This window comes from Streptomyces sp. NPDC041970 (assembly GCF_055588985.1).
On record NZ_JBVJCD010000001.1, the window covers coordinates 1 to 112,845 of the forward strand.

Annotated in this window: 103 protein-coding genes, 2 pseudogenes and 1 riboswitch; of the genes and pseudogenes, 68 read left to right on the plus strand and 37 right to left on the minus strand. The window is 73.4% G+C overall.

Going from position 1 to position 112,845, the window contains the following annotated elements:
- Positions 1 to 123: 123 nt before the first annotated feature.
- Complete coding sequence (locus ACZ6EJ_RS00005; RefSeq protein ID WP_469263211.1) at positions 124 to 1,470, plus strand: 6-phospho-beta-glucosidase; 1,347 nt, start codon at positions 124 to 126, stop codon at positions 1,468 to 1,470.
- 13 nt (positions 1,471 to 1,483) lie between these two features.
- Here ACZ6EJ_RS00005 and ACZ6EJ_RS00010 read toward each other — a convergent pair whose 3' ends face one another.
- A complete protein-coding gene (locus tag ACZ6EJ_RS00010; RefSeq protein WP_469263212.1) occupies positions 1,484 to 1,921 on the minus strand; it encodes a hypothetical protein in 438 nt (145 codons plus the stop codon).
- The gene (locus ACZ6EJ_RS00015; RefSeq protein WP_469263213.1) at positions 1,915 to 2,391 is read right to left on the minus strand and encodes an ATP-binding protein; all 477 of its coding nucleotides are present in this window, start codon (positions 2,389 to 2,391) and stop codon (positions 1,915 to 1,917) included. The genes ACZ6EJ_RS00010 and ACZ6EJ_RS00015 overlap by 7 nt, the downstream gene beginning before the upstream one ends.
- A 208-nt stretch (positions 2,392 to 2,599) precedes the next feature.
- Between ACZ6EJ_RS00015 and ACZ6EJ_RS00020 the strand changes: the two genes are divergently transcribed.
- From ACZ6EJ_RS00020 to ACZ6EJ_RS00035, 4 genes are all read left to right on the plus strand, one after another.
- Positions 2,600 to 3,460 (plus strand): helix-turn-helix domain-containing protein, encoded by an 861-nt coding sequence (locus ACZ6EJ_RS00020; protein WP_469263214.1) that lies wholly within the window; start codon positions 2,600 to 2,602, stop codon positions 3,458 to 3,460.
- On the plus strand, positions 3,460 to 3,696 hold the full coding sequence (locus ACZ6EJ_RS00025) for a DUF397 domain-containing protein (RefSeq protein WP_469263216.1): 237 nt from the start codon (positions 3,460 to 3,462) through the stop codon (positions 3,694 to 3,696). The genes ACZ6EJ_RS00020 and ACZ6EJ_RS00025 overlap by 1 nt, the downstream gene beginning before the upstream one ends.
- Positions 3,697 to 3,830: 134 nt before the next feature.
- Positions 3,831 to 4,637, plus strand: a complete 807-nt coding sequence (locus ACZ6EJ_RS00030; protein WP_469263217.1) for an SAM-dependent methyltransferase — start codon at positions 3,831 to 3,833, stop codon at positions 4,635 to 4,637.
- A 69-nt stretch (positions 4,638 to 4,706) separates the two neighbouring features.
- Positions 4,707 to 5,141 (plus strand): YchJ family protein, encoded by a 435-nt coding sequence (locus tag ACZ6EJ_RS00035; RefSeq protein WP_469263218.1) that lies wholly within the window; start codon positions 4,707 to 4,709, stop codon positions 5,139 to 5,141.
- A gap of 32 nt (positions 5,142 to 5,173) precedes the next feature.
- Here the strand turns inward: ACZ6EJ_RS00035 and ACZ6EJ_RS00040 are convergent, their stop codons facing one another.
- The 5 genes from ACZ6EJ_RS00040 to ACZ6EJ_RS00060 all read right to left on the minus strand — a co-directional run bounded on the left by ACZ6EJ_RS00040 (position 5,174) and on the right by ACZ6EJ_RS00060 (position 10,809).
- Positions 5,174 to 7,267, minus strand: a complete 2,094-nt coding sequence (locus ACZ6EJ_RS00040; protein WP_469263219.1) for an MDR family MFS transporter — start codon at positions 7,265 to 7,267, stop codon at positions 5,174 to 5,176.
- Positions 7,268 to 7,353: 86 nt separating this feature from the next.
- The gene (locus ACZ6EJ_RS00045) at positions 7,354 to 8,568 is read right to left on the minus strand and encodes an acyl-CoA dehydrogenase family protein (protein WP_469263220.1); all 1,215 of its coding nucleotides are present in this window, start codon (positions 8,566 to 8,568) and stop codon (positions 7,354 to 7,356) included.
- Between the two features lie 3 nt (positions 8,569 to 8,571).
- Positions 8,572 to 9,045: an SCP2 sterol-binding domain-containing protein gene (locus ACZ6EJ_RS00050; protein WP_469263222.1), complete on the minus strand. Its 474-nt coding sequence runs from the start codon at positions 9,043 to 9,045 to the stop codon at positions 8,572 to 8,574.
- A gap of 85 nt (positions 9,046 to 9,130) precedes the next feature.
- Positions 9,131 to 9,394, minus strand: coding sequence for a hypothetical protein (locus tag ACZ6EJ_RS00055; RefSeq protein WP_469263224.1), 264 nt, complete (start codon positions 9,392 to 9,394; stop codon positions 9,131 to 9,133).
- Positions 9,395 to 9,594: 200 nt separating this feature from the next.
- Entirely contained in the window at positions 9,595 to 10,809 is a 1,215-nt protein-coding gene (locus ACZ6EJ_RS00060) for a PucR-like N-terminal domain-containing protein (protein WP_469263226.1), read from the minus strand.
- 805 nt (positions 10,810 to 11,614) lie between these two features.
- Between ACZ6EJ_RS00060 and ACZ6EJ_RS00065 the strand changes: the two genes are divergently transcribed.
- From ACZ6EJ_RS00065 to ACZ6EJ_RS00145, 17 genes are all read left to right on the plus strand, one after another.
- Positions 11,615 to 12,556 (plus strand): hypothetical protein, encoded by a 942-nt coding sequence (locus ACZ6EJ_RS00065; protein WP_469263228.1) that lies wholly within the window; start codon positions 11,615 to 11,617, stop codon positions 12,554 to 12,556.
- Between the two features lie 256 nt (positions 12,557 to 12,812).
- Positions 12,813 to 13,469 (plus strand): hypothetical protein, encoded by a 657-nt coding sequence (locus tag ACZ6EJ_RS00070; protein WP_469263229.1) that lies wholly within the window; start codon positions 12,813 to 12,815, stop codon positions 13,467 to 13,469.
- Positions 13,470 to 13,815: 346 nt separating this feature from the next.
- Complete coding sequence (locus ACZ6EJ_RS00075) at positions 13,816 to 15,405, plus strand: DUF6801 domain-containing protein (protein ID WP_469263231.1); 1,590 nt, start codon at positions 13,816 to 13,818, stop codon at positions 15,403 to 15,405.
- Between the two features lie 561 nt (positions 15,406 to 15,966).
- Positions 15,967 to 16,950, plus strand: a complete 984-nt coding sequence (locus ACZ6EJ_RS00080; protein ID WP_469263233.1) for an ABC transporter ATP-binding protein — start codon at positions 15,967 to 15,969, stop codon at positions 16,948 to 16,950.
- On the plus strand, positions 16,947 to 17,786 hold the full coding sequence (locus ACZ6EJ_RS00085) for an MlaE family ABC transporter permease (RefSeq protein ID WP_469263235.1): 840 nt from the start codon (positions 16,947 to 16,949) through the stop codon (positions 17,784 to 17,786). The genes ACZ6EJ_RS00080 and ACZ6EJ_RS00085 overlap by 4 nt, the downstream gene beginning before the upstream one ends.
- A 3-nt stretch (positions 17,787 to 17,789) precedes the next feature.
- Positions 17,790 to 18,593 (plus strand): MlaE family ABC transporter permease, encoded by an 804-nt coding sequence (locus tag ACZ6EJ_RS00090; RefSeq protein WP_469263236.1) that lies wholly within the window; start codon positions 17,790 to 17,792, stop codon positions 18,591 to 18,593.
- Entirely contained in the window at positions 18,593 to 19,891 is a 1,299-nt protein-coding gene (locus tag ACZ6EJ_RS00095) for an MCE family protein (RefSeq protein ID WP_469263237.1), read from the plus strand. Before ACZ6EJ_RS00090 ends, ACZ6EJ_RS00095 begins: the two co-directional genes overlap by 1 nt.
- On the plus strand, positions 19,888 to 20,919 hold the full coding sequence (locus tag ACZ6EJ_RS00100; RefSeq protein WP_469263239.1) for an MCE family protein: 1,032 nt from the start codon (positions 19,888 to 19,890) through the stop codon (positions 20,917 to 20,919). Before ACZ6EJ_RS00095 ends, ACZ6EJ_RS00100 begins: the two co-directional genes overlap by 4 nt.
- Complete coding sequence (locus ACZ6EJ_RS00105; protein WP_469263240.1) at positions 20,916 to 21,935, plus strand: MCE family protein; 1,020 nt, start codon at positions 20,916 to 20,918, stop codon at positions 21,933 to 21,935. Before ACZ6EJ_RS00100 ends, ACZ6EJ_RS00105 begins: the two co-directional genes overlap by 4 nt.
- Position 21,936: 1 nt before the next feature.
- The gene (locus ACZ6EJ_RS00110; protein WP_469263242.1) at positions 21,937 to 23,082 is read left to right on the plus strand and encodes an MCE family protein; all 1,146 of its coding nucleotides are present in this window, start codon (positions 21,937 to 21,939) and stop codon (positions 23,080 to 23,082) included.
- Positions 23,079 to 24,254: an MCE family protein gene (locus ACZ6EJ_RS00115; protein WP_469263244.1), complete on the plus strand. Its 1,176-nt coding sequence runs from the start codon at positions 23,079 to 23,081 to the stop codon at positions 24,252 to 24,254. Before ACZ6EJ_RS00110 ends, ACZ6EJ_RS00115 begins: the two co-directional genes overlap by 4 nt.
- On the plus strand, positions 24,251 to 25,540 hold the full coding sequence (locus ACZ6EJ_RS00120; RefSeq protein WP_469263246.1) for an MCE family protein: 1,290 nt from the start codon (positions 24,251 to 24,253) through the stop codon (positions 25,538 to 25,540). Before ACZ6EJ_RS00115 ends, ACZ6EJ_RS00120 begins: the two co-directional genes overlap by 4 nt.
- Positions 25,537 to 26,061: a hypothetical protein gene (locus ACZ6EJ_RS00125; RefSeq protein ID WP_469263248.1), complete on the plus strand. Its 525-nt coding sequence runs from the start codon at positions 25,537 to 25,539 to the stop codon at positions 26,059 to 26,061. Before ACZ6EJ_RS00120 ends, ACZ6EJ_RS00125 begins: the two co-directional genes overlap by 4 nt.
- A 29-nt stretch (positions 26,062 to 26,090) precedes the next feature.
- Complete coding sequence (locus ACZ6EJ_RS00130) at positions 26,091 to 26,747, plus strand: hypothetical protein (RefSeq protein ID WP_469263249.1); 657 nt, start codon at positions 26,091 to 26,093, stop codon at positions 26,745 to 26,747.
- A 59-nt stretch (positions 26,748 to 26,806) separates the two neighbouring features.
- The gene (locus ACZ6EJ_RS00135; protein ID WP_469263251.1) at positions 26,807 to 27,334 is read left to right on the plus strand and encodes a nuclear transport factor 2 family protein; all 528 of its coding nucleotides are present in this window, start codon (positions 26,807 to 26,809) and stop codon (positions 27,332 to 27,334) included.
- Between the two features lie 51 nt (positions 27,335 to 27,385).
- Complete coding sequence (locus ACZ6EJ_RS00140; RefSeq protein WP_469263253.1) at positions 27,386 to 28,189, plus strand: hypothetical protein; 804 nt, start codon at positions 27,386 to 27,388, stop codon at positions 28,187 to 28,189.
- Between the two features lie 55 nt (positions 28,190 to 28,244).
- Positions 28,245 to 29,564 (plus strand): lytic transglycosylase domain-containing protein, encoded by a 1,320-nt coding sequence (locus ACZ6EJ_RS00145; RefSeq protein ID WP_469263255.1) that lies wholly within the window; start codon positions 28,245 to 28,247, stop codon positions 29,562 to 29,564.
- Positions 29,565 to 29,682: 118 nt separating this feature from the next.
- Here the strand turns inward: ACZ6EJ_RS00145 and ACZ6EJ_RS00150 are convergent, their stop codons facing one another.
- The 3 genes from ACZ6EJ_RS00150 to ACZ6EJ_RS00160 form a co-directional block, all read right to left on the minus strand.
- Positions 29,683 to 30,126: an ATP-binding protein gene (locus tag ACZ6EJ_RS00150; protein ID WP_469263257.1), complete on the minus strand. Its 444-nt coding sequence runs from the start codon at positions 30,124 to 30,126 to the stop codon at positions 29,683 to 29,685.
- A gap of 173 nt (positions 30,127 to 30,299) precedes the next feature.
- Positions 30,300 to 31,265, minus strand: coding sequence for a polyphosphate kinase 2 (gene ppk2, locus ACZ6EJ_RS00155; protein WP_469263259.1), 966 nt, complete (start codon positions 31,263 to 31,265; stop codon positions 30,300 to 30,302).
- Positions 31,266 to 31,431: 166 nt separating this feature from the next.
- Positions 31,432 to 32,493 (minus strand): ATP-dependent DNA ligase, encoded by a 1,062-nt coding sequence (locus ACZ6EJ_RS00160; protein ID WP_469263261.1) that lies wholly within the window; start codon positions 32,491 to 32,493, stop codon positions 31,432 to 31,434.
- 76 nt (positions 32,494 to 32,569) lie between these two features.
- On the opposite strand from ACZ6EJ_RS00160, the gene ligD reads away from it, so the two are divergent.
- Complete coding sequence (ligD, locus tag ACZ6EJ_RS00165) at positions 32,570 to 33,592, plus strand: non-homologous end-joining DNA ligase (RefSeq protein ID WP_469263263.1); 1,023 nt, start codon at positions 32,570 to 32,572, stop codon at positions 33,590 to 33,592.
- Positions 33,589 to 34,662 carry an ABC-2 transporter permease gene (locus ACZ6EJ_RS00170; protein WP_469263265.1) on the plus strand — a complete coding sequence of 358 codons (1,074 nt, stop codon included), beginning with the start codon at positions 33,589 to 33,591 and terminating at the stop codon, positions 34,660 to 34,662. Before ligD ends, ACZ6EJ_RS00170 begins: the two co-directional genes overlap by 4 nt.
- Before the next feature lie 15 nt (positions 34,663 to 34,677).
- Here the strand turns inward: ACZ6EJ_RS00170 and ACZ6EJ_RS00175 are convergent, their stop codons facing one another.
- Positions 34,678 to 36,834: an OmpL47-type beta-barrel domain-containing protein gene (locus ACZ6EJ_RS00175; RefSeq protein ID WP_469263602.1), complete on the minus strand. Its 2,157-nt coding sequence runs from the start codon at positions 36,832 to 36,834 to the stop codon at positions 34,678 to 34,680.
- A gap of 68 nt (positions 36,835 to 36,902) precedes the next feature.
- A complete protein-coding gene (locus ACZ6EJ_RS00180; RefSeq protein ID WP_469263603.1) occupies positions 36,903 to 39,350 on the minus strand; it encodes a ThuA domain-containing protein in 2,448 nt (815 codons plus the stop codon).
- 322 nt (positions 39,351 to 39,672) lie between these two features.
- Here ACZ6EJ_RS00180 and ACZ6EJ_RS00185 point away from each other — a divergent pair, with 322 nt between their 5' ends.
- The 3 genes from ACZ6EJ_RS00185 to ACZ6EJ_RS00195 all read left to right on the plus strand — a co-directional run bounded on the left by ACZ6EJ_RS00185 (position 39,673) and on the right by ACZ6EJ_RS00195 (position 41,969).
- On the plus strand, positions 39,673 to 40,686 hold the full coding sequence (locus tag ACZ6EJ_RS00185; protein ID WP_469263267.1) for a multicopper oxidase domain-containing protein: 1,014 nt from the start codon (positions 39,673 to 39,675) through the stop codon (positions 40,684 to 40,686).
- 152 nt (positions 40,687 to 40,838) lie between these two features.
- Positions 40,839 to 41,633 (plus strand): VOC family protein, encoded by a 795-nt coding sequence (locus ACZ6EJ_RS00190; RefSeq protein WP_469263269.1) that lies wholly within the window; start codon positions 40,839 to 40,841, stop codon positions 41,631 to 41,633.
- 81 nt (positions 41,634 to 41,714) lie between these two features.
- Positions 41,715 to 41,969 carry a WhiB family transcriptional regulator gene (locus ACZ6EJ_RS00195; protein ID WP_469263270.1) on the plus strand — a complete coding sequence of 85 codons (255 nt, stop codon included), beginning with the start codon at positions 41,715 to 41,717 and terminating at the stop codon, positions 41,967 to 41,969.
- 206 nt (positions 41,970 to 42,175) lie between these two features.
- Here the strand turns inward: ACZ6EJ_RS00195 and ACZ6EJ_RS00200 are convergent, their stop codons facing one another.
- A complete protein-coding gene (locus ACZ6EJ_RS00200) occupies positions 42,176 to 43,150 on the minus strand; it encodes an acyl-ACP desaturase (RefSeq protein ID WP_469263272.1) in 975 nt (324 codons plus the stop codon).
- A gap of 286 nt (positions 43,151 to 43,436) precedes the next feature.
- Positions 43,437 to 43,853 (minus strand): spore wall synthesis regulator SsgD, encoded by a 417-nt coding sequence (gene ssgD / locus ACZ6EJ_RS00205; protein ID WP_469263274.1) that lies wholly within the window; start codon positions 43,851 to 43,853, stop codon positions 43,437 to 43,439.
- Positions 43,854 to 44,119: 266 nt separating this feature from the next.
- Here ssgD and ACZ6EJ_RS00210 point away from each other — a divergent pair, with 266 nt between their 5' ends.
- Positions 44,120 to 44,812: an endonuclease V gene (locus ACZ6EJ_RS00210; protein WP_469263276.1), complete on the plus strand. Its 693-nt coding sequence runs from the start codon at positions 44,120 to 44,122 to the stop codon at positions 44,810 to 44,812.
- 67 nt (positions 44,813 to 44,879) lie between these two features.
- Positions 44,880 to 45,023 (plus strand): morphogenic membrane protein MmpA, encoded by a 144-nt coding sequence (gene mmpA, locus ACZ6EJ_RS00215; RefSeq protein WP_469263278.1) that lies wholly within the window; start codon positions 44,880 to 44,882, stop codon positions 45,021 to 45,023.
- A 17-nt stretch (positions 45,024 to 45,040) separates the two neighbouring features.
- Here mmpA and ACZ6EJ_RS00220 read toward each other — a convergent pair whose 3' ends face one another.
- A complete protein-coding gene (locus ACZ6EJ_RS00220) occupies positions 45,041 to 46,243 on the minus strand; it encodes a saccharopine dehydrogenase family protein (protein WP_469263280.1) in 1,203 nt (400 codons plus the stop codon).
- Between the two features lie 207 nt (positions 46,244 to 46,450).
- Between ACZ6EJ_RS00220 and ACZ6EJ_RS00225 the strand changes: the two genes are divergently transcribed.
- The 4 genes from ACZ6EJ_RS00225 (at position 46,451) to ACZ6EJ_RS00240 (ending at position 52,265) form a co-directional block, all read left to right on the plus strand.
- Positions 46,451 to 47,626 (plus strand): CaiB/BaiF CoA transferase family protein, encoded by a 1,176-nt coding sequence (locus tag ACZ6EJ_RS00225; RefSeq protein ID WP_469263282.1) that lies wholly within the window; start codon positions 46,451 to 46,453, stop codon positions 47,624 to 47,626.
- 9 nt (positions 47,627 to 47,635) lie between these two features.
- A complete protein-coding gene (locus ACZ6EJ_RS00230) occupies positions 47,636 to 48,778 on the plus strand; it encodes an acyl-CoA dehydrogenase family protein (RefSeq protein WP_469263284.1) in 1,143 nt (380 codons plus the stop codon).
- 61 nt (positions 48,779 to 48,839) lie between these two features.
- Positions 48,840 to 50,054, plus strand: coding sequence for an acetyl-CoA C-acetyltransferase (locus ACZ6EJ_RS00235; protein WP_469263286.1), 1,215 nt, complete (start codon positions 48,840 to 48,842; stop codon positions 50,052 to 50,054).
- A 39-nt stretch (positions 50,055 to 50,093) separates the two neighbouring features.
- Positions 50,094 to 52,265, plus strand: a complete 2,172-nt coding sequence (locus tag ACZ6EJ_RS00240) for a 3-hydroxyacyl-CoA dehydrogenase NAD-binding domain-containing protein (RefSeq protein ID WP_469263288.1) — start codon at positions 50,094 to 50,096, stop codon at positions 52,263 to 52,265.
- 62 nt (positions 52,266 to 52,327) lie between these two features.
- On the opposite strand, the gene ACZ6EJ_RS00245 is transcribed toward ACZ6EJ_RS00240, so the two are convergent.
- Positions 52,328 to 53,065 (minus strand): MerR family transcriptional regulator, encoded by a 738-nt coding sequence (locus ACZ6EJ_RS00245; RefSeq protein ID WP_469263290.1) that lies wholly within the window; start codon positions 53,063 to 53,065, stop codon positions 52,328 to 52,330.
- Positions 53,066 to 53,262: 197 nt separating this feature from the next.
- On the opposite strand from ACZ6EJ_RS00245, the gene ACZ6EJ_RS00250 reads away from it, so the two are divergent.
- Positions 53,263 to 54,171: an aminoglycoside phosphotransferase family protein gene (locus ACZ6EJ_RS00250; protein ID WP_469263292.1), complete on the plus strand. Its 909-nt coding sequence runs from the start codon at positions 53,263 to 53,265 to the stop codon at positions 54,169 to 54,171.
- A gap of 267 nt (positions 54,172 to 54,438) precedes the next feature.
- On the opposite strand, the gene ACZ6EJ_RS00255 is transcribed toward ACZ6EJ_RS00250, so the two are convergent.
- Positions 54,439 to 55,977, minus strand: a complete 1,539-nt coding sequence (locus tag ACZ6EJ_RS00255; RefSeq protein ID WP_469263293.1) for a M1 family metallopeptidase — start codon at positions 55,975 to 55,977, stop codon at positions 54,439 to 54,441.
- A gap of 229 nt (positions 55,978 to 56,206) precedes the next feature.
- Between ACZ6EJ_RS00255 and ACZ6EJ_RS00260 the strand changes: the two genes are divergently transcribed.
- Together ACZ6EJ_RS00260 and ACZ6EJ_RS00265 are read left to right on the plus strand one after the other, a co-directional pair.
- The gene (locus tag ACZ6EJ_RS00260; RefSeq protein ID WP_469263295.1) at positions 56,207 to 57,595 is read left to right on the plus strand and encodes a M14 family zinc carboxypeptidase; all 1,389 of its coding nucleotides are present in this window, start codon (positions 56,207 to 56,209) and stop codon (positions 57,593 to 57,595) included.
- Between the two features lie 74 nt (positions 57,596 to 57,669).
- The gene (locus tag ACZ6EJ_RS00265) at positions 57,670 to 59,436 is read left to right on the plus strand and encodes a BCCT family transporter (protein ID WP_469263297.1); all 1,767 of its coding nucleotides are present in this window, start codon (positions 57,670 to 57,672) and stop codon (positions 59,434 to 59,436) included.
- A 284-nt stretch (positions 59,437 to 59,720) separates the two neighbouring features.
- Here ACZ6EJ_RS00265 and ACZ6EJ_RS00270 read toward each other — a convergent pair whose 3' ends face one another.
- Complete coding sequence (locus tag ACZ6EJ_RS00270; RefSeq protein ID WP_469263299.1) at positions 59,721 to 60,653, minus strand: FAD-dependent oxidoreductase; 933 nt, start codon at positions 60,651 to 60,653, stop codon at positions 59,721 to 59,723.
- Between the two features lie 178 nt (positions 60,654 to 60,831).
- Between ACZ6EJ_RS00270 and ACZ6EJ_RS00275 the strand changes: the two genes are divergently transcribed.
- Positions 60,832 to 62,469, plus strand: coding sequence for an ABC-F family ATP-binding cassette domain-containing protein (locus ACZ6EJ_RS00275; protein WP_469263301.1), 1,638 nt, complete (start codon positions 60,832 to 60,834; stop codon positions 62,467 to 62,469).
- A gap of 85 nt (positions 62,470 to 62,554) precedes the next feature.
- On the opposite strand, the gene ACZ6EJ_RS00280 is transcribed toward ACZ6EJ_RS00275, so the two are convergent.
- Both ACZ6EJ_RS00280 and ACZ6EJ_RS00285 read right to left on the minus strand, forming a co-directional pair.
- Positions 62,555 to 64,984, minus strand: a complete 2,430-nt coding sequence (locus ACZ6EJ_RS00280; protein ID WP_469263302.1) for a Tex family protein — start codon at positions 64,982 to 64,984, stop codon at positions 62,555 to 62,557.
- Positions 64,985 to 65,228: 244 nt separating this feature from the next.
- Entirely contained in the window at positions 65,229 to 66,092 is an 864-nt protein-coding gene (locus tag ACZ6EJ_RS00285; RefSeq protein ID WP_469263303.1) for an SCO6745 family protein, read from the minus strand.
- A gap of 120 nt (positions 66,093 to 66,212) precedes the next feature.
- Between ACZ6EJ_RS00285 and ACZ6EJ_RS00290 the strand changes: the two genes are divergently transcribed.
- Both ACZ6EJ_RS00290 and ACZ6EJ_RS00295 read left to right on the plus strand, forming a co-directional pair.
- Positions 66,213 to 67,184 (plus strand): GlxA family transcriptional regulator, encoded by a 972-nt coding sequence (locus tag ACZ6EJ_RS00290; protein ID WP_469263304.1) that lies wholly within the window; start codon positions 66,213 to 66,215, stop codon positions 67,182 to 67,184.
- A 55-nt stretch (positions 67,185 to 67,239) separates the two neighbouring features.
- On the plus strand, positions 67,240 to 67,875 hold the full coding sequence (locus ACZ6EJ_RS00295; protein WP_469263305.1) for a DJ-1/PfpI family protein: 636 nt from the start codon (positions 67,240 to 67,242) through the stop codon (positions 67,873 to 67,875).
- Here ACZ6EJ_RS00295 and ACZ6EJ_RS00300 read toward each other — a convergent pair.
- Positions 67,865 to 68,629: an enoyl-CoA hydratase/isomerase family protein gene (locus ACZ6EJ_RS00300; protein ID WP_469263307.1), complete on the minus strand. Its 765-nt coding sequence runs from the start codon at positions 68,627 to 68,629 to the stop codon at positions 67,865 to 67,867. The genes ACZ6EJ_RS00295 and ACZ6EJ_RS00300 overlap by 11 nt on opposite strands.
- Positions 68,630 to 68,707: 78 nt before the next feature.
- On the opposite strand from ACZ6EJ_RS00300, the gene ACZ6EJ_RS00305 reads away from it, so the two are divergent.
- Both ACZ6EJ_RS00305 and ACZ6EJ_RS00310 read left to right on the plus strand, forming a co-directional pair.
- On the plus strand, positions 68,708 to 69,280 hold the full coding sequence (locus ACZ6EJ_RS00305) for an HdeD family acid-resistance protein (protein WP_469263308.1): 573 nt from the start codon (positions 68,708 to 68,710) through the stop codon (positions 69,278 to 69,280).
- A 196-nt stretch (positions 69,281 to 69,476) separates the two neighbouring features.
- The gene (locus ACZ6EJ_RS00310) at positions 69,477 to 69,932 is read left to right on the plus strand and encodes an ATP-binding protein (RefSeq protein ID WP_469263310.1); all 456 of its coding nucleotides are present in this window, start codon (positions 69,477 to 69,479) and stop codon (positions 69,930 to 69,932) included.
- Between the two features lie 26 nt (positions 69,933 to 69,958).
- Here ACZ6EJ_RS00310 and idi read toward each other — a convergent pair whose 3' ends face one another.
- From idi to galE, 4 genes and pseudogenes are all read right to left on the minus strand, one after another.
- Positions 69,959 to 70,552, minus strand: coding sequence for an isopentenyl-diphosphate Delta-isomerase (gene idi / locus ACZ6EJ_RS00315; RefSeq protein WP_469263312.1), 594 nt, complete (start codon positions 70,550 to 70,552; stop codon positions 69,959 to 69,961).
- Between the two features lie 158 nt (positions 70,553 to 70,710).
- Positions 70,711 to 71,466: pseudogene (locus ACZ6EJ_RS00320) on the minus strand (SAM-dependent methyltransferase); the annotation flags it as partial.
- Positions 71,467 to 71,517: 51 nt separating this feature from the next.
- The gene (locus ACZ6EJ_RS00325; RefSeq protein WP_469263313.1) at positions 71,518 to 72,459 is read right to left on the minus strand and encodes a cation diffusion facilitator family transporter; all 942 of its coding nucleotides are present in this window, start codon (positions 72,457 to 72,459) and stop codon (positions 71,518 to 71,520) included.
- A 191-nt stretch (positions 72,460 to 72,650) separates the two neighbouring features.
- On the minus strand, positions 72,651 to 73,640 hold the full coding sequence (galE, locus tag ACZ6EJ_RS00330; protein ID WP_469263314.1) for a UDP-glucose 4-epimerase GalE: 990 nt from the start codon (positions 73,638 to 73,640) through the stop codon (positions 72,651 to 72,653).
- Between the two features lie 293 nt (positions 73,641 to 73,933).
- On the opposite strand from galE, the gene ACZ6EJ_RS00335 reads away from it, so the two are divergent.
- The 17 genes from ACZ6EJ_RS00335 (at position 73,934) to ACZ6EJ_RS00415 (ending at position 92,052) form a co-directional block, all read left to right on the plus strand.
- Entirely contained in the window at positions 73,934 to 75,715 is a 1,782-nt protein-coding gene (locus tag ACZ6EJ_RS00335; protein ID WP_469263605.1) for a DUF5941 domain-containing protein, read from the plus strand.
- A complete protein-coding gene (locus tag ACZ6EJ_RS00340) occupies positions 75,712 to 76,449 on the plus strand; it encodes a phosphocholine cytidylyltransferase family protein (RefSeq protein ID WP_469263316.1) in 738 nt (245 codons plus the stop codon). Before ACZ6EJ_RS00335 ends, ACZ6EJ_RS00340 begins: the two co-directional genes overlap by 4 nt.
- Positions 76,437 to 77,498 carry an iron-containing alcohol dehydrogenase family protein gene (locus tag ACZ6EJ_RS00345; RefSeq protein WP_469263318.1) on the plus strand — a complete coding sequence of 354 codons (1,062 nt, stop codon included), beginning with the start codon at positions 76,437 to 76,439 and terminating at the stop codon, positions 77,496 to 77,498. Before ACZ6EJ_RS00340 ends, ACZ6EJ_RS00345 begins: the two co-directional genes overlap by 13 nt.
- On the plus strand, positions 77,476 to 78,255 hold the full coding sequence (locus tag ACZ6EJ_RS00350) for a CDP-alcohol phosphatidyltransferase family protein (RefSeq protein WP_469263320.1): 780 nt from the start codon (positions 77,476 to 77,478) through the stop codon (positions 78,253 to 78,255). Before ACZ6EJ_RS00345 ends, ACZ6EJ_RS00350 begins: the two co-directional genes overlap by 23 nt.
- Positions 78,256 to 78,263: 8 nt before the next feature.
- Positions 78,264 to 79,136, plus strand: coding sequence for a glycosyltransferase family 2 protein (locus tag ACZ6EJ_RS00355; RefSeq protein ID WP_469263322.1), 873 nt, complete (start codon positions 78,264 to 78,266; stop codon positions 79,134 to 79,136).
- Positions 79,137 to 79,238: 102 nt separating this feature from the next.
- Positions 79,239 to 80,168, plus strand: coding sequence for an ABC transporter permease (locus ACZ6EJ_RS00360; RefSeq protein WP_469263323.1), 930 nt, complete (start codon positions 79,239 to 79,241; stop codon positions 80,166 to 80,168).
- Positions 80,161 to 80,946 carry an ABC transporter ATP-binding protein gene (locus tag ACZ6EJ_RS00365; protein ID WP_469263325.1) on the plus strand — a complete coding sequence of 262 codons (786 nt, stop codon included), beginning with the start codon at positions 80,161 to 80,163 and terminating at the stop codon, positions 80,944 to 80,946. Before ACZ6EJ_RS00360 ends, ACZ6EJ_RS00365 begins: the two co-directional genes overlap by 8 nt.
- 491 nt (positions 80,947 to 81,437) lie before the next feature.
- A complete protein-coding gene (gene hpnC / locus ACZ6EJ_RS00370) occupies positions 81,438 to 82,349 on the plus strand; it encodes a squalene synthase HpnC (RefSeq protein WP_469263327.1) in 912 nt (303 codons plus the stop codon).
- A gap of 29 nt (positions 82,350 to 82,378) precedes the next feature.
- Positions 82,379 to 83,299 (plus strand): presqualene diphosphate synthase HpnD, encoded by a 921-nt coding sequence (gene hpnD / locus ACZ6EJ_RS00375; RefSeq protein WP_469263607.1) that lies wholly within the window; start codon positions 82,379 to 82,381, stop codon positions 83,297 to 83,299.
- A gap of 52 nt (positions 83,300 to 83,351) precedes the next feature.
- On the plus strand, positions 83,352 to 84,737 hold the full coding sequence (hpnE, locus tag ACZ6EJ_RS00380; protein WP_469263328.1) for a hydroxysqualene dehydroxylase HpnE: 1,386 nt from the start codon (positions 83,352 to 83,354) through the stop codon (positions 84,735 to 84,737).
- Complete coding sequence (locus ACZ6EJ_RS00385; RefSeq protein WP_469263329.1) at positions 84,734 to 85,837, plus strand: polyprenyl synthetase family protein; 1,104 nt, start codon at positions 84,734 to 84,736, stop codon at positions 85,835 to 85,837. The genes hpnE and ACZ6EJ_RS00385 overlap by 4 nt, the downstream gene beginning before the upstream one ends.
- Before the next feature lie 108 nt (positions 85,838 to 85,945).
- Entirely contained in the window at positions 85,946 to 87,946 is a 2,001-nt protein-coding gene (gene shc, locus ACZ6EJ_RS00390; RefSeq protein ID WP_469263331.1) for a squalene--hopene cyclase, read from the plus strand.
- The gene (locus tag ACZ6EJ_RS00395; RefSeq protein WP_469263333.1) at positions 87,946 to 88,593 is read left to right on the plus strand and encodes a phosphorylase family protein; all 648 of its coding nucleotides are present in this window, start codon (positions 87,946 to 87,948) and stop codon (positions 88,591 to 88,593) included. The genes shc and ACZ6EJ_RS00395 overlap by 1 nt, the downstream gene beginning before the upstream one ends.
- A gap of 5 nt (positions 88,594 to 88,598) precedes the next feature.
- Complete coding sequence (hpnH, locus tag ACZ6EJ_RS00400; RefSeq protein ID WP_469263334.1) at positions 88,599 to 89,618, plus strand: adenosyl-hopene transferase HpnH; 1,020 nt, start codon at positions 88,599 to 88,601, stop codon at positions 89,616 to 89,618.
- Positions 89,619 to 89,748: 130 nt separating this feature from the next.
- The gene (locus ACZ6EJ_RS00405) at positions 89,749 to 91,146 is read left to right on the plus strand and encodes an aspartate aminotransferase family protein (protein ID WP_469263336.1); all 1,398 of its coding nucleotides are present in this window, start codon (positions 89,749 to 89,751) and stop codon (positions 91,144 to 91,146) included.
- 59 nt (positions 91,147 to 91,205) lie between these two features.
- A complete protein-coding gene (locus tag ACZ6EJ_RS00410; protein ID WP_469263337.1) occupies positions 91,206 to 91,814 on the plus strand; it encodes a helix-turn-helix domain-containing protein in 609 nt (202 codons plus the stop codon).
- Between the two features lie 64 nt (positions 91,815 to 91,878).
- Positions 91,879 to 92,052 carry a DUF6126 family protein gene (locus tag ACZ6EJ_RS00415; RefSeq protein WP_469263338.1) on the plus strand — a complete coding sequence of 58 codons (174 nt, stop codon included), beginning with the start codon at positions 91,879 to 91,881 and terminating at the stop codon, positions 92,050 to 92,052.
- Between the two features lie 19 nt (positions 92,053 to 92,071).
- On the opposite strand, the gene ACZ6EJ_RS00420 is transcribed toward ACZ6EJ_RS00415, so the two are convergent.
- On the minus strand, positions 92,072 to 92,884 hold the full coding sequence (locus ACZ6EJ_RS00420) for a tyrosine-protein phosphatase (RefSeq protein WP_469263339.1): 813 nt from the start codon (positions 92,882 to 92,884) through the stop codon (positions 92,072 to 92,074).
- Between the two features lie 455 nt (positions 92,885 to 93,339).
- Positions 93,340 to 93,500: riboswitch (cyclic di-AMP (ydaO/yuaA leader) on the plus strand.
- A 3-nt stretch (positions 93,501 to 93,503) separates the two neighbouring features.
- Here ACZ6EJ_RS00420 and ACZ6EJ_RS00425 point away from each other — a divergent pair.
- Positions 93,504 to 94,427, plus strand: coding sequence for a M23 family metallopeptidase (locus ACZ6EJ_RS00425; protein ID WP_469263341.1), 924 nt, complete (start codon positions 93,504 to 93,506; stop codon positions 94,425 to 94,427).
- Between the two features lie 74 nt (positions 94,428 to 94,501).
- On the opposite strand, the gene ACZ6EJ_RS00430 is transcribed toward ACZ6EJ_RS00425, so the two are convergent.
- The 4 genes from ACZ6EJ_RS00430 to ACZ6EJ_RS00445 all read right to left on the minus strand — a co-directional run bounded on the left by ACZ6EJ_RS00430 (position 94,502) and on the right by ACZ6EJ_RS00445 (position 97,337).
- The gene (locus ACZ6EJ_RS00430; protein ID WP_469263342.1) at positions 94,502 to 95,521 is read right to left on the minus strand and encodes a YihY/virulence factor BrkB family protein; all 1,020 of its coding nucleotides are present in this window, start codon (positions 95,519 to 95,521) and stop codon (positions 94,502 to 94,504) included.
- Positions 95,522 to 95,594: 73 nt separating this feature from the next.
- Positions 95,595 to 96,257 (minus strand): DUF3618 domain-containing protein, encoded by a 663-nt coding sequence (locus ACZ6EJ_RS00435; protein WP_469263343.1) that lies wholly within the window; start codon positions 96,255 to 96,257, stop codon positions 95,595 to 95,597.
- A complete protein-coding gene (locus tag ACZ6EJ_RS00440; protein ID WP_469263344.1) occupies positions 96,233 to 96,685 on the minus strand; it encodes a phage holin family protein in 453 nt (150 codons plus the stop codon). The genes ACZ6EJ_RS00435 and ACZ6EJ_RS00440 overlap by 25 nt, the downstream gene beginning before the upstream one ends.
- A 13-nt stretch (positions 96,686 to 96,698) precedes the next feature.
- Positions 96,699 to 97,337, minus strand: coding sequence for a hypothetical protein (locus ACZ6EJ_RS00445; protein WP_469263345.1), 639 nt, complete (start codon positions 97,335 to 97,337; stop codon positions 96,699 to 96,701).
- A 295-nt stretch (positions 97,338 to 97,632) separates the two neighbouring features.
- Here ACZ6EJ_RS00445 and ACZ6EJ_RS00450 point away from each other — a divergent pair, with 295 nt between their 5' ends.
- The 6 genes and pseudogenes from ACZ6EJ_RS00450 to ACZ6EJ_RS00475 all read left to right on the plus strand — a co-directional run bounded on the left by ACZ6EJ_RS00450 (position 97,633) and on the right by ACZ6EJ_RS00475 (position 102,521).
- Positions 97,633 to 98,460 carry an SGNH/GDSL hydrolase family protein gene (locus ACZ6EJ_RS00450; protein WP_469263346.1) on the plus strand — a complete coding sequence of 276 codons (828 nt, stop codon included), beginning with the start codon at positions 97,633 to 97,635 and terminating at the stop codon, positions 98,458 to 98,460.
- A gap of 512 nt (positions 98,461 to 98,972) precedes the next feature.
- Entirely contained in the window at positions 98,973 to 99,851 is an 879-nt protein-coding gene (locus ACZ6EJ_RS00455; RefSeq protein WP_469263608.1) for a DNRLRE domain-containing protein, read from the plus strand.
- 130 nt (positions 99,852 to 99,981) lie between these two features.
- Complete coding sequence (locus ACZ6EJ_RS00460) at positions 99,982 to 100,551, plus strand: RHS repeat-associated core domain-containing protein (RefSeq protein ID WP_469263348.1); 570 nt, start codon at positions 99,982 to 99,984, stop codon at positions 100,549 to 100,551.
- A gap of 71 nt (positions 100,552 to 100,622) precedes the next feature.
- Positions 100,623 to 101,360: a DUF4240 domain-containing protein gene (locus ACZ6EJ_RS00465; protein ID WP_469263350.1), complete on the plus strand. Its 738-nt coding sequence runs from the start codon at positions 100,623 to 100,625 to the stop codon at positions 101,358 to 101,360.
- Between the two features lie 443 nt (positions 101,361 to 101,803).
- Positions 101,804 to 101,854 (plus strand): annotated as a pseudogene (locus ACZ6EJ_RS00470) (hypothetical protein); the annotation flags it as partial.
- A 109-nt stretch (positions 101,855 to 101,963) separates the two neighbouring features.
- Positions 101,964 to 102,521, plus strand: a complete 558-nt coding sequence (locus tag ACZ6EJ_RS00475) for an IS630 family transposase (protein WP_469263610.1) — start codon at positions 101,964 to 101,966, stop codon at positions 102,519 to 102,521.
- Positions 102,522 to 102,604: 83 nt separating this feature from the next.
- Here ACZ6EJ_RS00475 and ACZ6EJ_RS00480 read toward each other — a convergent pair whose 3' ends face one another.
- From ACZ6EJ_RS00480 to ACZ6EJ_RS00505, 6 genes are read right to left on the minus strand one after another with little or no spacing between them, the layout of a single operon-like run.
- On the minus strand, positions 102,605 to 103,549 hold the full coding sequence (locus tag ACZ6EJ_RS00480; protein ID WP_469263351.1) for an STM4011 family radical SAM protein: 945 nt from the start codon (positions 103,547 to 103,549) through the stop codon (positions 102,605 to 102,607).
- 7 nt (positions 103,550 to 103,556) lie between these two features.
- Complete coding sequence (locus ACZ6EJ_RS00485) at positions 103,557 to 104,945, minus strand: STM4012 family radical SAM protein (protein WP_469263352.1); 1,389 nt, start codon at positions 104,943 to 104,945, stop codon at positions 103,557 to 103,559.
- On the minus strand, positions 104,942 to 105,754 hold the full coding sequence (locus tag ACZ6EJ_RS00490) for an STM4013/SEN3800 family hydrolase (RefSeq protein WP_469263611.1): 813 nt from the start codon (positions 105,752 to 105,754) through the stop codon (positions 104,942 to 104,944). Before ACZ6EJ_RS00490 ends, ACZ6EJ_RS00485 begins: the two co-directional genes overlap by 4 nt.
- A 16-nt stretch (positions 105,755 to 105,770) precedes the next feature.
- Entirely contained in the window at positions 105,771 to 106,928 is a 1,158-nt protein-coding gene (locus ACZ6EJ_RS00495; RefSeq protein WP_469263354.1) for an STM4014 family protein, read from the minus strand.
- Positions 106,909 to 107,889 (minus strand): STM4015 family protein, encoded by a 981-nt coding sequence (locus ACZ6EJ_RS00500; protein WP_469263356.1) that lies wholly within the window; start codon positions 107,887 to 107,889, stop codon positions 106,909 to 106,911. Before ACZ6EJ_RS00500 ends, ACZ6EJ_RS00495 begins: the two co-directional genes overlap by 20 nt.
- 13 nt (positions 107,890 to 107,902) lie before the next feature.
- Positions 107,903 to 108,856: an STM4015 family protein gene (locus tag ACZ6EJ_RS00505; protein WP_469263358.1), complete on the minus strand. Its 954-nt coding sequence runs from the start codon at positions 108,854 to 108,856 to the stop codon at positions 107,903 to 107,905.
- A 177-nt stretch (positions 108,857 to 109,033) separates the two neighbouring features.
- Here ACZ6EJ_RS00505 and ACZ6EJ_RS00510 point away from each other — a divergent pair, with 177 nt between their 5' ends.
- Positions 109,034 to 109,360: a hypothetical protein gene (locus ACZ6EJ_RS00510; protein WP_469263613.1), complete on the plus strand. Its 327-nt coding sequence runs from the start codon at positions 109,034 to 109,036 to the stop codon at positions 109,358 to 109,360.
- Positions 109,361 to 109,444: 84 nt separating this feature from the next.
- On the plus strand, positions 109,445 to 110,446 hold the full coding sequence (locus ACZ6EJ_RS00515) for a DUF6745 domain-containing protein (protein WP_469263359.1): 1,002 nt from the start codon (positions 109,445 to 109,447) through the stop codon (positions 110,444 to 110,446).
- Positions 110,447 to 110,518: 72 nt separating this feature from the next.
- Here ACZ6EJ_RS00515 and ACZ6EJ_RS00520 read toward each other — a convergent pair whose 3' ends face one another.
- The gene (locus ACZ6EJ_RS00520) at positions 110,519 to 111,160 is read right to left on the minus strand and encodes a TetR/AcrR family transcriptional regulator (protein ID WP_469263360.1); all 642 of its coding nucleotides are present in this window, start codon (positions 111,158 to 111,160) and stop codon (positions 110,519 to 110,521) included.
- A gap of 470 nt (positions 111,161 to 111,630) precedes the next feature.
- Here ACZ6EJ_RS00520 and ACZ6EJ_RS00525 point away from each other — a divergent pair, with 470 nt between their 5' ends.
- Positions 111,631 to 112,827, plus strand: coding sequence for an MBL fold metallo-hydrolase (locus ACZ6EJ_RS00525; protein WP_469263361.1), 1,197 nt, complete (start codon positions 111,631 to 111,633; stop codon positions 112,825 to 112,827).
- Positions 112,828 to 112,845 lie beyond the last annotated feature (18 nt).

Below are 112,845 nucleotides of genomic sequence, written 5' to 3' on the forward strand. Positions count from 1 at the left end.
CCCCCCCCCCCCCCCCCCCCCCCCCCCCCCCCCCCCCCCCCCCCCCCCCCCCCCCCCCCCCCCCCCCCCCCCCCCCCCCCCCCCCCCCCCCCGGGTCCGGCCCTGCCCGTACCATCGGGCAGCGTGAAGCTGACGATTCTCGGGGGCGGCGGATTCCGGGTCCCCCTCGTGTACGGGGCCCTCCTCGGCGACCACGCGGAGGGCCGCGTCTCCCGGGTGACGCTGTACGACACCGACGCCGGCCGGCTCACCGCCATCGCCCGCGTGCTGGCGGAACAGGCGCGCGGCGTCCCGGACGCCCCCGCCGTCGTCGCCACCACCGAGCTGGACGAGGCCCTGCGCGGCGCGGACTTCGTCTTCTCCGCGATCCGCGTCGGCGGACTGGCCGGACGCGCCGCCGACGAACGGGTGGCCCTGGAGGAGGGCGTGCTCGGCCAGGAGACCGTGGGCGCCGGCGGCATCGCGTACGGGCTGCGCACCGTGCCCGTCGCCCTCGACCTCGCCCGGCGCGTCGCCCGCCTCGCCCCGCACGCCTGGGTCATCAACTTCACCAACCCGGCGGGACTCGTCACCGAGGCCATGTCCCGGCACCTGGGCGACCGGGTCCTCGGGATCTGCGACTCGCCGGTGGGCTTGGGGCGGCGCGCCGCCCGCGCCCTGGGGGCCGACCCGGACCGGGCCTGGATCGACTACGCGGGACTCAACCACCTCGGCTGGCTCCAGGGCCTGTACGTCGACGGGCGGGACGAGCTGCCCCGGCTGCTCGGCGACCCCGCGCTGCTCGACTCCTTCGAGGAGGGCCGCCTCTTCGGCGGCGAACTGCTGCGGTCGCTGGGCGCGATCCCCAACGAGTACCTGCACTACTACTACTTCAACCGCGAGACCGTACGCGCCTACCAGCGGGCCGACCGGACCCGCGGGGCCTTCCTCCGCGACCAGCAGGAGGGCTTCTACGCCCGGATGCGCGAGCCCGGCGCCCCGGCGCTGCCCACGTGGGAGCGCACCCGCGCCGAGCGCGAGGCGACGTACATGGCGGAGAACCGCGACGTCGCGGGGGCCGGGGAGCGGGGGGAGAGCGACCTGGCCTCCGGCGGGTACGAGCAGGTCGCGCTCGCCCTGATGCGGGCCGTCGCCCGCAACGAGCGCACCTGCCTCGTCCTCGACGTCCGCAACCGCACGACGCTCTCGGCCCTGGACGCCGAGGCCGTCGTCGAAGTGCCCTGCCTGGTCGACGCCAACGGGGCCCACCCGGTGGCCGTGTCGCCCCTGCCGGACCACGCGGTCGGTCTCGTCACCGCGGTGAAGGCCGCCGAGCGGGCGGTGCTGGAGGCGGCGGAGAGCGGGTCCCGCGCGGCGGCCGTGCGGGCGTTCGCCCTGCACCCGCTCGTCGACTCCGTGGCGGTGGCCCGCCGCCTGGTCGACCGCTACACCGAGGTCCACCCGCGCCTCGCCTACCTCGACGGGCCCTGAACCGGACCGGCGCTCAGGGCGCGGGCACCGCGCTGGGCGCTCCGTCGGCGGCCCAGCGCGGCGTCGCCCCGGTCACCTGGCAGACCATCAGGAACAGCGGGATCGGCGGGGTGTACGGGGTGAGGCCGTCCGGCGAGTGGATCAGCCGGGGCCGTCCGCCGGGGACCTCGGCGCCCCGCGCGTAGGCCACCTGCTCGGGCCAGTCCAGGTCCAGGTCCGAGCCGGCCGGGACGATCCACCACCAGCGGTCGGTGTCCGCGTAGACGCAGCCGGTGCGCGGCAGATGGGAGATCAGGCGGAATCCGTGCCGGGCGGGCACGCCCACCGCGTCACAGCCCAGGGTGGCCGACATCGCGGGCGGCAGCACCAGCCTCACCGGGCCGCCGCGGGGCCGGGCGGACGGCCGGGGGCGGTACGCCGCGCGCAGCCGCGCCAGCGCGTTCCTCAACACGGGCGCTCCGTCCCGTAGGGCCGTTCCGCTCCGTCGGGCACCTCCGCCCACACGATGCGCCCGGAGGCGTCCTCGGCGTCGTGCGACCCCCAGGCGCTGCTCAGCGCGTCGACCAGGAGCAGGCCGCGGCCGTGCTCGTCGTCGGCGGTGCGGCGCAGCCGGGGGCCGTCGGGCTGGTGGCCCTGGTCCTGCACGGTGATCCGCAGACGCCCGCCGAGGCGGCGCAACTCGCACACCACGCGGGCGCTGGCCGTGTGCACGATCGCGTTGGTCACCAGCTCGGAGACGATGAGCACGGCCGCTTCGTGGGTGTCGTCGGCCACCCGCCACAGGTTCAGCCGGGCCCGCGTCAACTGCCGCGCGGGCGCCACGGACTCGGGGCGCGCGGGCAGCGCGAAGCAGTGCCGGAGCGCCTCCGTACCGGGGCTGAGATCCATGATCCGGGGGATGAGCGCACTGCCAGGTGCCACGACCGATTCCTCACAGTGGGGGCTGCGTCACGCTTCGCTCCCCCGTCGCGCGGGAGCGGGCATGACTGAGCGAACTGGTTCGATGGCCAACTCTCCCCCTGACTCGGACACTTGGCAAGGGGCACTCTGAAATTTCCAGAGTGGCTGTGTCGTTGGGGGCGCACGCATGGCACACTGCACGCAGAACAGCGCACGGGGGAGGTCTGAAGTGAGCGAACCGCGGTCCGCCCCGACCGTGGGCCAGGTCGTCCTCGGCAAGCGCCTGCAGGACCTGCGGGAGCGCGTCGGTCTCAACCGCGACCAGGCGGCGAAGGTGCTCAGGGTCGCCCCCGCGACGATACGCCGCATGGAGACGGCCGAGGTCGGGCTGAAGATCCCCTATGTCCAACTGCTCCTCAAGGCGTACGGGGTCGCCGACCGCGAGGCCGAGGCCTTCGTCGAGCTGGCCGAGGAGGCGAACAAGCCGGGCTGGTGGCAGCGGTTCCACGACGTCCTGCCCGACTGGTTCAGCATGTACGTCAGCCTGGAGGGCGCCGCGAGCCTGCTGCGCATGTACGAGCCGCACTTCGTGCCCGGCCTGCTCCAGACCGAGGACTACGCGCGTTCGGTGATGCGGACCGGGGCGGTCGGCCAGACCAGACCCGAGGACATCGAACGCCATGTGGCGCTGCGGATGGAGCGGCAGTCCCTGCTGGTCAAGGAGGACGCGCCCCGACTGTGGGTGATCATGGACGAGACCGTCCTGCGGCGTCCCGTGGGCAGCGTCGCGGTGATGCGCGCCCAGATCGACAAGCTGCTCGCGGCCACCGAGCTGCCGCATGTCACCCTGCAGATCGCGGAGTTCGCCACCGGCCACCACCCCGGCACCTACGGGCCGTTCGTGCTCTTCCGGTTCGCCGTGCCCGAACTCCCCGACATGGTCTACAGCGAGTACCTGACCGGGGCGGTCTACTTCGACGCCCGTCCCGAGGTGGCGTCCTACCTCGAGGTCATGGACCGCATGGCGGCTCAGGCCGCGACTGCACAACGCACGAAGGAAATCCTCCGGGACTTCCGCAAGGAGCTGTGATGGAGCGCATATACAACGGGATGCCGGCCGGCGACCTCGGCAGCGAGGGCTGGTACAAGCCGTGGAGCGGCGGGAACGGCGGCAACTGCATCGAGGCCATGAAGCTCGCGGACGGCCGGGTGGCGGTGCGCCAGTCCGCCGATCCGGACGGCCCCGCCCTCATCTACTCCAACGGCGAGATCGCCGCGTTCATCCAGGGAGCCAAGGCCGGACAGGCGGATTTCCTTCTCACCTGAGAGCTCCGCCCCCTATTCTGACCGGGCGCGAACGCCCCGCCCCTCCAGGCACGCGGGGTCCCTCCCGGCGGAGTCGTTCGCCGCCCCCGACCCATCCGACCGCCGTCGTGCGGACCCTGACCACGGAGCGCGCCATGACCGGGCAGAATCCCTCCATCGAGATCGACACCAGCAAGCCGCATCCGGCCCGGATGTACGACTGGTTCCTCGGGGGCAAGGACAACTACCCGGTCGACGAGGAGATGGCGCGGCAACTCCTCGCCCTGGACGCACGCGGCCGCGACATGGCGCGGGTCAACCGGGCGTTCATGCACCGGGCCACCCGCTGGCTCGCCGAGAGCGGGGTGCGCCAGTTCCTGGACATCGGCACCGGCATACCCACCGAGCCGAACCTCCACCAGATCGCTCAGGCCGCCGCACCGGACTCGCGCGTCGTCTACTGCGACAACGACCCGATCGTGCTCGCCCACGCGACCGCCCTGCTGCGGTCCACCCCCGAGGGCGCCACCGCCTACCTCCAGGTCGACGCGCGCGAGCCCGACAAGATCCTGGCCGAGGCCGGCGAGCTCCTGGACTTCGGCAAGCCGATCGCCCTGTCGCTGCTGGCCCTGCTGCACTTCATCGACGACGAGGACGGCGCGCGCGAGCTGGTCGACCGGCTCGTGGACAAGCTCCCCTCCGGCAGCTACCTGGTGCTCTCGCACACCACCGGCGACTTCAACCCGGAGGGCGCGGCGCAGGCGCGGGCCATGTACCGGCAGCGCGGGATGACGCTGCGCCCCCGCAGCCGCGCCGAGCTGACCGCCTTCTTCGACGGCCTCGAACTGGTCGAGCCGGGGGTCACGCTCTCCGCCGACTGGCGCCCCGAGCTGGGCGAGGTCGTCGAGACCCCCGGCGACGAGCCGATCCCCGGCTACGCGGGCGTCGCCCGGAAGCCCTGACCCGGCCGCCCCGCCGCGGGGGCGGGCCCGCCGGGCCGGGGCCCCGCCTCCCCGCGTCACAATGGACCCATGTCACGACGCGCCTCCCGGCTCCGGCAGCCCGCCGCCCGCCCGACCAGCTCCGCCGCCCCGTGCCCCTGCGGCCTGCCCGCCGCCTACGCGGAGTGCTGCGGTCGCTTCCACTCCGGCGCGGCGGCCGCTTTGACCTGCGAGGCCCTGATGCGCTCGCGGTACGCGGCCTTCGCCGTGCGGGACGCCGCGTACCTCCTGCGCACCTGGCACCCCGAGACCCGGCCGGCCGCCGTCGACTTCGACCCCGCGATGCGCTGGGTGCGGCTGGAGATCCTGGACACCGCCGAGGGCAGCGCCTTCCACAGCACGGGGACGGTCACCTTCCGCGCCCACTACACCGACGACGGGCGGCCCGACTCCCTCCACGAGCAGAGCCGGTTCGTCCGCCACGAGGGGGCCTGGGTCTACGCGGCGGCCGTCTTCGTCGACTGAGACGGCGGCCGGACGGCCCCGCCCGCTCCGCGTCAGACCAGGGCCCCGGCGCGGGGCGCGCCGGCGGCCTCCGGCGCGGGCGACAGCTCCTGGGCCAGGTCCTCCGCCAGCAGCCGCTTGGCGATCACGTCCACGGTGGCGCGGAGCCGCCGGTCGTCGGGGCGCGCGCCGTCCTCGGCCAGCCGGGCGTTGAGCCAGCGGCCCCAGGCGTCGGAGATCGTCGCCGCCTCGCGCCGGCCCGCCGCGGTGTGCGAGAACAGCCGCCCCTCGCCCGTCAGATATCCCTCGTCCACCATCCGGGCGAAGACGGGCACCAGGACCTCCGGGGGGACGCGGTGCCGGGCCGCGATCAGCCCGAGGCTCGCGTGGCCCACCATGCGGGTGAACAGGTCGACCTGCATCACCGCCCACGCCCCCGCCACGTCCAGACGGGTGTCGGACTCCGCGACGATCCGCCGGACCGTGTCCCGCCCGGCGGAGCGCAGGACGGCGGCCACCGAGACCTCGAGGAGCCTGGCCGAGTCCCCGGTGCCCGGCTGGGCGAAGCCCTCGCCCATGTCCGTCGACCCGAGCCGCGCGGAGTCCCGCAGCGGGACCTCCTTCAGGAACAGGGCGACGACGAACCCGATCAGCGCCACGGGGACCGTCCACAGGAACACCGTGTGCAGGGTGTCCGCGTACGCCTGGGCCAGCGGCTCCGCCTGGGCGGCGGGCAGCGCGTGCAGCGCCTGCGGGCTCTGCGAGGCCCCGGCCAGCGTGGCGGGGTCGCCGCCCGCCGCGACCGCGCGGGCCACGCCGTCGGTGAGGTTGGGCTTCAGGGCGTTGGCGTAGATCGTGCCGAACACCGCCGTGCCGAAGGCGCTGCCGAGCGTGCGGAAGAACGTCACGCCCGAGGTCGCCGTGCCCAGGTCCGCGTAGTCCACGGTGTTCTGGACGGCGATCGTCAGCACCTGCATGGCCAGGCCGATGCCGAGCCCCAGCACCACCATGTACAGCGACTCCACCCACACCCCGCTCCGCGGCCCCATCCGGGACAGGAGGAACAGGCCGGCGGCCATGACCAGGGTGCCGACGACGGGGAAGAGGCGGTAGCGGCCGGTCTTGCTCACCACGTTGCCGCTGAAGATCGACGCGACCAGCAGGCCGACCACCAGCGGCAGCGTCCGCACGCCCGAGAGCGTCGCCGAGTCCCCGTCCACGTACTGGAGGTAGGTCGGCAGAAAGATCATCGAGCCGAGCATCGCGAAGCCCACGATGAAGCTGAGGACCGAGCAGACCGTGAACACCGGGTTGCGGAACAGCCGCATCGGCAGCATCGGTTCGCGGGCCCGCGTCTCCACCCGGCAGAACAGCGCCAGGGCGACCAGTCCGCCGGCGAAGAGCCCGATGATCATGGGCGAGCCCCAGGCGTACTCGTTGCCGCCCCAGCTCGTCGCCAGGATCAGCGCGCTCGCCCCCGCGGTGACCAGCGCGATGCCCGCGTAGTCGATGACGGGCCGGCCCGCCGCCTTCACCGACGGGATGTTGCGGGCGGCGGCGACGACCACGACGACGGCGATCGGCACGTTGACGTAGAACGCCCAGCGCCACGTCAGATGGTCGGTGAACAGACCGCCGAGCAGCGGTCCGATCACCGTGGAGATGCCGAAGACCGCCCCGATCGCGCCCTGGTACTTGCCCCGCTCGCGCAGCGGGATCACGTCCGCGATCAGCGCCATCGAGGTGACCATGAGGCCGCCCGCGCCGATGCCCTGCATACCGCGCCAGATGATCAGCAGCAGCATGTCCGAGGCGAGCCCGCACAGGAACGACCCCGTGATGAAGACGACCGCCGAGACCTGGAAGACCAGCTTGCGCCCGAACTGGTCGCCGAACTTGCCGACCAGGACGGTCGCCACCGTCTCCGCCAGCAGGTACGCCGTGACCACCCACGACATGTGGGCGGCGCCCCCGAGGTCCGAGACGATCGTCGGCAGGGCCGTGCCCACGATGGTCTGGTCCAGCGCCGCCAGCAACATGCCCAGCACGATCGTCGCGAAGACGATGTTGCGGCGGCGCCGGTCCAGGACGGGCGGCGGCGGGGCGGCACTCTGCGCGGCGGGGGCTTGCTCGCTGGCAGTGGTCACGTCAGCACCCTCGCACCGGCCCCCGCCGCCCGCATGTGGGGTGGGGCCGGACGGGGGCGCGCGCACCGCCCGCCGGGACCGTCACCTCATCGGATGTGCCGCCCCGAGATCGCCCGCGCGATGACCAGGCGCTGGATCTCGCTGGTCCCCTCGAAGATCGTGTAGATCTTCGCGTCGCGGTACATCCGCTCCACCGGGTGCTCCCGGCTGTACCCCGCGCCGCCGAGGATCTGGACGGCCTTCTCCGTCGCGGCGACCGCCAGCTCGCCGGCCCGCAGCTTGGACATGGAGCCCTGGCCCGCGTCGAACGTCCGGTCGTTGCGGGCCATCCAGGCGGCCTGCCAGATCAGCAGGCGCACCGCCTCGATCTCGGTGCGCAGGTCCGCCAGCGCGAACGCGATCGACTGGTTCTCGATGATCGGCCTGCCGAACGCCTCGCGCTCGCCGGCGTACTCCAGGGCGTACTCGTACGCGGCCCGCGCGATGCCCAGCGCCTGCGCGGCGACGGTCGGGCGGCTGACCTCGAAGGTCGCCATGGCCGCCTGGCCCTTGGCCGGGCCGCCCTCGCGGGCCCGTGCCAGACGGGCGTCCAGCCGCTCCTTTCCGCCGAGCAGGCAGTGGCCCGGCACCCGCACGTCGTCCAGGAAGAGGTCCGCGGTGTGCGAGGCGCGCAGCCCCAGCTTCTTGACGGTGCGCCCCGCGGTGAGGCCCTTCGTGCCGGGCGGCACGATGAACGCGGCCTGCCCGCGCGAGCCGAGCGAGGGGTCGACCGAGGCGACGACGACGTGGACGCGGGCGATCCCGCCGTTGGTGATCCACGCCTTCTGCCCGGAGAGCACCCACGCGTCGGCCGCCGCGTCGTAGCGCGCCCGCGTCGTCATCGCGGAGACGTCGGAGCCGGCCTGGGGCTCGGAGACGCAGAACGCGGCGACCTGCGGGTCGTCCTCGTCGCCGTAGCACTGCGGCACCCACTCGGCGAGCTGGTCGGGGGTGCCGGCGGCGAAGATCCCGGCGACCGCCAGCGAGGTGCCGAAGAGGGCCATGCCGATGCCCGCGTCGCCCCAGAACAGCTCCTCGTTGGCGATCTGGAGCGACAGCCCGGTCGGGTCCCCGTACAGGTCGGCCAGGGTTTCGAACCCGTACAGGCCGATCCGCGCGGCTTCCTGGATGACGGGCCAGGGGGTCTCCTCCCGAGCGTCCCACTCGGCGGCGGCGGGGCGGACCACCCGAGCGGCGAAGCCGTGCACCCAGTCGCGCAGCTCCTGCTGCTCCTCGGTCAGAGCCAGTGAGAAGAAGCCCATGGCTCAGCCCTTCGGGATGTCGAAGTAGCGGGTGAGCCCGGAGGCCAGGGCGACGTCTCCGACCACCTTGAGCTTGCGCGTCATGAACATGGTCACCGGATTGCCGTTGCCGGAGACGAGCTTGAGGAACGCCGCGTCGTCCATCACCAGCGTGGTGCGGGGCTCGGCCTCCGAGCGGCCCGCCGCCACCTCGCACGTGCCGTCGGCTATCGCGGTCTCGTAGACGACCTCGCTCTCGCCGGTGATCTTCCAGCGGATCAGGGCCGTGAGCGGCCCGGCCGCCTCGGGCCGGAACTGCTGCCCCATCCGGCCGAAGACCGCGCCGAGCACGCGGGCGCGCAGCTCGCCGCGCATGACCTCGGCGATCCGGTGGGCGGGCAGGCCCTTGACGATCCGGGCGAACTCCTCGGGCGAGACGGCCGCGAAGTCGAGCCCGGCCAGGTCGTCGGAGAGGCCGCCGCCACTGGTTCCGTCCATGCCGTTTCCTTACTCCAGAGTAAACTTACTTTTGGGTAAGGTAAGGGGGGTGGCGGCGCGCCGCAAGCGTCCCGCGCGGACGCGGTCAGAAAGGCGATCCGGGCAGCACGGCCAACCGCGGATGGCGGGCGCACAGCACCTTGTTGGCCCGCGCCAGCTCGGAGAGGGCGGCCTCGCGGTCGGCCCGGTCCTCGTCGCCGAGCAGCGGGCCGCGGAAGCGGCGGACCTCCCGCGCCGCGCAGGCGGCGTCGATCTCCGCCTGGAGGACGTGCGGCGGAATGCACGAACCGATCAGCGCGGCGACCCGGTCCGGGATCGGCACGGGGACGAGCAGGTGCGAGGCGGTCATGGGGCGTTACCTCTCGGACGGCCGCCCGGTGGGCGGTGCGGGGTCCTGCCGCCGGACGAGCGGCAGGCTCCCTCCTGTGTACGGGACGTGGTTCCGGGGTTCTCGTCGGATACGTCTCCGTGCCGCAACCGTCGCGGACTGACCGCCCATGTCGCTTTACCCATCGGTAAGTTGCGCCGCCGCGCCGAACGTGCTTGGCGTCAGAGGGATGTGCGGGTGGAACGGGAGCGCAGGCGCGTCGCCCGCAGCACCGCCTCGGTGGCGAAGCGGCTCTCCGGATCGACGAGTTGGTCACCGAAGATGGTCTCCAGGCTGCGCATCCGGTACCGCACGGTCTGCGGGTGGACGTCGAGCAGCGCGCCCATCTGCGCCGCCGTCCCGCGGGTGTCGAGCCAGATCCGCAGCGTCTCGATCAGCCGCTCGCGCCGCGTGGCGCTGATCCCCGCCACCGCCGCCAGCTCCCGCCGGGCCAACTGGTCGAGCAGGGCGGGGTCGGAGAGCAGCCACAACGTGACGAGGTGGTCCTCGCAGTGGATGAGCGGGGCGTCGTCGACCACGCCCGTGTCGACGAGCTCCAGCACCCGGCGGGCCCAGCGGATCGAGTCGCCGGCCAGCGCCGTGGGGACGGTCAGCCCGACCGCCGCACGGGTGGTCGGCAGGGCCTGCGCCAGCATGGATCTTCGTGCCTCGTCCATCGGGCCGGGCACCAGCAGGTGCGGCTGCGGGGCGCTGAGGTCCACCAGGACGTCCCGGTCCGTGCTCATCCGGTCCAGCTCCGCGGGGGCGCGGGCTGCGACCAGGGTCACCTCCTCGGGGAGCGCCCAGCCGACCTGCTCGCTCAGGTCGGCGATGGCGCTGCGCGGGGTCGGGCGGCCGGCGAGGATCAGGTGGAGGAGGCGCCGGCGCAGCGCCTCGCTGTGCTCGCCGGACTGCGACTGCACCTCCAGATAACCCTCGCGGGAGAGCGCCTCCAACTCGTCGACGTAGGTGAACAGGGCGTCGGCGAAGCTCAGCATCAGACTGGGGGAGAGGTGGTAGCTCTGCCCGACCTTCTTCGCCCGTCGCAGCGCCACCCGCGCGCCCAGCCGGTACGCCCCCTGGAGGGCGTCCATGCCGCGGCCCTCGTACGCCTCGAAGCGCCCGAAGCGCCGGCACATGTCGTCCCGGAGCGTGGTGGGGGCGGAGGGCTCGGCCACCAGGTCGACGAAGGAGGAGAGGCTCTGCTCCACCCCCACCCGGATGGCCTGCCCGTTCGGTCCGTCGAGCAGCCGGGCGTATTCCGGAAAGGCGCGCGTCACCTCGACGCCGATTTCCTTGATGAGGCTGGGAAGTTCCGGTCGCATGATCGCCGCGAATTCCTGCGGGAGCGGCCCCAGCGGATCGTCGGTATCCAACGGCTGTATGAGATGTCCCATGGCAAGTCCCCTTGCTCTCGGCGCCCGGTGGTGGGGTGAGGCGGTGGGGGGAAAGCGCTCCCACGAACCGACAGGTGCGTACCAAGTCCGCGACGAAGATAGACCAAGGAATCGAGGCTGCCCACCACTTGGACACGATCGAAGTGAACGGGGCGCACGCCCTGGGCGCACGGGGCGACTTCCGCGCAGGTCGGACCGTACTGCTCGCTTTCGGACAATGGATTTCGGCCGCGTACGCAGAGGGCGACAACAAAGGGCCGCCGCCGCCCCGCGTGGGCGCGGCGGCTCCCCGGCGGTATGCGCCGGGCATCCGCGCGTGCGGGCGACTCACCACGGCCCCCGGCCCCCGGAGGTTCCCCGCCGGCACGGATTTCGGCCGCCGGTCCGGCGCGGGCGCGGTCCGGCGGACGGAGGGGGAAGAGGTCCGCGCGACCTCGCCGGCGGCGGGGTCCGGGGGTGCGCGCCGCATACGGGGCGACGCCGCCGCCCCGTAATTCCTGGCCCGATGATGCGCATTCCTTGATAAAGGGGCGGGGGTGCGCTGCTCAGGTTCGGATCAAAAAAGACCGACGGCAAAAGATCTTAGACGGACGGATTGTGCCGCCCGGTTTCCCGCGAGTAACATCACGCCTCGGTCAATTCGGTCACGAAATCTGCCCGAAATTTGATGCTCAGATCTTCCGCCCCCCGGACCCACCCGAGGCTCCATCGCCATCGACGGCCGCGCCGCGGTGCGGGCATGTGTTGCAGAACCGGTCAACTTCGTGCACGAGGCCGCGCCACGGCGGCCGACAGAGGGGACGACATGAGATCCGTTTCGAGGCGAACCCGCACAGGAGTGCTCGCGGCGTTCACGGCATTCAGCGCTCTGCTCTCCACCGGCTCGGCCACCGCCGCGACCCAGCTCAACGGCGACTGGGCGCCGTTCGACCGCTGCCCGGTCGACGCGCCCGCCATGCTGGCCGCGGACGGCGTCGACACCATCGCCACCTGTATCGCGTCCAGTTCGGCCACCGGCTCCATCACGTTGGGCAAGAGCCGGGTCACCACCGGCGAGACCGACCTCCAACTCGGCGTGATCCAGCGCAGCGACGGCACCACCTCGCTGGTGGCCCCGCCGGAGGGGGCGCTGACCGCCGACCCGGCCGAAATCCCCGGCGGACTGCTCGGGCTGATGTGCCCCAGCGGAATTCCCTTCGTCTCGGCGATCTGCCGCCAGTTGACGGACAACAATCTCAACCGGGTGACGGCCACCATCGAACCGGCCGGAGCGCCGCGCGACTTCAATATGAGCGCGGCATTCTCCACCGGCGTCCCCATTCTCACCATCCCGGTGCGCATCCATCTCAAGAACCCGTTCCTCGGCGACAAGTGCTACATCGGGACCACCGCCGACCCGGTGCTGCTGAAGCCGCAGAACGCGACGGCCCCGACCCTCTCGCTCCAGCGGTTCGCCGCGGACGGCACGCGCGACGGCGAGGGCGACGAGGGCGAGATGGGGCGCTACACCTTCGACGGCGCGGACCAGGCCGATGCGGCGTTCGCCGTGCCCGGCGCCGGCGGATGCGGCGCGGGACTGCTGGACTGGGCGGTCAACCTCAAGACCGGCCTCCCGTCCGCCGCCGGGAAGAACGGTGTCACGCTCGACGACACCTCGACCTACTTCGGCAGCCCCTACGACCCCGCCGGCCTCGCGCCGAACGAGGGCAGGAAGCTGTCGGAATTCTGGCACTCCGCCAAGCGGTAGGCCTCCCGACCGACACCAGGAGGTGGTGCGCGAGCAGTCCACCCTCACCCCCACGCCCACCACGGATCGGCGCGAAAGCCTCCTCGCTGCCACCGAGCGGTCCCGCCACGGCGGGCCGTCCCCGGAGACGAGCCGCTTTCCGGGGGCGCTCGGCAGCGACGCGGCCACCGGCGCTCCGCACCGGCACAGCAGCGGACGCGCCGGCACCAGTCACGTTCAGTCGCATCCCCCAAGGGACGAGAAAAGGGAGTCATCCATGTTCAAGCGAACCGGTGTCCTCACCGCGATCGGTGCCGCCGCGGCATCCGTCGTCCTGGCCGCCCCCTCGGCCGTCGCCGCGCCGACGAGCTGGACGATCACGCCGACCGGCGCGTTCACCGGCAGCGCCGGCGTGACCGTGCTGACGGACAACAACGGCAACAAGATCCAGTGCGCCACCTCCAAGGCGTCCGGCTCCGCCCCGACCTCCCCGGTCGCCGGCAGCCCGGCCCAGCTCGCGTCCATCTCGGCGATCTCGTTCAACTCGCCGTGCACCGGGCCGTTCAGCTCGACGTGGACGGTCACCACCACGCCGCCGTGGCAGATCTGGGGCCACGACTACGCGGCGGGCGCCGGCACCAACTCCACCGGCCAGACGACCGGTGAGATCAGAACGATCAAGGCGAAGGTGTCCGGGAGCAGCGTCCTCGGCCCCTGCGCCTTCGACGTCACCGGCAAGGTCGCGGCGAAGTACAACAACCCGACCGCCGGCGGAAGCAACGGCACGCTGAACACGGCGGGCGGCGGGCTCACGCTCACCATCGCCAACAAGGTCGGCGGCGGCTGCGGGATCGTCGGCGCCACGGCCAGCTTCCAGGGCCTGTACACCATCGTGAACACCGCGACGGGCAAGTCCCCGGTCATCAGCGGCTGATCCGCGGCCGCTGACCAACCGCACGTGAGCGTGGTGCCCGGCCGTGAGCCCTCAACGGCCGGGCACCGTTCACGAGCGGGCCGTTCCACGCACCCGCCGACAACGCCGCGGCGCGGGTTTGTCACCATCCGCCAAAGTCCGGCCGCCGGTGCTCCGGCGTCGGGCCGGGCTCTTCCCAGGCGCGGCCCGCGTGCGTACCGTACCGGTCGGTAGGGGCCATCCACCGCGCCCCGCGTCCGCCGGGAGACCGCTCGGTGTGCGCCTCCGGGCCGTCGCCGTGCGGCGGACCCGCTCTCCGCAGCCATCCCGTCCACGGGCCCCCGCGCGCCGGAAGGACACATTGCCCATGACCGTCGATGCACGCGCCGCGACGAGGCGACCGATCCACTGGGCCGTGGGCGGGGCGCTCGTCGTCGCCACCGCGCTCGTCCCCGGCGCCGAGTCGGCCGCCGCCGAACAGAAGTCGGAGATCAGCCTCCGCTACGCCTGCCCCTTCCCCTCGGGCCCCGAGGAGGTGGACGTGACCGTCTCGGCGGTGCTGCCCACCTCCGTCCGCACGGGCGAGGAGATCCGGCCCGAACAGGTCTCCGTGGAGATCGGTCTGGAGCGGACGGCGCTCACCCGGTTCACCGACCTGGAGGCGGCCGAGATCTCGGCCGAGGCCCGGCTCACCGTCCGCAACACCTTGGGCGACCGGTCCGCCGACGCCTCGTGGGAGAACCTGACCGCGCCCGCGGTCGCCCTCCCGGAGCCCCCGGAGCCCCTGGAGTCCCCGGAGTCCCCGGAGTCCCCGCAGTCCCCGCAGTCCTCGGAGTCCTCGGAGTCCTCGGAGCTCCCGGACGAGGGGGGCGTGGTCCTCACCGCGACCGGAGAGGCGCCCACGGTGTCCTTCGGCAGCCCCGGCCGGGCGACCATGGAGCCGGCCGCGCTCGCCTTCACGCTCTCCTCGTTCCGCGACGACGGGGAGGCGACCACGCCCCCCGCCCTGGACGTCCTGTGCGAGCCGGTGGCGGACCAGGAGGTCCGACCGGTCGTCATCACGGTCCGCGGGGAGGCCGACCCGACCGCCCCCGCGCCGACGCCGACGCCCGAGCAGAGCGCGCCCGCCCCGCTCCCGACGCCTGCCCGACCGGGCGGCGCCGGACTGCCGTCCTCCGCACGGGAGAAGATCGACGCCCTCGCCCGGAAGCGGCTCGACGCCCTCGACGGCGAGCAACCCGACAGCTGCCCCTTCCCGGTCCCGCCCGAACTGGTCATGACGACCGCGCAGGCGTACGTCGCCGGGTACGCCAACGCCGTCAAGCTGAACGGCGCCGCCGCGCTGGGGCCCGCCTTCGTGAAGGTGGTGCTCAACAAGGTCTACATCAACGACCAGTGCGCCTCGACGGTCGACGTCACCTCCGAGGTCGAGTTCGAGTACGAGGGGCGCCGCCAACTACCGCCGGCCAAGGCCACGTTCCTCACCTACGGCTTCATGCCGACGACCGCGACCATGACCCTGGAGCAGGTCGGCCCACCGGCCGTCGTGCACTCCCACACGGTCACCAACACCGCCTCCTACCCGGAGGAGACGACGGTCACCGCCCAGCTCTCCATGCGCCTGTCCGACGTCGAGGTGAACGGGGTGCCGCTGGACGTCGGTCCCGACTGCCGCACCGAGCGCCCCTTCGAGCAGGTGCTCCGGGGGTACGGCCAGACCTTCCCGCCGTCCGGCTACCGCGTGGCGTTCGGCGGGCCCCTGACGGGGCGCGCGCACATCCCGCCGTTCCAGGGGTGCGGCGTCGGCGAGGACCTCGACCCGCTGTTCACCTCCGCCATCTCCAGCGTGGGCGAGAAGGCCGACAACTACACCAAGATGACGCAGGCGCCCCTGTGCGTGGCGACCGACCCGACGAGCGTGAACTGCCCCCCGAAGGCGCCCAAGCCCGAACGGTGAGCCGCCGGCACACCACCGCCTGAAGGAGAGGGCCCTTTCGGTCGCGCGTGACCGAAAGGGCCCTTCCCGTTGCCCGCAGGGACTTCCCGCCGGGGGCGGAATTCCTCACCATCCGACAAGTTCGACGCGCGGATCACTCACTCGTGGACAACCCTCCGGGGCAGATCCATTCTCGCCGAGGAAAATCCGTACCCAGTATTGCGAAGTCAGGTTACTGGACCGTAGCGTCCCAGATGTGCCGAGCGAAAACGCCTTCGCACCTGCTCGTTCGGCACGCACCGGCCCGGTTCGCCCCCATCCCGGTCCACCGAAAGCACCTCCCGGACGCCGGAGCGCTTGCGCACATGGCGACAAGGACGGCCTCCGGCCTTGTCACCGCATGACAAACGATCCGTCCCCGGCACCGCACGCGTCGATCTCCGCTGTTCAACGGCTTGCCCTCGCGGATTCGGCGGACATAGCGTGCGCCCCCCGGTGCATGTGCGACGGGCCGCCACCGCCTTTCTCAGAGCCGGAGCGCTTAACGATGACCACGTTCACCACCACCGCGAAGGAGGGGCCATGGGAATCGAGGTAGTCGTCGAGGGCCTGACGAAGTCCTTCGGCAAGCAGAACATCTGGCAGGACGTCAGCCTCACCCTGCCCGCCGGTGAAGTGAGTGTCATGCTCGGCCCCTCCGGCACCGGGAAGACCGTCTTCCTGAAATCCATCATCGGGCTGCTCAAGCCCGAACAGGGGCGCGTCCTCATCAACGGCGTCGACATGGTGAACAGCCCCGAACGCGAGATCATGGAGACCCGGAAACTCTTCGGCCTCATGTTCCAGGACGGCGCCCTCTTCGGCTCGATGTCGCTCTTCGACAACATCGCCTTCCCACTGCGCGAGCACACCCGCAAACGGGAGTCGGAGATCCGCCGCATCGTCATGGAGCGGATCGACATCGTCGGACTCCTCGGCGCCGAGGGGAAGCTCCCCGGCGAGATATCCGGGGGAATGCGCAAGCGCGCCGGCCTCGCCCGCGCCCTGGTCCTGGACCCGCAGATCATCCTCTGCGACGAACCGGACTCCGGCCTCGACCCGGTCCGCACCGCCTACCTCTCGCAGCTCCTCATCGACCTCAACGCGCAGATCGACGCGACGATGCTCATCGTCACCCACAACCTCGACATCGCGGCGACCGTCCCCGACAACATGGGGATGCTCTTCTGCCGCAACCTCGTCACCTTCGGCCCCCGTGAGGTGCTGCTCACCAGCGACACCCCGGTCGTCTCCCAGTTCCTCGCCGGACGCCGCGAGGGGCCCATCGGCATGTCCGAGGAGAAGGACGCCGCCACCCTCGCGGCCGAGCGGCTGGCCGACACCGCCCTCCTCCCCGCCGGACCCCGCACCGTCGTCCCGCAGTTGGAGCCCTCGCCCGGAATGCCGGTGCGCCAGGGCGCGCTGCGCCGCCGGGAGCGGGTCATGGCGATGATGGGCCGCCTGCCCGAGGCCGCCCGTACGGCGATCCTCGACAGCTACGCCCCGGCGGGAGGTGCCCGCGCGTGACCGCCCCGCTGCCGGTGCGGCCGCCCGAGCCGCCCGAGAAGACCCCGCCGCCCGCGCAGCGGCGCCCGTCGCGACTGCTCGCCCCGCTGCGGGAGACCGGCAAGCTGTTCGCGCTCGCCGTCGCGGTGAGCCGGGCGGTCTTCCGCCGGCCCTTCCAGGTGCGGGAGTTCATCGAGCAGTTCTGGTTCGTCGCCAGCGTCACCATCCTGCCCGCCGCCCTCGTCTCCATCCCGTTCGGCGCGGTCATCGCCCTCCAGGTCGGCTCGCTCACCCAGCAGCTCGGCGCCCAGTCCTTCACCGGCGGCGCCAGCGTCCTCGCGGTGATCCAGCAGGCGAGCCCGCTCATCGTGGCCCTGCTGATCTCCGGCGCGGCCGGGTCCGCGATCTGCGCCGACCTCGGGTCGCGCAAGATCCGCGAGGAGCTCGACGCGATGGAGGTCATGGGGGTCTCGCCCATCCAGCGCCTGGTCGTTCCGCGGGTGCTGGCCACCATGCTGGTCGCCGTCCTGCTGAACGGACTGATCTCCGTGGTCGGCACCCTCGGCGGCTACTTCTTCAACGTGATCATGCAGGACGGCACTCCGGGCGCGTACCTCGCGAGCTTCTCCGCCCTCGCCCAACTGCCCGACCTCTACATCAGCGAGTTCAAGGCGCTGCTCTTCGGCTTCATCGCGGGCATCGTCGCCGCCCACCGCGGCCTCAACCCGCGCGGCGGCCCCAAGGGCGTCGGCGACGCGGTCAACCAGTCCGTCGTCATCACCTTCATGCTGCTGTTCTTCGTGAACATGGTCCTCACGACGATCTACCTCGAGATCGTCCCCGCGAAGGGGAGCTGACCCATGGCGATGCTCAGCCGGCTCGACCGATCGGGCGACCAACTCCTCTTCTACGCCAAGGCCCTGATCTGGATCCCCCGCACGCTGCGCCGCTATCTGCGGGAGGTGCAGCGGCTGCTGGCCGAGGTCGCCTTCGGCAGCGGCGGACTCGGCGTCATCGGCGGCACCATCGGCGTCATGGTCGCCATGACCCTGTTCACCGGCGCGGTCGTCGGACTCCAGGGGTACGCGGCCCTGAACCAGATCGGCACCGCCGCGTTCACCGGATTCGTCTCCGCCTACTTCAACACCCGTGAGATCGCGCCCCTGGTGGCCGGGCTGGCCCTCTCCGCCACCGTCGGCGCGGGCTTCACCGCGCAGCTCGGCGCGATGCGGATCAACGAGGAGGTCGACGCCCTGGAGGCGATGGGCGTGCGCTCCATGCCCTACCTCGTCACCACGCGGATCATCGCCGGGGTCGTCGCGATCATCCCGCTGTACGCGATCGGGCTGCTCTCCTCGTACGTCGCCTCCCGCTACATCACCGTCCTGTTCAACGGGCAGTCGGCCGGGACGTACGACCACTACTTCAACCTGTTCCTCTCCCCGGACGACGTGCTGCTGTCGGTGCTCAAGGTGCTGATCTTCAGCGTGCTGGTGATCCTCGCCCACTGCTACTACGGCTTCCACGCCACCGGCGGACCGGCCGGCGTGGGCGTGGCGGTCGGCCGGTCGGTGCGCAACGCGATCGTCCTCATCAGCGTCACCGACTTCTTCCTCTCCCTCGCCATCTGGGGCGCCACGACGACGGTGAAGGTGGCCGGCTGATGCGCACACGGAACACCCGCGGCGGGGCGCGCACGGCCCGCCGCCGGCTCGCCGGGACCGCCTTCCTGCTGTCGCCCGCCCTCCTCGTGTGGCTCTCGCTCTCGGTGTACGAGAAGGACTTCACCGACGACGCCACGATCACCGTCCGCACCGGATCGGTCGGCAACGAGATGCACGACAACGCCGACGTGAAGCTCCGCGGAGTCGTCATCGGACAGGTCCGCTCCATCGCCACGGACGGCGACGGGGCCCGCCTCACGCTGGCCATCGACCCGGACGAGCTGGACCGCGTCCCCGCCGACGTCACCGCCCAGATGCTGCCCACCACGCTCTTCGGCGCGCGGTTCGTCGCCCTCGTCCCGCCCCGCATCCCCTCGGGCGAGACCCTGCGGGCCGGGGCGGTCATCCCGCAGGACCGTTCCAGCAACGCCATCGAGCTGGAACAGGTCCTCGACAACGTCCTGCCGCTGCTGACCGCCGTCAAGCCCGAGAAGCTCTCCGCCACCCTGAACGCCGTCTCCCGGGCGCTGGAGGGACGCGGCGAACGGCTCGGCGAGACGCTCGTCACGCTGGACGCCCACCTCAAGAAGTTCAACCCGCACCTGCCCACCCTCAACGCCGACATCAAGGAACTCGTCAAGGTGAGCACGCTGTACGCGGACGCTGCCCCGGACGTCCTGGACGCGATGACCGACGCCACCGTCACCAGCTCCACCATCGCCGACCAGGAGGCGGAGCTCGCCGCCCTCCACGGCGCCACCACCGCCGCCGCCCAGGACACCACCTCCTTCCTGCGGGAGAACGCGGACAACCTCATCCGGCTCTCCGCCGCCGGCCGCCCCTCCCTCGAACTCCTCGCCGAGTACGCCGAGTCCTTCCCCTGCACCCTGCGCACCCTGGCCGGGTTCGTCCCCGCCATGGACAAGGCGCTCGGCAAGGGGACGGACCGGCCCGGCCTCCACGTGACGATCAAGCCCGTGCCCGCCCGCGGCGCCTACGTCCCCGGCAGGGACGCCCCGGTCTACGGGGCCGCCGGCGGACCGCGCTGCTACTCGGTGCCGTACGTCGGTGAGCACGCCCCCACCGCCGTCACCCGGCGGACGGCCGACGTCACCGCGCCCGCCGGCCGGGACGGCGGCGCGGACACCGCGCTCGGCCTGCCCAACTCGCCCCAGGAGTCCCGGCTCGTCAACGAGCTGGTCGCCCCCTCGCTGAAAGTCCAGCCGCAGACCCTGCCCGACTGGAGCAGCGTGCTCATCGGTCCGGCCTTCCGCGGTGCGGAGGTGAAGCTCAAGTGAAACGCCGCTCGCTCGCGGGACCGGTCGTCAAGTCCCTCGTCTTCATCGTGGCCACCGTGCTGGCCACCACCGCCCTCGGGCTCTCCATCGCCAACACGGGCGTCGGGGACACCACCACGTACAAGGCGCGGTTCAGCGACGCCACCGGGCTGATACCGGGTGACAGCGTCCGCATCGCCGGGGTGAAGGTCGGCCAGGTCGAAGCCGTCCGGGTCGCCGACCGGCGGGTCGCCGAGGTCACGTTCGCCGTGCGCAGGGGCCGCAGCCTCCCCGCCTCGGTGACGGCGTCCATCAAGTACCTCAACATGGTCGGGCAGCGGTACGTCGACCTCGACCGGGGCGCGGGGCCGGTCGGCCGCACCTTCGCCGCCGGGGACACCATCCCGCTCTCCCGCACCACCCCGGCCCTCGACCTCACCCAGCTCTTCAACGGCTTCCAGCCCCTCTTCGAAGGGCTGTCGCCGCCCGACGTCAACCGGCTCGCCGGCTCCATCGTCCAGGTCCTCCAGGGCGAGGGCGGCACGGTGGACAGCATCCTGCGCCACGTCGGGTCGCTGACCGGCACCGTCGCCGCCAAGGACCGGGTGATCGGTGAGGTGATCGAGAACCTCAACACGGTCCTCAAGACGGTCAACGACCGCGAGGCGGGCTTCGACGACCTCGTCGTCACCCTCCAGAAGCTCGTCACCGGATTCGCCGGCGACCGCGAACCGCTCGGCGAAGCCGTCACGGCCATGGGCGCGCTCACCACCGTCACCGCCGACCTCTTCCAGGACGGCCGCAGGCCGCTCAAGGACAGCGTCCGGCAACTCGGGCGCGTGAGCGATCAGTTGGACAAGGGGCGCCCGCAGGTCGAGGACTTCCTCCAGAAGACCCCGGCCAAGATGGCGGCCATCACCCGGCTGACGTCCTACGGATCGTGGCTCAACCTCTACCTCTGCGAAGCCAAGGTCGCCGGCGTCACCCACGACGACGGCAGCGCCCCGCCCACCGGCATCGCGATCACCCAACCGAGGTGCCTGGCATGAGAATCACCCCCATCCGGGAGAGGAACCCGGTCGCCATCGGCATCGTCGGCCTCCTCGTCCTGGCCCTCCTCGGCCTCGCCGCCTGGCGCGCCGACGCCCTGCCCTTCGTCGACACGGGCACCGCCTACAGCGCCGACTTCACCGAGTCGGCCGGGCTGTCCGACGGCGACGAGGTGCGGATCGCCGGAGTCAAGGTCGGCGAGGTCACCGCGGTCTCGCTCGACGGACCCCGCGTCAGGGTCGACTTCCGGGTGAAGGACGCCTGGATCGGCGACTCCTCCACGGTCGGCATCGCCATCAAGACCCTCCTCGGCGAGAAGTACCTCGCCGTGGACCCCCTGGGCGATGCCCCCCAGGACCCCGGCTCCCGCATCACCACGAGCCGCACCACCTCCCCGTACGACGTCAACCAGGCGTTCAACGGGCTCGGGGAGACCATCGGGGAGATCGACACCGCGCAGCTCGCCAAGAGCTTCGAGACGATCTCGGACACCTTCGAGAACTCCCCGCCCCACGTCCGCAGCGCCGCCGACGGCCTCTCCGCCCTCTCCCGCACCGTCTCCCGGCGCGACGCGCAGCTCGCCACCCTGCTCCGGGGCAGCAAGCGGCTCAGCAGGACCCTCGCCGGGAAGAAGAGCAGCTTCGAACTCCTCCTGCAGGACGGGAACCTCCTCCTCGGCGAGATCAAGGCCCGCCGCGACGCCATCCACCTGCTGCTCACCGGCACCCGCGACCTCGGCGCCCAGCTCACCGGGCTCGTCGAGGACAACGACAGGCAACTGGGGCCGACCCTCGCATCGCTCGGCCGGGTCACCGCCGTCCTGGTGAAGAACCGCAGGAGCCTGGACAAGGTCCTCGCCACGACCGGCTCCTACAGCCGGCTCCTCGGCAACACCCTCGGCAGCGGTCGCTGGTTCGACAACTACGTCTGCGGCGTCGTCCCGAAGAACTACCTCCCCGCCGGCACGCCCCCGGCGGCCGGATGTATGCCACCCCGGCAGCAAGGGGGCCGCTGACATGAGACCAGCCCGCGTCATCGGCATCGGCGCCGGACTCGCGCTCGTCGCGGTCGCCGCCACCTCCGGCGTCAGCGCCCTGGAGGAGGACGGGAAGACCACCGTCACCGCCTACTTCGACCGGACCACCGGCATCTACGCCGGGTCCGACCTGCGCGTCCTCGGGGTCAAGGTCGGCACCGTCGACTCCGTCGAACCCCGCGGCAAGGAGGTCGAGGTCGTGCTCCACCTCGACCGGGGCGTCAAGGTGCCCGAAGACGCCCACGCCGTCGTCGTCGCCCCCAGCCTCGTCGCCGACCGCTACATCCAGCTCGCCCCCGCCTACGACGGCGGGCCCAGCCTCGCCGACGACGCCGTCCTGCCCGCCGCCCGCAACGCCACCCCCGTCGAGGTCGACGAGCTGTACGCCTCCATCACCGAGATCTCCACCGCGCTCGGCCCCGGCGGGGCCAACGCCGACGGGGCCCTCGCCCGACTGCTGGACACCGGGGCGAAGAACCTCGACGGCAACGGCAAGGCCATCGGCGACTCCATCGAGCAGTTCGGCAAGGCGACCCGCACACTCGACCGCAGCAGCGGCGACCTGTTCGACACCCTGGCCCACCTCCAGTCCTTCACCACCATGCTCAGGAAGAACGACGGCGAGGTCCGCACCGCCGAGCAGCAGCTCAACACGGTCACCTCGTTCCTCGCCGACGACAAGAAGAACCTCAGCGCGGCGCTGCGGGAACTGGGCGCCGCCCTCGGCCAGGTCAAGGCGTTCATCGCCAAGAACCGCGGCGCCCTCAAGAAGAACGTCGACGCCCTGGTCCCCGTCACCCAGGCCCTGGTCGACCAGCGCGCCTCGCTCGCCGAGGCGATGGACACCCTGCCCCTCGCGGCGGGCAACGTCCTCAACGCCTACGACCCGGCCAACCGGACCCTCCACGGCCGGGCCAACCTCAACGAGCTGTCCATGGGCGGACCGCTCGTCGACCCCTCGGCCGCTGCCGCCGCCGGCCGGCTCAGCGGCCTGGCCCCCGTCGGCGCCGACCGCCGCAAGGCCCTGCCCGTCCTGCCGCTGCCGGAAGTCGGCACGGTCTTCGGAACCCCCGAGAGGAAACCGGCCCACCGGGAACCGGACCGGAAGGAGGGGGCGGAACGATGAGCGACGCCCTGCGCAGACCCGCCGCGCGCGCGGCCGCCGGAGCGGTGGCCCTGCTCGCCGCCGGCGCCCTGATCGCCGTCCTCGCCGTCCGCACCGACGGACCTGCCTTCACCGGCATCGAGCAGATCCCGCTGCCCGGCGGCGCCGACCTCGGCGACCGGCCGTACGAGATCACCGCCGCCTTCGGCGACGTGCTCAGCCTCGCGCCGCAGTCCTCGGTCAAGGTCAACGACGTGTCCGTGGGCCGGGTCACCCGGATCGACCTCGCGCCGGACGGCTGGAGCGCCCGCGTCACCATGCGGGTCAACGGGAAGATCGAGCTGCCCGCGAACGCCTACGCCCGCCTCGAACAGTCCAGCCTGCTGGGCGAGAAGTTCATCCAGCTCACCCCGCCCCCCGCCGGCACCGCCCGCGGCTCCCTCGCGGCCACCGGCCGCATCCCGCTGGCCCGCACCAACCGCAACCCGGAGGTCGAGGAGGTCTTCGGCGCGCTGTCCATGCTCCTCAACGGGGGCGGCGTCAACCAGCTCAAGACCATCACCACCGAGCTGAACAAGGCGATCGGCGGACAGGAACCGCAGATCCGCTCCGTGCTCAACCGGGTCGACACCCTCGTCACCGATCTCGACGCCAACAAGGACGACATCACCCGTGCGCTCGACGGCGTCAACCGGCTCTCCGCCACCCTCGCCACCCGCAAGCGGGACGTCGGCACGGTGCTCACCGGACTCAGCCCCGGACTCAAGGTGCTGGAGAAGCAGCGCGGCTCCCTGCTGACCATGCTGCGCTCCCTCGACACCCTCTCCACCGTGGCGGTCGACACGATCAACCGGAGCAAGGCCGACATGGTCGCCGACCTCAAGGCCCTCGCCCCGACCCTCAAGGCGCTCGCCGACTCCGGCCAGGACCTCCCCGACTCCCTCCAGGTGCTCCTCACCTACCCCTTCACGGACGAGGTGCTGCGCGGCGTCAAGGGCGACTACCTGAACGTCTATCTGGACATGACGGCGCTGCCCGGCACCCGCATCATCCCGCCCCTCGTCCCCGGCGACCCGACGGACCCGCCGCCCCCGGCCGAGGGCGGCGACGCGGCGGCCGCCCCCCGCGGCCTCCCGCTGCCGCTGCCCGGCGTGTCCGCGACCTCCGGCACCGAGAAGGGCGGCACACCGTGATCACCCCCGCCATCCGGCTGAAGAACCTCGCCTTCCTCGTCATCGCCGCCCTCGTCCTCGGCTACCTCGGGGTGCGCTACGCCGACCTCGGCCAGTACGTCGGGCTCCGCGGCCACTACACCGTCACGGTCCAGCTCCCGCAGACCGGCGGCCTGTACACCCACTCCAACGTCACCTACCGGGGCGTCTCCGTGGGCCGGGTCGGCCCCATCGAGCTGACCGACGACGGGGTCGAGGCCGAACTGCGGATCGAGAAGGACGCCCCGCCGATCCCGGACAGCCTCACCGCCGTCGTCGCCAACCTCTCCGCGGTCGGCGAGCAGTACGTCGACCTGCGGCCCACCCGCGATGAGGGCCCGTTCCTGAGCGACGGCTCGGTGATCGACGCCGCCGACACCACCCTGCCCGCCCCGCCCACCGCCGTCCTCACCAGCGTCGACGACTTCGCCTCCTCCGTCGACCTGGAGTCCCTGCGGACGGTCGTGGAGGAGTTCGGCACCGCCTTCGAAGGGCGCGGCGACGACCTCCAGGTCCTCCTGGACACCAGCGGCGACTTCGTCGACGCCGCCGACGCGGCCCTGCCCGCCACCACCCGGCTGATGACGGACGGCGAGCGGGTCCTGCGCACCCAGGCCGAACAGGGGCAGGCCCTCAAGGGCTTCGCCTCCGGGGCCAAGGAGCTGGCCGCCGAGCTCAAGGGCTCCGACGCCGACCTGCGCCGCCTCATCGCGGCCACCCCGGACGCCGCCGTCCAGATCAGCGGGGTCCTGCGCGACCTCGACCCGGCCTTCGGGGTCGTCGTCGCCAACCTCCTCACCACCTCCGAGGTCGCCGTCACCCGCCAACGCGGCCTGGAGGAACTGCTGGTGAAGCTGCCCGCCGTCGTGGCGGCCGGAGCGAGCGCGATCGACGGCGACGGCGCCCGGCTCGGCATGGCCCTCACCTTCTTCGAGCCGCTGCCCTGCACGGCCGGCTACGGCGGCACCGTCTACCGCAACGGCCTCGACGTCTCACCCGGACCCGCCGTGAACACCGGGGCCCGCTGCACATCGTCGCCCGGCACCGGGGTCAACGTCCGGGGCAGCGCCAACGCCCCCAAGGGCGGCCCGGTCCCCGAGCCCGCCGTACCGGGCTCGATGCTGCTGCGCGACCCCGCGGACACCGGCGGCGCGAGGAGGGCCCCGTCCACCGGTGACCGGCTGCCCGGCGCCCTGGGCAGCCCGGCGGGGGCCGAGCCCCCGGCCGGCGGCATGGCCGGACTGCTGGGCCTGGGAGGCCGCTCATGACGCGCTCGCGCACCCGATCCCTGGGCGGTTGGGCGGTCCTGCTCGTCGCCGCCCTGGTCTGCGGGCTCGGCGCCTGGTCGTACGGTCAGGCGCGCGGCGACCGGTCCCTGTCCTACGCCAAGGCCCGCGACACCGCCCTGAAGCAGGGCGAACGCCATCTGGCGACCCTGAACAGCCTGGACGGCACGGACGCCGGACGGGTGGACGCCGGGTTGCGAGCCTGGCTCGACGCCTCCACCGGACCGCTGCGCGACCAGTTGGAGCGGACCGCGAAGGCCGACGCGAAGACGCTGACGGCGGCGGGCGACACCGCCCGCGGCGAGGTCACCGCGGCCGCGCTCACCGCGCTGGACGAGCGCACCGGCACGGCGGAGCTGATCGCCACCGTGGACGTCGAGGTCGCCGAGCGCACCGGCCCGGCCGGCGCCCAGCGCAAGCGCTTCGCCGCCGGCCTCGCGCGCACGGCGGACGGCTGGAAGGTCAAGTCGCTCACCGCGATCGGGACGGGCGGCGGGCGATGACGGCGACAGCGAGGGGAGGAGCGGCGACGGTGAACGGAACGACGACGGACGCGGAGGCCGGCACGGCGCGGGACCGGGAGGAGGAGGCCGCGGTCGAACCCGTCGCGGACGCCGAGCCGCCCGCGGGCCCGGACGCCGCAAGGGACCCGGAGGGCGCCGCGGACCCGGACGGCCAGGACGCCCCCGGCCGCCGGTGGCCCCGCGTCCTCGGGGCCCTGCTGACGCTGGCCCTGCTCGCCGCGGGCGGCGCCCTGTACGCCGAGGGGCGCCAACTCCGCGACACCCCGGCCGCCGCGAACCGCGCGCTCACCGACGCGGAGGCGACCGCGCGGGTCACCGGGGACGTCAGCAGCGCGCTCGCCAAGGTCTTCTCGTACGGTCCGCAGTCCACCGAGGCCGCCAGGACGGCGGCACAGCAGGTCCTCGCGGGCAAGGCGCTCCAGCAGTACGCCACGTTGTTCGGGCAGGTCGAGCGGCAGTCCGCCGACCAGAGGCTGACGCTGACCACCCAGGTCGTCCGGGCCGGAGTCACCCGGCTGACCGGTTCCGGAGCGCACCTCCTGGTCTTCCTCGACCAGGTCTACGAGCGCCGGGGGCGGCCCGCCACGACCGCGTCGGCCCAGCTCTCGGTCACCGCCCGACTGCGCGGCGGGCAGTGGCGGATCGTCGAGATCGGCACCACATGACGGCGGGCCGGGAACGACGGCCCACCGGTCCGGTACGGCAGGCAGGGGAGAGGCAGCACATGGCACGGGCGGGAACGAGGAACCCGGTGGTGATCGCCGCCGCGGCGCTGGCGCTCGGCGCGGCCGGGGCGGCGGGCTGGGGCGGTTGGCAGCGCTACGAGGCGACGCACGACGACGCGGCGTCCTTCGCCGAGGCGCGGGACGACGCGCTGGCGGCGGGGGAGCAGGCGGTGCAGAACATGAACACCCTGGACCACCGCGCGCTGGAGAAGGGGCTCGACGCCTGGGAGCAGTCCACCACCGGCGATCTGCACCGGCAGTTGGTCGACGGGCGCGACGCGTTCGCCCGGCAGATCGCGTCGGCGAAGACGGTCAGCACCGCGAAGGTCCTCTCCGGCGCGGTGACCGAGCTGGACCAACGGGCGGGCCGGGCCGGGGTGATGGTGGCGCTGCGGGTCACCGTGGCCGCGCCGAAGGGCGAACCGGTGGTGAAGGAGAGCCGGTTGCTCGGCAGCCTCACCCGGACCGCGGCGGGGTGGAAGCTCAGCGCACTGGGCCAGGCGCCCGTCGGCGGCCCGGCCGGCTGAGCCCGCATCCGCCCCCCGCCACCGCGCCCGCCCCGGAGAGGACCCAGCCCCATGTCGACGACCCGCCACCTCGTCAACCGCCGCCGCCGACTGGCCACCGCGCCCGCGACGCGCCCGCCGTCGACGGCCCCCGACGCGTACGAGCGGGGGCCGGCGACCGCCGACGCCCCGACCGGCCCGCACACCGGCGCCGACGCGCGCGCCGACGACGCCCCGCACCCCGACTCCGGCGCGGCCCCGCACGCCGACACCGCCTCGGACGCCGCCGACGACGGCGACCGTCCCGATCCGGACGCCGGCGCCCGGTCGGGCGGGCCCCGGACACGGACCGGTCCCGGCCGCCTCCGCAGGGGCCTGCCCGCCGTGCTGTGCGTCCTCACCGTCCTCCTCGGGGCCTTCGCCGTCTGGGCGTTCACCTCGGCGGAAAGCCTCCGCGACGAGCCGGCCCGGCAGAACGCCGCGCTCACCGACATCGGCCGCACCAGCGAGGTGAAGGGCCGGATCAGCGAGGCGGTCGGCGCGGTGTTCTCGTACGACTACGCCGAGCCAGCCCGGTCCGACCGCGCGGCGAAGACGTATCTGACCGGCCGGGCGGTGCGGCAGCACAAGGACATGCTCGCCGCCGTACGGGAGCAGGCGCCGCGGCAGAAGCTCGTCCTGACCACGACCGTCACCGAGGCCGGGGTGGAGCTCCTGGACGGTGACCGGGCCCGGCTGCTGATCTTCGCCGACCAGAGCAACACCCGTACCGGCAAGGACGAGGAGACGACCTACGCGGCGGCCATGTTCGCCGTGGACGCCGTGCACCGCCAGGGCGGCTGGCGGATCGCCGCCATCGACACGTTCACCCGGTGACACCGGACCCCCGGACGGCGGGGGAGGCCCCGGACGCCGGGGGAGAGGAGCCCCTATGAGCTTCAACCGATCGGTGCGCCGCCGGCTCACCGCCACGGCCACGGCGGTCACCGCGATGGCCGCGCTCACCGCCTCCCAGGCGCCGGACTTCGCGGCGTCCGAGCCCCGTGAGGAGCGGGCGGCGGCCTCCGACGACGTGGTGTGGAGCGAGGTTCCGGGCGACGACGTCTACCACACGGAGTTACCGCCGCTGCCGAGCCCGCAGCCACCCGCACCGCCGAGGGCGGGGACGGGGACGGAGCCGGGGCCGAGGACCGACCCGGTCGTGGCCCGCGCCTGGTCCGAGGCGGGCATCCCGGCGACCGTGCTCGCCGCCTACCGCGCGGCGGAGCGGGCGGTGCGGGGCGGCGATCCCGGTTGCCGGCTGTCGTGGCACCTGCTCGCGGCGATCGGCAAGGTGGAGTCGGGCCAGGCGTCCGGCGGCCGGGTCGACGCGCGCGGGACGACGCTCACGCCCATCCTGGGGCCCGCGCTCGACGGGCGCGGGTTCGCGCTGATCCGGGACACCGACGGCGGGGCGTACGACGGCGACCGCCGCTACGACCGGGCCGTCGGGCCGATGCAGTTCATCCCCTCCACCTGGGCCACCTGGGGTGCGGACGGCAACGGGGACGGCCGCGAGGACCCCGGCAACATCTACGACGCGGCGCTCGCCGCCGGGCGCTACCTCTGCGCCGGGCCGCGCGACCTGACGCGCCGCGCCGACCTGGACCGGGCCATCCTCAGCTACAACCGCTCCGACGCCTATCTGCGGACGGTGCTGTCCTGGCTGGCGTTCTACCGCGAGGGCGTCCACCCGGTGGCCGACGGGACCGGCCCGCTCCCCGGCAGCCCCGGACCCGGCGGCGCGCTCCCGCCGAAGGCTCCGGTCGGCGCCGCCGCGCCCGCCCGGCCGGACAGGGGCGACGGAGGCGGGGGCATCGTCATCGGCCCGCAGCCCACCCGCCCGCCGAGCCCGACGCCCGCACCGCGCCCGCCGAAGCCCGGCTCACCGAGCCCGAGCCCCGACCCGACCGATCCGGGCCCCACGGACCCCGGTCCGAGCCCGAGCCCCGACCCCACCGACCCCGGCCCGAGCCCCACTCCCGACCCCACCCCCGATCCCACGGAGCCCGGCCCGAGCCCCACCCCTGACCCCACCCCCGATCCAACGGAGCCCGGTACGCCGCCGAGCCCCGACCCCACCGACCCCGGTCCGGCCCCCACCGGACCGGACTGCACCGGCGGGACCCCGGAGCCGCCGGCCCGGTCCACAGCGGCGCAGGCCCCGGCCGACGAGGACCCGTGCGCACCGCGGGACGGCGCCGGCCTCTGAGCGCGCGGGCCGGCGCCGGGGGTGGAACGGTCCCCGCGCCGGGCCCGCGCGGTCGCGGCGGGGCGGTGGCGGAGCCGGTACGGACGCCGGCGCCGCCCGCCCCCGGCGCGTGCGGGTCTCAGACCAGGGCGACCACGGCGACGACGCGCTTGCCTTCCCCGTGCGGGGTGACGGAGAGCTGCGAGGTGAGCCGGCGGACCAGCACCCAGCCGTAGCCGCCCTCGCCCATCCGCTCGGGGGGATGCTCGCGCACGACGGGGGCACGGGGGTTCGCGTCGTCGACCACCAGACGGAGCCCGTCCTCGGTGATCCGGGCCGAGAAACCGGTGACCCCGCCCCCGTGCCGCACCGCGTTGGTCACGATCTCCGACGTCACCAGCAGGGCGTCCGCCACGACCACGTCCGAGAGGGTCTCCTCCGACAGATCGCAGAACTCGGCCGCCAGCAGCCGGGCCACGACGTCCCGCGCCTCGCCCGCGCTCCGCGGGACCTCCGGGCCTCCGGACGACGCGTCAGGCGCCGACGCGGCGTCGGCCCGACCTACGGGAGGGTTGCCGCACACGCCCGCACCTCCTTGTCTCTCCGTCGTCTGTGCCTGCCCGCACGGACTCGTCCCCGTTCCCGCCCGGTCGGCCGGGGGCGCCGCCCGTGTTCGCACACGATCGCCGGCACCACCGCATTCCCCGTCCGGCCGCCTCGACACCTGGCGCGCGTCCGTCGGCCGTCATGAGGCGGTCACGGCTTCCGGGGGTGGTTGCCGGGCCCCTGGGGCCGGTCGGCCAAGGGGGTGGGCGAGAGGTCGCTCCACTCCTCGCCCGGCTCCAGCAGGGTGTCCGCCGGGCCCACGATCAGCGGATCCGGCGTGCCGACGGCCTTCTCGTCCTTGCTGTCGTAGTCGAAGCGCCACAGCAGGCTGCGCATCGCCTCCAGCCGCCCGCGCTTCTTGTCGTTGTTCTTCACCACGGTCCACGGGGCGTGCTCGGTGTCCGTGGCCCGGAACATCTCGACCTTCGCCGTGGTGTAGTCGTCCCAGAGGTCCAGCGAGGCCAGGTCGGTCGGCGACAGCTTCCACTGGCGCACCGGGTCGACCTGCCGGATCGCGAAGCGGGTCCGCTGCTCGGAGCGGGAGACCGAGAACCAGAACTTCACCAGCAGGACGCCGTCCTCGACGAGCATCCGCTCGAACTGCGGGGCCTGCTCCAGGAAGTGCTCGTACTGCTCCCGCGTGCAGAACTCCATCACCCGCTCCACCCCGGCCCGGTTGTACCAGGAGCGGTCGAAGAAGACGATCTCGCCCGCGGTCGGCAGATGGGCCACGTACCGCTGGAAGTACCACTGCCCGGCCTCCCGCTCGGTCGGCTTCTCCAGGGCGACCACGTGCGCCCCGCGCGGGTTGAGGCGCTCGGTGAACCGCTGGATCGTGCCGCCCTTGCCCGCCGCGTCGCGGCCCTCGCACAGGACCACCAGCCGCTGCCCGCTCTCCCGGACCCAGCGCTGGAGCTTCAGCAGTTCGATCTGGAGGACGCGCTTCTCCTTCTCGTACTCCCTGCGCCGTATCCGCCGCTCGTACGGGTAGTTCTCCCGCCAGGTCTCCAGCGGGCGGCCCCGCTCGTCGAGCAGCACCGGCTGCTCGGGGCGGCGGCCGTCCACGGTCAACCCCTCCAGCAGCTCCGCCGGATCGGTCTTCGGATGCTCGGTCATCGTTCGGTCCCCGTTCTCCTCGGCACATCCCCGCCGCCGGCCCCGCGCCGCGGACGGCGCACCGGCGGAGGAAGGGCCCACCCCGCACCGGGTGGGCCCTCCCGCACAGGAACGTGCCCCGAACCCCGCCGCTCATGTCCGCCCCGGCCGCGCCCGCACGGGCGGGTCAGCCGCCCGCGAGCACTTCGGACAGGTCGTAGGAGACCACCTCCTCCAACTGCGCGTACGTGCAGTCGGCGGGGGACCGGTCCGGACGCCACCGCCGGAACTGCGTGGTGTGCCGGAACCGGTCGCCCTCCATGTGGTCGTACGCCACCTCGACGACGCGCTCCGGGCGCAGCGGCGTCCACGACTGGTCCTTCCCGCCCGACCAGCGGTTCTGCGTCCCCGGCAGCCGGGAGCCCTCGTGCGCCGCCGCGTCCGCCCACGCGCTCCACGGGTGCCCGGCCGGGTCGGTGCGCAGCGGGGCGAGTTCCCCGACCAGCTCGGCCCGCCGCTTCATCGGGAAGGCCGCGCAGACCCCGACGTGCTGGAGCACGCCCGCGGCGTCGTACAGGCCGAGCAGGAGCGAGCCGACGACCGGGCCGCTGCGGTGCTCGCGGTAGCCCGCCACCACGCAGTCGGCGGTCCGCTCGTGCTTGATCTTGTACATCGCCCGGACGTCCGGCCGGTAGGGCAGGTCGAGCGGCTTGGCCACGATCCCGTCGAGCCCCGCCCCCTCGTACCGCTCGAACCACCGGCGGGCGACCTCCACCTGAGTGGTGGCCGGGGCGAGGGCCACCGGCGGGAGCGCGTCGGCGAGCGCGGCCTCCAGCACGGTCCGGCGCTCGGCCTGCCGGGTGGAGAGCAGGGAGACGTCGTCGACCGCCAGGACGTCGAAGGCGATGAGGCTCGCCGGGGACCGCTCGGCCAGCATCCGCACGCGGGAGTCCGCCGGGTGGATGCGCTCGCTGAGCCGGTCGAAGTCGAGCCGCCCCTCGTGGGCGACGACGATCTCCCCGTCGATCACGCAGCGCGGCGGGAGGTTGTCCCGGACGGCGGCGACCACGTCGGGGAAGTAGCGGGTCAGCGGCTTTCCGGTACGGCTGCCGATCACCACCTCGTCGCCGTCGCGGTACACGATCGCGCGGTAGCCGTCCCACTTCGCCTCGTACTGCATCCCCGGCGGGATCGCGGACACCGACCTGGCGAGCATCGGCTTCACGGGCGGCATCACCGGCAGGTCCATGCACCGATTCTGACCCGCCGCCCCGGCCGTGTCTCCCGATGTGCGGCATATGTGCCATCGGCCTACCGTGACCGTCATGGGAGCAGCGGTGGAGCTCGACGCCGGCGGACGGGCCGTGAGGCTGTCCAACCCGGACAAGGTGTACTTCCCGGAGAAGGGCTACACCAAGAGGGACGTGGCCGAGTACTTCCTGGCGGTGGGGGCGGGGATCACCCGCGCCCTGAGCCACCGGCCGACCACCCTCCAGCGCTTCGTGGACGGGGTCGAGGGGGAGTTCTTCTACCAGAAGCGCGCCCCCAAGAACCTCCCCGACTGGATCCCCACCGCCCGCATCGCCTTCCCCAGCGGCCGGTCCGCCGACGAGATGTGCCCCACCGAGCCGGCCGCCGTGCTCTGGGCCGCCAACCTGGGCACCCTCACCTTCCACCCCTGGCCGGTCCGCGCGGAGGACACCGACCACCCCGACGAACTGCGCATCGACCTCGACCCGCAGCCCGGCACCGGCTACGCCGAGGCGGTCGCCGCCGCCCACGAACTGCGCTCCGTGCTGGAGGACCACGGGGTGCGCGGCTGGCCCAAGACCTCCGGCGGCCGCGGGATGCACGTCTTCGTCCCCATCGAACCGGTGTGGACCTTCACCCAGGTGCGCCGCGCCGCCATCGCCGTCGGGCGCGAGCTGGAGCGCCGGATGCCCGGACGGGTGACGACCGCGTGGTGGAAGGAGGAGCGCGGCGAGCGGATCTTCGTCGACTACAACCAGACCGCCCGCGACCGCACGATCGCCTCCGCCTACTCCGTACGCCCCTTCCCGCACGCGCCGGTCTCCGCGCCGCTGCGCTGGGAGGAGATCGACGACGCGCGGCCGCACGACTTCGACATCCGCACGCTCCCGGTGCGCTACGCCGAACTGGGGGACGTCCACGCGGACATGGACCGGGAGGCGTTCCGGCTCGACGCCCTGCTGGAGCTGGCGGACCGGGACGAGCGGGAGCACGGGGCCGGGGACCTGCCCTACCCGCCGGAGTACCCGAAGATGCCCGGCGAGCCGAAGCGGGTGCAGCCCAGCAGGGCCCGGCACGACGACGGCGGGTCGACATGAGGGAGGCGGACCGGGGCGACGGACACGGGGCGCACGGGCGCCCGCCGACCCTCCGCGAGCGCTGGCAGGCGTACACGCACTCGCCGTTCCTCCCCGCGACGGTCCTGGCCCTCATCGTCGCCGCCGCGGCCGGCCTCTTCGCCGGCTCCTACACCTACGCGATGGCCGACCCCACCCCCCACCGGATTCCGGCCGCCGTGGTCACCCGGCCGGAGCTGCGGGAGGGGGAGAGGTTCATCGCCGGCATGGAGAAGGCGCTCGACGCCTCGCTCCGGCTGCGCGCGTACCAGGACGCCGCGGACGCCCGCCGGGCGCTGGAGGAGCAGAAGGTGTTCGCCATCCTGCGCTCGTCCGACGGCGGGGTGGTGCTGGAGGTGGCCGGGGCGTCGGGAGCGTCCGTGGCCCAACTCCTCGGCGAGGCGGGTCTGAAGGTGGGCGAGGCCACCGGGGTGCCGGTGACGGTCGAGGACGTCAAACCGCTCCAGGAGGGCGACCCGCGCGGGCTCGCCCTCTTCTACATCTCGCTGGCCGCCGTGATCATGGGGTTCCTCGGCGCGATCCAGCTCAGCGTGCACGCCCACGACCTGAACCCCGGCGAACGCATCGCGTTCACCGTCGCCTACTCCCTGCTCGGCGGCTTCGCCATCGCCGCGGCCGTGGACTGGTGGCTCGGGGCGGTGGACCTGCCGTTCGTGCAGTCCTGGCTGATCCTCGCGCTCACGATGTTCACCTCCGGCATGGTCTTCACCATGTTCAACACCCTGATGGGGCGCTGGGCGATGATCCCGACCTGGGGCGTCATGGTGCTGCTCGGCAACCCCTCCTCCGGCGGCGCGGTGTCCTGGCCGCTGCTGCCCTCCCCCCTCGGGTACATCGGCCGCTGGCTGCCGCCGGGCGCGTCCGTCAACGCCCAGCACACCGCCGTCTACTACCAGGGCCACCAGTTCCTCTTCCCGTACCTGGTCCTCGCCGGCTGGGCGCTGGTCTCCTGCACGGTGTTCTGGGTGTGGCGCCACCGGCACCCCGGTGGCCGCGCCCGCGCGCCGGAGCACGCGGCCGCGGCCACCTGAGCGGGCCGATGCCGGCTACAGCTCCTGGACCCGGACGTCGCGGTACGAGATGACGTCCGAGACCCCGTGCACCTGGAGCCCGATGTACCCCGAGGCGAACCGCCGGCCGTCGGTGCCGGGATCGTCGCCGCGCGGCGGCTCGAAGAGCTGACCGCCGGTGTTGTCGAACTCGTTGACCAGGACGCCGTTGCGGTAGACCTCGTAGTGCTGGTCCACCACCCGGATCTCGTAGTCGTTCCACGTGCCCTTGGGCGTGACGCCGGCGCCGCCGAGGCCCACCCGGTCGAACCCGTAGACCGACCCGGTCTTGTACATGTCGCCGTCCGGCCGGTCGTTCACCTGGATCTCGTGGCCGTACTTGACGGCGACCCACTCCGGACGCGGCTCCTCGGGGTGGTCGTGGACCTTCGGGAAGCGGACGAAGACCCCGCCGTTGGCGTTGGTGGACGCCGGGGCGTCGTCCCGCCACTGGAGCTTCAGCGAGAAGTCGTCGTAGGCGCGGGCCGGGAACCAGAGCATCCCCATGCCGCCCACCGAGGCGGAGCTGGTGATCGAGCCCTCCGCCTCGTTCAGCTCGAACGCGCCGCCGCCCACGTGCTGCCACCTGGCGAGGGAGGCCGCCGTCCCGTCGAAGAGCTTCGTGTAGCCCTCGGGCCCGCCGGGCTCCCCGATGCCGGACTCCTCGGCCGCCCGGTCGATCGCCCTGCGCTCGCGCGCGTCGAGGACCCCGTCGGCGAGCAGCCTGTCGAGGACCGACGTCACGTGCTTGAGGAACAGCGCGTGCGAGGACCAGTCCTTCTCGTCCTCGATCAGCTCGTTGACCGTGCAGCGGTTGCGGGTGACCCGGTTCGGGACGCCGCTGTCGACGGCGCCGACGATGACGGTGTGCCGCTCGTCGAACTCCGGGCAGGGGGGCGCGGGGACCCCGCCGCCGCGTGCGACGGTGAACGAGACCCGCCGCGCCTCGGAGGTGTTGCCCGCCTTGTCCGTGGCCCGGTGCGCGACCGTGTGGTGGCCGACCCGGTCCACGATCACGGGGTCGGTGTAGGCGAGGTACGGGCCTCCGTCGAGGGAGTACTCGACCCCGTCCACGCCCGAGTCGTCGTCCGTGGCGGTGAGGACCGCCCTGGCGCTGGTGATGAACGCGCCGTCGGAGTTCCGGTGGCCCTCCAGCCCCACCGAGGTCTCCGGGGGCGTCCGGTCCCGCGACGGCGGCTCGACCACCGTGAAGGCGACGGCCTTCTCGTCCGCGACGTTCCCCGACCGGTCGGTGGCCCGGTAGCGGACCCGGTGCCCGCCCGTCTCGTGGACCTCCACCGGAGCGGTGTACGGCTGCCACGCGCCGTCCGTGCCGACGGCGTACTCGATGGCGTCGACGCCGGAGCCGGTGTCGGACGCGGTCACGGTGACCGTGGCCGTCCCCAGGTACGCGCCGGCCGCGTCCCGCTCGCCGGAGACGGTCGCCGAGGTCTCCGGCGGCGCCGTGTCGTCGCTCGGCGGCGCGGCGACCGCGAAGGCGACGGACTTCTCCGCCGCCGCGTTGCCCGCCCGGTCGGCGGCCCGGTAGCGGACCGTGTGGTCGCCGAGCCGGTCCACCACGACGGGCGCGGTGTAGGGCTGCCAGTCGCCGTCCGCCCCCAGCGCGTACTCGACCGTGCCCACGCCGGAGCCCGCGTCGCTCGCCGTGACGGTGACCGTCGCCCGGCCGATGTACGCGCCCTGGGCGTCGCGGTCGCCGTCGACCTTCGCCGAGGTCGCGGGGGGATCGGTGTCCGGGCCGCCGTCCTCGGTGACGGTCAGGACGCCCTTCATCCGGCCGTGGCCGGGGATCGTGCAGTGGTAGAAGTACCGGCCCGGCGTGAGGGTGACCTCCACGCTGTGCCTGCCGCCCTGGGCGTCGCCCGGATTGGCGAGGATGTTGAGCTGGACGTCGTCGTTGTACTCCGGGTCCGACACGCCGAACGTGAGCGTGTGCGGCATACCCGTCGTGTTGCCGGTCGCCGTGCTGTTCTCGAAGACGATGGTCGCCCGGCCGGCCACCGCGCTCGCCGGCGCGGTCGGATAGCGGTCGATCGAGTCGCCCGCCGTCCAGGTCAGCACCTGTTCCGCGGCGACCGCCGACCGGTCGCCGCCGCGGCCGTGCGCGGACGTGGAGGTCAGCCCGAGGACCATCAGGAGCGAGCCCGCCAGGGCCGCCCAGAAGCGGATCGGGCGATGCCGCCGCCGCAACGTGGAACGCCTCACCGCGCTGCCGCCTTCCCTACGAGGTCCTCGGCGGCCGGGGTCGCCCCGCCGCCCTTGTACGTCACGCGCCACAGCGCGGAGTGGGAGTCGGAGGTGAAGAAGCCGCGCCCGTAGTCCAGGACGTACAGCGAACCGTCCGGCGCGAACCTCCAGTCCATCAGGTTGCGGACGCCGTCCGCCCCGACCGGGATGATCCCCTTCAACGACTCGGCGTGCGTGGGCAGTCCGCCCCGGCCGACCGTCCTCGGGTCGGTGATCACCGCGTGCCGGGGCTGGGCGCCGTCGTAGAAGTCGCCCACGAACCACTTGCCGTCCCAGTACGCCGGCCACGCGGCGGCGGAGGCGCGCGCCGCGTCGTAGCGGTAGACCGGGCCGTTCATCGTGGCCTGTCCGCCGCCCTTGAGCCAGGGCAGCAGCTCCTTCTGCTCCTCGGTCCGGTAGCTCGGCACCCCGTCGGCGTCGCGCGGGTAGTCGATCCCGCCGCCCTGGGGCGAGTACCAGATGGTGTTCGGCGTCACCGGCGGCAGCTTGACCAGACCGTCGTTGTTCGGCGACTCGTTCCGCGGGGCGTCGCAGTCGTACCAGCCCAGCGGCTTGGCCGGGTCCGGGAGGTTGCGGTCCCGGTAGGGCTGGTTGTTGCCCATGCAGTACGGCCAGCCGTGGTTGCCCGCCTTCGTGATCGCGGCGAAGGTGTCGTACTTGGCCGGCCCCCACGTCGTGCTGGGGGCGCCCGCGTCCGGGCCGACCCAGCCGGCGTACAGCGTGTCGGTCGCGGGGTCGATCGAGATCCGGGCCGGGTTGCGCACGCCCATCACGTAGATCTCGCCCCGCGTCTTCCCGCCGCCCTCGTCGGGCTCCCTCCCCGTGAAGAGGTTGCCCGCCGGCAGCGTGTAGGCGCCGTCGTCCTCGGGGTGGACGCGCAGGATCTTGCCGTTGAGGTTGTTGGTGTTGCCGGCGGTGCGGCGGGCGTCCGCGAAGGAGACGCCCTTGTAGGCGGGTTGCGGGTTGTTGCCGGAGTAACCGTCGCTGAAGCCGGAGGAGTTGTTGTCACCGGTCGCGATGTAGAGGTTGCCCTTCGAGTCCCACGCCATGCCGCCGCCCGCGTGGCAGCAGCTGTGGATCTGCACCGGCCAGCCGAGCAGCACCTTCTCGGACGCCGGGTCCAGCTCGCCGGTCGTGGAGTCGTAGGTGAAGCGGGAGACCTGACGGGTCGCCATGCGCTTGTCGCGGTCGATCTTCGCGTGCGGGGTGTAGTGCAGGTACACCCACCCGTTGGTGGCGAAGCCGGGGTCCAGTTCGATGCCGAGCAACCCCTCCTCGACCTTGACCAGTTCGTCGCCGCCGCCCTTGTTGCCGAAGACGTCCAGCGCTCCGGCGAGCGTGGCCTTCCCGGTCTTCGGGTCGTAGACGTGGATCTCGCCCCTGCCCTTGCCGACGTCCGGGTCGTCCCAGTCGGTGACCACCGGGACGGAGCTGTCGGCCCCGCCGCGCCCGATGTAGAAGACCCGGCCGTCCGGCGCGGTCGCCAGCCCGTGCGGCTCGCCGATCTGGTCGTTCTGACCCGGCCGGTTGGGCCGGGTGACGCGCTCGGCGGTGTAGTTGGCCGTGATGGTCGCCGTGCAGTCGGCCCGCGAGGTGCGGTTCGTCCAGGCGAGCGCGCCCCGCAGGTGGTCGCGGAAGTCGGTCTCCGCGAAGCTGTCCGCCGTACCGCCCATCGCCGTGTAGAAGGACCGGCCCCCGTCGTAGTCCCGGCACCAGGAGACCGGGTGGTCCCAGCCGTTGGCGCCCGCGCCCGGCCGGTACGTCGCCTCCCGTACGCGCGCCACGGTGTGCACGTCGCCGGAGGGGTTCTTCGACCAGTTCAGCCACCGGTCGGGGCGCTTCCACTCCAGCGGCAGGTTCCTGGTGGCCGGGTGGACCCGGTCCCCGACCTCGACGGTCGCGCGCTGCACGGAGGCCGGGCCGCCCGCCGCCGGTCGGGCCCCGACCAGGCCGGTGAACCAGTCCGAGTACGGCTCGGTGCGCGCCGCGTCGTGGATGCCGAGGAAGCCGCCGCCCGCCTCCATGTACGCCTCCAGGCCCGCCTCCTGCTCCGGGGTGAGGACGTCACCGCCGCCGGTGAGGAAGACCACCGCGTGGAACGAGCCGAGCCGCTTGCCGTCGGTGAAGACCCCGGCGTCCGCGGTGGCCACCGTGGTGAACCGCCCCGCCTCCGGACCGGTCAGCCCGATCCGCTCGATCGCCGCGATCCCGGCGTCCGCGTACGGGGCCTCGTCGCCCGCCGAGGCGTGGAAGACCAGCACCTTGACCCTGGCCGCGGCCCCCGGCGGGGACGGCAGGGACAACGTTGTCGCCATCTTCTCGACCAGGCGGCGATCGGGCGACGGGTCCGCGCCGGCGGGGCCGCCCGCCAGCAGGGACGCGCTCAGTGCGCCGGCCGCCACGGCCGCCGCGAGGCCGCGTCGTGGTCCGGACCGGTGATGTGGTGCGCGCTGCATGTGGTCACCCACCCTCTGTGGTCACTGCACCTCTCGGTGACTGTCGGTCTCCCGCTCTCCGTGACTGCCCCGCGTTCACCGGGACAGCGCATGAAGCTAGACCCCTTTTCGCGGCCCGCCAAGAGCTATGGCAGCAATAGCACGAACTTTGTCCTTGCTGTGGATAAACTCGCGTGCCGCGGTTACGGTGTGGCCCGTTCCGGGGATCGGGCGATCCCCCTCCATCTCCTGGTTCCGCCGCTTTCCTTAGCGCAGTGGGGAGTTCGACATGGATCGAAGGACGTTCGGCCGCCGGATGCTGGTCGGCGGCGCGGCCGCGGCGACGACCGGGGTGACATCGTTGTCGCTCGGGGCGGGAGAGGCCGGCTCCGTCGAGAACCCGCCCCGCACCGCCCCCGCCGGAGGCGTGGTGCGCCGACTGAGGATGTACGCCGAGGAACTGCCGGACGGTCAGCTCGGCTACGGCTTCGAGAAGGGCAAGGCGTCGATCCCCGGCCCGCTCATCGAGCTGAACGAGGGCGACACCCTGCACATCGAGTTCGAGAACCTCACCGACGCCGACGCCAGCCTCCACGTCCACGGCGTCGACTACGACGTCGCCAGCGACGGCACCCGGTTGAACCGGAGCCACGTCGGGCCCGGCGCCACCCGGACGTACACCTGGCGCACCCACGCGCCGGGCCGCCGCGAGGACGGCACCTGGGAGCCGGGGAGCGCGGGCTACTGGCACTACCACGACCACGTCGTGGGCACGGACCACGGCACCGGCGGCATCCGCAGGGGGCTCTACGGGCCGGTCGTCGTGCGCCGCCGGGGCGACCTCCTGCCCGACAGGACGTTCACGATCGTCTTCAACGACATGACGATCAACAACAGGGCGGCCCACGACAGCCCCGACTTCGAGGCCTCGGTGGGCGATCGGCTCGAGATCGTGGTGATCACCCATGGTGAGTACTACCACACCTTCCACCTCCACGGTCACCGCTGGGCGGACAACCGGACCGGCCTGCTGACGGGCCCCGGCGACCCCAGCCGGGTGATCGACAACAAGATCTGCGGGCCGGCCGACTCCTTCGGCTTCCAGTTCCTCGCGGGCGAACACGTGGGCGCGGGCGCGTGGATGTACCACTGCCATGTGCAGAGCCACTCCGACCTGGGGATGGCGGGCCTGCTGCTCATCAGGAAGCCGGACGGCACGATCCCCGGCCACGACCCCCACCGCGCGGCGGGCGGCGCGGAGGAGGGCGGCGCAGGGGAGGGGGCGGCGGGGCACCGGCACTGACCGGGGCGGCGCGCGCGGGCCGGGCGCGCGGGGCACGGACGGCCCCGTGCGCCCTGCGGCTGTCAGCGGCCGGTGGGAGACTCGTCGGGCAGGAGGGACACCCCGGTGCCACAGGCCCGGCACGACCGCCGACGACGACGGAGGACCACGCCATGACCAGTCCCGTTCTTCTGGACGGAGCGCCCAACTGGGTGGATCTCGGCACGCCTGACCTGGACGGGGCCGCCGCGTTCTACCGCGGCCTGTTCGGGTGGGACCTGACCCCCGGCGGCCCGGAAGTGGGGGGATACGGGATGTTCACCCTGGACGGCCGGTCCGCCGGCGGGGTGATGACGGTGCCCGAGGACCAGTCGCCGAGCGCCTGGTCGGTCTTCTTCCGCACGCCGGACGTCGCCGCCACCGCCGAGGCGGTCGGGCGGGCGGGCGGCAGCGTCGCGTTCGAGCCGATGGACGTCCTGGACTTCGGCGGCATGGGCGGCTTCACTGACCCGGCCGGGGCGTACTTCGGCGTGTGGCAGCCCGGAAAGCACTCCGGCTTCGGCGTCGCCCAGGAGCCCGGCTCCTTCCTCTGGGCCGAGCTGTACACCCCCGACGTCCCGGCGGCGGCCGCCTTCTTCGGTGAGGTCTTCGGCTGGCGGACGGACGAGTTGGAGGTGGAGGGCGCCGACTACGCCTACACCACCGTCCACCCGGCGGGCGCGGGTCCGGAGGCGTCGTTCGGCGGCCTGGTCCGGATGGGCGACCTCCCCTCCGAAGCCGCCCGCGGGCCGCACTGGCTGCCGTATTTCGGCGTCGCGGACGTGGCCGCGACGGTGGCCGAGGCGAAGCGGCTCGGCGGCACGGAGACGTCGCCCGCGGTGGAGGTCCCCGGCGTCGGCGCGATGGCCAACATCGCCGATCCGTACGGCGCGGTCTTCGCGGTGATGACCCCTCAGCCGCCGCGGTAGCCGCCGCCACCGCCCCGGCGGGAGCGGGGGGTTGACGAGCCGTTGATCGGTCGTTTATCGAGGCCGGGCACGCTGGGGCCCATGCTGATCAACACCATGACCGACGACGCGGTCGCCTGGCAGGAGACCGCGCTGTGCGCGCAGGCCGGACCGGAGTTCTTCTTCCCGGCTCCGGGGAGCTCGACCCGCGAGGCCAAGCAACTGTGCAACGCCTGCGAGGGGCGGCTGGCCTGCCTGGAGTACGCGCTCGCCAACGACGAGCGGTTCGGCGTCTGGGGCGGGCTCTCCGAGAAGGAGCGCGAGCGGATGCGCAGAGGAGAGCGCGAGCGGGGCTGAACGGCCCCGGACCCGGCCGGACGGCCCGCGCCGGAGGCGACGGGCCTTCGGCGCGGTGGCGCTTCCCGCGCCGCCGCCCCGCCGGGCGCGCTCCGGTCCACGCCGCCGCCCGGTGCGGGCCGAGCGCGAGCTGACGGCCGGGGCGGGGGAGTGCGGCGGGGGAGGGGGACGGGAGCGCGGGGCGGGGCGGGGGGCCGGGCGTAGGGTCAGGCGCGGCCGCGGGCCACCATGCGGGCCTTGCGGGCGGCCAGCTTCTCGTCGAACTTCGACGCCTCGCTGTCCAGCCCGCTCATGTACAGGCCCAGCTCCTCCTGCGCCTTCGCGCCCTCCGGGCCGAGCCCGTCGATCTCCATGACCTTCAGGTAGCGCAGCACGGGCTGGATCACGTCGTCGTGGTGGATGCGCATGTTGTAGATCTCGCCGATCGCCATCTGCGCGGCGGCCCGCTCGAATCCGGGCATCCCGTGGCCGGGCATCCGGAAGTTGACGACGACGTCGCGCACGGCCTGCATCGTCAGGTCCGGGGCCAGCTCGAAGGACGCGCCCAGGAGGTTGCGGTAGAAGACCATGTGCAGGTTCTCGTCCGTGGCGATCCGGGCCAGCATCCGGTCGCACACCGGGTCGCCGGACTGGTGGCCGGTGTTGCGGTGCGAGACGCGGGTGGCGAGCTCCTGGAAGGCGACGTAGGCGACGGAGTGCAGCATCGAGTGCCGGTTGTCCGACTCGAAGCCCTCCGCCATGTGCACCATGCGGAACTGCTCCAGCTTGTCCGGGTCCACCGCGCGCGAGGTGAGGAGGTAGTCGCGCATCACGATGCCGTGCCGGCCCTCCTCGGCCGTCCAGCGGTGCACCCAGGTGCCCCACGCGCCGTCACGGCCGAAGAGCGAGGCGATCTCGTGGTGGTAGCTGGGGAGGTTGTCCTCGGTCAGCAGGTTGACCACGAGGGCGATCTTGCCGATGTCGGTGACCTTGGACTGGTCGGGCGACCAGGCGTCGCCGTCCTCGAAGATGCCGGGGAAGTTGCGCCCGTCGGAGAACGGGACGTACTCGTGCGGCATCCAGTCCTTGGCGACCTTGAGGTGGCGGTTGAGTTCCTTCTCCACCACCTCTTCCAGCGCGTACAGCAGTTGGGCGTCGGTCCACGCCTTCGCACTGCCGAGGTGGGGAGAGGTGATCGTCACGGGGAGCTCCTGGGGACGGGAGAATTACCTACGGCCTCGTAGGTTACGTGACCGTAGGTTAAGGCGACCGTAAGGGCAAAGCCAAGCCCGAGCCCTTCGGGTGCTCGGCCGTCGGGTGCGCCAAACCCCGGCGGGGGGAGGCGCGGCGGATCGATGCCGGGGGCGGCGCCCCCGTGTCGACCGGGAACGGGGCCGATCGGCCGGCGGCGCGCTCCGGGCCTTCGGGCGGCCGTCGGGGGGCGCCCGAACTCCCGCCCCGCCAGGGTCGGTCGGGCGCGGCGTCGGGTCAGTCGGAGCCGCCCAGCAGATCGGACAGACCCCGGTCCAGGTCGAGGTGCCGGTGCTCGTCGCCCACCGGCACCAGCTCCTCCGCCCGCCGGAGGAAGCGCCGCAGCTCGTGGGTGTGCACATGGACCATCGCGATGCCCTCGGGGGCGTGGAACTCCAGCACCGTGCGCTCGTACCCGAACGGCCGTACCCGCACGTCGCCCTGTCCGGCGGGGGAGTCGACCCCGGCCGCCAGCAGCTCGCGGGAGAAGTCCCAGTGCGCCTCGGCCCCTTCCAGGGTCGCCGGGGCCGGGAACACCATGCGTACGGCGAAGGGGCGCCGGCGGTCGTACAGCAGGGTGGCGGGCAGGGTCTCCATCCGGGGCGCGGAGGCGACCATCCGGGCCTGCACGGACTGCTCGATGACGCCGGCCAAGACCTGCTCCCTCTCGCGGCCGGGCGAGGGTGCCCGGCACTGGGGTAGACGACGGAATGCCGCGATCCGTGCACCGGCGTACGCGGTGAGCTGCGTCACCGCCCTCCGCCGGACCGGAAGCGTACGCCCGAGGCCGGGCGCCCTGCTCTCCTGCCCGGTTTCCGGGCGGCGCACCCCGCACGCCGGACACGCTCCTTTTCTTTCCTCCGGCCGGGCCGAAGCGCCGCGCGACGGGCGGCCGCGCGCCACCGCATAAGCTTCCGGACATGACGACCTCCCCCATCCCCGCCCACGAGACCCCCGCCGACGAAGCCGAGGGCCGGGCGCTCCAGGACCGGCTGCGCGGCCGGGTGATCCTGGACGAGCCGGGACCGGAGCCCGGAACGGGGCTGGTCACCGGGGTGGACGTGGCGTACGACGAGGAGAGGGACGTCGTCGTCGCGGCGGCCGTCGTGCTGGACGCCGCGACGCTGGAGACGGTCGACGAGGCCACCGCCGTCGGCAAGATCGCCTTCCCCTACGTCCCCGGACTGCTCGCCTTCCGGGAGATCCCCGCGGTCCTGGAGGCCCTGGACGCGCTGACCGCCGACCCCGGACTCGTCGTCTGCGACGGATACGGCCTGGCCCACCCGCGCCGCTTCGGGCTCGCCAGCCACCTCGGCGTGCTCACCGGGCTCCCGGTGATCGGCGTCGGCAAGAACCCGTTCACCTTCACCTACGAGGCCCCCGGCCCCCGCCGCGGCGACTCCTCCCCCCTGCTGGACGGCGACGAGGTGGTGGGCCGGGCGCTGCGCACCCAGGAGAACACCAACCCGGTCTTCGTCTCGGTGGGCCACCGCGTCAGCCTCGACAACGCCTGCGCGCACACGCTCCGCCTCTCCGGCCGCTACCGCCAGCCGGAGAGCACCCGCCGGGCGGACGCCCTGTGCCGCCAGACCCTGCGGGAGGCGACCGCCTGAGCCGGAGGGGCCGATCTGAGTACGTGTACGGATGCGCGCGCCCCGACCGCTGGAGAGGCTGAGACACATGACCACCTCTCGCACAGCCGTACGCACCGCATCCCTCGGCCCCGCCCAGCGCCGCACGGCGCTGGGCCTGCTCCTGGGCGGGAGCGCCGGCCTGGTCTGGCTCGGCGCGATGCTCTACACGCTGGTGAGTTGGGCGTTCTAGGCCCCGCCCGCCCCGGCTCACCGCCCGCCGGCCCGCTCCGCCGCGACCCGGAAGCGCAGCCCCGCCGCCGTCAGCCGCTCCAGCAGCGCGTCGCCCATCGCCACCGCCGTGGTGACCTGCCCGGAGGTCTCCGGCAGGGTGTCCAGGGCCAGGCACAGCGCGGACTCCGCGAGCATCTTCGCGGTCTCGCCGTAGCCCGGATCGCCGCCGGACACCTCCGTGAGGACCCGCCGGCCACCGCCCTCGCCGACGAAGCGGACGGTGAACCAGCTCCGCTCGCGCCGCCGCTCGTCCGGCCCCCGCCCCGACGCGTAACGTCCCGCGAGCCACTCCCGTACGCCCTCCACCTGCGCGGCGGCGACCAGGGCGCCGACGGCGGCGGGGCCTCCGAGGGCCATCGGCAGGGTTTTGACCGAGGCGAAGTGCCGGTAGCGGAAGTCGGGGCCGTACCGCTCCAGGGAGCGCGCGGAGCGGCCCACGATCGCGGGGTCCACGGTCGGCAGCGGCAGCGCCCAGGTCCCGGTGGCCCCGCTGAAGTGCGGCGCCCCGGCGGGGGTCCGCACGCGGCGGCCGACCAGGCGCGGCTCGTGCAGCCGGCGTTCGCGGGCGGCGGCCAGCATCTGCGGGCCCCGGCCCATCGCGGTCAGCGCGGAGGCGAACGTCCCGCCGGAGAACACGGCGTTCGTGCGGACGAAGCCGTCGACGGTGAGCGGCACGCCCTCGGGCAGGCGCCGCACGGTGAAGTACACCCCCAGATCGTGCGGCACGGAGTCGAACCCGCAGGCGTGCACCAGGCGCGCCCCGGTCTCGCGGGCCCGCGCGTCGTGGTCCACGTACGTCCGGTCGATGAACTCCGCCTCGCCGGTGAGGTCGGCGTAGTCCGTCCCGGCCTCGGCGCAGGCGGCGACCAGCTTGCCGCCGTGGCGGACGTACGGGCCGACCGTCGAGGCCAGCACCCGTGTGGAGGCGGCCAGTTCGGCCAGGGCCCGCGCGTCGTCCGCGTCGGTCTCCAGCAGCCGAAGGCCGGCGCAGCGCGGCTCGATCGCGGTGAGCCGGTCGCGCAGCCGCTCCAGCTTGCTCCGGCTGCGCCCCGCCAGCGCCCAGCGGAGGCGGTCGGGGGCGTGGGAGGCGAGGTATGCGGCGGTGAGCGCCCCCACGAAGCCGGTCGCCCCGAACAGGACGACGTCCCAGGGGCGTGTCGCGTCGTTCTGCCTGTTCACGAGTACCTCCGCTGGGGACCGGCCGCCGACATGGCAGCCAGAGGGTAGCGGAGGTCCCGCGGCGGCCACCGGCCGGGCGGGAGGATCGGCGCGAGGACCGCGACCGGCGTCCGGGCGCCCGCTCGGCCCGAGGGGTTGTGCGGAACCGGGCGCCTTCTTAGCATCACTGATGTTACATCGGTTGTGTCACACCCTTGGGGGTCACGGATGGCAAGCACCGCGCACGGCCCGCTGACCGGTGTGCGCGTGGTCGAACTGGCGGGGATCGGCCCCGGACCGTTCGCCGCGATGCTGCTGGCGGACCTCGGGGCCGACGTCGTACGCGTCGACCGGCCGGGCGGCCCGGCGCTGGGCGTCGACCCCGCGTACGACCTCACCAACCGCAACAAGCGCTCCGTCCTCATCGACCTCAAGAGCGACGACGGCCCGGCCCGCGTGCTGGACCTCGCCGAACGCGCGGACGTCCTGATCGAGGGCTACCGCCCCGGCGTGGCGGAGCGGCTCGGCGTCGGCCCCGACGCCTGCCTCGCCCGCAACCCGCGCCTGGTCTACGGCCGGATGACGGGCTGGGGCCAGCAGGGGCCGCTCGCCGACCGCGCCGGGCACGACATCGCCTACATCGCCCTCACCGGCGCCCTGTCCATGATCGGCGGCCCCGACGAACCGCCCGCCGTCCCCGCCAACCTGCTCGGCGACTACGCGGGCGGTTCGCTCTACCTCGTCGTCGGCGTCCTCGCCGCCCTCCACCACGCCCGTACGCCCGGCGGCGCGGGCCAGGTGGTGGACGCGGCCATCGTCGACGGCGCCGCCCACCTCTCCACGATGATCCACGGGATGCTGGCGGCCGGGAGCTGGCAGGACCGGCGCGGCGCGAACCTCCTGGACGGCGGATGCCCGTTCTACGGCTCCTACGCGACCTCCGACGGGCGGTACATGGCCGTGGGCCCCCTGGAGCAGCGGTTCTACACGGAGTTCGTCCAGCTCCTGGGCATCGCGGAGACCGCCCCCGACCGCGGTGACCTCGCCCGCTGGGACGAGCTGCGCACCGCCGTCGCCGACCGCTTCCGCACCCGGACGCGCGAGGAGTGGGCCGAGGTGTTCGACGGGTCCGACGCCTGCGTGGCGCCCGTCCTGACGCTCCGCGAGGCCCCGCACCACCCGCACCTCGCCGCCCGCGCCACGTTCGTCGAGCACGGCGGCCTCACCCAGCCCGCACCGGCGCCGCGCTTCTCCGCCACCCCCGTCTCCGTTCGGAGCGGACCCGCGCTGCCCGGCGCCGACACCGCGGCCGTCGCCGCCGACTGGGAGGTGCCCGGCCTGGCGGCCGAGGGGCCGCACCCCGCCCAGCACCCCGCCCCCGCCCCGACCGACCGACACCCCTGAGGAGACCTTGTGCAGCGGCAGATCTTCACCGAGGAGCACGACGCGTTCCGCGAGACCGTCCGGGCCTTCCTGGCCAAGGAGGTCCTGCCCCACTACGACCAGTGGGAGCGGGACGGCATCGTCTCCCGCGACGCCTGGCTCGCCGCCGGGCGGGCGGGGCTGCTCGGCCTCGCCGTCCCGGAGGAGTACGGAGGCGGCGGCAGCACCGATTTCCGCTACAGCGCGGTCCTCGCCGAGGAGTTCACCCGAGCGGGGGTCGCCGGGCTCGCGGTCGGCCTCCACAACGACATCATCGGCCCCTATCTGACCGGCCTGGCCACCGAGGAGCAGAAGCGCCGCTGGCTGCCGGGGTTCTGCAGCGGCGAGACGATCACCGCGATCGCCATGACCGAACCGGGCGCCGGCTCCGACCTCCAGGGCATCCGCACCACCGCCGAGGACAAGGGCGACCACTGGCTGCTCAACGGCTCCAAGACCTTCATCTCCAACGGCATCCTCGCCGACCTGGTGATCGTGGTGGCGAAGACCACCCCCGAGGGCGGGGCCAAGGGACTCTCCCTGATCGTCGTCGAGCGCGGCGCCGAGGGGTTCGAGCGGGGCCGCAACCTCGACAAGATCGGCCAGAAGTCCCAGGACACCGCCGAGCTGTTCTTCCACGACGTGCGCGTCCCCAAGGACCACCTCCTCGGCGAACGCGACGGCGCCTTCGTCCACCTGATGACCAACCTGGCCCAGGAGCGCATGGGCATCGCCGTCGCCGCCATCGCCGGAGCCGAACACCTGCTGGAGATCACCACCCGGTACGTCAAGGAGCGCGAGGCCTTCGGGCGCCCCCTCTCCAAGCTCCAGCACATCCGCTTCGAGATAGCGGAGATGGCCACCGAGTGCGCCGTCACCCGCGCCTTCCTGGACCGGTGCGTCGTCGACCACTCCGACGGCGTCCTGGACGCCGTGCACGCCTCCATGGCCAAGTGGTGGGCCACCGAACTGCACAAGCGCGTCGCCGACCGGTGCCTCCAACTCCACGGGGGGTACGGCTACATGAGCGAGTACCCGGTCGCCAGGGCGTTCACCGACGGCCGCATCCAGACCATCTACGGCGGCACGACCGAGATCATGAAGGAGATCATCGGCCGCTCGCTGCTCGCCTGACCCCCCTTCCTCTCCCGGACCCCCTCCTCCCTGACCCGAACACGCCCGAAAGGCAGCCGACTTGAGTACCGAAGCATTCGTCTACGACGCGATCCGCACCCCGCGCGGGCGCGGCAAGGCCAACGGGGCCCTGCACGGCACCAAGCCGATCGACCTGGTCGTCGGCCTCATCCACGAGATGCGGCGCCGCCTCCCGGACCTCGACCCGGCCGCCATCGACGACATCGTCCTCGGCGTGGTCAGCCCGATCGGCGACCAGGGCTCCGACATCGCCCGGATCGCCGCGATCGCCGCCGGACTCCCAGACTCCGTCGCCGGCGTCCAGGAGAACCGCTTCTGCGCCTCGGGCCTGGAAGCGGTCAACCTGGCCGCCGCCAAGGTCCGCTCCGGCTGGGAGGACCTCATCCTCGCCGGCGGCGTCGAGTCCATGTCACGGGTGCCGATGGGCTCGGACGGCGGCGCCTGGGCGATGGACCCGATGACCAGCTTCCAGACCGGCTTCGCCCCCCAGGGCATCGGCGCCGACCTCATCGCCACCATCGAGGGCTTCAGCCGCCGCGACGTCGACGAGTACGCCGCGCTCTCCCAGGAGCGCGCCGCCGAGGCGTGGAAGGACGGCCGCTTCGCCCGCTCCGTCGTCCCGGTCCGGGACCGCAACGGCCTGACCGTCCTCGACCACGACGAGCACATGCGCCCCGGCACCACCGCCGACTCCCTCGCCGGGCTCAAGCCCTCGTTCGCGGGCATCGGCGAGATGGGCGGCTTCGACGCGGTGGCGCTCCAGAAGTACCACTGGGTCGAGAGGATCGACCACGTCCACCACGCGGGCAACTCCTCCGGCATCGTCGACGGCGCCGCCCTGGTCGCCATCGGCTCGCGCGAGGTCGGCGAGCGCTACGGCCTGACCCCGCGCGCCCGCGTCGTCTCCGCCGCCGTCTCCGGCTCCGAGCCCACCATCATGCTCACCGGACCCGCCCCCGCCACCCGCAAGGCCCTCGCCAAGGCCGGGCTGACCATCGACGACATCGACCTCGTCGAGATCAACGAGGCCTTCGCCGGAGTCGTCCTGCGCTTCGTCAAGGACATGGGCCTCTCCCTGGACAAGGTCAACGTCAACGGCGGCGCCATCGCCCTGGGCCACCCCCTCGGCGCGACCGGCGCGATGATCCTCGGCACGGTCATCGACGAACTGGAGCGGCGCGACCAGCGGTTCGGCCTCGTCACCCTCTGCGTCGGCGGCGGCATGGGCGTCGCCACCGTCGTCGAACGCCTCTGACCGCCCCGGCCGACCCCTGCTTACGGAGAAGACACCCCTATGAGCCAGAGCACGACCATCCGCTGGGAACAGGACGCCACCGGCGTCGTCACCCTCGTCCTGGACGACCCCGACCAGTCCGCCAACACGATGAACCGGGCCTTCCAGGACTCCATCGCGGCCGTCGCCGAGCGCGCCGAGGCCGAGAAGGACTCCATCCGCGGCATCGTCTACACCTCCGCCAAGAAGACCTTCTTCGCGGGCGGCGACCTCAAGGACCTGATCAGGATCGGCCCGCAGGACGCGCGGGCCGCCTTCGAGACCAGCCTGGCGATCAAGAAGTCCCTGCGCCGCATCGAGACCCTCGGCAAACCCGTCGTCGCCGCCATCAACGGAGCGGCCCTGGGCGGCGGTTACGAGATCGCGCTCACCGCCCACCACCGCGTCGCGCTGGACGCCCCCGGCTCCCGCATCGGCCTGCCCGAGGTCACCCTCGGACTCCTCCCGGCCGGCGGCGGCCTCACCCGGACCGTACGCCTGATGGGCATCGCCGACGCCCTGCTCAAGGTCCTCCTCCAGGGCACCCAGTACACCCCCCGGCGCGCCCTGGAGAACGGCCTCGTCCACGAGGTCGCCGCCACCCGCGAGGAGATGCTCGACAAGGCCCGCGCCTTCATCGACGCCCACCCCGAGTCCCAGCAGCCCTGGGACGCCAAGGGCTACAAGATCCCCGGCGGCACCCCGTCCCACCCGCGCTTCGCCGCCAACCTGCCCGCCTTCCCGGCCAACCTCAAGAAGCAGCTCGCGGGCGCGCCCATGCCCGCGCCCCGCAACATCCTCGCGGCGGCCGTCGAGGGGGCGCAGGTCGACTTCGAGACCGCCCTGACCATCGAGAGCCGGTACTTCACCGACCTGGTCACCGGCCAGGTCGCCAAGAACATGATCCAGGCGTTCTTCTTCGACCTCCAGGCCGTCAACGCGGGGGCCAACCGCCCCGCGGGCGTCCCCGAGCGCCCCGTCCGCAAGGTCGCCGTCCTCGGCGCCGGGATGATGGGCGCGGGCATCGCCTACTCCTGCGCCCGCGCCGGCATCGACGTCGTCCTGAAGGACGTCTCCGCCGAAGCGGCCGCCAAGGGCAAGGCGTACAGCGAGAAGCTGCTCGCCAAGGCGCTCTCCCGAGGCCGGACGACCGAGGCCGACCGGGACGCGCTGCTGGCCCGGATCACCCCGACCGGCGACCCGGCCGACCTCGCGGGCTGCGACGCGGTGATCGAGGCCGTCTTCGAGGACACCGCGCTCAAGCACAAGGTCTTCCAGGAGATCCAGGACGTCGTCGAGCCCGACGCGCTGCTCTGCTCCAACACCTCCACGCTGCCGATCACCGTGCTGGCCGAAGGCGTGTCGCGGCCCGCCGACTTCATCGGGCTGCACTTCTTCTCGCCCGTCGACAAGATGCCCCTCGTCGAGATCATCAAGGGCGAGCGGACCGGCGACGAGGCGCTGGCCCGCGCCTTCGACCTGGTGCGCCGCATCAAGAAGACGCCGATCGTCGTCAACGACTCGCGCGGCTTCTTCACCTCCCGCGTCATCGGCCGGTTCATCAACGAGGGCGTCGCCATGGTCGGCGAGGGCGTCGAACCCGCGTCGGTCGAGCAGGCCGCCGCCCAGTCCGGCTACCCGGCCAAGGTGCTCTCCCTGATGGACGAGCTGACGCTGACCCTGCCGCGCAGGATCCGCGACGAGACGAAGCGCGCGGTGGAGGAGGCCGGCGGCGTCTGGCCCGCGCACCCCGCCGACGAGGTCGTCGACCGCATGGTCGACGTGTACGGGCGTCCGGGGCGCAGCGGCGGCGCGGGCTTCTACGACTACGACGAGGACGGCACGCGCACCGGTCTCTGGCCCGGACTGCGCGAGCACTTCACCCGGCCCGACGCCGACGTGCCGTTCGAGGACATGAAGGAGCGGATGCTCTTCTCCGAGGCCCTGGACAGCGTCCGCTGCCTGGAGGAGAACGTCCTCACCTCCGTCGCCGACGCCAACATCGGCTCCATCATGGGCATCGGCTTCCCGCCGTGGACCGGCGGCGTGCTCCAGTACATCAACGGCTACGAGGGCGGCCTGCCCGGCTTCACGGCCCGCGCGCGGGAACTCGCCGCGCGCTACGGCGACCGGTTCCTGCCGCCCGCGCTGCTGGTGGAGAAGGCGGAGAAGGGCGAGACCTTCCACGACTGAGCGGACGGGCGGCGGCGGGCCGCGCCCGTCCGCCGCCCGCGACGCGTCCGCACGGGCCGCGTTCAGCCCCGCCCGTCGGTGAACGCGGCCCGCAGCTCCTCCTTCAGCGACCGCTGGAACGCCGTCAGGAGGGCCTGCACCACGATCGGCTGCATGTCGGCCGAGAGCGACTTCATCGCCGCCACGTGCTCCGGGTCGCCCTCGCGCTCCCGGTACGGGTTCCACACCTCGTCCCGGAACAGCCGGGTCAGCTCCTGCGCGGCCGCCCGCGTGTGCTCCAGCAGGACGGTCCGCGCCGCCAGGATCGTCTCGTGCGCGATCGGCACGTCCAGCAGCTCCACCCCGAGCCGCAGCAGCCCCAGGTCCACCCGGTAGTCGCCGCCCTCCTCCCGAGGGGGCGTCAGCACGCCCATCGCCGCCAGCCGCTCCACGTCCGGCTCCGACAGCGCCCGCCCGGCCCGCCGCTCCAGCTCGGCCCGCGTGGCCTCCTCGGTCCTGTCCGGCGCCCAGGACGCCACCAGCGCCCGGTGGATCGCCAGATCGTGGGCGCTCAGGTCGGGCGGTAGCTGCTCCAGGTAGCGTTCGATGGCGGCCAGCGTCATGCCCTGGTGCTGGAGCTCCTCGATCAGCGCGAGCCGGGAGAGGTGGTCCGGCCCGTAGTGACCCACCCGGCGGGGCCCGATGACGGGGGGCGGCAGCAGCCCTCGGGTGCTGTAGAACCGCACGGTGCGCACGGTGACGCCGGCGCGCGCCGCCAGCTCGTCCACCGTGAGCGTCGGCTCGTCGGTCCCCGTCGCCATCTCTGCTCCTCATATCGAACAGTGCTGGTGTCTCACCACTGCTGTGAAAGTGTCCGCCACCACCGCCGCGCCGTCCACCCCGGAGCCGCCCCGACGATCCGCGACGCCGCGCGGCACCCCGCGGATGCGCGTCCGGACGGCGGCCGCCTCGGGAAAACCACTGGCGGGGGCGGCGCCCCGGGGAGAAGGGTCGCACCGTGAGACTTCATGAGAACGAGATCCCCGCGGGCGAGGCGGTCGTACGGTCACTGCTGCGGGAGCAGCGACCGGAGTGGGCCGACCTCCCGGTCGCGCCGGCCGGCGCGGGCACGGACAACACGATGTACCGGCTCGGCGACCACCTGCTCGTACGGCTCCCGCGCACCGCGGACAACGCGCAGGCCGTGCGCAAGGAGCAGACGTGGCTGCCGCGGCTGGCGCCGCGTCTTGCCCGCCGCGTCCCGGAGCCGGTGCACGAGGGCGCGCCGAGCGCCGCGTTCCCGCTCGCCTGGTCGGTGTACCGCTGGATCGACGGCGCCGAGGCCGGCCCGGAGTCGGTCACGGACTGGGCCGCCTTCGGGGGCGACCTGGCGGCGATCGTGCGGAGCCTGCACTCCACCCCTCTCATGGGGGCGGTCCGCCGGGACGGGCTCAGCTCGTACCGGGGCGGCGGCCTGCACGCGTGCGACCGGTGGGTCGGCGGAAGCCTCGACGACTGCCGAGCGATCCACGGCCTCGACCTCGACGTCCCGCGTCTGCGGCGCCTGTGGCGCAGCGCGCTCGCCCTGCCCGAGCCGCCCGCCCGCCACGTGTGGCTCCACGGCGACCTCAAACCCAGCAACATCCTGGTCCAGCGGGGCAGGCTGCACGCCGTCATCGACTTCGGGGGCCTCTCGGTCGGCCTTCCCGACGCCGAGCACGCCCCTGTGTGGGACCTTCCGCCCGAGGCGCGGCAGGCGTACCGGGACGCCCTGGGCCTGGACGACGCGACCTGGTCGCGTGCCCGAGCGTGGGCCATCGCCGTCGGAGTCAGCGGGGTGGCCTACTACTGGGGCGTCCATCCGTCCTTCGTCAGCGAGTGCCTGGCGCGTCTGCACGCGATCCTGGGGGCCGCGGGGGAGCGGTGAACCGGCCCCGCGCGGCTTCCCTTCCGCCTGCCCGCGGGCGGGCGTGACGGTGTGAGCGCGGCGGACCGGCTCCGGCCCTCGGACCCAGAAGGCGGGCCCTGCGCCGCACGCGCCGACGCCTCCGCCGCCTGCCGGGGACCGACGCACGGAGCCGTCGCCGCGAGGGGCGCGGCGACGGCTCCGTGGGACCGCTTGCCGCCCCGGAGGGCCGGGGCCCTCCGGGGCGGCTGGTCCCGCCCGCGCCGCGACCCGGCGCGGGCGCGGCCCTCAGCGGTGGTCGCCGTGGGCCCGGTGGCCGCGGTCGGCGTGGTCGTGGACGCTGTTCGTCGCCGCGATCCTCTTCCAGGACGCCGGCCGCGCGGGCCGCACGGCCGCCGTCCGGGCCGCCCCGGCGGTGTCCGCGCCGGTCGCGGCCGGCAGGACCGGCCGCGACGGCCGGTACAGCCAGGCGTCGAAGAGGGCGGCCAGCGGCTTGCCCGAGACCCGCTCCGCGTACCGGACGAAGTCGCCGACGTTCGCGTTGCCGTACGCGTGCTCGGCCGGCCAGCCCCGCAGCAGCTCGAAGAACGTCTCGTCGCCGACCTCGTCGCGCAGCACCTGGAGCGCGAGGGCGCCCCGGTCGTAGACGGCGATGTCGAACTGCTTGTCCGGGCCCGGATCGCCCGGCCGCACCTTCCAGAACGGGTCGTCGGCCGGGTGCTGGGCGTACGTGTAGTCCGCCAGCTCCCGAGCGGTGCCCTCGCCCTCCTTCTCCGACCAGAGCCACTGGCTGTACCGGGCGAAGCCCTCGTTGATCCAGATGTCCTTCCAGCCCTCGACCGACACGCTGTCGCCGTACCACTGGTGGGCCAGCTCGTGGACGACGACCGAGACGTTGGAGCCGTTCGCGAACTGCCGCGGGCTGTAGAAGGGCCGGGTCTGGGTCTCCAGGGCGAAACCGCTCGTCACGTTGGGCACGTACCCGCCCAGCGCGTTGAACGGGTACGGGCCGAACACCTCGGTCAGCCACTCCGCGACCTCCGCGGTCCGCTCGACGCTCGCGCGGGCCGCACCGGCGTGGGGGCCGAGGTCCTTGCTGTAGGCGTTCACCACCGGCAGGCCGTTCGCGGTCGTGTCGGTCGTGATGTCGAACTTCCCGACGGCCAGCGTCGTCAGGTACGAGGCCTGCGGCTTGTCGGAACGCCACACGAAGCGGGTCCAGCCGAGCTTCGAACTCCGCGACTGGAGCACGCCGTTGCTGATCGCCTGGGTGCCGTCGGGCACGGAGACCGACACGTCGTACGTGGCCTTGTCCAGCGGGTGGTCGTTGCTCGGGTACCACCACACCGCCGAGTCCGGTTCCTGCGCGGCGACGCCGCCGTCCGGGGTCCTGGCCCAGGCGGTCCAGCCGTCGATCTTCAGCTCGGAGGGCTTTCCGGCGTACCGGACGACCACCGACACGTCCTTGCCGCGCCCGAGGGGGGTCGCCGGGGTGATCTCCAACTCGTGGTCGCCGCTCGTGGCGAAGCGGGCCTTCCTGCCGTTGACCCGCACCTCGGAGACGGCGAGCCCGAAGTCGAGGTTGAATCGGGCCAGTTCCCGCGTGGTGGTGGCGAGGATCGTCGCCGTGCCCTCCAGCAGGTCGGTCGCGGGCTGGTACTTCAGCCGCAGGTCGTAATGGGACACGTCGTAGCCGCCGTTGCCGGCGGCCGGGTAGTAGGGGTCGCCGATACCGGGTTCGCCCACGGCGCCCGGTGCCGCCGCTGCCGGGATCGCCAGCAGGAGGGTGGCCGCCAGGGCGCTGGGGACGATCAATCTGCGGTGCACGCCATCTCCACGTCGTCGGGACGGATGATCTTCCGACCGGTTGCGACGAGGCTATGCAGGAACCGGGCGGGCGGGCCCGTTTCCGGCGGTTCCGTCACATGATCGCCATTCCGCCGTCACGCTGGGCAGTGATCACCCTGTTCCCCGGGAGCCGGCCGGGGTACCGTCCGCACACGCCAGGGGCCGCGGGCGGCGTTGCCCGCCCCCGTACTCCGGGAGGCAGCCGCCGATGACCGTCGCCCGCGCCCTGCGCCTGCTCGGCCCGCGCCCGCGTCCCGTGCCGGCCGCCGGCCCCGCCCGGCCCCGTGAGGCGCCTCCGTGCCGCCGCGCGGGGGCGGTGCGCCGGACCGCCGCGGCGGTGGCGCTCACGGCCCTCGCCCTGCCGGTCGCCCTGGTGCCCGCGGAGGCCGCGCCGCGCCCGCCGCGCACCGGGTTCGAGACGAGCGGCGGGGAGCGGTGGACCGGTGAGGCGGAGGAGCGGTCCTTCCTCGCCGCGGTGGACCGGGGCAGCGCGCGGGTGTCGGTGGAGCGGATCGGCGCCACCGGGCAGGGCCGCCCCCTCCGGCTCGTCCGCGTCGGCCGCCCGCACCCCGCCGCCGTCCGCGTGCTGCTGGTCTGCGGCCAGCACGGCGACGAACCCGCCGGGCGCGAGGCGTGTCTGACGACCGTCCGCGATCTGGCGTACGCCGAGGACCCCGCCACCGCCGCCTTCCTGGCCCGTGCGCACCTGCTGGTGCTCCCCACGGCCAACCCCGACGGGCGTGCCGCGAACACGCGGGGCAACGCCGCGGGCGCCGACGTCAACCGGGACCACATCGCGCTGCGGACCGCCGAGGCGCGGGCGATCGCCGCCGTGCTGCGCGACGAGCGGCCGGACGTCGTCCAGGACCTGCACGAGTACCGGGCGACCCCGCCGTACTACGACCGCGACCTCTACGTCCTGTGGCCGAGGAACGCGAACGTCGACGGCCGGGTCCGCGCCGCCTCGCGGGACCTGTCGGAGCGTCATGTCCGGCCCGCCGCGGCGGCCGGCGGACACCGCGGCGGCCATTACGGGATCTGGACCGACCCGGCCACCGGGGCGCCCCTCCGGCAGACCGCGGGCGACGGCCAGGAGCGTGTCCTGCGCAACGCCGCCGGGCTCAAGCACGCCGCCGGACTCCTCGTCGAGTCCCGGACCGACGCGCTGAGCGACGCGGAGAAGGCCGACCCGGCGCTCAACCACCGCCGCCGGGCCCACTCCCAGCGGGCCGCGCTCACCGGCCTGTTCGACTTCGTCCGCGCACGGGGCGCCCGGTTGCGGGCGGCCACCGCGCTCGCACGGCTGACCGGCCTCTCCGACCGTGGGCCGGTCCACCTGGGCGGCGCGGACAACGACCCCGCCGAGGCGTCCGAGATCCTCGCCGACGCGCCGTGCGGCTACCGGCTCGACGCGGCGCAGTACGCCGACGTCTCCGACGAGCTGGCCCTGCACGGCGTCGCGGTCCGGCCGCACGAGGGGGGGGCCCGTGGCGCATATGTGCCGCTGCGTCAATCCGTTCGCCGGTTGGTTCCGCTGCTCCTCGATCCGCAGGCCGCATACCCCCTCACAAGGGGACAAGCCGATACTCTTTGTTGATCCTGCGAGATCCGGGGCAGGGATGGGGCTGCCCTGCGGAGGGCGACTATCAGACGCAGTGAAAGGAGTCGTGCGTGTCCCAGGACGATCAGACGACGGATGGACGGGAGGGGTTGGCGGTCACGGCGGACCTCCCTCCCGAACCAGTCAGCACCAAGGCCCCCACCACGGACCGGGTGGTGTTCGGTGTCACGGCGGCTCTCACGCTCGCCTTCGTCATCTGGGGCGCCACCGCCACGGAGTCCCTGGAGACCGCGTCCGGCAAGCTGCTCAACGGGCTCATCCACAACGGCGGCTGGGCCTTCATGCTGGTGGCCTCCGGGTTCGTGGTCTTCGCCCTGTGGCTGGCCGTCAGCCGCTACGGGAGGATCTCCCTCGGCCAGGAGGACGAGAAGCCCGAGTTCCGGACCGTCTCCTGGGTCGCGATGATGTTCAGCGCCGGGATGGGGATCGGGCTGATGTTCTGGGGTGTGAGCGAGCCCCTGGCCCACTACCGCACCCCGCCGCCGGGCACCGACCCCGCCGACTCGGCCGAGGCCATGCAGACGGCGATGGCCACCACCCTCTTCCACTGGACGCTGCACCCGTGGGCGATCTACGCGGTCGTCGGGCTCGCCATCGCGTACAGCGCCTACCGCAGGCGCAGGCGGCAGACGATCAGCGCGGTCTTCGAGCCGCTGATCGGCAAGCGCCACGCGTACGGCGCCTTCGGCCGCCTCATCGACATCGTGGCCATCTTCGCGACCCTGTTCGGCTCGGCGGCCTCGCTGGGCCTGGGCGCGCTCCAGATCGGCAGCGGCTTCCAGGAGCTGGACTGGCTGGAGAAGACCGGCACCGGCCTCCTCGTCGCGATCATCGCGGTGCTGACCGTCGGCTTCGTCGCCTCCGCCGTCTCCGGGGTCGAGAAGGGCATCCAGTGGCTGTCCAACACCAACATGGTGCTGGCGCTGCTCCTGATCGTGTTCGTCTTCATCGCCGGACCCACGATCTTCATGCTCGACCTGCTGCCCACCTCCATCGGCGCCTACCTCACCGACCTGGGGCAGCTCGCCGGCCGCACGGAGGCGACCGGCGGCGGTGACGTGGCCGACTGGCTCGGCAGTTGGACGGTCTTCTACTGGGCCTGGTGGATCTCCTGGACGCCCTTCGTCGGGATGTTCATCGCGCGGATCAGCCGCGGCCGCACGATCCGCCAGTTCGTCGGCGGCGTCATCCTGGTGCCCAGCACGGTCAGCCTGGTCTGGTTCGCCGTCTTCGGCGGCTCGGCCATGAAGCTGGACGCGGCCGGCAAGCTCACGGGCGCCGACACCCCCGAGGCCCAACTCTTCGGCGTTCTGCAGGAGTTCCCGATCGCCACCGTGACCAGCATCCTGGTGATGGTCCTGGTCGGCATCTTCTTCGTCTCCGGCGCGGACGCCGCCTCGATCGTCATGGGCACCCTCTCCCAGAAGGGCGTCCTGGAACCGGGCAAGTGGGTGGTCGTCTTCTGGGGCGTCGTCACCGGGGCCGTGGCCGCGATCATGCTGCTCATCGGCGACGGCAAGGACAACGCCCTGGAAGGGCTCCAGAACCTCACCATCCTGGTCGCCGCCCCCTTCACCCTCGTGATGATCGGCATGTGCGTGGCCCTCATGCGCGACCTGCGCAAGGACCCGCAGATCGTCCGCCGCGAGTTCGGGGTGGAAGCGGTCGAGTCCGCGGTGATCGAGGGGCACACCAAGTACGACGGCGACTTCGAGATCCGTATCGGACCGGGCTCGGCGGCCATCACGACGGACGAGCGCCGCACGCCCAAACCCTCCTCCGGCTCCAGCGCCGCGGGGAAGGGCCTGGACGACTGACCGGGAGGCCCCCGAACGCCCCGGAGCCCGCGACCGTCCACGGTCACGGGCTCCGGGGCGTTCGGCCACCCGGACCCGCGGCGACGGGCTGGGCCGCCGGCCCGTCCGGGCCGCCCCGGCCCGTCCGGCCTGCGGGCGCCGCAGCGTGGCGCGCCGGGGCCGGTCGCCAGGGCTCGCGGCGACCCCCGTGGCGCCAGAGGCTCTTCCCGTGTTCCCGTGTTCCCGCGTTCCCGCGCGGCGACGAGCACCGGCCGGGGGAGCGCAGGGCGGGTCGGCCGCCCTGCTCAGCCCACCAGCGCCGCCGCCGCCCGCGCGCACCCCCAGGCCACGGTCACGCCCGCGCCGCCGTGCCCGTAGTTGTGCACGAGCACTCCGCCGCCCGCCGACGCCTCCGCCTCGATCCTGACCCCGGCCTCCCGCGCCGGCCGCAGCCCCACCCGGTGACCGAGGACCCGCGCGCCGGCGATCTCCGGTCGCACCCGCGCGCACCGCGCCACGATCTCCCGAGCCGTCCCCCCGTCGGGCTCCGTGCGCGGATCGTCCGCCTCGGCCGTGCCGCCCAGCACCAGCCGGCCCGGCTGCGGGAAGAAGTACGTCGTCGCGGCCGACGCCTCGGACGCCTGGACGAACCACTCCTCGATCCCCGGATTCTCCACCAGGACCAACTGCCCGCGCACCGGCCGCACCCCGGCGTCGGGCACCAGCTCCCGCGCTCCCAGCCCCGTGCAGTTCACCACCGCGCGGCTCCGCACCGCCGCCTCCTCGAACCCGGTCACCGGCCGCCGCACCACCGCTCCGCCCGCCGCGCCCAACCGGCGTTCCAGCCAGGCGAGATGGACCGGCATGTCCAGCAGCGGCAGCCTCACCCGCAACCCCTCGGGCGTCTCCACCGCGCCCTTCAGCTCCGCCGCCCAGGCCCCCAGCGCGGCGAACCGCTCACCGCAGTGCAGCCCCGGCACCAGCCGCACCCCCGTCTCCTCGGGCGCGGCGGCCAGCTCCTCGTAGACCGCCAGCGTCTCCAACGACCAGCCGCCGACCCGCTCCGCCGGCTCGATCCGGTAGGGCCACCACAGCGCCCCGGCGACGGCCGAGGTCGTCGCCCCGGCCGGATCGCGCGACCACACCCGCACCCGCAGCCCGCGCTCCGCCAGCGTCACGGCGGTGGTGAGCCCGATGACACCGCCGCCCACCACGATCACATCCGCCACCGCGCTCACTCCCGTCGCCTCGGCGCCGCGTCCGCCCCTCGTGGGCGGCCGGACCCGGAACGGACGCTAACGGAACACGGACGGCACGCGCGCCGCGCCGGCGCGGCGGCCCCGCCCCCGAGCCCCGGACCTCGCCGCCGTCCCCGAGACCGGGCCCCGCCCGGCGCCGATTAGGATCGGCACCCTGATGACTGCCACCCTCGTCGCCAAGGACCTCGCCGCCGGACACGGCGACCGCACGCTCTTCGCCGGGCTCGACCTCGTCGTCGCCCCCGGAGACGTGATCGGTCTCGTCGGAGCCAACGGCGCCGGCAAGTCCTCCCTGCTCCGCCTGCTCGCCGGCCTGGACCGCCCCGAGGAGGGCGAACTGCGGCTCTCCCCGCCCACCGCCGCCGTCGGCCACCTCCCGCAGGAGCCGGAGCGGCGCGCGGGCGAGACGGTCGCCGCGTTCCTGGCCCGCCGCACCGGGGTCGCCGACGCCCAGCGCGCCATGGACGAGGCGACGAACGCCCTCGTCGAGGGCGCGCCGGGCGCGGACGACGCCTACTCCGACTCCCTGGAGCGCTGGCTCGCCCTCGGCGGCGCGGACCTGGAGGAGCGCGCCGAGCAGGTCGCCGCCGAGCTGGGGCTGACCGTGGGCCTCGACCGGCCCATGACCGCGCTCTCCGGAGGGCAGGCGGCCCGCGCGGGACTCGCCTCCCTGCTGCTCTCCCGCTACGACGTCTTCCTGCTCGACGAGCCGACCAACGACCTCGACCTCGACGGGCTGGAGCGCCTGGAGCGGTTCGTGTCGGGCCTGCGCGCGGGCACCGTCGTCATCAGCCACGACCGCGAGTTCCTGATGCGCACGGTCACCAAGGTGCTGGAGCTGGACCTCGCCCAGCAGCAGATCAACCTCTACGGCGGCGGCTACGCGGCCTACCTGGAGGAGCGGGAGACCGCCCGCCGGCACGCCCGCGAGGGGTACGAGGAGTACGCCGACCGCAGGGCGGCCCTCGAAGCGCGCGGCCACATGCAGCGCTCCTGGATGGACAAGGGCGTCCGGAACGCCCGCCGCAAGGCCACCGACGGCGACAAGCTCGGCCGCAACGCCCGCAGCGAGGCGAGCGAGAAGCAGGCCGCCAAGGCCCGCCAGACCCAGCGCATGATCGAGCGCCTCGACGTCGTCGAGGAGCCGCGCAAGGAGTGGGAGCTGCGGATGGAGATCGCCTCCGCACCGCGCTCCGGGTCCGTCGTCGCCACCCTGCGCGACGCGCGCGTGGCGCGCGGCGACTTCTCCTTCGGGCCGGTCTCGCTCCAGGTCGACTGGGCGGACCGGGTCGCCATCACCGGCGCGAACGGCGCGGGCAAGTCCACCCTCCTCGCGGCCCTGCTGGAGCGGCTGCCGCTGGACTCCGGTCACGCGGCGCTCGGTTCGGGCGTCGTCGTCGGCGAGGTGGACCAGGCCCGCAAGCTCTTCCTGGGGGCGGAATCGCTGCTCGACGCGTTCTGCGCGGCCGTCCCCGACACGGAGCCGGCCGAAGTGCGCACCCTGCTCGCCAAGTTCGGCCTGCGCGCGGACCACGTGACGCGGCCCGCCACCAGCCTCTCGCCGGGTGAGCGCACCCGCGCCGCGCTCGCCCTGCTCCAGGGCCGGGGGGTCAACCTCCTGGTGCTCGACGAGCCGACGAACCACCTGGACCTGCCCGCCATCGAGCAGTTGGAAGCGGCGCTGGAGACGTACACCGGCACCCTGCTGCTGGTCACGCACGACCGGCGGATGCTGGAGGCGGTCCGCACCACCCGCCGTGTCGAGGTGGCGGACGGCCGGGTCGAGGAAGTCTGAGGCGCGGGGCGCGGGGCGAAGCGGTCACCGGCGTCCCGCCCCGCCCCGTGCCGACACGGGGCGGGGCGGGGCGGGACGCGGGGCGTCAGCGCCCCCGCGCGCCGCGCTTCGGGTCGGCCAGACCGGCCCGCCGCAGCGCGTCCGCCATGGCGCTGTTGCCCGGCGCCGGGGCCCCCTGCGCCGGGCGGGACGCGCCGCCGCGCCGCTCCCGCCCGCCGCCCTGACCGCGCTCGCCGTCGGCACGGCCCTGACCGCCGCCGGAGCCCTGGCCCTGCCGCTGCTTCGGCGGGCGGCCGCCCCGCTCGTCCCGGCCTGGCCGACCGCCGCCCGCGCCGGGCTCGTCGTCCAGCCGCAGGGACAGCGAGATCCGCTTGCGTGGCACGTCGACGTCCATGACCTTGACCTTCACGATGTCGCCGGGCTTCACGACGTCGCGCGGGTCTTTCACGAACGTCCGGGACAGCGCCGAGACGTGCACCAGCCCGTCTTGGTGGACGCCGACGTCCACGAACGCGCCGAACGCCGCCACGTTCGTCACCACGCCCTCCAGCACCATGCCGGGCGCCAGGTCGCCGAGCTTCTCGACGCCCTCCTTGAAGGTCGCCGTGCGGAACGCCGGGCGCGGGTCGCGCCCCGGCTTCTCCAGCTCCCGCAGGATGTCCGTCACGGTCGGCAGACCGAACACGTCGTCCACGAAGTCCGCGGCCCGCAGCGACCGCAGCGCGCCCGTGTCGCCGATGAGCGAACCGACCTCGCCGCCCGTGGTCTTCGCCATCCGCCGCACCACCGGGTAGGCCTCCGGGTGGACGCTGGAGCCGTCCAGCGGGTCGTCCCCGCCGCGGATGCGCAGGAAGCCCGCGCACTGCTCGTACGCCTTCGGCCCCAGCCGCGCCACCGCCTTGAGCGCCTTCCGGGACGGGAAGGGGCCGTTGGCGTCCCGGTGGGCGACGATGTTCTCCGCGAGCCCCGAGCCGATCCCCGAAACCCGTGAGAGCAGGGGGGCGGAGGCGGTGTTGACGTCGACGCCGACCGCGTTCACGCAGTCCTCCACGACCGCGTCCAGCGAACGGGACAGCTTCACCTCCGACAGGTCGTGCTGGTACTGCCCGACGCCGATCGACTTCGGGTCGATCTTCACCAGCTCGGCCAGCGGGTCCTGGAGCCGCCGCGCGATAGAGACCGCGCCGCGCAACGACACGTCCATGTCGGGCAGTTCCTGCGAGGCGAACGCGGACGCGGAGTACACGGACGCGCCGGCCTCCGAGACCGTCACCTTCGTCAGCTTCAACTCCGGGTGCTTGTCGATCAGTTCACCGGCGAGCTTGTCGGTCTCGCGGGACGCCGTCCCGTTGCCGATCGCGATCAGCTCGACCGCGTGCTCCTTCGCCAGGTGCGCCAGCTTCGCCAGCGCCTGGTCCCACCGGTTGGCGGGCACGTGCGGGTGGATCACGTCGGTGGCCACCACCTTGCCGGTGGCGTCGACGACGGCGACCTTCACCCCCGTACGGAAACCGGGGTCGAGCCCCAGGGTGGCCCGCGTCCCGGCCGGGGCGGCGAGCAGCAGGTCGCGCAGGTTGGAGGCGAAGACCCGCACCGCCTCGTCCTCCGCCGCCGTGCGCAGCCGCAGCCGCAGGTCGATGCCGAGGTGCACCTGGATACGGGTCCGCCACGCCCAGCGCACCGTCTCCGCGAGCCACGCGTCACCGGGGCGGCCCCGGTCGGCGATGCCGAAGCGGCGGGCGATCATGTGCTCGAAGGCGGAGGGGCCCGGCCGTTCGGCGGCCTCCGGCTCCTCCGGCTCCAGGACCAGGTCGAGCACGTTCTCCTTCTCGCCGCGCAGCATCGCGAGCACCCGGTGCGAGGGCAGCGCGGTGAACGGCTCGGCGAAGTCGAAGTAGTCGGCGAACTTCGCGCCCGCCTCCTCCTGTCCCGCGCGCACCTTCGCCGTCAACCGGCCCCGGCTCCACATGCGTTCGCGCAGCTCGCCGGTGAGGTCCGCGTCCTCGGAGAACCGCTCGGCGAGGATCGCCCGCGCCCCCTCCAGCGCCGCCGGGGCGTCCGCGACGCCCCGGTCGCCGTCCACGAACGCGGCGGCGGCCGTGAGCGGGTCCACCGACGGGTCGCCGAGCAGGCCGTCCGCCAGGGGACCGAGCCCCGCCTCGCGGGCGATCTGCGCCTTCGTCCGCCGCTTCGGCTTGAACGGCAGGTAGATGTCCTCCAGGCGCGCCTTGTTCTCGGCGGCCCGGATGCTCGCCTCCAGCGCCGCGTCGAGCTTGCCCTGCTCGCGCACGGACTGGAGGATCGTCTCGCGCCGCTCCTCCAGCTCCCGCAGATACCGCAGCCGCTCCTCCAGCGTGCGCAGGTGCGCGTCGTCCAGGGACTCGGTCGCCTCCTTGCGGTAGCGCGCGACGAACGGCACGGTCGCCCCGCCGTCGAGCAGCTCGACGGCCGCCCTGACCTGTCGTTCCCGTACGCCGAGCTCCTCGGCGATCCTGCCTTCGATGGACGTCGTCACGGTTTTCCCGACTCGCCTTCTCGTACCTGGCTGTGCTGGCCGCGCCCGCTTCGCGGCGGGCGCGTTCTCGACCGGGGGCATCCCCTTCGCCTGCATTGTGCCGGGTGGCCGGGGGCCGTGTCGCGCGGCCTCGGCGGACACGCCCGGAGCCCCGGCCTCTCGCGCGCGGGGCCGAGGCCGCGAGGGCCGGCGGCGCAACCGGAGCCCCGGCCGCTCGCGCGCGGGGCTCCGGGGCTGCGCGGGGTCAGCCCTTCCCGGTCGCCTCGGCCGGGAACGCGCCCGCGGCGGCCGCGGTGAACAGGAAGCCGCGCGCCAGCTCGGTGAGCCGCTCCACGTCCGCCGCCCCCAGGTGCTCGTACGGGGCGGCGTCCATCCGGTCCGTCGCCTCCTCCACCTCGGCGCGCAGCGCCGTGCCGGCCTCGCTCAGCCCGCCCGCCCCGTCGAGCAGCCCGCGCTCCCGCAGCCGGTCGCAGGCGGCGTCCCAGTCGGCGCGCCGCCAGCCGCGGCTGGCCAGGAGCCAGCGGGGGGCCATGCCCTTGCCGGTGGCGGTGTGGCTGACGAGGGCTTCGAGCGGGTCCAGTCCGGCGGTGAGCAGGGCGGCGAGGTGCGCGTCGCCCCGGTGCTCGCGCAGCAGGGTCGCCGCGTGCCAGAACGCCAGGTGCGGCTCGTCCGGCACCGGCAGGTCCGCGTGCGCGGCGTACAGCGGCCGGGCGTGCGGGGTGCACGCCTCGGTGGCGCGCAGCGCGAGCCGGGCCGCCTCCGCCATCTCCTTGGAGGCGACGGCCTCCTCGCCGAGCAGCCGCCGCAGCGTCGAGTCCGCCGCCCGCAGCCGGGCCGCGAGGACCTGCCCGGGCGAGGCGGTCTCCCAGACGGCGGGCACGTGGCGCGCCACCAGCTCGGGGTTGAAGTTGGAGAAGGTGGCGCAGACCGCGCCCGCCCCCACCGCGCCGAGCGCGGCGGCGCGACTGGCGAAGTAGGCGGCGCCGGGGTCCTCGACGCCGAGTCTCGCCATCTCGGCGCCCAGGTCGGGGGAGAAGTAGAGGCAGGAGTGCAGCGGGTTGACGGCGTCGTGGCAGCGGCGTCCCGCGCGGGCCGGAAGAGTGGTCATGACCGCACGTTACCGACTGGTCAGTACGGCGGGGAACCCCGAGGGGGCGACCGCCGATGGCAGGAAAGGTGGGGTTTTCGTCATTGCGGCCCTCGCGGGCCGCCGCCCAGGATGGCGGACGTGCAGCAGCGAACCGTGCTCGTCGTCCTCTTCGACGGCGTCCAGAGCCTCGACGTGACCGGCCCGATGGAGGTCTTCGCCGGCGCGTCCCGGTTCCCCGGCGTCTCCTACGACCTGCGGACCGCCTCCCTCGACGGCGCGCCCGTCCGGTGCACCAGCGGTCTGACCCTGGTGCCCGACGGCGGCCTGGCCGACGCCCCCGACCCGCACACCCTGCTCGTGCCCGGCGGCCGCGGCACCCGCGCACCGGACGCGGAGCTGACCCGCTGGCTCGCGGAGCACGCGCCGCGGGCGCGGCGGCTCGTCTCCGTCTGCACGGGGGCGCTGCTGCTGGCGCGGACGGGGCTGCTGGACGGCCACCGGGTGACCACGCACTGGGACCACTGCGAACAACTGGCCCGCGACCATCCGCGGGTCCAGGTCGACCCCGAGCCGATCTTCGTACGGGACGGGCGGCTCGCCACCTCGGCGGGCGTCACCGCGGGCATCGACCTCGCGCTCGCCCTGGTGGAGGAGGACCACGGGCGCGAGATCGCCCTGACCGTCGCCCGGCACCTGGTGGTGTTCCTGCGCCGGCCGGGCAACCAGGCCCAGTTCAGCGTGCAGCTCAGCGCCCAGACGGCACGGCGCGAGCCACTGCGCGAGGTCCAGCACTGGATCGCCCAGCACCCGGACGCCGACCTCGGCGTGGAAGCGCTCGCGGCGCGCGCCCGGCTCTCCCCGCGCCACTTCGCCCGCGCGTTCCGGGCGGAGACCGGGACGACTCCGGGGCGGTACGTCGACCGCGTACGCCTGGAGCACGCCCGCAGGCTCCTGGAGGAGAGCGCGGACGGCGTCGAGCGGATCGCCCGCGCCAGCGGCTACGGCACGCCGGAGGCCATGCGCCGCGCCTTCGTGAAGGCTCTCGCCACGGCTCCGGCCGAATACCGGCGCCGCTTCCGCCCCCCGGCGGCCGCCCCCGCTTCCGAGTGACCCCGCCGCCGCCCCGGCACCGGTGCGGCGGACGACCGACCGAGAGGCAGCTTCCATGCAGATCGCCATCCTGCTCTTCGACCGCTTCACAGCCCTGGACGCGGTCGGCCCCTACGAGATGCTCAGCCGCGCCCCCGGAGCCGAGACCGTGTTCGTCGCCGAACGGTCCGGCCCCGTCCGCAACGACGGCGACAGCCTCGCCCTCGTCGCCGACCGCACCCTCGACGAGACGCCGTCCCCGGACGTGGTGGTCGTGCCCGGCGGGCCCGGCCAGAGCGACCAGATGGAGAACGCGGCGCTGCTGGGCTGGCTGCGCGCGGTGGACGCGACCAGCACCTGGACCACGTCGGTCTGCACGGGGTCGCTCCTGCTGGCGGCGGCGGGGCTGCTGACGGGGAGGCGGGCCACCTCGCACTGGCTGGCGCTGGAGGCGCTGAGGGGATTCGGCGCGGAGCCGACCGGGGAGCGCGTCGTCCTGGACGGCAAGTACGTCACGGCCGCCGGGGTCTCCTCCGGCATCGACATGGGGCTGACCCTGCTGGGCCGGATCGCGGGCGACGACGCCGCGCGCTCGGTGCAACTGCTCACCGAGTACGACCCGCAGCCGCCCTACGACTGCGGGTCCCCCGAGAAGGCCCCCGCCGCCCTGGTCGAGGAGTGGCGGGCCCGCAGCCGCCACGTCAGCCGGTAGCGCCCGCGGTGTAGGTGAACCGCGGCGCGCGCCGCTCCAGGAACGCGGCGACGCCCTCCGCGGCGTCGCCGCTGCCGCGCGCCTGGCCGGCCCAGTACGCCTCGCGGTCCGTCCGGCCCGAGGCGAACTCCTTGGCCGCGCCCTGGGTCAGCCCGGACCGGGACGCCAGCACCCGTGCGTACGCCTCGACCCGCTCGTCCAGGCCCCCCGCGGGCAGCACCTCGTCCACCAGCCCGGCGCGCAGCGCCCGCTCCGTGCCGATCAGTTCGCCGGAGAACAGCAGGTGCTTGGCCGTGGCCGGGCCGACGAGGGCCACCAGCCGCCGGGTGGAGGAGGCGGGGTAGACGATGCCGAGCTTCGCCGGGGTGACCCCGAAGGAGGCCCCCTCCTCGGCGAACCGCAGATCGCAGGCGGCCGCCAGTTGGCTGCCGCCGCCCACGCAGTAGCCGCGCACCGCGGCCAGCGTCGGCCGGGGGAACGCGGCCAGCGCCTCCTCCGCCGCCACCGCCAGGCCCTGGGCCTCCTCGGCGCCCTCGCGCAGCGCGGAGATGTCGGCCCCGGCGCAGAAGGTGTCCCCGGCCCCCGTCAGCACCAGCACCCGCACCGCCGGGTCGGCCGCCAGCCGCTCCAGCAGCTCCGGCAGGCTCCGCCACATCGACGCGGTCATCGCGTTGCGCTTGGCGGTGTGGGCGATGACGACGGTGGCGACGCCGCGCTCCACGGACGGGATCAGCCGGGGTTCCGTACGGTCCATGCGCGGATGCTACCGGCTCGGTTCGAACCTATGATCAAGAAGGGGCGCGCAGCGGACACGCACCGTGAGGAGCCGTCGATGAACGGACGCACCGCAGAGGGCCGGAAGCTGAGCAGGGGCTTCGGCCGACTCGTCCTGCTCGGCATCCTGCTGGTGATCGCGGGGGCCGTCGGCCTCGTGTACACCGGCGTCGCCACCCTCACCTCGATGCTGCTCTTCGGCTGGCTGCTGCTGCTCGGCGGCCTGGTCGGACTGGCGCACGCGATCGACTCCCGCGGCACGAACTACTTCTGGCTGGGCGTCGTGGTGGCCGCGCTCAACCTCGCCGCCGGCGTCGTGGTCATCCGGCACCCCGAGGGGACGGCGGAGGCGCTGACCATGTTCGCCGCCCTGCTCTTCCTGACCGGCGGGGTCTTCCGGCTGGTCGGCAGCGTCGTCGTGCGCGGCCCGCAGATGGGGTGGACCCTGCTGCAAGGGGCCTTCGGGCTGCTGCTGGGCCTGCTGGTGCTGTTCGACTGGCCGCACAGCAGCCTCTACGTCCTGGGGCTGTTCTTCTCCCTGGCCCTGCTCTTCGACGGCCTCGGCCTCATCGCCGTCGGACTGGGCGGCCGCCGCGTGGTCACCATGGTCTCGCCGCGGCGCGACGAGTAGTCCCCGACCGCCGACGGACCGAGCACGTGACCAGGAGAGTGACAGAAGCAGTCCTCGACCGACGAGATCGCGCGCTTTCGGTCGAATAACGCCGATACCTGGCTACTTCCGGTCAGGGGCACGGGTGGGACCACGCCGTTGCCAACACTCTTTACTCGACGGTCAGTACAGAGCGAGTGAGAGCTGGTGCCGGACGATGGAGAGCCCAGGAAGCATCCCCACCGATCCCCTCGTGTACGACGGGGTCTGGCGCTTCACCGCGCCCGCCGTGGACGCCTCCGTGCCCCGCGCCCGGCACGCCGTACGCGACCTCCTCGCCCGGCAGGGCGTGCCCATCGAGGACGAGGTCCTCCAGGGGCTGCTCCTGATCGTCTCCGAGCTGGTCACCAACGCGGTCAAGCACGCGGCGCTCCTCTCGCCCGAGCTGGCCGTCGAGGTGGCCGTCGCCGCCGACCGGGTCAGAGTGGCGGTCGAGGACAACCACCCCTACCGCCCCACCGCCCTGGAGACGGACTACGCCCAGACCGGCGGCCGGGGGCTGCTGCTGGTCAAGGTGGTGACCGAGGAGGCGGGCGGCGCGTGCGACGTGGAGCACACCGCGAGCGGCGGGAAGGTCATCTGGGCGGCGCTGCCGCTCAAGACGCGGCTCTGACCGCCCCGCCCACCGCCCGCAGGCCCTCACCAGCCCGCGGAGGGCCCCGTCAGCTCGCGCACGGCCGGCCGCGCCGCGTCCAGCACCGTCATGAACCACGCGGAGAACGACCCCCGCGCGTGCAGCTCCGCCAGCTCCCGCGCCGTCACGAACGCGGTCTCGCCGACCTCCTCCGGGTCCGGCTCCAGCTCCTTGCGGGCCATCCCCACGAACAGGTGGTTGAACTCCTGCTCCACCAGCCCCGACGCCGGGTCGGGGTGGTTGTAGCGCACGGTTCCCGCCTCGGCCAGCAGCGAGGGCGACAGCCCCAGCTCCTCGTGCGTGCGCCGGGCGGCGGCGGCGAACGGGGACTCGCCCGGATAGGGATGCCCGCAGCAGGTGTTCGACCAGACACCGGGGGAGTGGTACTTGCCGAGCGCGCGGCGCTGGAGCAGCAGCCGCCCCTGCTCGTCGAAGAGGAACACGGAGAACGCGCGGTGCAGTCGTCCGGGGGCCTGGTGGGCCGCCAGCTTCTCCGCGGTGCCGATGGTGGTGCCGTTCTCGTCGACCAGTTCGAGCATGATCGCTTCTGCGGTGCCGTTCGACGAGCTGTGCGTCGCGGTGGCTGGTGTGGTCGGCATACCCATCCTTCGCTTTGGTCCCCGGCCTCGTGCGCCGGGCCCCTGGAGTCCGATCAAGTCTGCCGTACAAAAGCCGCTTGTCCCCACTTCGGGTCCGGGCATGTCCGCCCCGCCCGCGAGCGCGCCGGGGGAGGGCGGACCGCTCAGCCGGCTGCGCCCGCCGGCCGCAGGACGTACGCGGCGTAGCCGTACTCCGCCCCGTACGCACGCCGCACCGCCAGCTCCTCGCGGGTGGCGGCGAGCGCCCACGCCATGCCGGGGACCGCGGGGTCGGCGCTCTCGACCCGCTCGGCCAGCGGGGCGTAGTAGGCGTCCCAGTCGCTGTCGGGCTGGACCACCACCGCGTCGACCGAGCACCCCGCGGCGACGGCCGCCGCGGTGGTCTCCGGCAGCGTGCGCAGGGGGCCGTGGCGGTCCCAGAAGTCACGCGCCCCGGACGAGGGCGCGTCGGTGGTCCAGACGCAGTCGGAGACCATCATCGCGCCGCCCGGAGCCAGCAGCCGCTGCCAGTCGCGGACCGCCGTGTCGAACCCGACGCAGTACGCCGACCCCTCGGCCCACACCAGGTCGAAGGAGCCCTCCGGGAACGCCGGGCCGGTGAGAGAGCCCATGTCGGCCCGGACGGTGCGGACCCGGTCGCCGACGCCGCGCGCCTCGGCCGCCTCGCGCGCCTCGTCCAGGAACGGCCGGTGCAGGTCGACCGCGGTCACCTCCGCGCCCGCCTCGGCGGCGAGCAGCACCGCGGCCCGGCCCGGCCCGCAGCCCAGGTCGAGCGCGCGCGGCCGGTCGGGGAGCGGACCGGCCAGCGCCAGCAGCCGCCGCGTGGTGGCGTCGGAGCCGGGGCTCTGCCGGGGAAGGCCGCGGTGCAGGGCGAAGAACGCCTCGGTCCGCTCGGCGTCGGTGGAGTCGGTCACGGCGGAGACCCTTTCACGTACGCGCGCTCGGGCGGTACCGGTGGCCGCCTCTCAGTGGCACAGCCGCGCCTCGTGCTCCGCGTGGCCGCCCGGCTCCAACTGGAAGGTGCAGTGCTCCACGTCGAAGTGGTCGCCGAGGCAGCCCTGCAACTCGTGCAGCAGCTTCTCGTGCCCTATCGAGTCCAGCACGTCCTGGTGCACCACCACATGGGCGGAGAGCACCGGCATCCCCGAGGTGATCGTCCAGGCGTGCAGGTCGTGGACGCCGGCCACGCCGGGCAGGGCGGTGATGTGCTCCCGCACCTCCGCCATGTCCACTCCCGCGGGGGCCGCCTCCAGCAGGACGTTCAGGGTCTCCCGCAGCAGCTTCACGGTCCGGGGGACGATCATCAGGCCGATCACCAGCGAGGCGATCGGGTCGGCGGCCTGCCAGCCGGTGGCGAGGATGACGCCCGCCGACACGAGGACGGCCACCGAGCCCAGGGCGTCGGCGAGCACCTCCAGATAGGCGCCCCGGACGTTGACGCTGTCCTTCTGCCCGCGCACCAGCAGCGAGAGCGAGACCATGTTGGCGACCAGGCCGACCGCGGCGAACGCGATGGCCAGCCCGCCCTTCGTCTCGGCCGGGGTGATGAAGCGGTCCACCGCCTCGAAGAGCAGGAAGCCCCCGACCCCGAGCAGCAGCAGGCAGTTCGCCAGCGCCGCCAGGATCTCCGCGCGGGCGAAGCCGAAGGTGCGGTTCGGGCCGGCCGGCCGGTTGGCGAAGTGGATGGCGAGCAGCGCCATCCCGAGCCCCAGGGCGTCGGTGGCCATGTGGGCGGCGTCCGCGATCAGGGCCAGCGAGTCCGACAGCAGGCCGCCGACGACCTCCACGACCATCACGCCCAGCGTGATGCCCAGCGCGATCCGCAGCCTGCCCCGGTAGGCGGCGGCCGCAGTGCCGGTCGGGGGAGGCCCCCCGTGCGTATGCCCGTGATCGTGGCCGGCCCCCATGGAACGCCCCTCCCGGTCCGTGCGACGGCGCCGGGACGAACCGCCCGGCGCGTCCAGTGAACTACGGGCGGGGGGTATCCGGCAACACGGCACTGAACACCGTTGTCATCTGCTCTGACCTGCGGAAACGTTCCGCAGGTCAGAGCGGCGGAGCGATCCCGGCCCCTGCTCGGCGCGGCCGCGGAACCCCGTCAGCGACGCGGCTCGGTCCGCGCCTCGGGGTGGCGCAGGCACCAGCCCTCCCAGGCCGACTCCACCATCTCCCGCACGTCCCGGCGGGCCGTCCAGCCCAGCTCCCCGGTGATCCGCGCGGCCGACGCCACCGCCCTCGGGGCGTCGCCGGCCCGGCGCGGCTCCACCACGGGGTCGGGTCCGCGGCCCGTCACCTCTCCGATCACCTCGGCCAGCTCCCGCACCGAGACGCCCTCGCCGCGGCCGACGTTCACCGTCAGGTCCCCGCCCCCGTCGCCCGCCAGCCGCCGGGCGACGGCCAGGTGCGCCTCGGCCAGGTCCGCGACGTGGATGTAGTCGCGCAGGCAGGTGCCGTCCGGAGTCGGGTAGTCGTCGCCGAAGATCCGCGGGGCCTCGCCGCGCGTCAACCGGTCGAACATCATCGGGACGATGTTGTAGACCCCGGTGTCCGCCAGCTCCGGCGCCGCCGCGCCCGCCACGTTGAAGTACCGCAGGCAGGCGGTCGTCAGCCCGTGGGCCCTCCCGGCCGCCCGCACCAGCCACTCCCCGGCGAGCTTGGTCTCCCCGTACGGGTTGATCGGCAGGCAGGGCGTGTCCTCGGTGATGAGGTCGACGTCCGGCACGCCGTAGACGGCCGCCGACGACGAGAACAGGAAGCGCCGCACCCCCGCGGCGACCACCGCCTCCAGGACGACGCCGAGGGCGGCGACGTTCTCCCGGTAGTACCGCAGCGGCTGCTCCACGGACTCGCCGACCTGCTTCTTCGCCGCGAGGTGCACCACACCGCTCACCGCGTGCTCGGCCAGCACCCCGTCCAGCAGCGCCCGGTCCGACGCCGAGCCGCGCACCAGCGCGACGGAGTCCGGCAGCCGGTCCGCGACGCCCGTCGAGCAGTCGTCGAGCACCACCGCCTTCTCGCCCGCCGCGACCATGGTCCGCGCCACGTGCGCCCCGATGTATCCCGCTCCGCCGGTGATCAGCCATGTCATGCCCGTCAGCCTAAGCGCCCCGCGCACCCGGCCCGACGCGCGGTTTGTGACGCGGGGCGCCGATCGATGATGATGATCGCGAACGGTCCCCGCCGCGGCGGGCCCGCCCGAACGGGGTGCGAACGGGCGGTGAACTCGGTCTTCCGTTCATCCGATAGCCTCAGCCGACATGCCGCCGTGCCCCCGTGGCCGAGCTGCCGTGCCCGCCCTCTGCCCGTCCCAAGGAGTGAGTTCGTCTGTCGACCGCCATCCTCACAGGTGCGCCGGTACCCGGATCGCCGCTCGCGGACGATCTGCGGTCCCTCGGCTTCGACGTGCGGAGCGCCGACGGCGCCGACGGCGCCGCGGCCCTCCTCGCCGCCGTCCCGGCGGGGTGCCGCGTCGCACTCGTCGACCCGCGCTTCGTGGGCCACCGGCACGCCCTGCGGCTCGCGCTGACCGACCCGCGCTTCGCCGCCGCCGCCCTGCCGGGCGCGCTCACCGCCCGCCCCGAGGCGCGCGCGGCCCTGCTGCGGGCCCTGCGGGGCACCGCCGCCGCGGCCGGGGCGGGCGCCCCCGTCGTCGCACCGGACGCCGACCCGGCCCCCGAGGACCCCACCGTGCCCGGCCGCACCGCCGCCGCACTGGAGGCCGAGGGCATCGCCGTCCAGCGCCCCGCCCTCGGCTCGCTCACCGCCGCCGTGCCCGCCGACGCCGCCCGGCGGACGGCCGCCGAGGCCGCCCGCGACGCCGTCGACGAGGAGGCCGTACGGCTGCGCGGCGCGGTCAAGGCCCACGACGGCTTCTTCACCACCTTCTGCGTCAGCCCCTACTCCCGTTACCTCGCGCGCTGGTGCGCCCGCCGCCGCCTCACCCCCAACCAGGTCACCACCGCCTCGCTGATCACCGCGCTGGTCGCGGCGGGCTGCGCGGCGACCGGGACCCGAGGCGGTTTCGTCGCCGCCGGGGTGCTGCTCCTGGTCTCCTTCGTGCTGGACTGCACCGACGGGCAGCTCGCCCGCTACTCGCTCCAGTACTCCACGATGGGCGCCTGGCTGGACGCCACCTTCGACCGGGCCAAGGAGTACGCGTACTACGCCGGACTCGCCCTGGGCGCGGCGCGCGGGGGCGGCAGCGACGACGTATGGGCCCTCGCGCTCGGCGCGATGGTCCTCCAGGCGTGCCGCCATGTCGTGGACTTCTCGTTCAACGAGGCCAACCACGACGCGGTCGCCAACACCAGCCCCACCGCCGCCCTCTCCGGCAAGCTCGACAGCGTCGGCTGGACGGTCTGGGCGCGCCGGATGATCGTGCTGCCGATCGGCGAGCGCTGGGCCATGATCGCCGTGCTCACCGCGCTCACCACCCCCCGCGTCGTCTTCTACGCCCTGCTCGTCGGCTGCTCCCTGGCCGCCTGCTACACCACCGCGGGCCGGCTCCTGCGCTCGCTGACCCGCCGGGCCCGGCGCACCGACCGGGCGGCGCGGGCCCTGGCGGACCTCGCCGACTCCGGCCCCCTCGCCCAGGCCGTCGCGGCGGTCGCCCCCGCGCCGCGCCGGGCCTTCACCGCCCCGGCCGCCGCCCTGCTCGGGACGCTGGTCATGGTCGGCGCGGTCCTGCTCCTCCCGTACGGCGACCCGCTCACCGTCGCCGCGGCGGTGGTGCACGTCCTGCTCTCCGGGCTCGCGGTCGCCCGCCCGCTCAAGGGCGCCCTGGACTGGCTGGTGCCGCCGTTCTTCCGGGCGGCGGAGTACGTCACGGTCCTCGTGCTGGCCGCCCGCAGCGACGCGCCGCACGCCCTTCCGGCGGCCTTCGGGCTGGTCGCGGCCGTCGCCTACCATCACTACGACACGGTGTACCGCATTCGCGGAGGCACCGGCGCGCCGCCCCGGTGGCTGGTGCGGACGATCGGTGGACACGAGGGCCGGACCGCGCTGGTGGTCGTCCTCGCCGCCGTACTCACCCCCGGCTCAGGTTTCACCACGGCTCTCACCGCGCTCGCGGTGGCCGTGGCTCTGGTGGTGCTCGTGGAGTCCATCCGCTTCTGGGTGTCCTCCTCGGCCCCCGCCGTACACGACGAAGGAGAACTCGCATGATCGGCCTCGTACTGGCAGCCGGTGCAGGACGACGTCTGCGCCCCTACACGGACACGCTGCCCAAGGCGCTCGTCCCCGTCGACGGCGAGAAGACCGTCCTCGACCTCACGCTCGCCAACTTCGCCGAGGTCGGACTCACCGAGGTCGCGATCGTCGTCGGCTACCGCAAGGAGGCCGTCCACGCCCGCAAGGCCGAGCTGGAGGCGACGTACGGCGTCACCCTCACGCTCATCGACAACGACAAGGCCGAGGAGTGGAACAACGCCTACTCCCTGTGGTGCGCGCGCGACGTCATCAAGCGCGGCGTGATCCTCGCCAACGGCGACACCGTGCACCCGGTCTCGGTCGAGCGGACCCTCCTGGACGCCCGCGGCGAGGGCCGGAAGATCATCCTCGCCCTCGACACCGAGAAGGCGCTCGCCGACGAGGAGATGAAGGTCGTCGCCGAGGAGGGCCGGGGCGTCCGGCGCATCACCAAGCTGATGGACCCGGCCGCCGCGACCGGCGAGTACATCGGCGTCACCCTGATCGAGCCCGAGGCGGCCGAGGAGCTCGCGGACGCGCTGAAGGCCACCTTCGAGCGCGACCCCGACCTCTACTACGAGGACGGCTACCAGGAGCTGGTCGACCGCGGCTTCACCGTCGACGTCGCCCCCATCGGCACCGTCACCTGGGTCGAGATCGACAACCACGACGACCTCGCCAAGGGCCGGGAGATCGCGTGCCAGTACTGACCCGGCTCATCCCGACCCCCGTCGTCGTCGACGTCCGGCGCGGAGCCATGGACGATCTGGCGGGTCTCCTGGCCGACCAGCGGATCTCCTCCTCGGGCAAGCTCGCCATCGCCATCAGCGACGGCTCCGGGCGCGCCCTGCGGGAGCGCCTCGCACCGGTCCTGCCGGGCGCCGACTGGTATCCGGTCGCCGACGGGACGATCGACTCCGCGGTGAAGCTGGCCGACGGCATCAAGGGCAACCGGTACGACGCCGTCGTCGGCCTCGGCGGCGGCAAGATCATCGACGTGACGAAGTACGCCGCGGCGCGCGTCGGCCTGCCCATGGTCGCCGTCGCGACGAACCTGTCGCACGACGGCCTGTGCTCCCCGGTCGCGACCCTGGACAACGACAACGGGCGCGGCTCCTACGGGGTCCCCACCCCGATCGCGGTCGTCATCGACCTCGACATCATCCGCGAGGCGCCCGCCCGCTACGTCCGCTCCGGCATCGGCGACGCGATCTCGAACATCTCCTGCGTCGCCGACTGGGAGCTGGCCCACGAGGTCAACGGCGAGGAGATCGACGGCCTGGCCGCCGCGATGGCCCGCCAGGCCGGCGAGGCCGTGCTGCGCCACCCCGGCGGGGTCGGCGACGACGCCTTCCTGAAGGTGCTGGCCGAGGGGCTGGTGCTGACGGGGATCGCCATGTCGGTCGCGGGCGACTCGCGTCCCGCCTCCGGCGCCTGCCACGAGATCAACCACGCCTTCGACCTGCTCTTCCCGCAGCGCGCCGCCAGCCACGGCGAGCAGGTCGGCCTCGGCGCCTGCTTCGCCATGCACCTGCGCGGCGCCCGCCAGGAGGCCCTCCTCATGGCGGCGGTCCTGCGCCGGCACGGCCTGCCGGTCCTGCCGGAGCAGATCGGCTTCAGCGTCGACGAGTTCGTGCGGGCCGTCGACTACGCCCCGCAGACGCGTCCGGGACGCTTCACGGTCCTGGAGCACCTCAACCTGTCCACCGACCAGATCAGGGACGCGTACGCCGACTATGCGACGACCATCAGTAGCTGAACTCCGTCCGGTCGTCCACCCGCCAGGGGTGAAGGACCGGCGCAGCGGCGAGCACTGGGCCGGGCGCATGTACATGCGGGAGGTCTCGCTGCGCGTGGACCGCTACCTGGTCACCACGCGGGTCACGCCGAACCAGGTGACGTACGTCATGACCCTGGCCGGCGCCCTGGCCGCCCCGGCGCTGCTGGTGCCGGGCGTCGCGGGCGCGGTGCTCGGCGTGCTGATGGTCCAGCTCTACCTGCTGTTCGACTGCGTCGACGGCGAGCTGGCCCGCTGGAAGAAGCAGTACTCCCTCAGCGGGGTCTACCTGGACCGGGTCGCCGCCTACCTGTGCGACGCGGCGGTGCTCGTCGGCCTCGGCCTGCGCGCCGCCGACCTCTGGGGCGGGGGCCGGATCGACTGGCTGTGGGCCTTCCTCGGCACCCTCGCGGCGCTCGGCGCGATCCTCGTCAAGGCCGAGACGGACCTGGTGGGGGTGGCCCGCCACCAGGGCGGGCTGCCGCCGGTGCGGGAGTCGGCGTCCGAGCCGCGCTCCTCCGGCATGGCGCTGGCCCGCCGGGCGGCCGGGGCGCTCAAGTTCCACCGGCTGATCCTCGGGATCGAGGCCTCGCTGGTCGTCCTCGTCGCGGCGGTCGCGGACGCGATCGGGGGCGACCTCTTCTACACCCGCCTGACCGTGGCGGTCATGGCCGGCATCGCGCTGCTCCAGACCCTGCTGCACCTGGTGTCGGTCCTGGCGTCCAGCAGGCTGAGGTGACGGCAGCCATGAAACTGGGCGCGGTGATCATCACCATGGGCGACCGCCCGGACGAGCTCCGGGCCCTCCTCGATTCGGTCGCCGCCCAGCAGGGCGACCGGATCGAGGTCGTGGTCGTCGGCAACGGCGCCCCGGTCCCGGAGGTCCCCGACGGGGTGCGCACGGTGGAGCTGCCGGAGAACCTGGGCATTCCCGGCGGCCGCAACGCGGGCATCGAGGCGTTCGGCCCGTGCGGCACGGACGTGGACGCCCTGCTCTTCCTGGACGACGACGGCACGCTCCCGGAGAGGGACACCGCCGAGCGGTGCCGGCAGGCGTTCGCGGCCGACCCGAGGCTCGGCATCATCGCCTTCCGGATCACCGACCCGGTCAGCGGCGCCACCCAGCGCCGCCACGTGCCCCGGCTGCGGGCGGCCGACCCGATGCGCTCCTCGCGCGTGACGACCTTCCTGGGCGGCGCCAACGCCGTACGCACCAGGGTCATCGCCGAGGTCGGCCCGCTGCCCGCCGCGTTCTTCTACGCCCACGAGGAGACGGACCTGGCCTGGCGGGCCCTGGACGCGGGCTGGATGATCGACTACCGCGCGGACATGGTGCTGCACCACCCCGCCACGGCCCCCTCGCGGCACGCGGTCTACCACCGGATGGTGGCCCGCAACCGGGTCTGGCTGGCCCGCCGGAACCTCCCCGCCCCCCTCGTCCCCCTCTACACGGGGGTCTGGCTGGCGCTCACCCTGGCGAGGCGGCCGTCGCGGCCCGCGCTGAGGGCGTGGTTCGGCGGTTTCCGCGAAGGCTGGACGGCTCCCTGCGGCCCCCGGCGCCCCATGAAGTGGCGTACGGTGTGGCGGCTGACCAGGCTGGGCCGACCTCCGGTCATCTGAGAGGCTTTCCTCTGAGAGCATGAGGCGTATTTTCTTTCCGGGACCTGTCCGCCTGAGCCGCGCCCGCGACTGGCTGCGCGTGAAGACGAGAGTTTCAAACTTGTGAGTGACACGACCCACGACGGCGGGGTAGCCCTCGGCGCCCCGCCGTCCGCCGACGAGGGCCTGAGCGCGGCCCAGACGGCTGCCAAGTACGGCCTCACCGTGAGCGGCGCCCGGCCGGGGCTGCTCGAGTACATGCGACAACTCTGGGGCCGCCGCCACTTCATCCTGGCCTTCTCACGGGCCAAGCTGACCGCCCAGTACAGCCAGGCCAAGCTCGGCCAGCTCTGGCAGGTGGTCACGCCCCTGCTGAACGCGGCGGTCTATTACCTGATCTTCGGACTGATCCTGGGCACCAGGGAGGGGATTCCGCAGGAGGTCTTCGTGCCCTTCCTGGTCACCGGGGTCTTCGTCTTCACCTTCACCCAGAGCTCCGTGATGGCGGGCGTCCGGTCCATCTCCGGCAACCTCGGGCTGGTGCGGGCCCTGCACTTCCCCCGCGCCTCGCTCCCCATCTCCTTCTCGCTCCAGCAGCTCCAGCAGTTGCTCTTCTCGATGATCGTGCTGGTCGCGGTCGCCGTCGTCTTCGGCAGCTACCCCTCGCCGTCGTGGCTGCTGGTGATCCCCGCGCTGATCCTCCAGTTCTTCTTCAACACCGGCCTGGCCCTCATCATGGCCCGGCTCGGCAGCAAGACCCCCGACCTCGCCCAGCTCATGCCCTTCGTCATGCGGACCTGGATGTACGCCTCGGGCGTCATGTTCTCCATCCCGCTGATGCTGAAGGACAAGCCCCAGTGGATCGCGGACGTGCTCCAGTACAACCCGGCGGCGATCTACATGGACCTGGTCCGCTTCGCGCTGATCGACGGATACGGCTCGGAGAACCTGCCCGACCACGTGTGGGCGGTGGGCGTCGGCTGGGCGCTGCTGCTGGGCGTCGTGGGCTTCGTGTACTTCTGGAAGGCAGAGGAACGGTACGGCCGTGGCTGATGACAACGCACAGGGGCGCGTCCCCACGGTGATCGCCGACGACGTGCACATCGTGTACCGCGTCAACGGCACCGGCGGCGGACGGGGCAGCGCCACCGCCGCGCTGAGCCGCATGATGCGGCGGAACAAGGGCGAGTCGCGCGGCGTGCGGAAGGTGCACGCCGTGCGCGGCGTCTCCTTCACCGCCTACCGGGGCCAGGCCATCGGCCTCATCGGCACCAACGGGTCGGGCAAGTCGACGCTGCTGCGGGCCATCGCCGGCCTGCTGCCGACCGAATCCGGCCATGTCTACACCGACGGACAGCCCTCGCTGCTCGGGGTGAACGCGGCGCTGATGAGCGATCTCACCGGGGAGCGCAACGTCGTGCTCGGCGGCCTGGCCATGGGCATGAGCCGCGAGGAGATCCGCGAGCGCTACCAGGAGATCGTGGACTTCTCCGGGATCAACGAGAAGGGCGACTTCATCACCCTGCCGATGCGGACGTACTCCTCCGGCATGGCCGCCCGCCTGCGCTTCTCGATCGCGGCCGCCAAGAACCACGACGTCCTCATGATCGACGAGGCGCTGGCCACCGGCGACCACAAGTTCCGGGTCCGCTCCGAGAAGCGCATCCGCGAACTCCGCAAGGAGGCGGGCACCGTCTTCCTCGTCAGCCACAACAACAAGACGATCCGGGACACCTGCGACCGGGCGCTCTGGTTGGAGAAGGGCGAGCTGCTGATGGACGGCCCGACCGAGGAAGTCCTCAAGGCGTACGAGCGCGAGACGGGCAAGTAGCCCCGGACGCCTCGCGCGGCCCCCGCCGGACCCCTCCCGGCGGGGGCCGCGGTGTGCGCGCCCGTGCGGGGGGAAGGCGCACGCGGGGACGATCTCCTCCCGGCGGACGACGCCAAATCCCCCGCGCCCGAGGAAGGTTGACAGGAACGGCGGCGGAGGGGCGGCCGGGGGCTCCACCCCGGCGATCTCCCGCAAGCCGTACAACGTAAGCTGTAGCGGTGCTGATTCATGGCAAGTAGGGCCTTTCGTCTGTACCGGGCCGGACCGGATGCGCGCCGGGGCGCGCGACCCCCCGGCGCGGCTCGGCGGGCGGCCCGAGGGTGATACGCCCCGGCACCGCGCCACCGTGCCGCAGTGCACTCGGGAGACCGAGCGGCGTGTCCGAAAAGGGTTGTTTTGGGTCAGCAGTGTAGAACGGGAGATGTGACGGCGATGACGGAAGATCTCCAGCTCCGACGTGGTTGCGCCGTCCCCGCGCCGGGCGGCCCGCAGTGACCCCCACCCCGCGGGCGCGCACCGCCGACGCCACGCTCGGCAAGGCCGCGCACGAGAACTTCCCCGTGGCGCCCTTCTTCCTGCCCCGCGCCTGGCGCGACGACCTCATGGCGGTCTACGGGTACGCCCGCCTCGTCGACGACATCGGCGACGGAGACCTCGCCCCCGGCGGCGCGGACGCCCGCCGCCTGGGCCTGGAGCCGGAGCAGGGAGACGACCCGCTCGCCCTGCTCGACGCGCTCGAGGCCGACCTCCACCGGGTGTTCTCCACCACCGGCCAGGAGCCGCGCCACCCGCTGCTGCGCGCGCTGCGCCCCACCGTGCGGCGCCGCGCGCTCACCCCCGAACCCTTCCTCGGCCTGATCGAGGCCAACCGCCAGGACCAGAAGGTCCGCCGCTACGGGACGTACGCCGACCTCGCCGCCTACTGCGAGCTGTCCGCGAACCCGGTCGGCCGCCTCGTCCTTGCCCTCACCGGCACCGAGAGCCCCGAGCGCGTCCGCCGCTCCGACGCGGTCTGCACCGGCCTCCAGATCGTCGAGCACCTCCAGGACGTCGCCGAGGACCTCGCCCGCGACCGGATCTACCTCCCCGCCGAGGACATGGACCGCTTCCGGGTCGGCGAAGCGGACCTCGCCGCCCCGACCGCCGGCGCCTCCGTACGCGCCCTGATCGCCTACGAGGCGCAGCGCGCGGGCGAGCTGCTGGACGAGGGGATCCCCCTGGTGGCCAGTGTCGACGGCAGGCTCAGACTCCTCCTCGCCGGATTCGTCGCCGGCGGCCGCGCCGCCCTCGCGGCCATCTCGACCGCCGGGTTCGACGTCCTGCCCGGCCCGCCCAGACCCACCAGGCCCGGACTGCTCCGCGCAGGGGGAACCGTCCTGCGCGGAGCGCGGGGAGAGAGGTGAGCCGGACCGTGGAGGAACAGCCGACGCACATGTCGCCGCCGGTGCAGGCCGCGTACAGCTACTGCGAGGCCGTCACCGGACAGCAGGCCCGCAACTTCGCCTACGGCATCAGGCTGCTGCCGTACGAGAAGCGGCAGGCCATGTCGGCGCTGTACGCCTTCTCCCGCCGCGTCGACGACATCGGCGACGGGGAGCTGGACCCGCCGACCAAGCGGAGCCGGCTGGAGGACACCCGCGGCCTGCTCGCCCGCGTCCGGGACGGCGCGGTCGACGAGGACGACACCGACCCGGTCGCCGTCGCGCTCGCCGACGCCGCCCGCCGCTTCCCGCTGCCGCTCGGCGGTCTCGACGAGCTGATCGACGGCGTCCTGATGGACGTGCGCGGCGCCACCTACGAGACCTGGGACGACCTGAGGGCCTACTGCCGGTGCGTCGCGGGCGCCATCGGACGCCTCAGCCTCGGCGTCTTCGGCACCGAGCCGGGCGCACGGGGGGCCGAGCGCGCCCCGGAGTACGCCGACACCCTCGGGCTCGCCCTCCAGCTCACCAACATCCTGCGCGACGTCCGCGAGGACGCGGGCAACGGCCGCACCTACCTGCCCGCCGACGACCTGGCCAAGTTCGGCTGCGCCGAGGGCTTCCACCGGGCCTCCCCGCCCCCCGGCTCCGACTTCGCCGGCCTCGTCCACTACGAGGTCCGCCGCGCCCGCGCCCTCTTCGCCGAGGGCTACCGGCTGCTGCCGATGCTCGACCGCCGCAGCGGCGCGTGCGTCGCGGCCATGGCCGGGATCTACCGCCGCCTCCTCGACCGGATCGAGCGCGACCCCGAGGCCGTACTGCGCGGCCGGGTCTCGCTGCCCGGCCACGAGAAGGCCTACGTCGCGGTGCGCGGCCTGTCCGGACTGGACGCCCGCCACGTCTCGCGGCTCAGCGCCAGGGGGCGGGCGTGACGCGCCCCCGCACGCCCGGACGCCGGGCCGCGACGCGAGAAGGAGCGCCCGCATGAGCGAGGAGAGCCCGCGCCCCGCCGCGGTCGTCGTCGGAGGGGGCCTCGCCGGCATCACGGCGGCCCTGCGCCTGGCGGACGCCGGACTGGACGTGACCCTGCTCGAAGGGCGGCCCCGCCTCGGCGGCCTGGCCTTCTCCTTCCAGCGCGGCGACCTCACCGTCGACAACGGCCAGCACGTCTACCTGCGCTGCTGCACCGGCTACCGCTGGTTGCTGGACCGCATCGACGCCGCCCACCTGGCCCCCCTCCAGGACCGCCTGGACGTGCCCGTGCTGGACGTCGGCCGGGCCGCGGGGCCCCGCCTGGGCCGGCTGCGCCGCACCGGGCTGCCCGTACCGCTGCACCTCGCCGGGGGCCTCGCCGCCTACCCGCACCTCTCGCCGGCCGAGAAGGCGGGCGTCGGCCGCGCCGCCCTCGCCCTCGCCCGGCTGGACCCGGCCGACCCGGAGCTGGACCGCGTCGACTTCGCCACCTGGCTCCGCCGGCACGGGCAGTCGCCGCGCGCCGTCGAAGCGCTCTGGGACCTCGTCGGCGTCGCCACGCTGAACGCCACCGCGAACGACGCCTCCATGGCGCTCGCGGCCAAGGTCTTCAAGACCGGCCTGCTCTCCGAGCCCGGCGCGGCCGACATCGGCTGGGCCGCCGTGCCGCTCGGCGAACTGCACGACACGCTCGCCCGCAAGGCCCTCGACACCGCGGGCGTCCGCACGGAGCTGCGCGCCAAGGCCGGCCCGCCCACCCGCACCGAGGACGGCCGGTGGAGCGTGGAGACCGCCGGCGAGCGCGTCACCGCCGACACCGTCGTCCTCGCCGTCCCGCAGGCCGAGACCCACGCCCTGCTGCCCGCGGGCGCGCTGGACGAGCCGGACCTGCTGCTCGACATCGCCGACGCCCCCATCCTCAACGTGCACGTGGTCTACGACCGCAAGGTGCTGCGCCGGCCGTTCTTCGCCGCGATCGGCTCCCCCGTCCAGTGGGTCTTCGACCGCACCGACTCCTCGGGGCTCACCGGCCCCGGCCAGTACATCGCCGTCTCGCAGTCCGCCGCCCAGGCCGAGATCGACCTCCCGGTCGCCCGGTTGCGGGCGCGCTACCTCCCCGAGCTGGAACGCCTGCTCCCCGCCGCCCGCGGCGCGGGCGTCCGCGACTTCTTCGTCACCCGCGAACGCTCCGCCACCTTCGCCCCGGCGCCGGGCGTCGGGCGGCTGCGTCCCGGCGCCCGCACCCGCGCCGCCGGCCTCCACCTGGCGGGGGCCTGGACCGACACCGGCTGGCCCGCGACCATGGAGGGCGCCGTGCGCAGCGGCGCCGCCGCCGCCGACGCGGCCCTCCAGGACCTCGGCCGCCCCCATGGACACCCGCTGCAGGAGGCGGCATGAGCAGTACCACCGGAACAAGAGGAGAGTCAGTGACCCCGGCGAATCCCGCTTTCGACACCGTGGCGGACACCGCGGACGTCACCGCGCTTCTGGAACGCGGACGGACCCTGTCAGCGCCGGTGCTGCGGGCCGCAGTGGACCGGCTCGCGCCGCCCATGGACACCGTCGCCGCCTACCACTTCGGCTGGATCGACGCCGAGGGGCGCCCCTCGGACGGCGACGGCGGCAAGGCCGTGCGCCCCGCGCTCGCCCTGCTGTCCGCCGAGGCCGCGGGCGCGCCCGCCGAAGCCGGCGTGCCCGGCGCGGTCGCCGTCGAGCTGGTGCACAACTTCTCGCTGCTGCACGACGACCTGATGGACGGCGACGAGCAGCGCCGCCACCGCGACACCGTCTGGAAGGTGCACGGCCCCGCCCAGGCGATCCTGGTCGGCGACGCCCTGTTCGCACTGGCCTACGAGGTCCTGCTGGAGCTCGGCACGGTCGAGGCGGGCCGCGCGGCCCGTCGGCTGACCACCGCCACCCGCAGGCTCATCGACGGGCAGGCCCAGGACATCTCCTACGAGCACCGCGAGCGGGTCACCGTCGAGGAGTGCCTGGAGATGGAGGGCAACAAGACCGGCGCCCTCCTGGCCTGCGCCGTCTCCATCGGCGCGGTGCTCGGCGGCGCCGACGACCGCACCGCCGACACCCTGGAGGCGTACGGCTACCACCTCGGCCTCGCCTTCCAGGCCGTGGACGACCTGCTCGGCATCTGGGGCGACCCGGAGTCCACCGGCAAGCAGACCTGGAGCGACCTGCGCCAGCGCAAGAAGTCCCTCCCGGTCGTCGCGGCGCTGGCCGCCGGCGGCGGGGCCTCGGAGCGGCTGGGCGAACTGCTCGCCGCCGACGCCAAGAGCACCGAGTTCGACAGCTTCTCCGAGGAGGAGTTCGCCGCCCGCGCCGCGCTCATCGAGGAGGCGGGCGGCCGCGAGTGGACCGCGCAGGAGGCCCGCCGCCAGCACGCGGTCGCCATCGAGGCGCTGCACGCCGTCGACATGCCCCACCGGGTGCGGGCGCAGCTCACCGAGCTCGCGGACTTCGTGGTGGTACGCAAGAGATGACCACCTTGCGCATATGACTCGCCGTCGCCGGCCGGCGCGCCCCTGACCGGGCCCCGGCCGACGGAGACCCCAGCACAGCAGAGAGACCACTGCACGAAGGGGAAGCTCATGACAGCGACGACCGACGGAAGCACCGGGGCCGCGCACCTCCGCGCGGTCCCGGCAGGCGATCCGACCGACACGACCACCGCCGCGGACGACGTGCTCGCCGCCGCCCGGCGGGCAGCGGAACGCTCGGTGGAGCACCTGCTGGCCCGGCAGGACCCGCAGGGCTGGTGGAAGGGCGATCTGGCCACCAACGTCACGATGGACGCGGAGGACCTGCTCCTGCGCCAGTTCCTCGGCATCCGCGACCCGGAGACCACCAGGGCGGCCGCCCTCTTCATCCGGGGCGAGCAGCTCGGCGACGGCACCTGGAACACCTTCTACGGCGGACCGGGCGACCTCTCCGCCACCATCGAGGCCTACGTCGCCCTGCGGCTCGCCGGGGACGGCCCCGACGCACCGCACATGGCCCGCGCCTCCGCCTGGGTCAGGGAGCAGGGCGGCATCGCGGCCGCCCGCGTCTTCACCCGTATCTGGCTGGCCCTGTTCGGCTGGTGGAAGTGGGACGACCTCCCCGAACTCCCGCCCGAGCTGATGTTCCTCCCCCCGTGGGTCCCGCTCAACATCTACGACTTCGGCTGCTGGGCCCGGCAGACCATCGTGCCGCTGACCATCGTCTCCGCCAAGCGCCCGGTGCGCCCCGCGCCCTTCGCCCTGGGCGAGCTGCACACCGACCCGGCCTGCCCCGCCCCGCCCAGGAAGCCCGCCCCCGCGACCAGTTGGGACGGCTTCTTCCAACGCCTGGACAAGGGGCTGCACCTCTACCGCAAGGTCGCCCCGCGCCCGCTGCGCCGGATGGCGATGAACGCCGCCGCCCGGTGGATCATCGAGCGCCAGGAGAACGACGGCTGCTGGGGCGGAATCCAACCGCCCGCCGTCTACTCCCTCATCGCCCTGCACCTGCTCGGCTACGACCTCGGCCACCCGGTGATGCGGGCGGGCCTGGCCTCCCTCGACCGTTTCGCCGTCCGGCGCGAGGACGGCGCCCGCATGGTGGAGGCCTGCCAGTCGCCCGTCTGGGACACCTGCCTGGCCACCATCGCGCTGGCCGACGCCGGACTGCCGCCCGACCACCCGGCCCTGGTGCGGGCGGCCGACTGGATGCTGGCGGAGGAGATCCACCGGCCCGGCGACTGGTCCGTGCGCAGACCCCGACTGCCCCCCGGCGGTTGGGCGTTCGAGTTCCACAACGACAACTACCCGGACATCGACGACACCGCCGAGGTCGTCCTGGCGCTGCGGCGGGTGCGCCACCCCGACCCGGAGCGGGTGGACGCCGCCATCGCGCGCGGGGTCCGTTGGAACCTCGGGATGCAGTCCCGCGACGGAGCCTGGGGCGCGTTCGACGCCGACAACACCAGCTCCCTCCCCAACCGCCTGCCGTTCTGCGACTTCGGCGAGGTCATCGACCCCCCGTCGGCCGACGTCACCGGCCACGTCGTGGAGATGCTGGCCGTCGAAGGGCTCGCCCGGCACCCCCGCACCCGGCGGGGCATCGAGTGGCTGCTGGCCGAACAGGCGGAGTGCGGGGCCTGGTTCGGCCGCTGGGGCGTCAACTACGTCTACGGCACCGGCTCCGTGGTGCCCGCCCTCGTCGCCGCCGGACTTTCCGCCCGCCATCCCGCGATCCGCCGGGCCGTCGGTTGGCTGGAGTCCGTGCAGAACGACGACGGCGGCTGGGGCGAGGACCTGCGCTCCTACCAGGAGGAGAAGTGGATCGGGCAGGGCGAGTCCACCGCCTCCCAGACCGCCTGGGCGCTGCTCGCCCTCCTCGCCGCCGGTCGCCGGGCGACCCGTCCCGTGGCCCGCGGCGTCACCTGGCTGACGGAGGCCCAGCAGGCCGACGGCTCCTGGGACGAGCCGTATTTCACCGGCACCGGCTTCCCCTGGGACTTCTCCATCAACTACCACCTCTACCGCCAGGTCTTCCCGCTCACCGCACTCGGGCGCTATGTGCACGGCGACCCCTTCGCCGACCGTCCGGGCCCCCGCGAGGGCGTCTGATGGGCGGTGCGCCGGGAACGGGGGGCCCGCCGGCCCCGCTGCTGGTGGCCTGCGCGCTCGGCATCGAGCAGATGGCCCTGCGCAGCGGCCGGGGCGCCCCCGGCCCGGTCCGCGTCCTGCGCACCGGCATGGGCCCCCGGTCGGCGGAAGCGGCCGTGGGGCGCTTCCTGGGGACGGACGGGACCCCGGGCGCCGCGGTGATCGCCGCCGGCCTCTGCGCCGGCCTCATCCCCGGAATGCGCCCCGGAGACCTGGTCGTCGCCCAGGAGACCCGCGACGACGACGGCGCCACCCCGTGCAACGGCACCGGCGTGCTGGTCGCCGCCCTCGCCAGGGCCGTACCGGGGCGCACCGTCCACACCGGGCCGCTGAACGGCTCCGACCACGTCGTACGCCGACCCGAGCGCGCCGCGCTGCGGGCGGGCGGGGCCGTCGCCGTGGACATGGAGTCCGCCGCGACGCTGCGCACCGCCCTGTGCTGCGGCCCGCGCCCGGTTGCGGCCGTCCGGGTGGTGGTGGACGCTCCGGAGCATGAGCTGGTCCGCATCGGCACGGTGCGCGGTGGAATATCGGCACTCCGCGTGCTCCGTGCCGTCCTGCCGGCTTTTCACGAATGGCACCGATCTCTGACGCTCCCCAGGAGGTGAGCTAGATGGCCATGCCGCTCCGTCAGTCCATCAAGGTGGCGACGTATCTCTTCGAACAGAAGCTCCGCAAGCGCGACAAGTTCCCGCTGATCGTCGAGCTGGAGCCGCTGTTCGCCTGCAACCTCGCCTGTGAGGGCTGCGGGAAGATCCAGCACCCGGCCGGCGTGCTGAAGCAGCGTATGCCGGTCGCCCAGGCGGTGGGGGCGGTGCTCGAGTCCGGCGCCCCCATGGTCTCCATCGCCGGCGGCGAACCCCTGATGCACCCGCAGATCGACGAGATCGTGCGCCAGCTCGTCGCGAGGAGGAAATACGTCTTCCTCTGCACCAACGCGATGCTGATGCGGAAGAAGCTCGACAGATTCACCCCCTCCCCGTATTTCGCCTTCGCCGTGCACATCGACGGACTGCGCGAGCGGCACGACGAATCGGTCGCCAAGGAAGGCGTCTTCGACGAGGCCGTCGCCGCGATGAAGGAGGCCAAGCGGCGCGGATTCCGCGTCACCACCAATTCCACCTTCTTCAACACCGACACCCCGCAGACCGTCATCGAGGTGCTCGACTACCTCAACGACGACCTCCAGGTCGACGAGATGATGATCTCGCCCGCGTACGCGTACGAGAAAGCGCCCGACCAGGAGCACTTCCTGGGCGTCGAGCAGACCCGCGCACTGTTCAAGAAGGCGTTCGCGGGCGGCAACCGGGCCCGCTGGCGGCTCAACCACTCGCCCCTCTTCCTGGACTTCCTGGAGGGCGAGGCGGACTTCCCGTGCACCGCGTGGGCGATCCCGAACTACTCGCTCTTCGGCTGGCAGCGCCCCTGCTACCTGATGAGCGACGGCTACGTGCCGACGTACCGGCAGCTCGTCGAGGAGACCGACTGGAACGCCTACGGCCGGGGCAAGGACCCGCGCTGCGCGAACTGCATGGCGCACTGCGGCTACGAGCCCACGGCGGTGCTCGCCACCATGGGGTCGCTGAAGGAGTCCCTGCGCGCGGTGCGGGAGACCGTCGGCGGCGGCCGGTGACGGGCTGAACCGAGCCGGACGGGCGGTCCGGGGCCCGCTCCGGGCCGCCGCCCGCTCCGCGAGCCGGGGCGCCGACCCGGCCGCACGGCGCACCGCGGCGCCGGACCACCACGAAGGGGAAGGGCGCGCGATGACGGACGACGGATCAAAGGGGTTCGACCTGGCACGACTCCTCGCCGAGCGCGGGGGGGAACGGTACGACCTGCACACACGCCACCTCAACCACCAACTGCCGCGCATGTTGCGGACCATCGGCTTCGACAAGGTCTACGAGCGGGCCGAGGGCGCGTACTTCTGGGACGCGGAGGGCAACGACTACCTCGACATGCTCGCCGGGTTCGGCGTCATGGGCCTGGGCCGCCACCACCCGGTGGTGCGCCGGGCGCTGCACGACGTGCTGGACGCCCAGCTCGCCGACCTCACCCGGTTCGACTGCCAGCCGCTGCCCGGCCTGCTGGCCGAGAGGCTCCTCGCCCACAGCCCCCACCTGGACCGCGTCTTCTTCGGCAACAGCGGCACGGAAGCGGTCGAGACGGCGCTGAAGTTCGCCCGCCGCGCCACCGGGAAACCGCGGGTCCTCTACTGCGAGCACGCCTTCCACGGACTGACCACCGGCTCGCTCTCGGTCAACGGGGAGGCCGGCTTCCGCGACGGCTTCGCCCCGCTGCTGCCCGACACGGCGATCCCGCTCGGCGACCTGGACGCGCTCCGCCGCGAACTGGGGCGCGGCGACGTCGCGGCCCTCATCGTCGAGCCCGTCCAGGGCAAGGGCGTGAACGCCGCGCCGCCCGGCTTCCTGCGGCAGGCGCAGGAGGAGCTGCACCGCCACAAGGCCCTGCTGATCGCGGACGAGGTGCAGACCGGCCTCGGGCGGACCGGCGACTTCTACGCGTACCAGCACGAGGAAGGCGTGGAACCCGACCTCGTGTGCGTCGCCAAGGCCCTGTCCGGCGGCTATGTGCCCGTCGGGGCGACGCTCGGCAAGGACTGGATCTTCCGGCGGGTGTACTCCTCGATGGACCGGGTCCTCGTCCACTCCGCCAGCTTCGGCTCCAACGCCCAGGCGATGGCGGCGGGGCTGGCCGTCCTCGCGGTGATGGAGGAGGAGGAGACCGTCGCCAACGCCCGCCGCACCGGCGACCTGCTGCGCGAGCGGCTGGCGGCGCTGGTGGACCGCTACGAGCTGCTGCACGAGGTGCGCGGGCGCGGACTCATGATCGGCATCGAGTTCGGCCGGCCGTCCACGTTGCGGCTCCGCGGCCGCTGGACCATGCTCCAGGCGGCCCGCAAGGGGCTCTTCGCCCAGATGGTCGTGGTCCCGCTGCTGCGCCGGCACCGCATCCTCACCCAGGTCTCCGGCGACCACCTGGAAGTGATCAAGCTGATCCCCCCGCTGATCATCAAGGAGGCCGAGGTCGACCGGTTCGTGACGGCGTTCACCGCCGTCATGGACGACGCGCACGACGGCGGCGGGCTGATGTGGGACTTCGGCCGGACGCTCGTGCGGCAGGCCGTCGCCAACCGCTGAGACCTTGCCTGAGAGGCAAGGAATTTGCCCAAGGGGAAAGTTCCTGGCCCAATGGAGCCATGAACCCTCCGGACGGCGGGGCGCCGGACGAGCTGCCCGGCGTCGCACCCCGCCTGCGCGACCTGCGCCGCGGCCGCGGCCTCACCCTGGAGGCCGCCGCGCGGCGGGCCGGCCTCTCCCCGGCCCACCTCTCCCGGCTGGAGACGGGGCGCAGGCAGCCCTCGCTGCCGATGCTGCTGGGACTGGCCCGCGTCTACGGTACGACGGTCTCGGAACTGCTCGGCGAGCAGCCGCCCGGACGCGAGGCGATCATCCGGGGCGGCGGCTTCGAGGGTGCGGAGGCCGACGGCTGGATGTACCGGCGGGCCGGCGGGTCCGGTCGGGCGATGCAGGCGCTGCGCGTCCGGGTGCCGTACGGCGCCCAGGGCGACCTGGTCCGGGTCCACCCCGGCGAGGAATGGCTGCACGTCCTGGAGGGGCGGCTGCGGGTCGGGCTCGGCGACACCGTGCACGACCTCGGCCCCGGTGACAGCGCCCACTTCGACTCGCTCACACCGCACCGGATCGCGGCGACCGACCGCTGCGGCGCGGAGCTGCTGTTCGTCCACACCCTGCTGCAGGCCCCCGTCGGCGACCTCTGCGCGGGCAGCGGCCTCCCCGCGCGCTGACGGGCCGTCCCGTCCGCCGCCCCCTTCGTCCGTCCCGGCCGTGCGGCCGGCAGAGAGGACCCCCATGTCCGATTCCGAGCACTACGACCCACTCGGCCCCGGCCGCCGTCCGAACGAGGACCCGCAGGAGCGCCGTATGCCGCGCGGCGTCGTGATCCGCCTCTTCGCCTACCTGGTGGCCGGCCACGTCATCGCCGCCTTCCTCTACCTGCTCTTCGTGGTGGCCGGCGGCGAGTGACCTCGCGCCGCGCCCCGGCTCACTCCTGGTCGAGCAGCCGTTCGCGGAGCCGCTCGCGGGTGCGGGGGGAGAGCTCCAGCCCCTCGGAGAGGTAGCGGTCCGTCGTGCCCCACAGCTCCTCGATCCTCGCGAAGGCCGCCGCGAGGTAGGCGGGCCGCGCCCCGAAGAGCGGGTTCAGCAGCTCCATCACCTCCGGGGACAGTCCGGCCCCGGAGGTGTCGGCGCGCCGCACCCGGTACCGGCGGTGCGCCTCGTTGGACTTGAGGTAGTCCTCCTCGATCGCCTCCCGTTCGACGCCGACCGCCAGCAGCGCGACCGCTATCGCGAGGCCGGCCCGGTCCTTGCCCGCCGCGCAGTGCATCAGCGCGGGCACGCTGTCCTCGGCCAGCGCGTGCAGGACCCGGCTGTGCTCGGCGGTGCGCTCCTCGATCATCGCGCGGTACATCCGGACCATGCGCTCGGCGCCCCGCCCGCCCGCGAGGACGGATCGGAGCTGCTCGATGTTCCCGTCGCGCACCAGCCGCCAGAACTCGGCGCCGTCGGCCGGGTCCGAGAGCGGAATGCTGACATTGCGGACACCGGGCAGCTCGACGTCGTACCCGTCGAGCCGGTGGTCGGCGGCATTGCGGAAGTCGAACACCGTGTGCAGGCCGAGCCCGGCGAGAAAGGCCGTGTCCTCGGCGGTGGCGTGCGCCAGGTGGCCGCTGCGGTAGAGCCTGCCGAACGCGGTGCGCCGCCCGTCCGCGGTGGGCAGCCCGCCCACGTCGCGGAAGTTCCGGACTCCGGTCAGAGCGGTCTCGGTCGGCGGGACCTGCGGCACCTGCTGCGTCACGGGGGCTCCTGGCGTCTCTGGCGGCGGCGCGGCTCGTCGGCGCTCGCGCTCCCGTGACGATACGACATCGCTTCCGGGGAGGCGGGGCGGGCGAACGCGCCGGAACGGAAGCGGTGCGCCGCGCGCCGCGCCGGCACATCTGACGCCCCGTCGACAGGGGCGGCCGAGCTATGTCCGTATTGCTGCATTTCGTAGAACATGCCCCGCTAATGGGGGAGATGGAATCAGGTGGGTGAGCGGGATCATATCCGTGACGGTCTGTGGCGATCATGCCTCGTCCTTTTCCCGTTTCCCGCGCGGAAAGTCAAGATCCTTAATCCACGGAGTGTGACGGGAATTCCGGAGCGCGCTCGCACCGGTGAATGTCCGGTGCAACCGGCGGCTTGTTCCGTGCGTCCTGACTCGTTTACGGTCACCGTCGATCCGGGCGGACCGCCTAATCCTGCCGCCGCCCGGAATTCCACCCACCCACTCACGCGTGGCAGGAGCGGGGGACCCAGGTAAGCCGCCGACCCCGGAGAGATCCGGACCGGCTCGGGGTGAAGTCGCCGACGGCGACCGGGCATCTCCAGCCCGAACCCGACAGCTCACCTCGTAGGCGCCGGAGAGGAAAAGCCCCATGCCCGCACAGGGTAAGCACCGTCGACCGAAGTCCGGCCCGATCTCCCGCGGCGTCCTCGCCGCCGGGACCGGCGGGGCCGCGATCGCCCTCCCGTTCGTCGCCGCCACCGGAGCGCAGGCCGCCCCGGCCGCGCAGCCCGCCGCCGCGGTGGCCGTGGCGCACACCGCTCCGCAGGCCGCTCCCGCCGCCTCGCGGGACGTTCCCCGGACGTACTCCGTCGTCCGGGGCGACTACCTGTCCAAGATCGCGGCCGAGCACCGGATCAAGGGCGGCTGGCAGAAGCTGTACCAGGACAACCGCTCCACCGTCGGCGAGAACCCCGGTCTGATCTTCCCCGGCATGAAGCTGACGCTGGGCGCCAAGAAGGCCGCCCCGGCCCCCGAGGCCGCTCCGAAGAAGGCCGCCCCGGCGCCCGAGGCCGCTCCGAAGAAGGCCCCGAAGGCCGCCGCCCCGCAGGCGGAGACCGCCTCGGCCGACGACTCGGCGCCCACCGGCTCCTCGGAGGCGACCGGCTCCGGCTGGACCACCCCGCTGGCCTCCGCCAACGTCACCACCCAGTACCGCGCCTCCGGCTCCAGCTGGTCCAGCGGCTACCACACCGGCGCGGACTTCCAGGCCGCCTCCGGCACCCCGATCCGCGCCATCGGCCCCGGCACCGTGGTCTCGGCCGGCTGGAGCGGTTCGTACGGCAACGAGGTCGTCATCCAGCACGAGGACGGCATGTACTCCCAGTACGCCCACCAGTCCTCGCTGAACGTCTCCGTCGGCCAGACCGTCTCGGGCGGCCAGCAGATCGGGCTCTCCGGCTCCACCGGCAACTCGACCGGCCCGCACCTGCACTTCGAGGTCCGCACCGGCCCGAGCTACGGCTCGGACGTCGACCCGATCGCGTACCTGCGCCAGCACGGCGTCTCGGTCTGAGCCGAGCGGCGGCCGTGAGCGGTCCGAGGGGCGGTGCGCTGCGGCGCACCGCCCCTCGGGCGTTCCGCCGCAGGTCAGCGGTCCTCGGGCGGCCCGTCGCGCCGCCGGTCGCCGCGGTCGGCGGCCTTCTCGGCGCGTCCGGCGGCCCGGCGGTCCCCGTCGCTCCACGTCCGCGTGGAGCGCGGCTCCACGTACGGCTCCTCGTCGGCGGGGAGGCCGTCGGCGACGGCCCGCTCGCGGGCCGTCTCGGCGTCGAACTCCAGCCCCAGCAGGATCGCCAGATTGGTGATCCACAGCCAGACCAGGAAGACGATGACCCCGGCGAGCGTCCCGTACGTCTTGTTGTACGAGCCGAAGTTGGCCACGTAGAACGCGAATCCCGCGGACGCGGCCATCCAGACCAGCAGGGCCAGCAGGCTGCCCGGAGAGACGAGACGGAAGCCGCGGCCCTTGGCGTTCGGGGCGGCCCAGTACAGCAGCGCGAGCATGGCGGCCACCAGGACGACCAGGACGGGCCACTTGGCGATGGACCACACGGTCACCGCGGTGTCACCCACGCCCAGCGCGGTGCCCACCTGCCGGGCGATGCCCCCGGTCAGCACGACGATCAGCGCGCTGACGCAGGCGAGGACCATCAGCACCAGGGTCAGCCCCACCCGCACCGGGAGCACCTTCCAGACCGGGCGGCCCTCGGGCATGTCGTAGACGGCGTTGGACGAGCGGATGAACGCGGCGATATAGCCCGAGGCGGACCACAGGGCGCCCAGCAGGCCGACGACGGCCAGCACGCCGCTCGTCCCGCCGGTGGACTGCAGTTGGGTCACCGCGTTCGTGATCACGTCGCGGGCCGAGCCGGGCGCGAGCTTCTGGACGTTGTCCAGGACGGTCTTCGTGGCGGAGTCGCCCGCGATGCCCAGCAGGGCGACCAGCACCAGCAGGGCCGGGAACAGGGCCAGGATGCCGTAGTAGGTCAGCCCCGCCGCCCTGTCGGTCAACTCGTCGCGTTTGAACTCCCCGACGGTGCGTTTGAGCACGCGCGTCCAGGACGTGCCGCCGGTTCGGTCCGGTGCGGAGGCTTTGCCGGACTGGTGCATGAGCGTCCACCCCACAGGTGCGAAGGAGTACGGCGGGGGCCTGAGCGGCCCCCGCCCCGAATGCGCCGGGCGGTCAGCCCTCCGGGTCGCGCGCCTCGCGGGCCGTGTCCCGGCCGACCTCGCGCAGACCGGTGGCGGCCTCCTGGCCGGATTCCCGCACCTGCTGCCGGGTGGCTTCGGCGGCGTCCTGCGCCGTGCTCCTCACCGACTCCACGGCCTCCGACGCCGGCCCGCGCATCCCCTCCTTGAGGTCCTGCGCCGTCTCCCGCGCCGTCTCCTTGGCGGGGGTGAGCAGGTCGTCGGAGTGCTCGCGGAGCTGGGTGCCGACCCGTTCCTCCGCCTCGGACACGGGCAGCAGCGCGGCGGCGAGCATCCCGGCGCCGAACGCGATGACGCCGGCGGCCAGCGGACTGCCCTGGGTCTGCCTCGTCACCAGGTCCGGGGTCTCGCGCACCGACTGGCCGACCTGGCCGGCGGTGTGCCGGACCGTGTCGCCCGCCTCTCCGGCGCGCTCCGCGAGATCGTGCCCGCGCTGCCCGGACCGGCCGCCGTCGGCGGGGTCGGACCGGCCCATCACGCGCTCCTTGAGGCCGGTGAGCCGGTGCTGAGCGGCGTCGGCCCTGCGCCGGGCCGCCTTCGCCGGCTTCGCCCGGTCCGCGAGGCGGTCGACGTTGTGCGCCAACCGCGCCCGCGTGTCCTCGACTTCGTTCTTCAGGTCGTCGGGTTCCGTGCCCATCGGGCATCCTCCTTCAGGGTCTCGGCGGTCCGTTCCGGCTTGAGCCGCACCGCGCGCATACGCCGGCGTCCCACCACGAGGAGGACGGCGGCCGCCAGCGCCCAGACGCCGGTCACGATGAGCGCCGCCCAGGCGAGGTCGACCAGGTGCGCGAGCCCGAACACGGCGGCCAGGCTGCCCATCAGCAGCACCAGGTGCGCGGCGTACCCGGAACCGGCCATCATGCCCGCGGCCTTGCCGGCCCGTGTCGCCTCCTGTTTGATCTCGGCCTTCGCCAGTTCGATCTCGCCGCGGACGAGCCGGGTGAGGTCGTCGCTGATCTCGCCGACCAGCTCGCCCACGGACGGGTCCGCCGACGGGGCCCGCGTGGAACCGGCCGCACCGGCCCCGTACGGGTCGGCGGCGTCGTGTGCAGAGGGAATGGCCACGCCTCAGCCCCCCTTACGGCTGTCGCGGGTCGGGATGGGGATACGGCTCGGCGACCGGCAGCGGGTCGGGCGGCGCGACCGATCCGCCGTACGACGGCGTGGGCGGCGACGATCCGAGGGGCCGGTCGTCCCTGACCGGGCCGGGCCCGTCGCCCGCCGGCGGCGTTGTGCGCCCTCCGCGGTCGCCGTCCTCGGACCCGTGCGCCGTGCCGCTCGCGGACTTGACGCCCTTGCCGAGGCGGGCCGTCGCGAAGCCGGCCAGCGCGGCGCCCGCCAGGAACGCGCCGGGGCGGCGGCGCGCGAAGTCCTGCAGGTCGTCCAAGATTCCCTGCGGGCCCCGGCTCTCCAGCCCGGACGCCACGTCGTGGCCGCGGTCGGCCGCCCGGCGCACCGCCTTCGTGGCCGGTGAGTCCTCGTCGCCGCTCTCCGCCATGCCGCCCAGCTCGTCCGCCAGTCGCCGCACGTTCCGGGCCAGGCGCCGTGTCTGCTCCTCGGCCTGGTCCCGCAGTTGGTCGCGCAGCTCGCCCGCCACGTCCCGCGCCCGCGTCGTGGCCTCGCCGGCCACGTCGCCCGCGCGTTCCCTGGCGGCGCCGGCGACGTCGGTCGCCTTCTCGCCGACCAGTCCGGCGCCTTCGCCGGCCTTCTGTTTCACCGCCGCTGCTTTATCACTCGTATCGCTGTCCGGACGGTGAGCACCGCTGACGTCACTCAACGTTCCTCCTCGGTCGTCCTGCGGGGTGGGCTGCGCCCCTGAGCGGGTGCACCACGTTCCAGCATGACAAAGAAGGAGAAATGCGCCATATGGGGAGCAGGTGGGGCGACGACGTCCGGTCGTTCCGCGCGTTATTCCGGCTTTGCCAAAAACTGACCGGGTGGTCTATCTCACCGACCGTCAACCCCTTATTACGGTCGCGTAGGTCACATCGAACGGTGCAGGATAGGTGCCTGTGGCAGACGATTCGAGAACCAACCAGCAGCACGTCATCGGGTCGTACGCGGCGATCGGCGACAGTTTCACCGAAGGCGTCGGCGACCCCGGCCCCGGCGGGGGCTTCATCGGCTGGGCGGACCGCTTCGCCGTACTCCTCGCCGACCGGCTCCCGGCCCCCGACGCGGCGACGAGCCCCCAGGACTTCCCGCACGGAGACTTCCGCTACGCCAATCTCGCCGTACGCGGACGCCTCCTCGACCAGATCGTCCGGGAGCAGGTCCCCCGCGCCAAGGAACTCGCCCCCGACCTGGTCAGCTTCTGCGCGGGCGGCAACGACATCATCCGGCCCGGCACCGACCCCGACGACCTCGCGGAACGCTTCGAGCGGGCGGTCGCCGACCTGAGCAACGCGGTCGGCACGGTCATGGTCACCACCGGCTTCGACACCCGAGGCGTACCGCTGCTGCGCCACATGCGCGGCAAGATCGCCACGTACAACGTCCATCTGCGGGCCATCGCCGACCGCTACCACTGCCCGGTCCTGGACCTGTGGTCGCTGCGCTCCGTCCAGGACCGGCGCGCCTGGGACCGCGACCGGCTGCACCTGTCGCCCGAGGGGCACACCCGCGTCGCGCTCCGCGCCGCCCAGGTCCTCGGCTACGAGGTGCCCGCCGACCCCGACCAGCCCTGGCCCCCGCAGGATCCGCGCCGCCCCTTCGACGAGCGGCGCGACACCATCAACTGGGCCCGCGAGCACCTCGTGCCGTGGATCGGGCGCCGGCTGCGCGGCGAGTCCTCGGGCGACCGCGTCGAGGCCAAGCGGCCCGACCTGCTGCCCCTGTAGGCGGCGCGCCTGGGCAGTGTTGTCACATGGTCCCTGGTGGTGGATCAGGGTGTCGTGATACGTCGTCATGAACGGCCGGATGCCGAGGGGGCGTTCGTTCGGCCGTCGCTGCCCGAGTCGCGGCGGGGGCGGAAGCGGTTGGAGGACCCCAGGGTCCGGAACGGGATCGTGGGGAAGTTCCGGACCGGGACGGCCTGGCGGGAGGCGCCCGGGCGCCATGGTCCGTGGCGACGCCGCATACACGTTTCCGCGGCCGGGTCAAGGAGGGGGCGTTCGGGCGGATGCTGCGGGCCGCGCGGGCGGAAGCGGAGGCGGCGGGCGGCGTCGAGTGGCCGGTGTCGGTCGACTTCACGACCGTCCGGGTTCACCAGCACGCGACCGGGGCCCGAGAAGGGGGCTCCACGACTCGGCCCTCGGCCGGTCCAGAGGCGGTCTGACCAGCAAGATCCACCTGGTTCGCGACGGCCGGAGCCGTCCTCTCGCCGTCGTCGTCACGGGCGGCGGCACCGACGATCGCACGCGACTCCCAAGTCTCCTCGACGGAACCCGAGTCAGGCACGTACGACTCCGGTACGACCGAGGCGCGTTCCTACCTGCAGTTCGACGTGTCACCGTTCAAGGGCAAGCACATCGTCGACACCAACTTCGCGTTGTACTCCTACTACTCATCCACCTGCGCCACGACGGGAGCCGGTACGCAGGTACGGCGGGTGACCGCCGACTGGTCGTCGTCCGCGATCGCCTGGGCGGCGCAACCGGCCACCACGGCCACCGGTGGGGTGACGAACAAGGCCGCATTCGGGTGGAACTCGTCCTGCCCCGCGGGCACGGTCAACTTCGACGTCGACGCCATCGTGCAGTCCTGGGCCGACGGCGCGCCCACCTACGGCCTGCGTGTCGCCGGAGCCAGTGAGACCGACTCCACCACATGGCGGCGGTTCCGTTCGGCGAACTACGTATCGGGCGACGGTTCGAGCGATCCTCACCTCACCGTCATGTACAACTCCTTCCCCGCCGTACCCGTCTCGACCGCCATCGCACCGGCTCAGGTCAACGCCTACAACGGCAAGCGCTTCGTCACGTCGTTGAATCCGACGCTGAGCGCGAAGGTCACGGACCCCGACGGGTCCAACACCAGAGCAGAGTTCGAGATCACGCCCGACCCGGCCGTCACGAACACCACATACACGTCACCAACGACCTGGTGCGTTCCGAGACGAAGGGCGCCAGTCGGAAGACCTGGAGCCTGGACGGGGTCGGTCGTCTCCGCAAGGCCGTCACGCAGAAGCAGGACTCCAGCGGGGTCTGGACGACGTCAGGGACCGACACCAACCACTACGGCGCGAGCGGCGACAGTCCCGCCTGGAGTGAGGACGAGCAAGGGAACGTGACGCGCAACGTCGCCGACCCGACGGGCGGCCTCGCCGCGATCACCTCGTCCGCAGGGGGGGGGGACGCTCCTCCAGCGGATGGCTCGGCTGCTACCAGCGGTCCGCCGGCACCGTCAGCGGTCTCACCCTCATGGGGAGCCGCCTCTACAGCCCGACCAATGGCCGCTTCCTGCAGACGGACCCCGTGTACGGGGGCAACACGAACGCCTACGTCTATCCGGCCGACCCCGTCAACGCCTATGACCTGGACGGGCGCTTCGTCGTCGTCATCCCGGTCTTCATAGCCGCGGAATGGGCCCTGACAGCTCTGCTCGCGCTCATCGCGGCGTCCGTCACCGCGTGGATCTGCCACACCTTCGGTTGCTCGATCACGGTCTCGGGGACCGGCGTACGGATTCCGTGGCCGGACAAGCGGTCCAATACGGCGAAGAAGTACAAGAACAAGACCTACTGGGGTTACAAGATCTACCGGAAGAACGGAGGCCGAATCTGGAAGTACGGCATCACCAGGAAGGGTCCCTCCCGGCCCAAGTCACAGATCAGGTCTTGCGAGAAATACTACAAGCGGGCCTGCGGCTACAAGATCATTTGGCGTGGCAAGGGTTGGTATAATGCCCGAATGTGGGAGGCCGGAAAGATCACCAAGTATGTCGGTCATCACGGTCATTGCCCCCCGGGTCAGCTCAAGAGCTGCCGCTGATCTGGCGGGTTGACGTCAATGGGGTGTCCCGGTATTCCGGGACGCCCCATTCGGCTTGAGGAGGGATCTTCGTGCGGGAGAGTCGGTTCTGGGAAATCATCGAGGAGCTGGAGGGGTGTGCTGACGAAGCGTCAGTGCATGAGCTGAGTGAAGTTCTTCTGGGCGAGGAGGACGAGCAGGTGGCAGATTTCCAGAGACTCCTCGAAGCGCGTCTCGCTGAAATCCGTCAGCGTGCGGCTGAGTCGGAGCGCCCGCTGGATGAAGCGGAGGCCTGCGCGGTCGTGGCTGCTGGGAGGCGTGTCTACGAGCAGGTCCTCAAGGCTCCGGCCACGTTCGGCGGGCGGCGGTGGGACTGCGAGGAGTCCGCCTTGCTGGTGCGGGCGGCGCCCGAGGTGCTCGGGTTCCTTGAGCGCATTCCCGAGCACTCCGCCCGTGGGGGTTGGCTGGACGTGCGCTTCGGTTCGGATATCAAGATCCCTGGAGTGTACGAGGAGGCCGTCGAGCGGATCAAGGAATCCATCGAGGATGCGCCGTCCTGGATCGACTGGTGGGAGAGGGCCGGTTCGGCTCGGCTGTTCGTGACCCTCGATGTCATGAAATCGCGGGACCTGCGCAGCGAGCCCTCTCTTCGCCGCGTGCACGATATCGTCGAGTTCAGCATGAACGTCGATGCTGGTCGCATCCGTCTGCTGCGGATGCCGGGGAGATCGAATTATGCGGATGAATACGCCCGAGAAGACCTGGAGGACTGTATGGAGCGGGTGGCGCGCGCGCTGTCTCTAGGTGCGATTCCGTCTCTGCCTGCATGACCGGACCTGTGCGAAGACGGCATGTCCGATCGGCGGTGACGGTGCTGGGGAACGAGGAATGCGGGGCCTCCACCGTCGTTTGCGAGGGGCCCCGTCGCGCGGGTACGCGGTGAGCGTGGCGGGCCCGAGGGATCGCGGCCTGATCAAGGACTCTGTCTGAACCATGACTCTGCCTGGCAGCGCCAGGAACCGAGCAGCGAGAAAATGAGCCACGCGGCCGCCTAGGCAATCGCATGAAGACCATGACGGGTTCTCCTTGACCTGAATCCTGGGAGAGGGCGAGCTGCGCCCTCTCCCAGGACTATTGGTCCGAAACGCTTTGGTTTCAGGCTCGGTGGCTGTGTGTGAGCGATCTGGTGGGGGATGCGCGGACGTGGTCGCCGGACGCGCAGGAGGCTGTGCGACTGCTGGCGGTGTCCGCACTGGGGGAGGGTCGGGACAGGGTGGAGGTCGCGACCTTGTTCAGAGTGTCGGTCAGGGCCGTGGACAACTGGTGGGCGAGGTGGCAGGCAGGGGGCCAAGACGCGCTGCTGACCCGGCCGCGAGGCCGCCGCGCAGGGCCCGCGGGCCGTCCGCATCCGGTGCGAGGAGACCTGGCCGGCGATCCGGGCCAGGGCGAAGGCGGAAGGCACCGAAGTCCTCTTCGGCGACCAGGTCGCAATCCGCTCGGACCAGGTCACCGGTCGCACCCGGGGCGCCAAAGGCGCGACGCCGGTCGTCCCTCGCACCGGCAACCGGTTCTCCGTGAACGCGATGCCCGCGATCAGCACCCGCGGCCGGACGCACTTCATGGTCTTCACCGAGACCTCCGACGCGAAGGCCATGTGCCGCTTCCTCGCCCGGCTTGTCGGCCACGTCGACCGCAAGGTCCACCTGATCGTCGACCGGCACTCGGCCCACCGCTCGAAGACCGTCCGGACCTGGTTTGCCGACCACGAGGACCAGATCGAGTCGCACTTCCTGCCCCCGTACTCACCCGGACTGAACCCCCACGAGCTCGTCAACGCCGACCTCAGAACGCAACCTGCCCCACACCCACCGGGCCAGGAACCAGGCCGAACTCGTCACCGAAACCCGCAGGTTCTTCCACCGCCGACAACGCCGGCCACACATCGTCCGCGGATACTCCGGCGCTCGGCACGTCCGCTACGTCCTCGATGAGAACCCGATGAGTCTCTGATCAATATCAAGCACCCGTTGCCCTCGCCTCGCTCCTGATGTGGGCGTGAATCTGAAGACCCCGCTTAGGCGGACCCCGCCGCGCACCGGGGCGGCTCCGCCAGCAGCGGCAGCGCGCGCCGGGACGGGCCCGGAGCCGCGGGCCCGCCCGGAGCCGCCGCCCCGGAGAGCGCGGCGGGTATCCGCTCCAGGACGCCGCCCGCGAACACGTCGTACAGCGGCAGCGTCTCCAGGTGCACATAGCCGATGTGGCAGTCGCACACGGCGAGCGGGCAGGCCCGCGGGCCGAGCGCCCGGCGGTAGCTGCCGTCGTAGAGGTTCCCCAGCTCCGCCGCGACGAAGTGGCAGCGCCGCACCGTGCCGTCGCCGTCCACGGAGACCACCGACTCGCCCGTGCGGCAGGGCAGCCCCGCCGACCGGTGCGGATGGCGGCTGTACGGGAAGAGCGGGTCCAACGCGGTCCACCGGGCGGCCTCCTCGTCGGAGTACGCACGGCCCTCGGCCGCGTTCACCCAGAGGTAGACCTCCTCGGGCAGGGCCGCCCGCAGCCGCCGCGCCTCCTCCAGATGGGCCTCGAACCCGACCACGCCCACGCTGAAGCGGATGCCGAGCCGGGACAGCTCGCGGCACCTGCCCAGGAAGCGCTCGTAGGGGGTCTGCCCCGGATGGTACGTGCACCACAGCGCGATCCGCTCAGGATCGGCGTCCGCCAACCAGCCGGTGCGGCAGCTCAGGTTCGTCTGGATCGCCACCCGCCCGATGTGCGGCAGGTGCGACAGCTCGGTCAGCGCCCGCCGGTACCACGAGCGCACCAGCCCCTCGCCCCACGGCGTGAACAGCACGGACAACCGGTCCCCGGTCTGCCGGCCCGCCCACCCGGTGAACCGCTCCAGCGCCTCCCGGTCCGCCGTCAACTGGGCACGGCTGTCCCGCCGCTTGGCGAACGGGCAGTACGGGCAGTCGTAGTCGCACGAGGCGAGCGGACCGCGGTAGAGCAACGTCAGATCCACGGCCGGGTCACTTCCGCTCGTACGCGGCCATCGCGGCCCGCACACCGGGGGAGAACAGCGCCGGCCCCAGCGCGTCCGAGTGGGCCAGCCCCGAGGGGGACAGCCGCAGCAGCCCGTCCGGGGCCGCCGCGTCCAACCAGCCGCGCGCCGCGAACTCCGCCAGCTCGACGGGGAAGTCCGACCGGGGGTCCGTCCCGAACCGCGCCCGGTAGTCGGCCACCGGCAGCCCCGCCGCCTGGAGCAGCGACTGGAGGAGGTGCCTGCGGCGGGCCTCGTCGGCGTCGACGTACCGGCCGACCTCGGCGCGGGAGAAATCCTCCGTCGCCGTGAAGCGGTCGATGATGGACCGGATCTCCCGCATGTCCACCGCGTAGTCGAAGGAGTAGTGCAGTTCGGCCGTGTAGGAACGGGCCCCGCACCCCAGGCCGATCATGCCGTCGGTCTGGCAGGCGTAGTCGCGCGGCCCCTCCTGCGGGGCGTCCGCGCGCCGGAACATCCGCATCGACACCTGCTCGTAGCCGTGCGCCAGCAGGTGGTCCCGCCCCACCGCGTACAGCCGCAGCCGCTGCTCGTCCCACGCGGCCCGCTCCAGGGCCTCGGCCTCGGGTCCGGCCGCCGCGCCCAGGCGGTGCAGGCCGGTGAGCGGGCGGACGTAGAGCGGGTAGAGATACAGCTCCTCCGGCCGCCAGGCCAGCGCCGCGTCCAGGGAGGCGAGCCAACTGCGCTCCGTCTGCCCGTCGATGCCGTAGATCAGGTCGACGTTCAGCACCGGGATCCGCGCGTCGCGTATCCGGCCGAGCGCGGCTTCCACGTCGGCCCGGCGCTGCGGGCGGACGGCGGCCCGCGCCTCGGCGTCCACGAAGCTCTGCACGCCGATGCTGATCCGGGTGGTCCCCCGCTCGGCCAGCACCGCCAGCCGGTCGGCCGTCGCGGTGGACGGGGAGGTCTCCACCGACAGCGGCGCCGCGCGCAGATCCGCGCCCATCCGCCGCTCCGCTATGTCGCAGAGCCGCTCCAGCTCGCCGGCGGTGAGGAAGGTCGGCGTCCCGCCGCCGAACGCGGCCGCGGCGAACCGCACCGGGCCGTCGTCGCCCAGCGCGTCCCGTACGGCGAGGGCCTGCCGGTCCAGCGCGTCGAGGTAGCGCGTCGTCAGCTCGTCGGGGGCGCCGATGCGGGTGAAGAGGTTGCAGAAGCCGCAGCGGACCTCGCAGAACGGTATGTGCAGATAGAGGGAGAGGGCGTCCTTGGGCTCCGCCGCCCACAGGTCGCGCAGCGCGGGCCGGTCCTCCAGCGGCCGGTAGGACGTCTTGTGCGGGTAGGCGTAGACGTAGCTCTCGTACGGCCGGACCGCGGGGAGCCCGGTCGCGGCGGCGGCGGCGGTGGTGGCGGTGGTCATCGGGCGGCCCCCGGTTCGAGGAAGAAGTGGGCGTACGGCACGGTCCAGACGGCCGGGTGGCCGAGCCGGTGGCCGGTGTAGCCGTCGTCGCCGTAGGCGGTGCCGTGGTCGGAGCAGACGATGGCGAAACACCGGCGGCGGCTGCTCGCCGCGGCGAAGAGGCGGCCGATGTGGCGGTCGACGTACTCCAGGGCGGCCGCGTGCGTCGCGCGGGAGTCGCCCGCCTCACGGGTCGCGCCGGGCAGGTGGAACCAGTTCGGCTGGTGCAGCGCGGACACGTTGACGAAGAGGAACAGCCGCTGCTCGACGGGGAGCGCGGCGACGACGTCCTCCACCCGGTCGACCTGCTCCTCGAACGAGGTGGGCGAGGCGACGCCGAAGCCGGGCTCCCAGTGGCTCTCCTGGAACAGGCCGGGCAGCACCGAGCCGAGCGGGCCCTGGCGGTTGAAGAACCCGACACCGCCGACGCACACCGTGCGGTAGCCCTCGGCCGCCAGGCCGGACACCAGGTCCGGAGTGTCGAAGACGAACGTGCCCTCCGCCGTCGTCTCGCTGCCCGCGAACCGGGCGGCGAACAGCCGGGGGTGCGGTCCGGGAGCGGCGGGCGTCGGCAGGAACCCGGCGAACATCGCCTGGTGCGAGGCGTAGGTGAAGCTGCCGGGGGCGTGCCGCTCCTCCCACCCGCCCGCCGGCAGGTGGCGGGCCAGGTTGGGGATGCGCCCGGCGGCCGCCAGCTCGACGGCCACGTCGTGGCGCAGGGTGTCCAGGGTGACCAGCAACAGGTCGTGGCTGCCCACGACCTCGCCCATGTCAGGGCGGCCGGGGTCAGGAGTGGGTGACGGCACGGTGGTTCCTTGCTCGGTCCAGTACGGCGGCGACCTGCGCCGCGTAGGTGTCGAAGCCCTCGGCCCCGCTGCCCGGCAGACCGGTCAGTCCGGGCAGCAGGTCTCCGAACGCGTTGACCTCGCCGACGGCGAAGCGCCGCCAGCCGGCCGTGGGCAGCAGGTCGACCCCCACGCACGGAGTCGACGGGAAGCAGGCGGCGGCACGCTCGCACAGCGCCAGCACCTCGCGCCAGCAGCCGCCCACCGCCGACACGGCGGCCCGGACCTCGTCGAGATCGCCGCGGGCGCCGCCGAGGTGCAGATTGGTCATGGGGCCGGTGCTCGTCCGCACCACGGCGTGCGTGGCGCGCCCGGCGACCACCACGATCCGCAGATCGGCGACCCGTCCCCGCTGGGACGCCTTCGGCACCCACCGCTCGATGTGCAGCCCGTCGGGGGCCAGCGCGTCCACGATCGCGCCGACCTCCCGCTCGGTGGTGTACCGCCGCACCCGCAGCGAGTTGAACAACCGCCCCGAGGCGTCCCGTTCGACCGACGTGGTCGCCCGGACGCGGCCGGGGCCCGCCGTCTCCACGGCGAGCACCCCCGAGGCGGAGGAGCCGTGCGCGATCTTCACGAACACCCGCGGCATCCGGTGCTCCCGCATCGACTCCCGCACGTCCGCCCAGCCGCCCACCCCCGGCGTGCGCGGGCCGGAGGTGGGCGAGGCGGGCACGGGCACGCCCGCACCGTCGAGCACCCCGTGGCACAGCCGTTTGTCGAAGAGCACGGCGATCTCGTCGGCCGAGCCGAGCACCGCGGCGCCCGCGGCCGAGGCCGAGCGCTCCACCGACCGCAGGGCCGAGAGGAATGCGGCGTACCAGCGGGCCGATCCCTCCACCCGCGTCGGATCGCCGGTCCCGCGGAGCAGCCGCTCCACCTCGGCGTCCTCGCCGGGCGAGTCGAGGCGCACGTGCTCGCCCGCGCGGAACACCGCCTCGCCGCGCAGCACCCGCAGCCAGGGGACCACCCGCGCCTCGGGCAGCCCCGCGGCGCGGACCGCCTCCTGGAAGAAGGCGACCCGGCGGTTGTCCGGATTGCCCACGACCGCGAAGCGCGGCGCCAGGTCGCCGGGGCGGCTATTCACTGACGGCGACATAGCGCTCCGGCTCCTCCGGATCCCCGTAGTCCTCCTCCGCCTCGCCCGCCTCGACCACGGCGGGCGCGCAGGCGGCCCGGATACGGTCGAGCACCGGCTCGCCGAGGTAGTGGTGGCGCAGGTCCAGCGTGGACAGGTGGTTCAACGGCTGCCCGTTCAGCAGCGCCTCGCCGCCGACGTCGCTGAGGGTGCCCATGGACAGCGCGAGCGACCGCAACTGGGCCACCACGGGCGCGGAGGCCACGGCGGCGGCGATCTCGTCCTGGATCTCGCTGTTCTGCAGCCCCAGACGCCGCAGCCGGGGAAGCGCGCCTCCCTGGAGCAGCGGGGCCAGATCGGCGACGGTGGCGTCGCCTCCGTACCAGGAGCTGCCGAACCACAGGTCCAGCCGCTCCAGCGCGGGCAGTTCACTGGCGGCGACCGCCCGCGCCACATGACCGGGCAGGCCGCCGGACTCGAAGCGCAGCGACGTCAGCGCCGCATGGCGCACCGGGCGGAGCCGCAGCCCCTCCCCGTCCGACCCCGTGCCGCCGCAGCCCCGTACGGTCAGCTCCTCCAGCAGCGGCCACGCGTCGAGCACCGGCGTGACGTCGCACATCCGCAGCCACGACACCTCGCACTGCTCGCCCTCCACGTCGGCGACGAACAGCGCGCGCAGCGCCGGGAAACGCTCCGCGTGGGCGACGACCAGCTCCAGCACCGGGGCGAGCGGGGTGTAGTCCTCCTCCCACCAGGCGCCGATCAGCAGCGCCCGCACCCGTGTGGTGTCGACGGTGTCCAGGAAGTGCCGCCAGAGCGCGGCGAAGTCGGGCTGGGCCTCCTCGTCGCACTCCAGCCGCCAGGCCACCGCGTCGGCGGCGGGCAGCGCCTGGGACGGACCCGGTCCGCCGGACAGCCACAGCGTGTGGACCGGCAGGCCGTGGAAGACCTCCGGGTGGTCGATGCCGATCGGTCCCGTCATCTCCGACACCCCACTACTCCGAGACGGCGGTGTAGCGGCCCTCGGCGCCGCGCCCGCCCCACGGCTCGTTGCGCTCGGACAGGTCGACCCGCACCCCGTGCGGCTCCAGGGCCGCGCGGACGCGCTCCTCCACCGGCTCGGTGAGGAAGTGGTGGTGGAGGTCGAGCAGTTCGAGGTGGGTGAGCGGCTGCCCGTCGAGCAGGGCCGCGGCCCCCTCGTCGCCCAGCGTCCCGTTCGACAGGTCCAGGCTCAGCAGCCGGGCGACGACCGGGGCCGAGGCGACGGCCGCCGCGATCTCGTTCTGCACCTCGCTGTTGCGCAGCCCCAGGTGGCGCAACTGGGGGAAACGGGTGCCGGAGAGCAGGGGGGCCAGGTCGGCGACCTCGGTGTCCCCGCCGTAGGTCGACACGCCGAGCCAGAGGTCCAGCCGCTCCAGCGCGGGCAGTTCGCTTCCCAGCACGCCGCGCACCACCTGGGCCGGCAGGCCGCCCGCCTGGATGGTCAGCTCCCGCAACCGCTCGTGGCGGGTCGGCGGGAACACCAGGTCGGTGCCGCCGCGCACCCCGAGTTCGGTGAGGGCGGGGAACGCGGCCAACAGGGCGGTGACGTCCGACTGCTCGATCCAGGTGATCTCCGCCTCCTCGGCCTCCAGATCCCCGACGAACACCGCCTCCAGCGAGGTCAGCCGCTCGGCCGCGGCGACGACCAGGCCGATGGGGACGGAGGAGTCCTCCTCGTACGCCTCGCCCCACTGACCGACGATCAGCGCCCGGACGCCCGCCGGGTCCACCGTGTCCAGGAACGCGGTGAACTCCTCCTCCCAGGGCCACTCCCGGTCGCCGTACGGCTCGACCGAGACGCGCCAGGCGGCGGCGTCCGCGGCGGGCAGCGAGCCCGCGTCGGACGTCTGCCGGAAGTCGACGACCGGAAGGCCGCCGAACTCCTCCAAATGTTGCGCACCGTACATGGCTCTGGGCTCCTGCTTCCGGAAGACGGCGGATGTGCGCCCAGGTCTATCAAGCCGCACTGACAGCGCGGCGACCGGGACCGGTCCTCGGCGGTCGGACCCGCCGTTGTCAGACCCCGCGCGTAGCGTTTTCCCCGTGGCCGGCACAGCGGGTGCCGGGGCGGAGGGGTGAGGACTGTGTACCGGCAGGGCGACGTACTGATCATGGCACTGGAGGAGTCCGCGGTGCCGGCCCCCCTGGTGGAGGCGCGGGGCGAACTGCGCGACGGCCGGGGGCGGCTGGTCCTCGCGCTGGGGGAGGTCACCGGGCACGCCCACGCCGTGCAGGGCCCCGGACGCCTCATCCGGGAGGCCGGGCCGTTCGGCCCGATGCTGCTCCATCTCCCCGAAGGCGGGCGCGTGGTCCACGAGGAGCACGCCACGATCGTGCTCCCGAAGGGCTGGTTCCGCGTCGTGCGGCAGCGGGAGTACGCCCCCGGTGCGGTCCGCGTCGTGGCGGACTGACCCGGCGCCGCGCCCGCGGCGGACCGGCCCGGTCGACCGGGCGCACACATCAGGATCGAGCACAGCAGGAGACGGGGACAACCGATGCAGCAGACGAATGCCTGGCGGAGCGTGGCGGCGGCGACCGGGCCGGCGGATCGGGCGGCGGCCGAGGCCGGCGTGCGCCGCGCCTACCGCACCGCGGGCCTGGCCGAGCCCGACGAGATCCTCTGGGCCCCGTCGCCCCGCGCCGCGGTCGAGACCGCCGCCGGGCTGACCCGCGCGGGGCGGTCGGTCCGCGACGAGGTCCGCACCCGGCCGTGGGCCGAGGAGCGCCGCCGCCTGTACGACGCGCTGGGCGCGGCGGGCTGGGCGGCGCACTGGTCCTCCACCGGGGCCCAGTTGTGGGAGACCACCGCCGCGCTCGCCGAGCGGATACGGGCGGGGGTGGTCGCTGAGCTGGCGCCGCGGCCCGAGGACGAGGGGGCGGTGCGCCTGCTGCTCCTGGACGCCGTGCTCGGGCAGCACGACGCGGCCTGGCTCGCCGCGTTCGAGGGGCGCGGCGACCGGCTCGCCGGCCTCGCCGAGGTGGCCCGGAACGCCGGCTGGTGGTGGCCGTACGAGAACACCGTGGTGATCAGCGAGCGGCCCGACGCCCTCCACCGCGACGAGGCGGGCCGGCTCGACCGCGGGGACGGCCCGGCGCTCGCCTACGCGGACGGCTTCGCCCTGTACGCCTGGCGCGGGATGCCGGTGCCCGCCGCGTTCCTGGCGGAGCTGTCCGCCCTGACGCCCGAGCGGATACGGGCCGAGGAGAACGCGGAGCTGCGCCGCGTGATGCTGGAGCACTACGGCTACGACCGGTATCTCACCGAGTCGGGCGCCGAGCCCGTCCACCGCGACGAGACGGGCGTCCTCTGGCGCATCGCGCTCGACGGGGACGAGGACGTGGTGATGGTCGAGGTGGTCAACTCCACCCCCGAACCGGACGGCACGCACCGCACGTACTGGCTGCGCGTGCCGCCCTCGACCCGGACCGCCAAGGACGGCGTCGCCTGGACGTTCGGGCTGGAGGGGGCGGCCTACGCACCGGTGCGCCAGACCTGACGCGGAGGCCGGCCCGCCGTGCGCGACGGGCCGGCCGGGGGAGGGGGCGCCGGCGATCCGCCGGAGCGCCGGTCAGCCCGCGGCGGAGGGGTCCTGGCCCGGCGAGCCCGTCAGGACCCGGTGGTCGAGGCCCAGTTCGCGGGCGAGCGCCTCGTCGGTCCACCGCAGCAGCGTGGTCCGGGAGAGCGGACCGGCGTACGAGGTCATCTGCACGGCCAGGCCGTCCAGCAGGGCGGTCAGCCGGCAGGCGGCCGCCGACGGGTCCGGGCACCGGAACTCACCGGCGGCCGCGCCCTGTTCGATGACCCCGGTCAGCTCCGCCTTCCACTGCCGGTCGAGGTCGGCCGCCACCTCCCGCAGGGCGGGGTCGCGCAGGGAGGCCGCCCAGCCCTCGATCCACAGCCGCCAGCCCTTGGCGTTCCCCGTCGGCGCGTACCACCGCACCGCCGCCCGCAGCCGGCGCACGGCGGTGGTGCGGCGCGCCAGGAGTTTGCGGAGATGGGCGAGATCGGCCTCGGCCGCGTAGCGGAAGGCCGCGGCGACCAGCTTCTCCTTGGTCGAGAAGTGGTAGAGCACGAGCGCGTTGCTGACGCCCAGCACGGACGCCACGTCGGCGATGCGCACGGAGGAGACCCCGCGGACCTCGATCTGCTCGACCGCCGCGCGCAGCAGCTCCTCGCGCCGCTCCGCCACGCTCAACCGGACCCTTGCCATCACGTCACCCTAACCAATCCACCGGGTCGGCACCGGGCGGACGGAGGCCCCCGGCGGGCGGGGACCGGGCGGCGCGGCGGCCGGGCGGGGGCGCTGGGACATGGCGGTTCTCCTCGGGTACGGCGCCCGCGGGCCGGTGGCCCCGAACGCGGCGTCGGACGTACACCGCGAGGACGTGGCGGAGGCGCCGAATGTGACAGCGCGGTGCGGGCGGGGCGGAATCCCGCGGCCCGCCGGGACGTTGGAGCCTGCGTGACGTGCACGGGCACGGGTCGTGCCGGCGGGCCCCGTCGGCCGCCGGGGCGGGGGGAAGGGGCGGGCCCGCCCCCGCGCGAGGCCCACCGCGTCCGCGGCCGCCGTGACCCGGCGGATGCCGCAGGCTGGAGCGGTTGCCCCGTTCACCCTTCAGGTCTCGCCCTGTCCGCCAGCCCGACCATAATGAGATGACACCGACCCGCTCAGGAGATGCTGTGACCGGCGCCGACCCCCTGCTTCCCCTCCGCACGAGACTCCGTTCGCTGCGCGCCGAGTCCTTCGGGGCCGATCCGGCCGGGGCGCGGATGGAGCGCATCCGGCGCTCGCCGAACTTCGTCGACGGGGCGTTCCGCAATCCGGTGGGCGCCCGGATCAGGCCCTCCGGCTCCACGCTGGAGTTCGCCAGAACGTACTTCCAGAAGGAGCAGCGGGCCCGCAGAGCGCCCACCGGGACGGTGCCCGTGCACGCCACCACCCTCGCCGACCTGTCCGCGCCGCCCGCGTCGGGCCTGCGGCTGACCTGGATGGGGCACTCCAGCGTCCTGGCGGAGATCGACGGCAGCCGGGTCCTGTTCGACCCGGTCTGGGGTGAGCGCTGCTCCCCGTTCCCGTTCGCCGGGCCCAGACGCCTCCACCCGGCCCCGCTGCCGCTGGCCGCGCTCGGCCCCGTGGACGCCGTCGTGATCTCCCACGACCACTACGACCACCTCGACCTGCCGACGATCAAGGCCCTGGCGGGCACGGACACGGTCTTCGCGGTGCCGCTCGGCGTCGGCGCGCACCTGGAGCGCTGGGGCGTGCCCGCCGACCGGACGCACGAGCTGGACTGGAACGAGACCGCGACGGTCGCGGGGCTCGGCCTCACCGCGACCCCGGCCCGCCACTTCTGCGGCCGCGGCCTGCGCAACCAGCAGCACACGCTCTGGGCGTCGTGGGCCGTCGCCGGCCCGGAGCACCGGATCTACCACAGCGGGGACACCGGCTACTTCCCCGGCTTCCGGGAGATCGGCGCCGAGCACGGGCCCTTCGACGCCACCATGATCCAGATCGGCGCCTACGCGGAGTTCTGGCCGGACATCCACATGACCCCCGCCGAGGGGATGCGCGCCCACCTCGACCTCCAGGGCGGCCGCCCGCACGGCGCGATGCTGCCGATCCACTGGGGCACCTTCAACCTGGCCCCGCACGCCTGGGCCGAGCCGGGGGAGTGGACCAGGGACGCGGGCGAGGAGGCGGGCCAGGCGGTGGCGTTCCCCCGTCCCGGCGAACCCTTCGAACCGGCCGGCGCCCTCCCCTCGGACCCGTGGTGGCGAGCGGTGTCCTCCCCCCTGGACCGCGCGTGGCGCCGAGGCGGCGGGCCGGCCCCCGCGCCGGGGCCGCGGGGCGACCTCGACCTCGCCGGGGAACGGTGAGGCGGGACGTACGCCCCC

Bases quoted from the DNA above. Each gene is read 5' to 3' on its own strand.
- ACZ6EJ_RS00035 (WP_469263218.1), top strand. From the start codon at position 4,707: ATGTCACGACGCGCCTCCCGGCTCCGGCAGCCCGCCGCCCGCCCGACC.
- ACZ6EJ_RS00355 (WP_469263322.1), top strand. From the start codon at position 78,264: ATGAAACTGGGCGCGGTGATCATCACCATGGGCGACCGCCCGGACGAG.
- ACZ6EJ_RS00135 (WP_469263251.1), top strand. From the start codon at position 26,807: ATGGCACGGGCGGGAACGAGGAACCCGGTGGTGATCGCCGCCGCGGCG.
- ACZ6EJ_RS00090 (WP_469263236.1), top strand. From the start codon at position 17,790: ATGGCGATGCTCAGCCGGCTCGACCGATCGGGCGACCAACTCCTCTTC.
- ACZ6EJ_RS00415 (WP_469263338.1), top strand. From the start codon at position 91,879: ATGTCCGATTCCGAGCACTACGACCCACTCGGCCCCGGCCGCCGTCCG.
- ACZ6EJ_RS00065 (WP_469263228.1), top strand. From the start codon at position 11,615: ATGAGATCCGTTTCGAGGCGAACCCGCACAGGAGTGCTCGCGGCGTTC.
- hpnE (WP_469263328.1), top strand. From the start codon at position 83,352: ATGAGCGAGGAGAGCCCGCGCCCCGCCGCGGTCGTCGTCGGAGGGGGC.
- ACZ6EJ_RS00025 (WP_469263216.1), top strand. From the start codon at position 3,460: ATGGAGCGCATATACAACGGGATGCCGGCCGGCGACCTCGGCAGCGAG.
- ACZ6EJ_RS00080 (WP_469263233.1), top strand. From the start codon at position 15,967: ATGGGAATCGAGGTAGTCGTCGAGGGCCTGACGAAGTCCTTCGGCAAG.
- ACZ6EJ_RS00340 (WP_469263316.1), top strand. From the start codon at position 75,712: ATGATCGGCCTCGTACTGGCAGCCGGTGCAGGACGACGTCTGCGCCCC.
- ACZ6EJ_RS00190 (WP_469263269.1), top strand. From the start codon at position 40,839: ATGACCAGTCCCGTTCTTCTGGACGGAGCGCCCAACTGGGTGGATCTC.
- ACZ6EJ_RS00295 (WP_469263305.1), top strand. From the start codon at position 67,240: ATGCAGATCGCCATCCTGCTCTTCGACCGCTTCACAGCCCTGGACGCG.
- ACZ6EJ_RS00285 (WP_469263303.1), bottom strand. From the start codon at position 66,092: ATGACCACTCTTCCGGCCCGCGCGGGACGCCGCTGCCACGACGCCGTC.
- ACZ6EJ_RS00435 (WP_469263343.1), bottom strand. From the start codon at position 96,257: ATGGGCACGGAACCCGACGACCTGAAGAACGAAGTCGAGGACACGCGG.
- ACZ6EJ_RS00070 (WP_469263229.1), top strand. From the start codon at position 12,813: ATGTTCAAGCGAACCGGTGTCCTCACCGCGATCGGTGCCGCCGCGGCA.
- galE (WP_469263314.1), bottom strand. From the start codon at position 73,640: ATGACATGGCTGATCACCGGCGGAGCGGGATACATCGGGGCGCACGTG.
- ACZ6EJ_RS00430 (WP_469263342.1), bottom strand. From the start codon at position 95,521: ATGCACCAGTCCGGCAAAGCCTCCGCACCGGACCGAACCGGCGGCACG.
- ACZ6EJ_RS00300 (WP_469263307.1), bottom strand. From the start codon at position 68,629: ATGGACCGTACGGAACCCCGGCTGATCCCGTCCGTGGAGCGCGGCGTC.
- mmpA (WP_469263278.1), top strand. From the start codon at position 44,880: ATGACCACCTCTCGCACAGCCGTACGCACCGCATCCCTCGGCCCCGCC.
- ACZ6EJ_RS00030 (WP_469263217.1), top strand. From the start codon at position 3,831: ATGACCGGGCAGAATCCCTCCATCGAGATCGACACCAGCAAGCCGCAT.
- idi (WP_469263312.1), bottom strand. From the start codon at position 70,552: ATGCCGACCACACCAGCCACCGCGACGCACAGCTCGTCGAACGGCACC.
- ACZ6EJ_RS00275 (WP_469263301.1), top strand. From the start codon at position 60,832: ATGACTGCCACCCTCGTCGCCAAGGACCTCGCCGCCGGACACGGCGAC.
- ACZ6EJ_RS00125 (WP_469263248.1), top strand. From the start codon at position 25,537: ATGACGCGCTCGCGCACCCGATCCCTGGGCGGTTGGGCGGTCCTGCTC.
- ACZ6EJ_RS00185 (WP_469263267.1), top strand. From the start codon at position 39,673: ATGGATCGAAGGACGTTCGGCCGCCGGATGCTGGTCGGCGGCGCGGCC.
- ACZ6EJ_RS00175 (WP_469263602.1), bottom strand. From the start codon at position 36,834: ATGGTCCTCGGGCTGACCTCCACGTCCGCGCACGGCCGCGGCGGCGAC.
- ACZ6EJ_RS00425 (WP_469263341.1), top strand. From the start codon at position 93,504: ATGCCCGCACAGGGTAAGCACCGTCGACCGAAGTCCGGCCCGATCTCC.
- ACZ6EJ_RS00140 (WP_469263253.1), top strand. From the start codon at position 27,386: ATGTCGACGACCCGCCACCTCGTCAACCGCCGCCGCCGACTGGCCACC.
- ACZ6EJ_RS00460 (WP_469263348.1), top strand. From the start codon at position 99,982: ATGGGGAGCCGCCTCTACAGCCCGACCAATGGCCGCTTCCTGCAGACG.
- ACZ6EJ_RS00045 (WP_469263220.1), bottom strand. From the start codon at position 8,568: ATGGGCTTCTTCTCACTGGCTCTGACCGAGGAGCAGCAGGAGCTGCGC.
- ACZ6EJ_RS00095 (WP_469263237.1), top strand. From the start codon at position 18,593: ATGCGCACACGGAACACCCGCGGCGGGGCGCGCACGGCCCGCCGCCGG.
- ppk2 (WP_469263259.1), bottom strand. From the start codon at position 31,265: ATGACCGAGCATCCGAAGACCGATCCGGCGGAGCTGCTGGAGGGGTTG.
- ACZ6EJ_RS00225 (WP_469263282.1), top strand. From the start codon at position 46,451: ATGGCAAGCACCGCGCACGGCCCGCTGACCGGTGTGCGCGTGGTCGAA.
- ACZ6EJ_RS00145 (WP_469263255.1), top strand. From the start codon at position 28,245: ATGAGCTTCAACCGATCGGTGCGCCGCCGGCTCACCGCCACGGCCACG.
- ACZ6EJ_RS00490 (WP_469263611.1), bottom strand. From the start codon at position 105,754: ATGGGCGAGGTCGTGGGCAGCCACGACCTGTTGCTGGTCACCCTGGAC.
- ACZ6EJ_RS00310 (WP_469263310.1), top strand. From the start codon at position 69,477: ATGGAGAGCCCAGGAAGCATCCCCACCGATCCCCTCGTGTACGACGGG.
- hpnD (WP_469263607.1), top strand. From the start codon at position 82,379: ATGTCGCCGCCGGTGCAGGCCGCGTACAGCTACTGCGAGGCCGTCACC.
- ACZ6EJ_RS00495 (WP_469263354.1), bottom strand. From the start codon at position 106,928: ATGTCGCCGTCAGTGAATAGCCGCCCCGGCGACCTGGCGCCGCGCTTC.
- ACZ6EJ_RS00520 (WP_469263360.1), bottom strand. From the start codon at position 111,160: ATGGCAAGGGTCCGGTTGAGCGTGGCGGAGCGGCGCGAGGAGCTGCTG.
- ACZ6EJ_RS00110 (WP_469263242.1), top strand. From the start codon at position 21,937: ATGAGACCAGCCCGCGTCATCGGCATCGGCGCCGGACTCGCGCTCGTC.
- ACZ6EJ_RS00075 (WP_469263231.1), top strand. From the start codon at position 13,816: ATGACCGTCGATGCACGCGCCGCGACGAGGCGACCGATCCACTGGGCC.
- ACZ6EJ_RS00500 (WP_469263356.1), bottom strand. From the start codon at position 107,889: ATGACGGGACCGATCGGCATCGACCACCCGGAGGTCTTCCACGGCCTG.
- ACZ6EJ_RS00505 (WP_469263358.1), bottom strand. From the start codon at position 108,856: ATGTACGGTGCGCAACATTTGGAGGAGTTCGGCGGCCTTCCGGTCGTC.
- ACZ6EJ_RS00210 (WP_469263276.1), top strand. From the start codon at position 44,120: ATGACGACCTCCCCCATCCCCGCCCACGAGACCCCCGCCGACGAAGCC.
- ACZ6EJ_RS00055 (WP_469263224.1), bottom strand. From the start codon at position 9,394: ATGACCGCCTCGCACCTGCTCGTCCCCGTGCCGATCCCGGACCGGGTC.
- ACZ6EJ_RS00245 (WP_469263290.1), bottom strand. From the start codon at position 53,065: ATGGCGACGGGGACCGACGAGCCGACGCTCACGGTGGACGAGCTGGCG.
- ACZ6EJ_RS00260 (WP_469263295.1), top strand. From the start codon at position 56,207: ATGACCGTCGCCCGCGCCCTGCGCCTGCTCGGCCCGCGCCCGCGTCCC.
- ACZ6EJ_RS00060 (WP_469263226.1), bottom strand. From the start codon at position 10,809: ATGGGACATCTCATACAGCCGTTGGATACCGACGATCCGCTGGGGCCG.
- ACZ6EJ_RS00160 (WP_469263261.1), bottom strand. From the start codon at position 32,493: ATGGACCTGCCGGTGATGCCGCCCGTGAAGCCGATGCTCGCCAGGTCG.
- ACZ6EJ_RS00405 (WP_469263336.1), top strand. From the start codon at position 89,749: ATGACGGACGACGGATCAAAGGGGTTCGACCTGGCACGACTCCTCGCC.
- ACZ6EJ_RS00350 (WP_469263320.1), top strand. From the start codon at position 77,476: ATGCGACGACCATCAGTAGCTGAACTCCGTCCGGTCGTCCACCCGCCA.
- ACZ6EJ_RS00325 (WP_469263313.1), bottom strand. From the start codon at position 72,459: ATGGGGGCCGGCCACGATCACGGGCATACGCACGGGGGGCCTCCCCCG.
- ACZ6EJ_RS00105 (WP_469263240.1), top strand. From the start codon at position 20,916: ATGAGAATCACCCCCATCCGGGAGAGGAACCCGGTCGCCATCGGCATC.
- ACZ6EJ_RS00240 (WP_469263288.1), top strand. From the start codon at position 50,094: ATGAGCCAGAGCACGACCATCCGCTGGGAACAGGACGCCACCGGCGTC.
- ACZ6EJ_RS00305 (WP_469263308.1), top strand. From the start codon at position 68,708: ATGAACGGACGCACCGCAGAGGGCCGGAAGCTGAGCAGGGGCTTCGGC.
- ACZ6EJ_RS00485 (WP_469263352.1), bottom strand. From the start codon at position 104,945: ATGACCACCGCCACCACCGCCGCCGCCGCCGCGACCGGGCTCCCCGCG.
- ACZ6EJ_RS00170 (WP_469263265.1), top strand. From the start codon at position 33,589: ATGAGGGAGGCGGACCGGGGCGACGGACACGGGGCGCACGGGCGCCCG.
- ACZ6EJ_RS00115 (WP_469263244.1), top strand. From the start codon at position 23,079: ATGAGCGACGCCCTGCGCAGACCCGCCGCGCGCGCGGCCGCCGGAGCG.
- ACZ6EJ_RS00395 (WP_469263333.1), top strand. From the start codon at position 87,946: ATGGGCGGTGCGCCGGGAACGGGGGGCCCGCCGGCCCCGCTGCTGGTG.
- ACZ6EJ_RS00050 (WP_469263222.1), bottom strand. From the start codon at position 9,045: ATGGACGGAACCAGTGGCGGCGGCCTCTCCGACGACCTGGCCGGGCTC.
- ligD (WP_469263263.1), top strand. From the start codon at position 32,570: ATGGGAGCAGCGGTGGAGCTCGACGCCGGCGGACGGGCCGTGAGGCTG.
- ACZ6EJ_RS00385 (WP_469263329.1), top strand. From the start codon at position 84,734: ATGAGCAGTACCACCGGAACAAGAGGAGAGTCAGTGACCCCGGCGAAT.
- hpnH (WP_469263334.1), top strand. From the start codon at position 88,599: ATGGCCATGCCGCTCCGTCAGTCCATCAAGGTGGCGACGTATCTCTTC.
- ACZ6EJ_RS00410 (WP_469263337.1), top strand. From the start codon at position 91,206: ATGAACCCTCCGGACGGCGGGGCGCCGGACGAGCTGCCCGGCGTCGCA.
- shc (WP_469263331.1), top strand. From the start codon at position 85,946: ATGACAGCGACGACCGACGGAAGCACCGGGGCCGCGCACCTCCGCGCG.
- ACZ6EJ_RS00515 (WP_469263359.1), top strand. From the start codon at position 109,445: ATGCAGCAGACGAATGCCTGGCGGAGCGTGGCGGCGGCGACCGGGCCG.
- ACZ6EJ_RS00195 (WP_469263270.1), top strand. From the start codon at position 41,715: ATGCTGATCAACACCATGACCGACGACGCGGTCGCCTGGCAGGAGACC.